At 71.2% G+C, this 114285-nt stretch carries 94 protein-coding genes and 1 pseudogene (2 of these 95 only partly in view); 46 read left to right on the forward strand and 49 right to left on the reverse strand.

The window, feature by feature from the left end; genetic code table 11:
- Positions 1-80, reverse strand: partial view of a hypothetical protein gene (locus ACGFNU_RS16875; protein WP_392594437.1) — the 5' portion only. 910 nt of this gene lie to the left of the window's left edge; the window shows 80 of its 990 coding nt (coding positions 1-80); it begins with the start codon at positions 78-80; its stop codon lies beyond the left edge, outside the window.
- 20 nt (positions 81-100) lie between these two features.
- Between ACGFNU_RS16875 and ACGFNU_RS16880 the strand changes: the two genes are divergently transcribed.
- Positions 101-292, forward strand: coding sequence for a hypothetical protein (locus ACGFNU_RS16880; RefSeq protein ID WP_392594439.1), 192 nt, complete (start codon positions 101-103; stop codon positions 290-292).
- A gap of 185 nt (positions 293-477) precedes the next feature.
- Entirely contained in the window at positions 478-891 is a 414-nt protein-coding gene (locus ACGFNU_RS16885; protein WP_392594441.1) for a DUF4259 domain-containing protein, read from the forward strand.
- A 22-nt stretch (positions 892-913) separates the two neighbouring features.
- Here the strand turns inward: ACGFNU_RS16885 and ACGFNU_RS16890 are convergent, their stop codons facing one another.
- The 3 genes from ACGFNU_RS16890 to ACGFNU_RS16900 form a co-directional block, all read right to left on the reverse strand.
- Positions 914-1132, reverse strand: a complete 219-nt coding sequence (locus tag ACGFNU_RS16890; RefSeq protein ID WP_392594443.1) for an MbtH family protein — start codon at positions 1130-1132, stop codon at positions 914-916.
- Positions 1129-16371: an amino acid adenylation domain-containing protein gene (locus ACGFNU_RS16895; protein ID WP_392594445.1), complete on the reverse strand. Its 15243-nt coding sequence runs from the start codon at positions 16369-16371 to the stop codon at positions 1129-1131. Before ACGFNU_RS16895 ends, ACGFNU_RS16890 begins: the two co-directional genes overlap by 4 nt.
- A gap of 64 nt (positions 16372-16435) precedes the next feature.
- Complete coding sequence (locus ACGFNU_RS16900) at positions 16436-17479, reverse strand: iron-siderophore ABC transporter substrate-binding protein (RefSeq protein ID WP_392594447.1); 1044 nt, start codon at positions 17477-17479, stop codon at positions 16436-16438.
- Between the two features lie 144 nt (positions 17480-17623).
- On the opposite strand from ACGFNU_RS16900, the gene ACGFNU_RS16905 reads away from it, so the two are divergent.
- The 6 genes from ACGFNU_RS16905 (at position 17624) to ACGFNU_RS16930 (ending at position 22778) form a co-directional block, all read left to right on the forward strand.
- The gene (locus ACGFNU_RS16905; RefSeq protein WP_392594449.1) at positions 17624-18706 is read left to right on the forward strand and encodes a FecCD family ABC transporter permease; all 1083 of its coding nucleotides are present in this window, start codon (positions 17624-17626) and stop codon (positions 18704-18706) included.
- On the forward strand, positions 18706-19749 hold the full coding sequence (locus ACGFNU_RS16910) for a FecCD family ABC transporter permease (RefSeq protein WP_392594451.1): 1044 nt from the start codon (positions 18706-18708) through the stop codon (positions 19747-19749). The genes ACGFNU_RS16905 and ACGFNU_RS16910 overlap by 1 nt, the downstream gene beginning before the upstream one ends.
- 2 nt (positions 19750-19751) lie before the next feature.
- Entirely contained in the window at positions 19752-20615 is an 864-nt protein-coding gene (locus ACGFNU_RS16915; protein ID WP_392594453.1) for an ABC transporter ATP-binding protein, read from the forward strand.
- Between the two features lie 257 nt (positions 20616-20872).
- The gene (locus ACGFNU_RS16920) at positions 20873-21334 is read left to right on the forward strand and encodes a nuclear transport factor 2 family protein (protein WP_392594455.1); all 462 of its coding nucleotides are present in this window, start codon (positions 20873-20875) and stop codon (positions 21332-21334) included.
- A 57-nt stretch (positions 21335-21391) separates the two neighbouring features.
- The gene (locus ACGFNU_RS16925; protein WP_392594457.1) at positions 21392-22564 is read left to right on the forward strand and encodes a hypothetical protein; all 1173 of its coding nucleotides are present in this window, start codon (positions 21392-21394) and stop codon (positions 22562-22564) included.
- Between the two features lie 49 nt (positions 22565-22613).
- Positions 22614-22778, forward strand: coding sequence for a hypothetical protein (locus tag ACGFNU_RS16930; protein WP_392594459.1), 165 nt, complete (start codon positions 22614-22616; stop codon positions 22776-22778).
- A 98-nt stretch (positions 22779-22876) separates the two neighbouring features.
- On the opposite strand, the gene ACGFNU_RS16935 is transcribed toward ACGFNU_RS16930, so the two are convergent.
- Positions 22877-24169, reverse strand: a complete 1293-nt coding sequence (locus ACGFNU_RS16935) for a lysine N(6)-hydroxylase/L-ornithine N(5)-oxygenase family protein (protein ID WP_392594461.1) — start codon at positions 24167-24169, stop codon at positions 22877-22879.
- A 101-nt stretch (positions 24170-24270) separates the two neighbouring features.
- Between ACGFNU_RS16935 and ACGFNU_RS16940 the strand changes: the two genes are divergently transcribed.
- From ACGFNU_RS16940 to ACGFNU_RS16950, 3 genes are all read left to right on the forward strand, one after another.
- Positions 24271-25215: a methionyl-tRNA formyltransferase gene (locus tag ACGFNU_RS16940; protein WP_392594462.1), complete on the forward strand. Its 945-nt coding sequence runs from the start codon at positions 24271-24273 to the stop codon at positions 25213-25215.
- 1 nt (position 25216) lies between these two features.
- The gene (locus tag ACGFNU_RS16945; RefSeq protein WP_392594464.1) at positions 25217-26494 is read left to right on the forward strand and encodes an ArgE/DapE family deacylase; all 1278 of its coding nucleotides are present in this window, start codon (positions 25217-25219) and stop codon (positions 26492-26494) included.
- 66 nt (positions 26495-26560) lie between these two features.
- Positions 26561-27472, forward strand: coding sequence for an LLM class F420-dependent oxidoreductase (locus tag ACGFNU_RS16950; protein ID WP_392594466.1), 912 nt, complete (start codon positions 26561-26563; stop codon positions 27470-27472).
- Here the strand turns inward: ACGFNU_RS16950 and ACGFNU_RS16955 are convergent.
- Positions 27462-27842, reverse strand: a complete 381-nt coding sequence (locus ACGFNU_RS16955) for a VOC family protein (RefSeq protein ID WP_392594468.1) — start codon at positions 27840-27842, stop codon at positions 27462-27464. The two genes, ACGFNU_RS16950 and ACGFNU_RS16955, sit on opposite strands and share 11 nt — an antisense overlap.
- Entirely contained in the window at positions 27839-28483 is a 645-nt protein-coding gene (locus ACGFNU_RS16960; RefSeq protein ID WP_392594470.1) for a TetR/AcrR family transcriptional regulator, read from the reverse strand. The genes ACGFNU_RS16955 and ACGFNU_RS16960 overlap by 4 nt, the downstream gene beginning before the upstream one ends.
- A 329-nt stretch (positions 28484-28812) precedes the next feature.
- On the opposite strand from ACGFNU_RS16960, the gene ACGFNU_RS16965 reads away from it, so the two are divergent.
- From ACGFNU_RS16965 to ACGFNU_RS16980, 4 genes are read left to right on the forward strand one after another with little or no spacing between them, the layout of a single operon-like run.
- On the forward strand, positions 28813-29745 hold the full coding sequence (locus ACGFNU_RS16965; protein ID WP_392594472.1) for an ABC transporter substrate-binding protein: 933 nt from the start codon (positions 28813-28815) through the stop codon (positions 29743-29745).
- Entirely contained in the window at positions 29742-30779 is a 1038-nt protein-coding gene (locus ACGFNU_RS16970) for a FecCD family ABC transporter permease (RefSeq protein WP_392594474.1), read from the forward strand. Before ACGFNU_RS16965 ends, ACGFNU_RS16970 begins: the two co-directional genes overlap by 4 nt.
- On the forward strand, positions 30776-31546 hold the full coding sequence (locus tag ACGFNU_RS16975; protein WP_392594476.1) for an ABC transporter ATP-binding protein: 771 nt from the start codon (positions 30776-30778) through the stop codon (positions 31544-31546). Before ACGFNU_RS16970 ends, ACGFNU_RS16975 begins: the two co-directional genes overlap by 4 nt.
- The gene (locus tag ACGFNU_RS16980) at positions 31543-32283 is read left to right on the forward strand and encodes an adenosylcobinamide amidohydrolase (protein ID WP_392594478.1); all 741 of its coding nucleotides are present in this window, start codon (positions 31543-31545) and stop codon (positions 32281-32283) included. Before ACGFNU_RS16975 ends, ACGFNU_RS16980 begins: the two co-directional genes overlap by 4 nt.
- Before the next feature lie 129 nt (positions 32284-32412).
- Here the strand turns inward: ACGFNU_RS16980 and ACGFNU_RS16985 are convergent, their stop codons facing one another.
- A complete protein-coding gene (locus tag ACGFNU_RS16985) occupies positions 32413-33498 on the reverse strand; it encodes a hypothetical protein (protein ID WP_392594479.1) in 1086 nt (361 codons plus the stop codon).
- A gap of 190 nt (positions 33499-33688) precedes the next feature.
- Between ACGFNU_RS16985 and ACGFNU_RS16990 the strand changes: the two genes are divergently transcribed.
- On the forward strand, positions 33689-35770 hold the full coding sequence (locus ACGFNU_RS16990; protein ID WP_392594481.1) for a vWA domain-containing protein: 2082 nt from the start codon (positions 33689-33691) through the stop codon (positions 35768-35770).
- Positions 35771-35775: 5 nt separating this feature from the next.
- Positions 35776-37236 (forward strand): extracellular solute-binding protein, encoded by a 1461-nt coding sequence (locus ACGFNU_RS16995; RefSeq protein ID WP_392594483.1) that lies wholly within the window; start codon positions 35776-35778, stop codon positions 37234-37236.
- Between the two features lie 7 nt (positions 37237-37243).
- Here the strand turns inward: ACGFNU_RS16995 and ACGFNU_RS17000 are convergent, their stop codons facing one another.
- Positions 37244-37828 carry a TetR/AcrR family transcriptional regulator gene (locus ACGFNU_RS17000; protein WP_392594485.1) on the reverse strand — a complete coding sequence of 195 codons (585 nt, stop codon included), beginning with the start codon at positions 37826-37828 and terminating at the stop codon, positions 37244-37246.
- 121 nt (positions 37829-37949) lie between these two features.
- On the opposite strand from ACGFNU_RS17000, the gene ACGFNU_RS17005 reads away from it, so the two are divergent.
- Genes ACGFNU_RS17005 through ACGFNU_RS17020 form a run of 4 tightly spaced genes read left to right on the forward strand, consistent with a single transcriptional unit; the run spans position 37950 to position 43759 of the window.
- Entirely contained in the window at positions 37950-39563 is a 1614-nt protein-coding gene (locus tag ACGFNU_RS17005) for a carboxyl transferase domain-containing protein (protein WP_392594487.1), read from the forward strand.
- A 25-nt stretch (positions 39564-39588) separates the two neighbouring features.
- On the forward strand, positions 39589-41652 hold the full coding sequence (locus ACGFNU_RS17010) for an acetyl/propionyl/methylcrotonyl-CoA carboxylase subunit alpha (RefSeq protein WP_392594489.1): 2064 nt from the start codon (positions 39589-39591) through the stop codon (positions 41650-41652).
- A gap of 3 nt (positions 41653-41655) precedes the next feature.
- Entirely contained in the window at positions 41656-42573 is a 918-nt protein-coding gene (locus tag ACGFNU_RS17015; protein WP_392594491.1) for a hydroxymethylglutaryl-CoA lyase, read from the forward strand.
- A gap of 37 nt (positions 42574-42610) precedes the next feature.
- Positions 42611-43759: an acyl-CoA dehydrogenase family protein gene (locus tag ACGFNU_RS17020; RefSeq protein WP_392594493.1), complete on the forward strand. Its 1149-nt coding sequence runs from the start codon at positions 42611-42613 to the stop codon at positions 43757-43759.
- Between the two features lie 432 nt (positions 43760-44191).
- Here ACGFNU_RS17020 and ACGFNU_RS17025 read toward each other — a convergent pair whose 3' ends face one another.
- Positions 44192-44947, reverse strand: a complete 756-nt coding sequence (locus tag ACGFNU_RS17025; protein WP_392594495.1) for a metallophosphoesterase — start codon at positions 44945-44947, stop codon at positions 44192-44194.
- A 47-nt stretch (positions 44948-44994) separates the two neighbouring features.
- Here ACGFNU_RS17025 and ACGFNU_RS17030 point away from each other — a divergent pair, with 47 nt between their 5' ends.
- Both ACGFNU_RS17030 and ACGFNU_RS17035 read left to right on the forward strand, forming a co-directional pair.
- Positions 44995-46371: a PLP-dependent aminotransferase family protein gene (locus ACGFNU_RS17030; RefSeq protein WP_392594497.1), complete on the forward strand. Its 1377-nt coding sequence runs from the start codon at positions 44995-44997 to the stop codon at positions 46369-46371.
- Positions 46372-47062: 691 nt separating this feature from the next.
- Positions 47063-48301, forward strand: coding sequence for a DUF222 domain-containing protein (locus ACGFNU_RS17035; protein WP_392594499.1), 1239 nt, complete (start codon positions 47063-47065; stop codon positions 48299-48301).
- A 4-nt stretch (positions 48302-48305) separates the two neighbouring features.
- Here ACGFNU_RS17035 and ACGFNU_RS17040 read toward each other — a convergent pair whose 3' ends face one another.
- A complete protein-coding gene (locus ACGFNU_RS17040; protein ID WP_392594500.1) occupies positions 48306-48650 on the reverse strand; it encodes a hypothetical protein in 345 nt (114 codons plus the stop codon).
- A gap of 176 nt (positions 48651-48826) precedes the next feature.
- Here ACGFNU_RS17040 and ACGFNU_RS17045 point away from each other — a divergent pair, with 176 nt between their 5' ends.
- The gene (locus tag ACGFNU_RS17045) at positions 48827-50023 is read left to right on the forward strand and encodes a DUF6597 domain-containing transcriptional factor (protein ID WP_392594502.1); all 1197 of its coding nucleotides are present in this window, start codon (positions 48827-48829) and stop codon (positions 50021-50023) included.
- Here the strand turns inward: ACGFNU_RS17045 and ACGFNU_RS17050 are convergent.
- Entirely contained in the window at positions 50020-50961 is a 942-nt protein-coding gene (locus ACGFNU_RS17050) for an SDR family NAD(P)-dependent oxidoreductase (protein WP_392594504.1), read from the reverse strand. The genes ACGFNU_RS17045 and ACGFNU_RS17050 overlap by 4 nt on opposite strands.
- A 629-nt stretch (positions 50962-51590) precedes the next feature.
- On the opposite strand from ACGFNU_RS17050, the gene ACGFNU_RS17055 reads away from it, so the two are divergent.
- Positions 51591-53102, forward strand: coding sequence for a DHA2 family efflux MFS transporter permease subunit (locus tag ACGFNU_RS17055; RefSeq protein WP_392594506.1), 1512 nt, complete (start codon positions 51591-51593; stop codon positions 53100-53102).
- Between the two features lie 96 nt (positions 53103-53198).
- Here the strand turns inward: ACGFNU_RS17055 and ACGFNU_RS17060 are convergent, their stop codons facing one another.
- Together ACGFNU_RS17060 and ACGFNU_RS17065 are read right to left on the reverse strand one after the other, a co-directional pair.
- On the reverse strand, positions 53199-54734 hold the full coding sequence (locus ACGFNU_RS17060; protein ID WP_392594508.1) for an acyl-CoA synthetase: 1536 nt from the start codon (positions 54732-54734) through the stop codon (positions 53199-53201).
- A gap of 59 nt (positions 54735-54793) precedes the next feature.
- Positions 54794-55021, reverse strand: a complete 228-nt coding sequence (locus tag ACGFNU_RS17065) for a DUF397 domain-containing protein (RefSeq protein WP_151570597.1) — start codon at positions 55019-55021, stop codon at positions 54794-54796.
- Between the two features lie 197 nt (positions 55022-55218).
- On the opposite strand from ACGFNU_RS17065, the gene ACGFNU_RS17070 reads away from it, so the two are divergent.
- On the forward strand, positions 55219-55839 hold the full coding sequence (locus ACGFNU_RS17070; protein ID WP_392594511.1) for an ATP-binding protein: 621 nt from the start codon (positions 55219-55221) through the stop codon (positions 55837-55839).
- A 772-nt stretch (positions 55840-56611) separates the two neighbouring features.
- Here ACGFNU_RS17070 and ACGFNU_RS17075 read toward each other — a convergent pair.
- The 5 genes from ACGFNU_RS17075 to ACGFNU_RS17095 all read right to left on the reverse strand — a co-directional run bounded on the left by ACGFNU_RS17075 (position 56612) and on the right by ACGFNU_RS17095 (position 60887).
- Entirely contained in the window at positions 56612-57463 is an 852-nt protein-coding gene (locus ACGFNU_RS17075; RefSeq protein WP_392594513.1) for a hypothetical protein, read from the reverse strand.
- Positions 57456-57974, reverse strand: coding sequence for a SigE family RNA polymerase sigma factor (locus ACGFNU_RS17080; protein WP_392594515.1), 519 nt, complete (start codon positions 57972-57974; stop codon positions 57456-57458). Before ACGFNU_RS17080 ends, ACGFNU_RS17075 begins: the two co-directional genes overlap by 8 nt.
- A 119-nt stretch (positions 57975-58093) precedes the next feature.
- Positions 58094-58846, reverse strand: coding sequence for an MBL fold metallo-hydrolase (locus tag ACGFNU_RS17085; protein WP_392594517.1), 753 nt, complete (start codon positions 58844-58846; stop codon positions 58094-58096).
- 44 nt (positions 58847-58890) lie between these two features.
- A complete protein-coding gene (locus ACGFNU_RS17090; protein ID WP_392594519.1) occupies positions 58891-60282 on the reverse strand; it encodes a trehalose-6-phosphate synthase in 1392 nt (463 codons plus the stop codon).
- Positions 60283-60434: 152 nt separating this feature from the next.
- Positions 60435-60887 (reverse strand): DoxX family protein, encoded by a 453-nt coding sequence (locus tag ACGFNU_RS17095; RefSeq protein ID WP_392594521.1) that lies wholly within the window; start codon positions 60885-60887, stop codon positions 60435-60437.
- Positions 60888-60996: 109 nt separating this feature from the next.
- Between ACGFNU_RS17095 and ACGFNU_RS17100 the strand changes: the two genes are divergently transcribed.
- Both ACGFNU_RS17100 and ACGFNU_RS17105 read left to right on the forward strand, forming a co-directional pair.
- On the forward strand, positions 60997-61464 hold the full coding sequence (locus ACGFNU_RS17100; protein WP_392594523.1) for a MarR family winged helix-turn-helix transcriptional regulator: 468 nt from the start codon (positions 60997-60999) through the stop codon (positions 61462-61464).
- 26 nt (positions 61465-61490) lie between these two features.
- The gene (locus ACGFNU_RS17105) at positions 61491-62621 is read left to right on the forward strand and encodes an FAD-binding protein (protein ID WP_392594525.1); all 1131 of its coding nucleotides are present in this window, start codon (positions 61491-61493) and stop codon (positions 62619-62621) included.
- Here the strand turns inward: ACGFNU_RS17105 and ACGFNU_RS17110 are convergent.
- From ACGFNU_RS17110 to ACGFNU_RS17120, 3 genes are read right to left on the reverse strand one after another with little or no spacing between them, the layout of a single operon-like run.
- Complete coding sequence (locus tag ACGFNU_RS17110; RefSeq protein ID WP_392594527.1) at positions 62581-63255, reverse strand: winged helix-turn-helix transcriptional regulator; 675 nt, start codon at positions 63253-63255, stop codon at positions 62581-62583. The genes ACGFNU_RS17105 and ACGFNU_RS17110 overlap by 41 nt on opposite strands.
- A gap of 7 nt (positions 63256-63262) precedes the next feature.
- Positions 63263-63919 carry an alpha/beta fold hydrolase gene (locus tag ACGFNU_RS17115; RefSeq protein ID WP_392594528.1) on the reverse strand — a complete coding sequence of 219 codons (657 nt, stop codon included), beginning with the start codon at positions 63917-63919 and terminating at the stop codon, positions 63263-63265.
- A complete protein-coding gene (locus tag ACGFNU_RS17120; protein WP_392594530.1) occupies positions 63916-64938 on the reverse strand; it encodes an LLM class flavin-dependent oxidoreductase in 1023 nt (340 codons plus the stop codon). The genes ACGFNU_RS17115 and ACGFNU_RS17120 overlap by 4 nt, the downstream gene beginning before the upstream one ends.
- A 109-nt stretch (positions 64939-65047) precedes the next feature.
- Here ACGFNU_RS17120 and ACGFNU_RS17125 point away from each other — a divergent pair, with 109 nt between their 5' ends.
- The 3 genes from ACGFNU_RS17125 (at position 65048) to ACGFNU_RS17135 (ending at position 67053) form a co-directional block, all read left to right on the forward strand.
- Positions 65048-65482, forward strand: coding sequence for an organic hydroperoxide resistance protein (locus ACGFNU_RS17125; RefSeq protein WP_392594532.1), 435 nt, complete (start codon positions 65048-65050; stop codon positions 65480-65482).
- Positions 65483-65605: 123 nt separating this feature from the next.
- Positions 65606-66166 (forward strand): helix-turn-helix domain-containing protein, encoded by a 561-nt coding sequence (locus tag ACGFNU_RS17130; protein ID WP_392594533.1) that lies wholly within the window; start codon positions 65606-65608, stop codon positions 66164-66166.
- Positions 66163-67053 (forward strand): SRPBCC domain-containing protein, encoded by an 891-nt coding sequence (locus tag ACGFNU_RS17135; RefSeq protein WP_392594535.1) that lies wholly within the window; start codon positions 66163-66165, stop codon positions 67051-67053. Before ACGFNU_RS17130 ends, ACGFNU_RS17135 begins: the two co-directional genes overlap by 4 nt.
- 61 nt (positions 67054-67114) lie before the next feature.
- Here the strand turns inward: ACGFNU_RS17135 and ACGFNU_RS17140 are convergent, their stop codons facing one another.
- The gene (locus ACGFNU_RS17140; protein WP_392594537.1) at positions 67115-69883 is read right to left on the reverse strand and encodes an ATP-binding protein; all 2769 of its coding nucleotides are present in this window, start codon (positions 69881-69883) and stop codon (positions 67115-67117) included.
- A gap of 125 nt (positions 69884-70008) precedes the next feature.
- Here ACGFNU_RS17140 and ACGFNU_RS17145 point away from each other — a divergent pair, with 125 nt between their 5' ends.
- The gene (locus ACGFNU_RS17145) at positions 70009-71226 is read left to right on the forward strand and encodes an NAD(P)H-binding protein (protein WP_392594539.1); all 1218 of its coding nucleotides are present in this window, start codon (positions 70009-70011) and stop codon (positions 71224-71226) included.
- Positions 71223-71723, forward strand: a complete 501-nt coding sequence (locus tag ACGFNU_RS17150; protein ID WP_392594541.1) for a DUF1772 domain-containing protein — start codon at positions 71223-71225, stop codon at positions 71721-71723. Before ACGFNU_RS17145 ends, ACGFNU_RS17150 begins: the two co-directional genes overlap by 4 nt.
- 43 nt (positions 71724-71766) lie before the next feature.
- On the opposite strand, the gene ACGFNU_RS17155 is transcribed toward ACGFNU_RS17150, so the two are convergent.
- Positions 71767-72279 carry a YbaK/EbsC family protein gene (locus ACGFNU_RS17155; RefSeq protein WP_392594542.1) on the reverse strand — a complete coding sequence of 171 codons (513 nt, stop codon included), beginning with the start codon at positions 72277-72279 and terminating at the stop codon, positions 71767-71769.
- A 181-nt stretch (positions 72280-72460) separates the two neighbouring features.
- On the opposite strand from ACGFNU_RS17155, the pseudogene ACGFNU_RS17160 reads away from it, so the two are divergent.
- A pseudogene (locus ACGFNU_RS17160) lies at positions 72461-72985 on the forward strand (acyl-CoA thioesterase domain-containing protein); the annotation flags it as partial.
- Here the strand turns inward: ACGFNU_RS17160 and ACGFNU_RS17165 are convergent.
- From ACGFNU_RS17165 to ACGFNU_RS17200, 8 genes are all read right to left on the reverse strand, one after another.
- On the reverse strand, positions 72982-76218 hold the full coding sequence (locus tag ACGFNU_RS17165; RefSeq protein WP_392594544.1) for a PDZ domain-containing protein: 3237 nt from the start codon (positions 76216-76218) through the stop codon (positions 72982-72984). The pseudogene ACGFNU_RS17160 and the gene ACGFNU_RS17165 overlap by 4 nt on opposite strands.
- A 30-nt stretch (positions 76219-76248) precedes the next feature.
- On the reverse strand, positions 76249-76422 hold the full coding sequence (locus ACGFNU_RS17170) for a hypothetical protein (RefSeq protein ID WP_392594546.1): 174 nt from the start codon (positions 76420-76422) through the stop codon (positions 76249-76251).
- A gap of 97 nt (positions 76423-76519) precedes the next feature.
- Positions 76520-77818 carry an OFA family MFS transporter gene (locus tag ACGFNU_RS17175; RefSeq protein WP_392594548.1) on the reverse strand — a complete coding sequence of 433 codons (1299 nt, stop codon included), beginning with the start codon at positions 77816-77818 and terminating at the stop codon, positions 76520-76522.
- Between the two features lie 108 nt (positions 77819-77926).
- Entirely contained in the window at positions 77927-80152 is a 2226-nt protein-coding gene (locus tag ACGFNU_RS17180) for an FdhF/YdeP family oxidoreductase (RefSeq protein WP_392594550.1), read from the reverse strand.
- 59 nt (positions 80153-80211) lie between these two features.
- The gene (locus ACGFNU_RS17185; RefSeq protein WP_392594552.1) at positions 80212-80856 is read right to left on the reverse strand and encodes a response regulator; all 645 of its coding nucleotides are present in this window, start codon (positions 80854-80856) and stop codon (positions 80212-80214) included.
- Positions 80847-82067 (reverse strand): histidine kinase, encoded by a 1221-nt coding sequence (locus ACGFNU_RS17190; RefSeq protein ID WP_392594553.1) that lies wholly within the window; start codon positions 82065-82067, stop codon positions 80847-80849. Before ACGFNU_RS17190 ends, ACGFNU_RS17185 begins: the two co-directional genes overlap by 10 nt.
- Positions 82033-82728 (reverse strand): DedA family protein, encoded by a 696-nt coding sequence (locus tag ACGFNU_RS17195; RefSeq protein WP_392594921.1) that lies wholly within the window; start codon positions 82726-82728, stop codon positions 82033-82035. The genes ACGFNU_RS17190 and ACGFNU_RS17195 overlap by 35 nt, the downstream gene beginning before the upstream one ends.
- Before the next feature lie 113 nt (positions 82729-82841).
- Positions 82842-83063, reverse strand: a complete 222-nt coding sequence (locus ACGFNU_RS17200) for a hypothetical protein (RefSeq protein WP_392594555.1) — start codon at positions 83061-83063, stop codon at positions 82842-82844.
- Between the two features lie 199 nt (positions 83064-83262).
- Between ACGFNU_RS17200 and ACGFNU_RS17205 the strand changes: the two genes are divergently transcribed.
- The 3 genes from ACGFNU_RS17205 to ACGFNU_RS17215 are packed head-to-tail and all read left to right on the forward strand — an operon-like array spanning position 83263 to position 87192.
- Positions 83263-84072: a hypothetical protein gene (locus ACGFNU_RS17205; RefSeq protein WP_392594557.1), complete on the forward strand. Its 810-nt coding sequence runs from the start codon at positions 83263-83265 to the stop codon at positions 84070-84072.
- A gap of 13 nt (positions 84073-84085) precedes the next feature.
- The gene (locus ACGFNU_RS17210; protein WP_392594558.1) at positions 84086-84970 is read left to right on the forward strand and encodes an ATP-binding protein; all 885 of its coding nucleotides are present in this window, start codon (positions 84086-84088) and stop codon (positions 84968-84970) included.
- On the forward strand, positions 84967-87192 hold the full coding sequence (locus tag ACGFNU_RS17215) for a hypothetical protein (protein WP_392594559.1): 2226 nt from the start codon (positions 84967-84969) through the stop codon (positions 87190-87192). The genes ACGFNU_RS17210 and ACGFNU_RS17215 overlap by 4 nt, the downstream gene beginning before the upstream one ends.
- A gap of 7 nt (positions 87193-87199) precedes the next feature.
- Here the strand turns inward: ACGFNU_RS17215 and ACGFNU_RS17220 are convergent, their stop codons facing one another.
- The 7 genes from ACGFNU_RS17220 to ACGFNU_RS17250 are packed head-to-tail and all read right to left on the reverse strand — an operon-like array spanning position 87200 to position 93342.
- Positions 87200-88429 (reverse strand): sensor histidine kinase, encoded by a 1230-nt coding sequence (locus tag ACGFNU_RS17220; protein WP_392594561.1) that lies wholly within the window; start codon positions 88427-88429, stop codon positions 87200-87202.
- Entirely contained in the window at positions 88426-89118 is a 693-nt protein-coding gene (locus ACGFNU_RS17225) for a response regulator transcription factor (RefSeq protein WP_392594563.1), read from the reverse strand. Before ACGFNU_RS17225 ends, ACGFNU_RS17220 begins: the two co-directional genes overlap by 4 nt.
- Before the next feature lie 35 nt (positions 89119-89153).
- The gene (locus ACGFNU_RS17230; protein WP_392594564.1) at positions 89154-90044 is read right to left on the reverse strand and encodes a S1C family serine protease; all 891 of its coding nucleotides are present in this window, start codon (positions 90042-90044) and stop codon (positions 89154-89156) included.
- Between the two features lie 22 nt (positions 90045-90066).
- A complete protein-coding gene (locus ACGFNU_RS17235; protein ID WP_392594566.1) occupies positions 90067-91023 on the reverse strand; it encodes a VWA domain-containing protein in 957 nt (318 codons plus the stop codon).
- Positions 91020-91967, reverse strand: coding sequence for a DUF58 domain-containing protein (locus ACGFNU_RS17240; RefSeq protein ID WP_392594568.1), 948 nt, complete (start codon positions 91965-91967; stop codon positions 91020-91022). Before ACGFNU_RS17240 ends, ACGFNU_RS17235 begins: the two co-directional genes overlap by 4 nt.
- A complete protein-coding gene (locus ACGFNU_RS17245; RefSeq protein ID WP_392594570.1) occupies positions 91964-93085 on the reverse strand; it encodes an AAA family ATPase in 1122 nt (373 codons plus the stop codon). Before ACGFNU_RS17245 ends, ACGFNU_RS17240 begins: the two co-directional genes overlap by 4 nt.
- Entirely contained in the window at positions 93082-93342 is a 261-nt protein-coding gene (locus ACGFNU_RS17250; protein ID WP_392594571.1) for a hypothetical protein, read from the reverse strand. The genes ACGFNU_RS17245 and ACGFNU_RS17250 overlap by 4 nt, the downstream gene beginning before the upstream one ends.
- Before the next feature lie 392 nt (positions 93343-93734).
- Between ACGFNU_RS17250 and ACGFNU_RS17255 the strand changes: the two genes are divergently transcribed.
- Together ACGFNU_RS17255 and ACGFNU_RS17260 are read left to right on the forward strand one after the other, a co-directional pair.
- Positions 93735-94277: a hypothetical protein gene (locus ACGFNU_RS17255; protein ID WP_392594573.1), complete on the forward strand. Its 543-nt coding sequence runs from the start codon at positions 93735-93737 to the stop codon at positions 94275-94277.
- A gap of 112 nt (positions 94278-94389) precedes the next feature.
- A complete protein-coding gene (locus tag ACGFNU_RS17260; protein WP_392594923.1) occupies positions 94390-94599 on the forward strand; it encodes a DUF5999 family protein in 210 nt (69 codons plus the stop codon).
- Between the two features lie 212 nt (positions 94600-94811).
- On the opposite strand, the gene ACGFNU_RS17265 is transcribed toward ACGFNU_RS17260, so the two are convergent.
- The 3 genes from ACGFNU_RS17265 to ACGFNU_RS17275 form a co-directional block, all read right to left on the reverse strand.
- Positions 94812-96956, reverse strand: coding sequence for a molybdopterin-dependent oxidoreductase (locus ACGFNU_RS17265; RefSeq protein WP_392594575.1), 2145 nt, complete (start codon positions 96954-96956; stop codon positions 94812-94814).
- A gap of 111 nt (positions 96957-97067) precedes the next feature.
- A complete protein-coding gene (locus tag ACGFNU_RS17270; protein ID WP_392594577.1) occupies positions 97068-97355 on the reverse strand; it encodes a hypothetical protein in 288 nt (95 codons plus the stop codon).
- Positions 97356-97404: 49 nt separating this feature from the next.
- Positions 97405-98061, reverse strand: a complete 657-nt coding sequence (locus ACGFNU_RS17275) for a YdcF family protein (protein WP_392594579.1) — start codon at positions 98059-98061, stop codon at positions 97405-97407.
- A gap of 156 nt (positions 98062-98217) precedes the next feature.
- On the opposite strand from ACGFNU_RS17275, the gene ACGFNU_RS17280 reads away from it, so the two are divergent.
- Positions 98218-98496 carry a hypothetical protein gene (locus ACGFNU_RS17280; protein ID WP_392594581.1) on the forward strand — a complete coding sequence of 93 codons (279 nt, stop codon included), beginning with the start codon at positions 98218-98220 and terminating at the stop codon, positions 98494-98496.
- A 66-nt stretch (positions 98497-98562) separates the two neighbouring features.
- Here the strand turns inward: ACGFNU_RS17280 and ACGFNU_RS17285 are convergent, their stop codons facing one another.
- Positions 98563-100104 carry a GMC oxidoreductase gene (locus tag ACGFNU_RS17285; RefSeq protein WP_392594582.1) on the reverse strand — a complete coding sequence of 514 codons (1542 nt, stop codon included), beginning with the start codon at positions 100102-100104 and terminating at the stop codon, positions 98563-98565.
- A 284-nt stretch (positions 100105-100388) separates the two neighbouring features.
- Between ACGFNU_RS17285 and ACGFNU_RS17290 the strand changes: the two genes are divergently transcribed.
- On the forward strand, positions 100389-101855 hold the full coding sequence (locus ACGFNU_RS17290; RefSeq protein WP_392594583.1) for a hypothetical protein: 1467 nt from the start codon (positions 100389-100391) through the stop codon (positions 101853-101855).
- A gap of 124 nt (positions 101856-101979) precedes the next feature.
- On the opposite strand, the gene ACGFNU_RS17295 is transcribed toward ACGFNU_RS17290, so the two are convergent.
- Positions 101980-102747: an SGNH/GDSL hydrolase family protein gene (locus tag ACGFNU_RS17295; RefSeq protein WP_392594585.1), complete on the reverse strand. Its 768-nt coding sequence runs from the start codon at positions 102745-102747 to the stop codon at positions 101980-101982.
- Positions 102748-103006: 259 nt separating this feature from the next.
- On the opposite strand from ACGFNU_RS17295, the gene ACGFNU_RS17300 reads away from it, so the two are divergent.
- The 4 genes from ACGFNU_RS17300 (at position 103007) to ACGFNU_RS17315 (ending at position 107486) form a co-directional block, all read left to right on the forward strand.
- Positions 103007-103738 carry a Crp/Fnr family transcriptional regulator gene (locus ACGFNU_RS17300; RefSeq protein WP_392594587.1) on the forward strand — a complete coding sequence of 244 codons (732 nt, stop codon included), beginning with the start codon at positions 103007-103009 and terminating at the stop codon, positions 103736-103738.
- A 67-nt stretch (positions 103739-103805) separates the two neighbouring features.
- Positions 103806-104612 (forward strand): hypothetical protein, encoded by an 807-nt coding sequence (locus tag ACGFNU_RS17305; protein ID WP_392594589.1) that lies wholly within the window; start codon positions 103806-103808, stop codon positions 104610-104612.
- Positions 104605-106599: a hypothetical protein gene (locus tag ACGFNU_RS17310; protein ID WP_392594591.1), complete on the forward strand. Its 1995-nt coding sequence runs from the start codon at positions 104605-104607 to the stop codon at positions 106597-106599. The genes ACGFNU_RS17305 and ACGFNU_RS17310 overlap by 8 nt, the downstream gene beginning before the upstream one ends.
- Entirely contained in the window at positions 106596-107486 is an 891-nt protein-coding gene (locus ACGFNU_RS17315; RefSeq protein ID WP_392594592.1) for a hypothetical protein, read from the forward strand. The genes ACGFNU_RS17310 and ACGFNU_RS17315 overlap by 4 nt, the downstream gene beginning before the upstream one ends.
- Here the strand turns inward: ACGFNU_RS17315 and ACGFNU_RS17320 are convergent.
- From ACGFNU_RS17320 to ACGFNU_RS17340, 5 genes are all read right to left on the reverse strand, one after another.
- The gene (locus ACGFNU_RS17320) at positions 107455-108012 is read right to left on the reverse strand and encodes a DUF305 domain-containing protein (protein WP_392594594.1); all 558 of its coding nucleotides are present in this window, start codon (positions 108010-108012) and stop codon (positions 107455-107457) included. The genes ACGFNU_RS17315 and ACGFNU_RS17320 overlap by 32 nt on opposite strands.
- A gap of 84 nt (positions 108013-108096) precedes the next feature.
- Entirely contained in the window at positions 108097-108951 is an 855-nt protein-coding gene (locus ACGFNU_RS17325; RefSeq protein WP_392594596.1) for a lytic polysaccharide monooxygenase, read from the reverse strand.
- Between the two features lie 78 nt (positions 108952-109029).
- Entirely contained in the window at positions 109030-110883 is a 1854-nt protein-coding gene (locus tag ACGFNU_RS17330) for a chitinase (protein ID WP_392594598.1), read from the reverse strand.
- Between the two features lie 13 nt (positions 110884-110896).
- Positions 110897-112522 (reverse strand): chitinase, encoded by a 1626-nt coding sequence (locus tag ACGFNU_RS17335; RefSeq protein WP_392594600.1) that lies wholly within the window; start codon positions 112520-112522, stop codon positions 110897-110899.
- Between the two features lie 275 nt (positions 112523-112797).
- Entirely contained in the window at positions 112798-113673 is an 876-nt protein-coding gene (locus ACGFNU_RS17340; protein WP_392594602.1) for an intradiol ring-cleavage dioxygenase, read from the reverse strand.
- A 168-nt stretch (positions 113674-113841) separates the two neighbouring features.
- Between ACGFNU_RS17340 and ACGFNU_RS17345 the strand changes: the two genes are divergently transcribed.
- On the forward strand, positions 113842-114285 hold the 5' end (the start) of the coding sequence (locus tag ACGFNU_RS17345; RefSeq protein WP_392594604.1) for a serine/threonine-protein kinase. 1146 nt of this gene lie beyond the right edge of the window; 444 of the gene's 1590 nt are visible here — the first part of the coding sequence; the start codon lies at positions 113842-113844; its stop codon lies off the right edge, out of view.

Consider the following 114285-nt stretch of genomic DNA (forward strand, 5'->3'; position numbering starts at 1 on the left):
GCGGTGATCGCACCCGTGGCGGCGTCCCGCACGGTCACGCCGTTGCCGGCCGCCCCCTTCCCCTGCGCCGTGCCGGCCACGAGGAACCGTCCCGGCGCGCATGACGAGCACCTCGCGCCGCCGTCGCGGGAGCCGCTGCACGGCCTCCATCACGCGGCGGCGGTCCTCGCTCACGAGCGCCTCGGATTCGGCCGACCACATCGGCGGCTCGTGGTGCGCGCCGAAACGCCGGGCCACCACGCGGCGCCGGATGACCGACCGGCAGGCGTTCACGACCGACGCGCGGGCGTAGGCGAGCGCGGGTCCGGGTTCGGGGCCGGGTTCGGCGCCGGGTGGATCCAGCACGGTCGAGCCTTCTTGATCCATGCCATAAAGACGCGCCATGTCCCGGATTGTTGCTCGGCCCGACCCACCAATCGGCCCCGGAATGTCACTGAATGCCACTACCCTCCAACCGAACGATGGAGGAAGACGACCATGGGCACGTGGGGCGCGGGTCCCTTTGACAACGACATCGCGGCGGACTTCGCCTCCGACGTCGACGCGGCGGCCGGAGACCAGCGGGCCTTCCTCATCCAGGAGGCGCTGGAGGCCGCGGTCACCGAGGAGGGCCCGCTGAACGCCCGCACCGGCGACGTGGCCGTCGCCGCGGCCGCGATCGTCGCCGCCCAGTGCCCCGGCGGCGAGCCGGTCGATCCGGTCTACGGCACCAAGGAGCGGTTGCCGCCCCTGCCCACGCACCTGCGGCGGCTGGCCGTCCTCGCCCTGGACCGTGTGATCGGCCCCGACTCCGAGCTTCCCGAGCTGTGGGCCGGGACCGAGAGCGCCGCCGAGTGGCGCATCGGCGTCTACCGGCTCCAGTCGACGCTCTCGGGCGGCGCGGCCTCGTGAATGACCTTCAGAAGGTGCTCGTTCAGGAGGTGCTGTTCATGGCCTCGATGAGGCTCTTGGGCCGGAGGTCGGTCCAGTTCTCCTCGACGTAGGCCAGGCAGGCGTCGCGGGTGTCCTCGCCGAACACCACCGTCCAGCCGGCCGGGATCTCGGCGAACGCGGGCCACAGCGAGTGCTGGCCCTCGTGGTTGACGAGGACGTGGAAGCGGCCTTCGGCGTCTTCGAAGGGGTTGGTGCTCATCGGGTCTCCTTGGTGAGAATGGTGACGAGTTCGCCGGCGAGGCGCTGGACGGTCGCGCGATCGAAGAGGGCGCCGTCGTACTCCAGCAGGCAGTCGACGGGGCCGTCCCCGCGGGGTTCGAAGAAGCTCACGGTGAGGTGGGCGTTCATGGCTCCGGTCGGGACGGACTCGAAGACGATCTCGTCGATGCGGGCCATCCGGGCCTTCTCGTGGTGGACGAGCATCACCTGCGGGGCGGGCAGGCCGAGGGCCTTCGCGACCCTGCCGAACGGCACGTCCTGGCGGTCCAGCGCGTTCAGGTTCGTCTCCCGGATCCGCGCCAGAAGCTCCCTGAACGTCGGTTCGCCGCTGGTGTCGGTGCGGAGGATCACCGTGTTGAAGAAGCATCCGATCAGATCGGTGAGGGTCTCTTCGGTGCGGCCCGCGACGAGGGAGGCGATGGGCAGGTCGGTCCCGGCGCCGTTGCGGGTGAGGAGTGTGGCCAGGGCAGCCTGGAGCACCATGAACATGCTCGTGCCCGTCTCCGTGGCGAGCTTGTCGATCGCCTGGTGCAGGGACGGGTCGAGGATGGAATGGACGTAGTCGCCGCGCGATTCGCGGGTGTTCGGCAGGTCGTACGGGAGGGTCAGCTCCCGGGGCGCGCCGGACAGGTTCTCGCGCCAGTACGCGAGCTGACGCTCGACCGGGAGCGAGCGGGCCCAGACGGTGTAGTCGCTGTAGGAGACCGGAAGTGGTTCCCAGGCGGGGGCATCGCCCTCGCGCCGGGCCGTGTAGGCGGTGGCCAGATCGTTGATCAACGGGACGACGGACCACTCGTCCACGCCGATGTAGTGCATGGTCAGCAGCAGCGTCTGGGCGCCGGCGGGGTCGGTGAGCAGGCGAGCGCGCAGGGGCGGCCGGGTCAGGTCGGCTCGTTCCGCCGCGAGAGCGTGGAGCTCGGCGTCCAGGTCGCCGACCTGGAGCTCTTCGAGGGCGAAGTCCGCGTCGTGCTGAACGAGGCGGCCGTCCCGCTCGGCGAGGGCGGTGCGGAGTGGCTCGTGGCGTGCGGCGAGATCAGCCAGGGCCGCTGCCAGAGCGACGGCGTCCAGCCCCTCGGGTGAACGGAGCGCGAACGCCATGTCGTACGGCTGTCCCGTGCTCTGGCGCGTCCACTGCCACTCTTGAGGCGGAGCGGCGGGCAGAACGGCGGGTCGTTCGACGGGCGTCAGGCGCGGGCGGGCGGTCGTCGTGTCCAGACGGTCGGCGAGATCGGCCACCGTGGGCGCGTCGAAGACGTCGCGAAGGGCCAGGCCGGCGTCCAGGACGGTACGGATGCGGCCCAGCAGCCGCATGGCGGACATGGAGTGCCCGCCCAGCTCGAAGAAGTTGTCGTGAACGCCCACTTCGGGGAGTTCGAGGATCTCGCCGAAGAGCCTGGCGAGGGCCTGCTGGCGGCCGGTGACGGGACGCGCCGTCCCGGTGCGGGCCGACCAGTCGGGGGCCGGAAGGGCACGCCGGTCGAGCTTGCCGTTCGGCGTCAGGGGCAGCGGGCCGTCGAGCACGACGACGGCCGAGGGCACCATGTAGTCCGGCAGCAGCGCCGCCACGTGGGCGCGCACCTCCGCCGGATCGGCCTGCCCCACGGCGTAGCCGATCAGGCGGGTGTCCTGACCGCCGCGGTCGGCGACGACGGCCGCCTGGGTGACGCCGGGATGCCGGGTCATGGCGCCGGCGATCTCGCCGGGTTCGATGCGGTAGCCGCGGATCTTCACCTGGTCGTCGGCGCGGCCGAGGAAGTCGACGTTGCCGTCGGTGCGCCAGCGGGCGCGGTCGCCGGTCCGGTACATCCGGGTGCCGGGCGGGCCGAACGGGCAGGCCACGAAGCGTTCCGCGGACAGGCCGGGACGGCCCAGGTAGCCGCGCGCGAGACCGCGGCCGGTGACGTAGAGCTCGCCGACGACACCGGGCGGGACGGGCTGGAGCCGTTCGTCCAGGACGTGGACGCGCGTGTTGGGGTCCGGGACGCCGATCGGGACGGCGCCCGTCCAGCCCTGCTCCGCGGGCCACAACGTGGAGTTGACCGTGGCCTCGGTCAGGCCGTACGCCGCGAGGAGCCGCAGGTGCCCTGCCCAGCGCGCGATGGCGTCCGGCGGCACGGTCTCGGTGCCGACGAGGACGGTGGCGCCTTCCGGAATGTCGCATCCGGGCGGCAGCGCGGCCACCAGGGAGGGCGGCAGGATCGCGTGGGTGATCCGCTGCTCGTTCATGAAGTCGGTCAGCTCACGCCCTGGCACGCGCGCTTCGTCGGGCACCAGGACGAGGGTGCCGCCGTGGCACAGCGCCATCGACAGCTCGAAGATCGTGACGTCGAAGCCGATCGACGCGAACTGCAGGACGCGGCTGTCGGGCCGCAGCCCCATCCGGTCCACGGCGGTCGCGACCAGGCTGCCGATGCCCTCATGCGGGACGACGACGCCCTTGGGACGGCCGGTCGAGCCCGATGTGTAGATGACGTAGGCGGCCTGGTCGAGGGCGATCGGAGCGAACGCGGCCCCGGGGGCGAGACCGTCGAGCTCCCCGGCGATCTCCGGGGAGTCGAGGGACACCGCCTCTACGCCCTCGACGTCCGGAACCTTGCCCGCGACCTGTTCGGTGACGACCACGACGGCGGCCCGCGCGTCGCCGAGCATGTAGGCGAGCCGGTCGGCGGGATGGGCGAGGTCCATGGGCAGGAACGCCGCGCCCAGCTTGGTGACGCCGAGCATGACGGCGACCATCTCCACGGAACGCGGAACGGCCACGCCGACGACGCTCTCGGCCCGCACCCCATGGAGGGCGAGCAGGATCGCAATGCGGTCCGACAGGGCGTCCAGCTCGGCATAGGTCACCGAACGCGGGCCGTCCACGACCGCCACCGCTTCCGGCTGTTCGGCCACGAGGCGCCCGAAGAATCCGGGAATGGTCAGCTCTTCGACGACCCGGTCGGTCTGGTTGAAGCCGACCAGGACCTGCTGGCGTTCCGCGTCGGTGAGCACGTCGATCCGGCCGAGCGCCAGTTCGGGGTCGGCGGCCACGGCGGTGACGAGCCGCGACAACCGCTCTCCGAGAACGGCGACCGACGAACGGTCGAAGATGTCGGAGCGGAACTCCAGCACGCAGCCGATCCGGCCGCTCTCCACGTCCTCGGCGAAGCTGAAGACGAGGTCGAACTTGGCCGTCCGCGCCTCCACGGGCTGCGGCACCGCCGTCAGCCCCGGCAGCGCGACGTCGTCGCCGGTCCGGTTGCGGTAGCCGACCATGACCTGGAAGAGCGGGTTGCGGTCGGGCGACCGCACCGGGTTGACCTCCTCCACCACGGCCTCGAACGGCACGTCCTGGTGGGAGAAGGCCGCCAGGTCGGTCTCGCGTACGCGGTCCACCAGCTGGGCGAACGTCGGGTCGCCCGACACGTCCGTCCGCAGCACGAGCGTGTTGACGAAGAAGCCGACGAGGTCGTCCAGCGCCCCGTCCGTCCGCCCGGAGATCGGCGCGCCGAGCGGGAGGTCGTCGCCGGCGCCGAGGCGGTGCAGCAGCGCCGCGACGGCGGCGTGGCAGACCATGAACATGCTCGCGCCGCTCCGCTGGGCGATCCGGCGCAGCCCGTCGCAGGCCGCCGGGTCGAGCTCGATGATCAGCTCGCCGCCCGACATGGTCGGCCGGGCCGGGTGCGGCCGGTCGGTGGGCAGTTCGAGCTGTTCGGGCGCGCCGCGCAGGTTGTCCCGCCAGTACGCCAGTTGCCGCGCGGCCAGATCGTCCGTCTCCAGCAGCTCGCGTTGCCACAGCGTGTAGTCCACGTACTGGACGGGCAGTGGCTCCCACTCGGGCGCCCGTCCCGCCGTGCGAGCGGCGTACGCGGTGGACAGGTCGCGCAGGAACGGCCCGTCCGACCACTCGTCGGTGGTGATGTGGTGCAGCAGCAGCGCGATCACATGCTCGTCGGGTGCGAGCCGGATGACCGTCGCGCGCAGCGGAGGCTCCGCGGCCAGGTCGAACGGCCGTCCCAGCACCGTCGCCAGCACCGCGTCGAGCCGGCCCTCGGCCGCGTCCAGCACCGCGAACTCCGGCCGGGCGTCACCGGCGGGCAGCACCTGCTGGAACGGGCGGCCCTCGCGCTCGACGATCAGCGTGCGCAGCGCCTCGTGCCGCGCCATCACATCGCCGAGCGCGGCGCGCAGCGCGGCCACGTCCAGCGCGCCGCGCAGCCGCATGACCAGCGGGAAGTTGTACGCGGCGGACGAGGAGCCCTCCAGCTGCTCGATCACCCACAGCCGTTGCTGCGCGAACGACAGCGGCGGCTCGGCGGGCCGTTCCGGCACGGCGACCAGCTCGGGACGGCGGCCCGGCGCCGAGGCGGCCGCCCGTTCGGCCAGCTCGGCGACCGTCGGCGCCTCGAAGAGGTCGCGGATCGCGAGCTCGGCGCCGAGCGCCGCCCGCGCCCGGCTGACCAGCCGCGTCGCCAGCAGCGAATGTCCGCCGAGGTCGAAGAAGTCGTCGTCGATGCCGACCCGCTCGACTCCGAGCAGCTCGCCGAAGATCTCGCACAGCACCCGCTCGCGCGGCGACCGCGGCGGCCGGCTCTCGGCGCCACTGCTCACCTCGGGCTTGGGCAGGGCCCGCACGTCGAGCTTGCCGTTCACGGTGATCGGCAGCCTGTCGACGAGCATCAGCGCCGCCGGGACCATGTAACCGGGCAACCGCACCTTCAGCGCCTCGCGCAGCGTGGCGACCAGCTCGTCGTCAGCGCCGCCCGTCCCCGCGGGCACGACGTAGCCGACGAGCCGCTTGACGCCGCCAGGCCCGGAGCCGTCCGCGACGACGGCGGCGTGAGCGACCAGCGGGTGGTCCTCCAGCGCGGCGCCGATCTCGCCCAGCTCGACCCGGTAACCACGGATCTTCACCTGGTCGTCGGTGCGCCCGAGGAAGTCCAGGTTGCCGTCGGGGCGGCGCCGCACCAGGTCGCCCGTCCGGTACATCCGCGCGCCGGGCTCGGCGGCGAACGGGTCGGCGACGAAGCTCGCGGCGGTCAGTCCCGGCCGCCGGTGGTAGCCGCGCGCCAGGCCGACGCCGCTGATGTAGAGCTCACCGGGGGTGCCCGGCGGCACCGGGCGCAGCGCGGCGTCCAGGATGTAGGCGCGGGTGTTCCAGATCGGCCGCCCGACGGTCGAGGTCGCGCTGTCGCCGGTCGAGGCGCCGAGGGTGTTGATCGTGTACTCGGTGGGCCCGTACAGGTTGTAGCCGAAGGTCCCCGGCGTATCGCGCAGCGTGGACCACACGGTCTCGGAGACCGCCTCGCCGCCGAGCAGCACCAGCGGCGGCCGATGGCCGTCCAGCAGCCCCTCGTCGATGAGGTGGTGGGCGTACGTGGGCGTCACGTTCACGACGTCGATCAGCTCGCGGTCGCAGTACGCCACGAGCGCCTCGGCGTCGCGCCGCAGGTTCTCGTCGGAGACGTGCACCTCGTGGCCCTCGACCAGCCAGAGCAGCTCTTCCCACGACATGTCGAACGCGAACGACACCGTGTGCGCGATCCGCAGCCGCCGTCCGCCGGCCGCGGCGATCGTCGGCTCGAAGATGGCCTCACGGTGGTTGAACTGCATGTTGGTCAGGCCGCGGTAGGGCGTGACCACGCCCTTGGGACGGCCGGTCGAGCCCGACGTGTAGATCACGTACGCCGGGTGCTCCAGCCGGTGCGGCAGGTCGCGGGCGAACGCCGGGCGTTCCGCGTCGTCCAGCGCCTCGCCCGGCAGGCCCGCCAGCTCGGCCACGGTCGCGGCGTCGTCGACCAGGATCTGGTCGACGTCCACGTCCGGCAGCGTCGCCGCGACGGCCGTGGTCGTCAGGACGCACGCCGGGGCGGTGTCGCCGAGCATGAACTCCAGCCGTTCGGCCGGGTACTCCAAGTCCAGCGGGAGGTACGCCGCTCCCGTCTGGAGGACCGCGAACAGCGCGACGACCATCTCCACCGAACGTGGCAGGGCCAGCGCCACCACGCGTTCCGGCGCCGCGCCGCGCGCCAGCAGCAGGCGCGCCATGCGGTTGATCCGCGCGTCCAGCTCGCCGTAGGTCAGCCGCTCCGGCCCGAACACGAGCGCGATCTCGTCCGGGACGCGCGCCGCGCGCTCGGACAGCAGCTCGGCCACGGTCACCGGCGGCAAGGGACGTTGCGACGCGTCCCACTCTTCGCCGAGGCTCCGGCGCTCGTCCGGCAGCAGCAGGTCGAGACCGCCGACCTCGACCTCGGCCTCGACCTCGGCCTCGGCCTCGGCCCCGTCCGCGAGACCGGCCGACAACTGGTCGAGCACCATCGTGAAGCGGTCGAGAAGCGCGCTCGCCTCGTCGTCGTCGAACGCGTCGGGACGGTAGGACAGCGTCACGCGCAGCCGTGCGCCCTGCGTCACGATGAGCGTGACCGGGTAGTGCGTGGCGTCGGCGTTGGCGACGTCCACGATGCCGTTGCGGCGCGTGAACTCCAGCATCCGGTCCTCGCCGCCGGCGTCGCGCAGCACGAACAGCGTGTCGAACAGCCGCCGGTGCCCCGTCTCGCGCTGGAGGTCGCCGAGCCCGAGATGCTCGTACGGCATCAGCGCCACCCGCTCGTCCTGGACGCGGCGCAGCAGGCCGAGCACGGACTCGCGCGGCTTCAGCGTGATCCGCACGGGCACCGTGTTGAGGAACATCCCGATGATGTTCTCGACCTCGGGCACCTCCACCGGGCGCCCCGCGACGGCGGCGCCGAACACCACGTCGTCACGACCGGCCGCGGCGGACAGCACGAGCCCCCAAGCGGCGTTCAGCATGGTGTTCAGCGTCAGGCCCCGCTCGCGCGCGGTGCCGCGCAGCCGGTCGCCCAGCTCCGCCGGGAGCTCGACGTCGAGGTCACGCGGGATCACGGGCTGGAGGCCGTCGTCGGCGGGCCGCACCAGCGTCGGCTCGTCGAGCCCGGCGAGGGCGTCGCGCCAGGCCCCGAGGGCCGCGCCCGAATCCTGAGCCGCCAGCCAGGCGAGATAGTCACGGTAGTTGCCCGGACTCGGCATCCCGCCGTCGTCACCGGCCCGCTCGTACAGGGTGAAGAGCTGCTCCAGGAACAACCAGGCCGACCAGCCGTCCCACAGGATCAGGTGGTGACTGAGCACCAGCCGATCCCCCCGGCCGCCGCCGAGCCGGATGAGCAGGAGCCGCATCGCCGGTGGGCACGCCAGGTCGAACCGCTCGGTCCGGTCAGCGGCCAGCAGCTCCGCGATCCGCTCTTCCTGCTCCGCGGCGGAGAGCGACGAGAGGTCGATCTCGCGCAGCGGCGGCGGCACGTCCGCGCCGATGAACTGGAGTGGACGCGGCAGGCCCGTGCCGGTGAAGCCCGCCCGCAGGCTCGGGTTGCGCGCCAGCAGCGCCGCGCACGCCGCGCGGAGCCGGTCGGCGTCGAGGCTCTCGTCGAACGAGAAGACGTCCTGCGAGGTGTAGACGTCGATCGCGTCCGTGTCGTAGGTCGCGTGGAAGTAGATGCCCTCCTGCAACGGGGACAGCGGCCAGACGTCCGCGACCGGGACAGGGCTGGTCGCGCGTACCTGCTCAAGCTCCCCGTCCGTGAGCTCGACCAGCTCCGCGTCCCCGGCGCCCTCCCCGCCGACGACGCCCGTCCCGTGGGCGGCGGCCAGCGCGGCGGGGGTGCGATGGGCGAAGACGTCGCGCGGGCTCAGCGGCAGACCGGCCTTGCGGGCGCGACTCGACACGGTGATCGACGCGATGCTGTCGCCGCCGAGGACGAAGAAGTCGTCGTCGACGCCGGCGTCCGTGCCGAGGACCTCGCCGAAGATCTCGCAGAGCAGCCGTTCGGTGTCGTTGCGGGCCGCCCGCACCTCACGCGGTGCCGCCTCCGGAACGGGCAGGGCCTCGCGGTCGACCTTGCCGTTGGGCGTCAGCGGCAGCTCGTCCAGCACGACGATCGCGCTCGGCACCATCGGCGCCGGAAGCGCGGCGGCCAGCCGCGCACGCAACTCGGCCGCGTCCAGCCGGGCGCCGGGGGCGGCCACGGCGTACGCGATCAACCGCATGCCGGAACCTTCGCCGCGCACAGCGCCCCCCGAGGGGGAACGACCCCCCGCACCCCCCGGCGCGGCTCCGCCGCGAGCCATGGCGACCGCGCGTGCCACTCCTTGCTCGCGGGCGAGCTGCGCCTCGACCTCGCCCAGCTCGACCCGGTTGCCTCGGATCTTGATCTGGTGGTCGGTCCGGCCGGCGTACTCCAGCGCGCCGTCCGCACGCCGCCGGACCAGGTCGCCCGTCCGGTACATGCGCGTGCCCGCCGGCCCGTACGGGTCGGCCACGAAACGTTCGGCGGTCAGCCCGTACCGGGCGTGATAGCCGAGTGCGAGCTGGTCACCGGCGATGTAGAGCTCACCCGGCATGCCCTCGGGAACGTGCCGCAGGCAGGTGTCGAGCACGTACAGCCGGGTGTTCCAGACCGGCCCTCCGATCGGCACGGCCTCGCCCTCGGGAGGTACGGCCCCGTCCGCCCACGTGACCTGGACGGTCGCCTCGGTCGGCCCGTAGCAGTTGTCGACGGGCGTGCCGGTCAGCTCCAGCCAGCGGCGCGCGGTGTCCCCGGTCAGAGCCTCGGCGCCGCCGAAGACCTTCCGCAGGCTCGCTGCCCACGCCGGATCGGCGGTGACCTCGTCGGTGTTGATGAACGCCTGGAGCATCGAGGGCACGATGTCGAGGACGGTGACGCGGCGTTCCTGGATGAGACCGGCCAGGTAGACCGGGTCGAAGTGCCCGCCGGGCTCGGCCAGCACCACGGCCGCGCCCGAGCAGAGCGGCCAGAAGAGCTGCCACACCGAGGCGTCGAAGCTCGCCGACGCCTGCTGGAGCATACGATCGCCGTCACCCATCCCGAAAGCGCCCTGCGCCCACGCGAGGTGGCCGACGATGGCGCGGTGGGTGACCACGACGCCCTTGGGGCGCCCGGTGGAGCCCGAGGTGTAGATCAGGTAGGCGGGGTCACCAGGACGAGCGGGGCGCGGCTCGGCGTCGTGTTCATCGCCGGTGTCTCCGACCACGACGAACTCGACCCCGCTGATCCCGGGAAGCTCGCCGTCCGCTGTCACGACCAGGCGGGCGCCGGAGTCGGCGAGCATGAAGGCCAGCCGGTCGGCCGGGTAGGCGGCGTCGAGCGGCACGTACGCGGCGCCCGACTTCAGGACGCCCAGCAACGCGACCATCAGGTCGGCCGAACGCGGGATCGCGACCGCGACGTACTCCCCCGGCCGGGCGCGTCGCGCCGCCAGGCGCCGGGCGAGCTTCTCCGCACGCCGGTCCAGCTCCGCGTACGAGATCTCCTCGTCCCCGAAGATCACGGCGGTGGCGTCCGGCGTGCGCGCGGTCTGCGCCGTGATGGCCGACGCGAGCGTCTCCGCCGGAATGTCGCGGGCCGCGCCGACGAGCCGGGCCTCCGCGCGTTCGGCGGCGGACAGCAGGTCGAGCCGCCCCGCCGGGCGCTCCGCGTCGGCGCGGACCGATTCCAGCAACCGGGTGAGCGCGTCCGACAGGCGCCGGGCCGTCTCCGGGGCGAAGCGGGCGGTGTCGTGGTCGAGGCGGAGCTCCAGCCGCTCCCCCGGCACGACGGTCAGCGAGAGCGGGTAGTGCGAGGCGTCGCGGATGTCCACGTCCGCGATGGAGAACGCGGCGCCCGGCGCGCGCAGCTCGTCGCTCATCGGGTAGTTCTCGATGGCCACGAGCGTGTCGAAGAGGGCGTCGGCGTGCCCGGCGAGCCGCTGGATCTCGGCCAGCCCGAGGTGCTGGTGGTCGAGGAGCTCGGTCTGCCGGTCCTGGAGCCGCGCGAAGAGGCCGGCGAGCGGCTCCTCCGGCCGCCACGTCACCCGCACCGGCAGCGTGTTGACCAGCAGCCCGACCATCGACTCGATGCCGTCGACCTCGGCCTGGCGGCCGGACACGGTCGACCCGAACACCACATCGTGACGCCCGGTGAGACGGCCGAGCAGCAGCCCCCAGGCCCCTTGCACGACGGTGCTCAGCGTCAGGCCCCGCGCCCGCGCCCACGCGGTGAGGCCGCCCGTGGCCGCCGCGTCCAGCGAGGTGCGCACCTGCCCCATCGGGCCGGGGACCGCCTCCTCGCGCCGGGCTCCGGCGAGGAGCGTCGGCTCGTCCAGCCCGCCCAGCGCCTCGCGCCAGGCCATGCGCGCCGCCTCCCGGTCACGGCTCGCGAGCCAAGTGAAGTAGTCGCGGTACGAAGGAGCCCCAGCCGTCGCGGTCTGACCCGACACGAGATCGCGCAGCATGATCGGCACGGACCAGCCGTCGGAGGTCAGGTGGTGCAGGGTGAGGATGAGCGTGTGCGGCCGGTTCGCCGCCTCGCCCCGGACGAACGCGGCGCGCAGCAGCGGCGGTGCCGCGAGATCGAAGCGGTGCGCGAACTCCTCCGCCGCGACGGCCTCGGCGTCGCCGCCGTCCACCTCGCGCCAGGGCACGGCCGACGAGCCGGGGATGAACTGCACGATCTGCCCGCTCGCCAGCTGCCGGAATCCGGCGCGCAGCAGTGCGTGCCGGTCGAGCAGGCCCTGCACGGCACGGCGCAGCGCGGCCGGGTCCACGTCGCCCGCCAGCTCGATGATCTGCTGGACGGTGTAGACGTCGTCGGCGTCCTCGTCGAAGAGCGCGTGGAAGAGCAGGCCCTCCTGGAGCGGCGTGACCGGCAGGACGTCCGCCAGGTCACCGGCCGCCGCCTCCAAGTCGTCGATCTCGTCCTGGCCGATCGCCACGAGCGGGAAGTCCGACGGCGTGTGCCCGCCCGCGTTCAGGCAGCTCAGATGGGCGACCAGGCCGTGCAGCGCGTCGAGCCAGGCCCCGGCCAGATCGGTGACGTCGGAGAATCCGAACACGCCGTCGGGCCATGACCAGGTCGCGCTCAGCTCCGGTCCGGACGCGGTGTCGTCGCGGACGATCGCGTTCACTTCGAGCGGGTGCCCCAGCGGCATGCCCGGGTCCCGTCCGGCCGAGAGCGGCTCGGTGTCGCCCGCGAGCTGCCAGGCGCCGTCGCCGCCCGCCCGGAAACGTCCCAGGTAGTTGAAGAGGACCTGCGCCGATGCGGCCTCCGCGGCATAGCCCAGGCTGCTGGACGCGGGGACGGCGCGAAGCTGTTCCTTGATCCGCTTGAGGGCGCGGCCGACGGACGGACCGCCCGCCGTGAAGTCGGCCCAGTCGACGGTCCCCGGCGCCAGCCGCGCCGGAAGGAAGCTGGTGAACCAGCCCACCGTCCGCGCCAGGTCGGCGTTTCCGGCGACCTCGTCCTGCTCGCGCCCGTGCCGTTCGAGGTGCACCAGCAGCTCATCGTGTTCCGGCCGCCATGCGGCCACGGCGACGGCGAGCGCGGTGAGCAGCACGTCGTCCACCGAGCCGTGGTACGCGGCGGGCACGCCGGTGAGGAGCGGGGCCGTCACGTCGGCGGGCAGCGTCACCGTCAGGGAACGTTCGGTGGCCGCGACATCCGTCTGCCGGTCGAGCGGGCGGGCACCCAGCACGGCGGCGGGCTCGTTCACCACGTCGCGCCAGGTGCCCGGGTGGGCCGTCCGGGTGTCGGCGGCCAGCAGCCTGGACCATTCGGCGAACGAGGTGGCGACCGGCGCGAGCTCCTCGCCCATCGCCGCCTGCTCCAGGTCGGAGAGCAGGATGCGCCAGGAGACCCCGTCCGCGACGAGGTGGTGGCCCACCAGGAGCAGCCGTCCGTCCTCGGGCGACCAGACGGCCTGGAGCATGACGCCCCGCTCCGGTGCCAGGCGTGCGGCGGCGCGCTCGCGGTGCTCGGCGAGATCGCCGCCGCCCTCCACCTGTTCGATGAGGTCCGCGGCCTGGACGGTGCCGGGCGGCGGGACCTCCAGCGTCCAGTCGGCCCGGTCGAGCCGGGCCCGCAACATGCCGTGGTGGTCGATGACCGCCTGCAAGGTCGTGGCGAGCGCGTCGGCGTCGAGATCGTGCGGGACCCGCACCACCACTGACTGGTGGAACGCGTCGATGGGCCCGCCGAGCTCGCGCAGCCACTGGATGATCGGCGTCGGCTGAACGGTTCCGAAGCCGGGGTCGTGCGGCCGTTCGGCGACGGTGTCTCCGGCCTCGGCGGCGACGGCGGCGAGAGCGGAGACCGTGCGGCGGCGGAAGACGTCGCGCGGGGTGAGGGCGAGCCCGGCCCGCCGCGCGCGGTTGACCAGCTGAATGGCGACGATACTGTCACCGCCCAGCTCGAAGAAGCTGTCGTGCACGCCGACGGCGGGCAGTCCCAGCACATCGGCGAACAGCGCGGCGAGGGTGTGCTCGGCGGGTGTCTCCGGCGGCGCGTCACCGGCGCCCGCCGTCCACTCCGGCTCCGGGAGCGCGTCCTTGTCGAGCTTGCCGTTGGGGGTCAGCGGCAGCGTCCCGGCCAGGACGACGATCGTGCCGGGCACCATGTAGTCGGGCAGCGCGGCGGCCGCGAAGCTCCGCAGTTCGGCGACGTCAAGGCCGTCGGTGCAGGTCACGTAGGCGACGAGGCGCTTGGCCCCGCGCTGGTCCTCGCGGGCGACGACGGCGGCCTGCGCCACGGCGTCGTGTGCCATGAGGGCGCTCTCGATCTCGCCCGGTTCGATGCGGAAGCCGCGGATCTTGAGCTGGCCGTCGCCGCGGCCGAGGAAGTCGATGTCGCCGCCGGCGCGCCAGCGGGCCCGGTCGCCGGTGCGGTACATGCGGTCGCCCGGCCCACCGTACGGATCGGCCACGAAACGTTCGGCGGTCAGGCCCGGCCGCCCGAGATAACCGCGGGCCAGGCCGCGACCGGCGACGTAGAGTTCGCCCGCGACGCCGGGCGGGACGGGCCGCAGCGCCGAGTCGAGGATGTAGCAGCGGGTCCCCGGGTCGGGCACGCCGATGGGCACCGGTCCCTCGGCGTCCGGTTCGGCGAGCCAGAGCGTGGAGTTGACGGTGGCCTCGGTCAGGCCGTACGCGACGACGACCCGCATCCGGTCGCTCCACCGCGCGATGAGCTCGGCGGGCACCGCCTCGGTGCCGACGACCAGCACGGCGCCCTCGGGCAGCTCGCAGTCGGCCGGAAGCGCCGCCACCAGCGAGGGCGGCAGGATCATGTGAGTGGCGCGGTGCTCGGCGAGGTAGCCGGTCAGCTCCTCCCCCGCGACGCGCCGTTCGGCCGGGACGACGATGGCCGTGCCGCCGACGCAGAGCGACATGACCAGGTCCCACACCGCGACGTCGAACCCGACCGACGCGAACTGCACGACCCGGCTGCCGGGCTCCACGCCCAGCCGTTCGGCGGCGGTCGCGATGAGGCTGCCGATCCCGTCGTGGGACACGACGACGCCCTTGGGACGGCCGGTCGAGCCCGAGGTGTAGATGACGTACGCGGCGCGGCCGAGGTCACCGCGGGCCACTTCCGGCAGGTCGTTCTCGTCCAGGCTCGCCAGTTCGGCCGCGACTTCCGGATCGTCCAGCAGCACGTGCGGGATGGACGGAAGGTCGTCGGCGAGCTCGCTGACCGAGACGACCGCACGCGCGCGCGAGTCGTCCACCATGTAGGCGACGCGGTCCGCCGGGTGGTCGAGGTCAAGCGGCAGGTACGCGGCACCCGCCTTCATCACGCCGAGCAGCGCCACGACCATGCCGGCCGAGCGCGGCACAGCGACCGCGACGACGTCCTCAGCCGCCACACCACGGCCGCGCAGGAGCCGGGCGAGCCGGTTGGCCCGGCCGTTGAGCTCCTGGTATGTCAGCCGTTCCGACTCGCAGATCACCGCGATTGCGTCCGGCGTCTCCGCGACACGGCGCTCGAAAGCGGCCGTCCACGACAGTTCCTGCTGCTTGGCGACGGCAGAGCCGCCGAACTCAGTGAGCACCTGCCGGCGCTCGCCGGAGGTCGTCAGATCGATGGCGCCCAGTGGCCGGTCGGGGTGCGCGGTCATCGCGTCGAGAACGGCGAGGAGGCGGCGCTCGTGCGCGGCCAGCTCGTCCGGGCCGCAGACCGCCGCGTCGGCGTCCAGGTCGATCCGGACGCCCTGCCCGGCCGGACGGTCGTACATGACCACAGAGAGATCGCTGACCGGCCCGAGCGAGTGGTACTGGACCGTGACAGGGAGGTCCCCGAGGAGGATCCCCTCGTGGTACGGCATGACGTTGACGGTGGGCCCGATCAGCTCGCGCAGGCCGCCGGGCCTGCCGAGCTCCCGGGCGAGGTCCTCGCCGCGGTACCGGCCGTGCGCCGCGACGTCGCGGATCTCCTGGGCCACCGCCGCGATCAGCTCGGCGGGCGTCATGCCCGGCCGCACGGTGAGCCGCAGCGGCAGGACGTTGGACATCAAGCCCGGCGAGTCCCGGAGCGCGGCGTCCAGGCGGCCGGTGACGGGCAGGCCGAGGACCACGTCCCGCGCGCCCGTCGACCGGTGCAGGTAGGCGGCCACCGCCGCGATCGCCAGCCGCGAGAAACGCGTCCCCGCGTCGGCGGCGACCGCGCGGCCGCGTTCGGTGCGTTCCGCGGTCAGCTCGGCCGTGCGCCGCTCGAACTCGCGTGCCTGGACCGGCGGGCACTCCACGAGCCGCGCCGGCTCGTCGGGAAGGCCCGCCAGCCGGGCACGCCAGAACTCGTGGTCGGTCTCGCGCGCCGCGGAACGCCGGTACGCGCCGTCCGAGCCGACCAGCCGAGACAGCGACCAGTCCGGGGTGGTGGCCTCCGGGTCCCCGTACAGCGCGGCGACCCGGAGGATGAGGTTCAGGACGCCCGAGCCGTCGGTGACGAGGTGGTGGTAGCGGTGGTACCACCAGATCCGCCCGTCGCCGAGCTCGATCACCGCGTGCGCGAAGAGCGGGCCGTCGGTGAGGTCGGCGACCCGCGCCAGGTCCGCGCCGATCCAGGCGCGGGCAGCCGACTCGGGATCGGGCTCGCCGGCCAGATCCAGCATCGCGGGCGACCACTCACCGGGAGCGCGCGGGATCTGGACGGGCCGTCCGTCCCGTTCGCCGAACACGACGTGGAGGGGATCGGCCTCCAGGACGGCCCGGCGCACGGCCGCGGCGAGCCGCGCCGCGTCCGCGCCCGGCGGCAGTTCGACGTGGCAGCCGACCGTGTAGGCCGGGCTGTCCGGCTCGATCTGCTGGGCCAGCCAGATCCCTGTCTGCGCCCCTGTCAGTTCCAGCTCGAACCCGCCGCCGGACATCGTCCCCCAGCCCTTCCGCACGTCGCCGCAGTGAGTGTCGTCGTTCCGGTACCGCCACGTTCCGGTACCGCTACTTCGTGATGAGCTACTTCTTGATGAGCGGGACCATCTGCTCGATCGCGTAGGGGATGCTCAGCACGGTGTTGAACGAGAGCGCCGCGCCGATCGGCGGGTCCTGGTAGGTCAGGAACAGGTCGCGGCCCTCCTTGGCGACCTTGAGCTCCTTGTAGACCTTGTCGGCCTTGATGCGCGCGTGCGGCTCCTTGCCGGTGGTCAGCCAGACCAGCCGGTCGACCTCCAGGATGTCGAGCCCCTCGGAGCCGAAGTCGACGACGTTGGACTTGCCGGCCTTCTTGGTGATCTCTTCGGGCACGGTGAAGCCGAGGTCGGCCAGGAACGCCGACTTGGGATCGCCCTTCTGGAAGGCCGAGTAGGCACCGGCCTTGAAGCTGTCGGCCGAGACCGCGGTCTTGCCCGCCCACTGCGGGTTGTCCTTGCGGACCTTCGCGAACTTGGCGTCGATGTCGCTGATCAGCTGCTTGGCCTTGGGTTCGACGCCCAGCGCGCGGCCGGCCAGGAGCGTGTAGTCCTTCCACGGCGCGGCGTACGGGTCGTAGCCCTTGGGCTGGGCGACCACCGGCGCGATCTTCGACAGCTGGTCGTAGTTCTTCTTCTCGATGCCCGCGTACATCGCGAAGATGAGGTCGGGCTTCAGCGCGAGCAGCTTCTCCATCTTGACGCCGTCCTCGCGCAGCCCGAGGACGGTCGGCTCGGTCCCGCCCCAGGCGGCCTTGGCCCACGGCCAGTCGGTGAACGGCTTGCGCTCGAACCAGTCGACGACCCCGACCGGCTTGTAGCCGAGGGCGAGTACGGGCTCGTGGTCGCTGAGGCCGATCGTGACGATCCGCTCCGGCTTCTTCTTGATGGTCGTCGTGCCGTACATGTGCTCGACCGTGGCCGGGAAGGACGCCCCCGCCGCACCCGGCGCGGCGGCGCCGGCCTTCGTGTCGGTGGAGTCCGAGTCGCCGCAGCCCGCGGCGAGCGTCATGCCGAGCGCGAGTGCGGCGAACGCCGTCAGCAGGCGCCTCGCGCGCCGGACGCCCGTGGGGTGCTTGGGGGGTTGGGACATCGCTTCCTCATTTTGGCTCGAGTCGAACGCCGGTCGGCGCGGCGATACTAAGGTAAGCCTTACCTATCTTCAATCCAGGTGAAAGGCTTGCATACCCGCAAATAGTGAGGTATGCCTTGCCTAACCCAGCCAGATCGGATCTTCGTGACACGTGACAGCACGGGTCCCGCGCCCACCGCGCGGGACGTGGCCCCGCCGGCCGCCGTCACCGCGTCCCCGCCCCGCCCGCTCAGGCGCCCGCTGCTGGTCACCGCCGCCGCCGTGACGCTGGTCGTGCTCTGCCTCGCGTCGCTGGCGATCGGCGCCCGTTCCATCCCGCTCGACCTGGTCGTACGCGCGCTCGTCGACCCCGGTCACCCGCGCGTGGACGCCGAGACCGAGGCCATCGTGCGGAGCACCCGCCTGTTCCGCACGGTGGTCGCCGTGCTCGCCGGAACGGCCCTCGGCCTGGCGGGCGCGGTCATGCAGGGACTCACCCGCAACCCCCTCGCCGACCCGGGCCTGCTCGGCGTCAGCGCGGGCGCGGCCTTCGGCACGGTGGTCGCCGTCGGTGTGTTCGGAATCACCGCGCTGATGGGCTCGATCTGGTTCGCGTTCGGCGGCACGCTCGTCGCCACCGTCGTCGTCTACCTGCTCGGCAGCCGGGGACGCGGCGGCGCCTCACCGGTCAAGCTCGCGCTCGCCGGAGTGGCGGTCACCTACCTGCTCGACTCCCTCACCAGCGGCATCGCGCTGACCGACCCCGAGGCGCTCGACCGCTACCGCTACTGGTCGTCCGGCTCCCTCACCGGCCACGACGGCGGCACCCTGCTGCGCATCGCCCCGTTCCTCATCGCCGGCGCCCTCCTGGCCCTGACCACAGCGACGGCGCTCAACAGCATCGCCCTAGGAGACGACGTCGCGGTGGCCCTCGGCAGACGACTAGGCATGGTCCGTCTCCGTGCGGTCCTGGCCGTCACCCTCCTCACGGGCACCATCACCGCCGTAGTCGGCCCGATCGTCTTCGTCGGCCTGGTCGTGCCGCACGTGGTCCGGCTCATCACCGGCCCCGACCACCGCTGGCTGCTGCCCGGCTCGATGCTGGTCGCGCCCTGCCTCCTCCTCGCCGCCGACATCATCGGCCGCGTCGTCGCCCGCCCGCAGGAGATCGATGTGAGCCTGGTCGCGGCGTTCCTCGGAGCGCCCGTCTTCATCGCCCTGGTCCGCCGCCGGCTGGCGGAGCTGTGATGCCAGGCCGCGCCACGTTCCGCCTGAAACACCCAGCCGTCTCAGGCGTCATACGCCCGCGCCTGATCCTCGTCTGGCTAGCCCTAGCCGCCATAGCCTTCAGCATCTTCTGCTCGACGGTCGCGTTCGGGAGTGGCGACTTCCCGGTGGCGCTGCCCGATGTCGTGCCCGCGTTCTGGGGCAGCGGCGACCCCGCGACGCTCTTCGCGGTGCGAGAGCTACGCCTGCCCCGCGCCACAGTCGCCCTCCTCTCCGGCGCCGCGTTCGGCGCCGCCGGTGCGGTCTTCCAGACCGTCACGCGCAACCCCTTGGCGAGCCCCGACATGCTGGGCATCACCCAGGGCGCCGGAGCGGCCGTGGCGTCCGGCACGGCGTTCGGCATAGCCGGAGGCTCGCAGTCCCAAGGCCTCGCGGGCGCGCTCACCGCAGGATTGCTGATCTACCTCCTCGCCTGGAACCGAGGCACGACCGGCTACCGGATCGTCCTGGTCGGCATCGGCGTCAGCTGGATGTGCACGAGCCTCACGGTCTACCTGGTCAGCCGCATGGAGCTCTACCAGGCACAGAAGATCGTGGGCTGGCTGGTAGGCAGCCTCAACGACCGAGGCTGGCCAGAAGCAAAACCGCTGGCGCTAGCGCTGCTCCTCCTCCTACCCGTCCTGATCCTCCTGGCTCGCCTGCAACGCACCCTCCTCCTAGGCGACGAAGTAGCCGCAGGCCTGGGAACACCAGTGCAGCGCACCCGGATAACGCTGCTCCTCTGCGCCTCCGCCCTCGCCGCGTTCGCGACGGCGGCCACCGGCCCCGTCCTGTTCGTAGCACTGGCCTCGCCGCAGATCGCCCAGCGCCTGGCCCGCACACCCTCACCCCCCTTGACCGCCGCCGCCCTCACCGGCGCGGCCATCGTCCTGCTGAGCGACCTGATCAGCCAGCGGCTCTTCGCCGACATGGTGATCCCGGTCGGCGTCGTGACCGGCGTGCTCGGCGCACCGTTCCTGCTATGGCAGCTGGCCCGCGCGAACCGCGCCGGCTCTGGAGGTTGAACGTGACGTCCCTGAAGTCCCGCCCGGTGCCCCCGGCACAGGACGACCCGCCGGGCCCCGACCTGCGGGCGAACGGCCTGAAGCTCGCCTACGACGACCGGATCGTCACCGAGAACCTCGACCTCCAGGTACCGACCGGCCAGATCAGCGTCATCATCGGCGCGAACGCCTGCGGCAAATCGACCCTCCTGCGCGCCCTGGCCCGCCTGCTCTCCCCCCGCACCGGCACGGTGCACCTGGACGGCCGTTCCATCCACTCGATGCCGACCCGCCAGGTAGCCCAGCGCCTGGGCATCCTGCCCCAATCCCCCGTCGCCCCCGAAGGCCTCACGGTCACCGACCTGGTGGGCCAGGGCCGCTCGCCGCACCAGACCTGGTGGCGCCAATGGTCGTCCGGCGACGAGGACGCCGTCACCGAGGCCCTCCGCGCCACCGGCATGCTGGAGCACGCCGACCGCCCCATCGACGAGCTCTCCGGAGGCCAGCGCCAACGCGCCTGGATCGCCATGGCCGTCGCGCAAGGCACCCCGATCCTCCTCCTGGACGAACCAACCACCTTCCTAGACCTGGCCCACCAAATAGACGTCCTTGACCTGGTCGTAGACCTCAACCGCCGCGAGAACCGCACGATCGTCATGGTCCTGCACGACCTCAACCAGGCCTGCCGCTACGCCGACCACATCATCGTCATGAAGTCCGGCGCGATCGTGACCGAAGGCGGCCCCTCCGACGTCATCGACGCGGCCCTCGTAGAAGACGTCTTCGGCATGCGCTGCCAGGTAACCCGCGACCCGGTAAGCGGAACCCCCCTGGTAATCCCCATAGGCCGCCATCACACCCAGGAAGAAGACAACGCATCTCCTTGACCGCCCGTCCCCGATGGGCTCGCACGGGACAGGGGTGTACCGAGTGAGCACGCCGTTCCCACCGGGTTCAGCGGCATCGACACGTCCGCCCTGCGCGCCAGATCTGCGTCTGGGCGGACGAAACAGCTGCCGATGCTGACCCGCCGCCGCGACCTGCTGAACGAGCTGGGCATGTACTAGTTCGACGCCGGCTACGCCGCCGTGTTCTTCGCCGCCCGCAAGCTCCGGCAGGGTGAGCGGACGGTTATGGTGAGCCGGTGACCGATACTCCTCGCGAAGTCTTCCTGAAACTCGTGCACGGCGTCTGTGAAGAGCGCTGGGCGGACGTGGTGGACCTGTACGCGGAGCAGACCGATGTCTCGCACCCGTTCTTCCCCCTGGAAGCGCCGCCGATGCGCTCCCGCGAGGCGCTACGAGCCCACTTCGGTGGCGGGGCCCAGCCGTACCAAGGCCCGACCCTGCGACGTCAGCCGACCCGGATCAACGTCCACGAGACCACCGATCCCGAGGTCATCGTGGCCGAGTTCCAGTACGAGGGCACCGTGGTGGAGACCGGCGAACCTTTCACCATCCCGGCCGTCTTCGTCATGCGCGTCAGGGACGGAAAGATCGTCGAATCCCGCGACTACCTGGACCACCTGCGCTCAGCCGCAGCCCGCGGTCAGCTTCCCGAGGTCTTGGACGCCATCCGCGACCACCACGCCACAACGCCTCGTTGACCGCTCTCGGTCTCACCCGTTTGACAGCATGATCGAGCTGACGCAAGCATGATCCGCATGCTTCGGCGACTCTCGATCATCGCGCTGACCTCGGCAGTGGCCATAACTCCGCTTGCCTGCTCCAGCACCAGAACGGGAACGCCCGCAGCCAGCTCTGCGAACGCCCCCGCGCCGGGAGCCCTGGGCGCGAACTTCAACCAGAACCTGGACGCGCTCGACTACCGGGAGCTGAACGAGGCGCGAGTCAGCTGGGTGCGCGGCTTCTTCCCGATGCCGGCGACCGACCAGGGCGCCCCCGCCAAGCACGTCACGATCCGCACCATCAACGACGCCGCCAAGCGCGGCCACGACACGATCCTGAGCCTGAAGTTCCCCTACACCGAGACGTCCTTTCCCAAGCCGGGCAGCCCGAAAATGAAAACGGAGCTGGCCAGGCTGGACAAGGTGCTCCCGCTCGTCATGGGCAAGGTCGACATCCTCACCATCGGCAACGAGCCGTTCATCGAGAGCAAGAAGACCGAGCGCGACCAGCGACTGAACACCTTCTACGAGACCGTCGCCAAGCACGTGATCGACTTCCGTCGGAAGCGCTGCGCCGCGAACTGCGGAACCACGCTCTACATGGGCGCGCTCAACCGGATCGACCAGCCCGCCCAGCGCACGCCCGCGGTCGAGCGCTGGATGGCCTTCGTGCGCAAGACACCGGCCATCAAGGGCGTGGACATCCATCCGCACGTCGCCGCCTCGCTCAACGCCAAGGCCTTCACCGACTACATCCTGCCGAGGATGCGCAAGGACCAGAAGTTCCTCGTGACCGAGTTCTCGCTGATGCCGCTCTGGCGCCAGCACATGACCGACCCGGTTCCGGCGTCGTTCACCACCAAGTACGGCTTCCCGAAGGACATCAAGGTCTGGCAGGTGATCAAGGCCGCCATCGCCAAGCCGTTCAGCGAACGCGAGTGGGCCGCCTTCCTGCGCGCCTGCCCATGGTTCGCCAAGCAGTCGGGCTTCCTGAATGAGCAGATGAAGCTGTACCGAGGCACCGGCCGGTTGGCGGTCGCCACGTACGCCTTCAAGCAGGACGACCCCATGGTGAAGAACTGGGGTCCGAAGAAGGACCCGTGGCTGCTCAACAGCGTCTACGCCCGCCACACCGTCCAGCCGCGCGGCGAGCTGTCAGGCCGCAGCCCCTGGTTCCGCGACTTCCAAGCCCTGCAACAACCCCGTTGACCCGGGAACGTCGCCCTCCAGGTGGGGGCTGGGCTGGATGGTGATCGTGATGTGTGTCCCCTCGGCCGGCTCGCGGGTGGACGGCGGGTGGGCGCGGGACGAGACGTTCTCGGTCACGCTTCCGCCGCGCGGAACGGTCACGTTCCCAACGTGGGATCTGACCGAGGCCGCGGAGGCCATCGTCCAGTGCAGTGAGGATCTCGATGCGGGATGAGCCACGGGTGAGGTGGCGAGGATCTTTCGGGTGTCCTCGTCCACGGTCTCAGGCAGGGCGGCCCGTGGTCTCCTGCGATGAACGCTCACCTGCCCTGGTCACCGGGAGAGGGCGTAGGTCTCCTGGCGGAGGTGGGTGGCGATCGACTCCACGATCTCGCCTGCGCGTACGGCCGTGTTGGAGAGGAGCGTTGAGGTGATGCCGTGCGTGTGCTCGGTGGCGCCCTGCACGTAGATGCCGCAGCGCACGTTGTCGGTGGTCGCGACGCGGTAGTCGCGATTGATGCGGAGGGCTCCGTCGGGTAGGCGGTGGCAGTATTCGCCTGCCTCGCCCAGGAGGGTGAGTGGGTCTCCCGGGCGGTAGCCGGTGGCGTAGACGAGCAGGTCGGCGTCGAGGACGGTGCGTTCGGCCGTGGGGAGGAATTCGACGGTAGCGCGTAGGCCGTCGGGGGTTTTGGCCACTTCTAGGAGGCGGGACGCGTTCATGATGCGGAGGCGTTCGATGCCTTGGACTTTTTCCTGGTAGTGGCGCCGGTAGAGCTCGTCGATCAGGTCGAGGTCGACTACCGAGTAGTTGGTGGACGCGTGGTAGTCGCGCAGCATCCCCTTCACCGGCTCGGACGCCTCGTAGAAGTGGTCGACCGCGACGGGGTCGAAGATGCGGTTGGCGAAGGAGCTGTCGTCCGCGGGCGTGTAGCCGTACTTGGCGAAGACCGCGCAAACCTCGGTGGTGGGGTAACTGGTGTGCAGGTGTTCGGTTACCTCGGCGGCGCTCTGGCCCGCGCCTACGACGATCACGCGCTTGGGGTCGCGGAGGGTGGGGAGGCGGTCGAGAAGGTCTTCGCTGTGCCAGACGCGCTCTTCGGTGACGACGCCTTCGGGGAGGAACGGCTCCAGGCCGGCGGCGATGACGAGGTTGCGGGTGCGGCGGGTGGTCAGCTCGTCGGCGCAGCCGCCCGCCCGGACGAGGACGTCGAACGCTTCGACGGTGCCGTTGATGGTGACGGGGGTGACGGCCACTACTTCTGTGCCGTACTCGACGTCGGTGAAGGAGGAGGCGGCCCATTCCAGGTAGTCGTGGAACTCCATCCGCGACGGGAACATCGTCTTGTGGTTGATGAAGTCGACCAGCCGGCCCTTCTCCTGCAGATAGCGGAGGAAGCTGTACTCGCTCGCCGGGTTCCGCATGCTGACCAGGTCCTTGAGGAACGAGACCTGCATCGTCGTGCCCTCGATGAGCATGCCGCGATGCCAGCCGAACGCCGGTTGCCGTTCGAAGAAGACCGCGTCGACGGGGTCGCCGTGTTCGCGCAGTGCGATCGCGAGGGCGAGGTTCGAGGGCCCGAAACCGATGCCGACCAGATCGTGGACATGCGTCGCGGCGAGGGACATGGAGGGCCTTTCCGGGAGGGGGCACGCTCAATACGATTAGGTTAGGCTCACCTAATGAAGGTGAGCCTAACCTGTCCTCTTCCCCCTCACAAGGAGGCACCATGCGGGTCGTGATGTTCGGCTACCAGACCTGGGGGCACCGCACGCTGCAGGCACTTCTGGAGTCCGAGCACGAGGTCGTCCTCGTCGTGACGCACCCCAAGAGCGACCACGCGTACGAGAAGATCTGGAGCGATTCGGTCGCCGACCTGGCCGAGGAGCACGGTGTCCCGGTGGTGCTGCGCAACCGGCCCGACGACGAGCTGCTGGTGCGGCTCAAGGAGGCCGACCCGGACCTCATCGTCGCCAACAACTGGCGCACCTGGATCCCGCCGGAGATCTTCGATCTGCCCCGGCACGGCACCCTCAACGTGCACGACTCGCTGCTGCCGAAGTTCGCCGGCTTCTCCCCCATCATCTGGGCGCTCATCGCCGGCGAGAGCGAGGTCGGCGTCACCGCGCACATGATGGACGAGGAGCTCGACGCCGGCGACATCGTGCTCCAGCGCGCCGTGCCGATCGGGCCCGACGACACCGCGACCGACCTCTTCCACCGGACCGTCGACCTGATCGGCCCCATCGTCAAGGAGTCGCTCGACCTGATCGCGTCGGGAGAGGCGAAGCTCACACCGCAGGACCGCACGAAGGCCAGCTTCTTCCACAAGCGTTCCATCGAGGACAGCGCCATCGACTGGACGTGGCCGGCGGAGGATCTCGAACGCTTCGTCCGCGCGCAGTCCGACCCGTACCCGAACGCGTTCACCCACTACAGGGGCGAGCGCGTCCGCGTGCTCAAGGCGTCGGTCTCCAAGGGCGTCTACGGCGGCACTCCCGGGCGGGTGTTCATCCCCGAGGGCGACGGCGTGGTCATCGTCGCGGGCGCCGAGGCCCGGCGCGGCCGCAGCCACGGGCTCGTCGTCGAGCGCGTCCGCACCGAGGACGGCAAGGACCTGCCCGCCCGCGAGCTGTTCCGCACGATGGGCGGCTACCTCACCGATCGTCCCTGACGTGACCGGCGAGGACGTGCGAGCGGCGGTCGCGGCGGCGGTCAAGGACGACACCGCCGCCATGACCGGGCTCCTCGCCGAGCTCGTCCGCATCCCGAGCGTCGGCGGCTCGCTCGCCGAATCCGAGATCCAGGACGAGCTGGCCGGCTGGCTGCGCGCCGAGGGGTTGGAGGTCGACCACTGGGACATCCCGGTGGACGAGGTGGTCGCCGAGGCGGCGTTCCCCGGGATGGAGGCGCCGCGCACGCAGGCGATGGGCCTGGTCGGGCGGCTCCCCGGGGAAGGCGGCGGCCGCTCGCTGATGTTCAACGGCCATGTCGACGTCGTACCGCCCGGCGAGCCCTCGGCCTGGAGCGACGACCCGTTCAGCGGACGGGTCCGCGACGGCATGGTGTACGGGCGCGGCGCGTGCGACATGAAGGGCGGGCTCGTCGCGGCGCTGTTCGCCGTCCGGGCGTTGCGCCGCCTGCCCGTCCGGCTGCGCGGCGACCTCCTGATCGCCTGCGTGGCGGGCGAGGAGGACGGCGGTCTCGGCTCGTACGCGCTGCTGCGGCGGGGCTGGCGAGCCGACGCATGCGTGATCCCCGAGCCGACCGGGCTGGAGCTGGTGCCCGCCAACGCGGGCGCCCTGACGTTCCGGCTGCGCGTCCCGGGCAGGTCGGCGCATGCCGCCCAGCGCGACACCGGCGTGAGCGCGGTCGAGAAGTTCTGGCCGGTCTTCGCCGCGCTGCGCGACCTGGAGGCGCGGCGCAACACAGGCGTCGACCCGCTGATGCGCCGCTGGACCATCCCGTACGCGATCGAGATCGGCACCGTGCAGGCGGGCGACTGGTCGTCGACCGTGCCCGGCGATCTGGTGGCCGAAGGCCGTCTCGGCGTCGCGCTCGGCGAGGACCCGCGCGCCGCCCGCCACGCGCTGGAGCAGGCCGTCGCGACGGCGTGCGCCTCCGACGCCTGGCTGTCGTGCCACCCGGTGCGGGTCGAGTGGTGGGGCGGCAGCTTCGCCCCGGGCCGCCTGCCCGAGGAGGACGGTGGTCTGCTCGGCCGTCTCACCGAGGCGCACATCGCGGTGACGGGAGCGGCGCCCGCGTCCTGGGGCGCCCCGTACGGCAGCGATCTGCGCCTGCTCACCGGGCTCGGCGGGATCCCGACCGTCCAGTACGGCCCGGGCGACATCGACCGCATGCACGCGCCGGACGAGTGCGTGCCGATCGACGACGTGGCCACCGCCGCCCAGACGCTCGCCCTCCTCGCCGTCGACCACTGCGGCACCTGCTGAGTAAGGGGACCGACGCGCGGTGTGACAGGATCGGACGGGTTCATTCGTGCAACCGAGGAGGTCCCCGTGCGTATCGGTGTGTCGTTGCGAGAACGTTCCGGCCCGGATTCGCTGGCCAAGCTGACCGGCGACGTGCGGCGGGCGGCCGACGACGGGTTCTCCTCGGCGTGGTTGTCGAACATCTTCGGCGTGGACGCGCTCACGGCGCTGGCCGTCGCGGGCGGCCAGGTGCCCGGGATCGAGCTCGGCACCGCCGTCGTGCCGACCTACCCGCGCCACCCGGCGACGCTCGCGCAGCAGGCCCGCACGACCGCGCTCGCGCTCGGCTCGGGACGGCTGACGCTCGGCATCGGGCTCTCGCACAAGGTCGTCATCGAGGACATGTTCGGGTACGACTATGGGCGGCCGCTGCGGCACATGGACGAATACCTGTCGGTGCTGCTGCCACTCCTGAACGACGAGCCGGTCTCGTTCAGCGGCGAGACGGTGCGGGCGCAGCTGGGCCTGTCGGTGCCGAACGAGGGCCGGGTGCCCGTCCTGCTCGCCGCGCTCGGGCCCAAGATGCTCAAGCTCGCCGCCGAGCGCGCCGACGGCACCATCTTGTGGATGACGGGCCCGGCGACCGTGCGCGACCACATCGCGCCGACGATCACGTCAGCGGCCCAGGCCGCGGGACGACCGGCGCCCCGGATCGTGTGCGTGCTGCCGGTCGGCGTCACCGGCGACGTCGCGGCGGCGAAGGAGCGCGCGGCCAAGGCGTTCGAGGTGTACGGAACGCTGCCGTCCTACCGGGCGATGATGGACCGGGAAGGCGCGGAGGGCCCGGCCGATCTGGCCATCATCGGCGACGAGGACGCGGTCGGCGCCCGGCTCGACGAGCTCGCCAAGGCCGGTGTCACCGACTTCGTGGCGGGCGAGTTCCTGCCGCGCGACGAGGCCGCGCGCACCCGCGACTTCCTGAAGACGCTCACTCGGTAGAGATGACCTCGTAAAGGTTGCCGGTCGCGTCGGCGAAGTAGATCCCCCTGTCGCCCAGCGGGTGGTCAATGTCGACGCGGCCGTTGTCGTGCCGGGCCGGATGGTCGCCGAAGGGCGCCCCTCGCTCCCGCAGCCGTGCCAGAACACCATCGAACGTGGCGGGATCGACGTCGAACGCCAGATGGTGGCCTGGTACATCGGGCGCCGACATGAAGTCGAGGGTCAGCCCGTCGTTCACCTTGACGGGGATGAAGTGCGAGGCGTACGGGTGGGGGCCCGTGAACTCCAGCCCCATGACGGCGGCGAAGAAGCGGGCGGCCTCCTCGTTGTCGGCGGCCGGGACGATGGTGTGGTTGAGGCTGATCGTCATGCGCGTTCTCCTTCGGTGAGCGCCCCGTGCAGGAACACCTGGAGCGTCTCGTCCAGGGACGGAACGGGTCGCGCGGGCGGGCGGGCACGGCCGAAGACCAGGCCCATGAACATGGCCGCGACCTGCTCGGGCGGCAGCCGCAACGCGTCGCGCTCGGGCTCGAACAGCTCCGTCAGCGCCTCCACCGTCGACCTCATGGCCGCGTCACGATCAAGCGCAGGCTCACTCGGCTTCCCGGACCTCGCGCCCGCGTCGCCCCCGCTGCGGGCGGGGTCTGCGGGGCGGCCGGTGGCGTGGAGGGCGCCGATGACCATGCCCATGCGTTCGAGGTAGGCGGTCATCGCGGCGGCGGCCTCGCCGAGCCGGGCGGCGAGGGGCTGGTCGAGGGAGATGTCGGCGATCTCCGCCAGGACGTGGTCGGTGCGCAGGGCCTCGGCGACACAGGCGTCCAGCAGGGCGTCCTTGTCGGCGAACACCCGGAAGATCGTCGCCTCGCCGATACCGGCGGCGCGTGCGATCTGGCCTGTGGTCACGGCGGTGCCGTGCTCGGCGACCAGCGGCAGCGCGGTCCGGACGATCATCTCGCGGCGCTGCTCGGGGCTCATGCCCGGCGCGCGGCGCCGGGCGGGTCGTTCGCTCATGCCCGGAAGGCTACGGAGTGAGCACTCACTCCGTCAAGAAGGAGTGAGTACTCACTCCGTCAGGTGCGGACGTGGTGGCAGAGCGCGGGCGGCGGGCGGGGCGGGAGGGTCCGGCGGCTGGTGCTAACGTTGCAGTTCACGCGCGTCATGGAGCGAAGTCCGGTGTGATCCCGGCGCTGTCCCGCAACTGTGATGTCCTTCGAGGGTCCCCTCCCGAACGGCCGAGCCAGGTCGCCTCCGCACGCGCCGACGATTTCTCGACCCTCGCGGAAGGGGCGATCCGTCTTTCCGCGGGTCACGCCTTCCGGCCGGCCATGGAGGCTCCCCTCGTGAGACCCGTACGTTCCCTCAGCGCTGCCGTCCTGATCGGTGTGGTGGCCCTGTCCGCCGCCGCGTGCGGTGACACGACCGAATCCGGCGGTGACAAGGCCGCCTCCGCCGCGGCCGTCACCGTCCAGGCCGCCAACGGCGCGGTCACGATCCCCGCGCCGCCCAAGCGGATCGTGTCGCTGTCGCCCACGCACACCGAGACGCTGTTCGCCATCGGCGCGGGCAAGCAGGTCGTCGCTGCCGACGAGTACTCCACCTACCCGGCGGGCGTGCCCAAGACGAAGCTGTCGGGTTTCAAGCCCAACGCCGAGGCGATCATCGGCTACAAGCCCGATCTGGTGGTGCTGTCGGACGACATGGACGGCATCGTCAAGGCGCTGACCAAGGTCAAGATCCCCGTCCTGCTGGAGCCCGCCGCGACCAAGCTGGACGAGGCGTACGACGAGATCACCGACCTAGGGCAGGCCACCGGGCACGGCAAGGAGGCCGAGAAGCTCACCGGCGACATGCGCGCGAGCATCCAGCAGACCGTCGCCGCGGCCAAGTCCACGAAGCAGCTCAGCTACTACCACGAGCTCGACAACCAGCTGCACTCGGTGACGTCCAAGACGTTCATCGGCCAGGTGTACGGGCTGTTCGGCCTGACCAACGTCGCCGACAAGGCCGAGAAGGCGGCCGGCGGCTACCCGCAGCTGTCCCGCGAATACCTGCTCAAGAGCGACCCGGACCTCATCTTCCTGGCCGACACCAAGTGCTGCGGCCAGAACGAGGCGGCGGTCGCCAAGCGGAGCGGCTGGGGAGACCTCGCCGCGGTGAAGGGCAAGAGCGTCATCGCCCTCGACGACGACATCGCCTCCCGCTGGGGCCCGCGCCTGCCCGAGTTCGTCAAGACCATCGGGGCCGCGGTGCAGAAGGCGTCCGCCGGCCAGTGAACCCGGCTCGGCTGCGGCCTCTTCAGCTCGGCGTCGCCGTCGCGGTGCTGGCGGCGACGATGTTCGCCGCGCTGCTGGTGGGCGCGGCCGACCTTCCGGTGAGCGGCGTCGTGAAGGCGCTGCTCGACCGGGTGCCGTTCGTCGACTTCGACTCGGGGCTCAGCCCCGTCGAGCGCAACGTGCTCTTCGAGCTGCGGCTGCCCCGGGTGCTGATGGGCGCGGCGGTGGGCGGGCTGCTCGCCATCGCGGGCGCCGGTTACCAAGGGGTCTTCCGCAACCCGCTCGCCGACCCGTATCTGCTCGGCGCCGCCGCGGGGGCGGGCGTCGGCGCGACGCTGGTGATCGTGGTGATGCCGGGCGATCCGGCGCTCGCCATCCCCCTGGCCGCCTTCGTCGGCGCGATCTCCGGCGTGTTCCTGGCGTACGCGCTCGGGAGTTCGGCGGGCCGCGGGAACGGGCCGGGCGCCGCGACGCTGGTGCTCGCCGGGGTGGCGGTGTCGAACTTCCTCGCCGCCGTCCAGACGTTCCTGCAGCAGGCGAACGCGCAGGAGCTGCAGCGGATCTTCTCGTGGATCCTGGGCGGGCTGGGCCTGGCCGACTGGCCCACGCTCGCCATGATCGCCCCGTACGCGATCGTCTCCACGGTCGTGCTGCTCCTGCACGGGCGGCTGCTGGACGTGCTCAGCGTCGGCGAGGAGGAGGCGGCCTCGCTCGGGTTGTCGGCCGCGCGGGTACGGCTGACCGTGCTCGTCGCGGCGTCGCTGGCGACGGCGTGCGCGGTGGCGGTCAGCGGCCTGATCGGGTTCGTCGGGATCGTCGTGCCGCACGTCGTGCGGCGGATCGCGGGCGGCTCGTACCGGGTGGTGCTCCCGCTCTCGCTGCTGCTCGGCGCCGCGTTCCTGGAACTGGCCGACCTGGTGGCCCGGACGGTCGTCGCGCCCGGCGAGCTTCCCCTGGGCGTGGTGACGGCGTTCGTGGGCGCGCCGTTCTTCGTGGTCATCCTGCGCGCGACCCGCCGGCAGGTGGACACATGACGGTCGCGGTACGGGACCTGGACGTGGAGCTGGACGGCCGTCCGGTGCTGCGGGGCGTCTCCCTGGAGGTGCCCGCCGGATCCTGGACGGCGATCATCGGGCCGAACGGAGCCGGCAAGTCGACGCTGCTCCGCGCGATCCTCGGCCTGCGCCCCGGACGCGGCGAGATCGAGGTCGCGGGCACCGACCTGCGCGCGCTCAAGCCACGCCAGCGCGCACGGGTCGTCGCGTACGCCCCGCAGAGCCCCAACCTGCCGGCGGGCATGACGGTCTTCGACTACACGCTGCTCGGCCGTTCCCCCTACATCCCGCACCTGGGCCGGGAGAGCGCGCGTGACCGGGCGGTCGCCGCCGAGGTGCTCGAACGCCTGAGCCTGACCGGGCTGGCCGCGCGTCCCCTCGACCATCTGTCCGGCGGCGAGCGCCAGCGCGTCGTGCTCGCCCGGGCGCTCGCGCAGCAGACCTCGGTACTGCTGCTCGACGAGCCGACCACGGCGCTCGACATCGGCCACCAGCAGCAGGTGATGGAGCTGGTCGACCGGCTCCGGCTCGCCGACGAGCTGACGGTGGTGACGACGATCCACGACCTGACGCTGGCCGGGCAGTACGCCGACCACCTCGTCCTGCTGTCGGCGGGACGGGTCGCGGCGGCCGGTCCGCCCGCCGAGGTCCTGACGGCGACGGCCATCGCGGAGCACTTCGACGCGCGCGTACGCGTCTCCCCCGGCCCCGACGGCCGCCCGAACCTCTCCCTGGAACGCCCATGAACGCAGCACCTCTGGACGCGGCGCCCATGAAGATCGAGCTGGTGTGGCGGGAGGAGGGCGGCGTCTCGCTGCCCTCGACGATCTGGCGCGCGGGCCCCGGCATGCGGATGGTCTCGTCCGCCATGGTCGGCGGCGGCATCGGCCCGGCCGGCTGGGTGCTGAACGCGCAGGTCCCGGGCACCTACGAACGCATGGATCCGGCCGCTCACCTGCTGGAGCTGGCAGAGCGTTACGGATTGACCGGACGCGGCGTCGGCATGCTCACGGCCGCCGCGGTCGACCGCACCGTACAACGCTCCGACGGAGACGTATCGGTCGCCGCGACCGTCGGGCTCCGCGTGCCGACCTGGGCGGCCGCCCCGGCCGGTGCCGACGATCCAGAGCTCGCTCCCGCGACGTTCACGCCCGGGACGGTCAACGTCGTCGTCGCGGTCCCGGTACCGCTCACCGACGCCGCCCTCGTCAACGCCGTCATGACCGCGACCGAGGCCAAGACCCAGGCCCTCCTCGAAGCGGGCTACCCCTGCACCGGCACCGCTTCCGACGCCATCTGCGTCGCGGCCCCCGATGTCGCCGACGCAACCGGCGGAGCCAGCGCGACCGGGGAAGCCGACGGAGCCGGGGAAGCCGAGCCGTTCGCCGGGCCGCGTTCGGTCTGGGGAGCGCGCATCGCGCGTGCCGTGCACGCCGCCGTCCACGCGGGCGCGCTGGACTACACCGGCCAGCTCACCCGCTGAAGGCTCCCAGAGCGACGCCTTCCGGACAGGGTCGTGCACCGGCCGCCGCCCCGGTGCGGCGGCCGGTGCTGGGCCGATGCTTGAGAGAGACGCGTCACCTCCTCCGTGGGTCGGCCGGCGTGGGGTCGGTCAGCCGGCGTGCGGCAGTCGTAGTTCGTGGAGAGAGTGCAGCCCGGTCGGCGGCTCCGGCTCGACCGGCGCCCGCCGTATCCCGTTGAGGTCCGGCTGGGTGCTGCGGTTGTTCTGCAGCTGGGTGAGCGTGTCGATGTGGCGGCGCGCCCGTTCGGCCTCGGCCCGCGCGGCGTCGCGTTCGCCGGTGAGCGCCTGCACGGTCGCGCGCAGCTCGTCCACGGCCTGGGCGAGCTGCCAGTTGTGCTGCTCGACCTCCTGGACCCGCGCCTGCATCTGGTCGCGGTCGGCGACGGCCTGCCCGCGCTTGGTCTCGGCGTCGCGCACGGCCGAACGCAGGTCCTCGGTGGCCCGCTGGTTCGCGGCCGCCTCGATGCGCTGACCCTGGACCGTCGTCTCGGTCTCCGAGAGCCGCGAGTGCAGGGAGACCAGCTCCCCGCGGGCGGTCTCCAGCGCCGCGCGCAGCTCGCCCTCGCGCGTGGTCACATGGTCGCGTTCGCTCTCGGCGGCGAGCCGGGCGGCGGTGGCCTGTTCGGCGGCCTCCCTGGCCTCCTGGCTCTCGCGCGTGGCGGCGTCGCGCTCGGCGATGGCCTGCTCGGCCTCGCTCCGCGCCGCCGCGGCGGCGGACTCGGCGTGCTCGGCGCGGGCTCGCGCCAGGGTGGCCTCCTGCCAGGCGGACTGCGCCTGGCGCTGCGAGGCGTCGCGTTCCTCCTGCGCGGCGGCGATGTGGCTCGCGGACTCGGCGTGGGCGGCGGCCACCCGGCGCTCGACCCCGGCGACGCTCAGCTCCGAGGCGAGCGAGCCGGCGAGCTGGTCGGCCGCGCCTTCCAGCCGTTCGACGATCTCCCAGGCCCAGGCGACCTGGCCGCTCAGTCCCGGGGTCTCACGGGTGCGTTCGCGCCGATCTCGTGCCTCCGCCGCGCACGTCCCGCCCTCGTCCTGGCAGTAGCGCACCGTCCGGGCGCCACGCACAGGCTGCGGAACGGGACGCCCGCAGTTCGCACACGGCCAGACCGCCACCGACTCCCCGGCCTCATTGCCGACCGCCGCACCGCCGTCAAAAGGGGCCACCTTCTGGTCCGTCATGCCGGGTAATACGCAGCGGTCCGCCGAAGCGTTCGAACCGTACCCGAATAACTTCGTCCTCTCCGGTCACGCTCTCCGGTCACGCCAAGATCCGGCCGATCCCGGCCCGGTCAAAGGCCATGACGGAGCGCGATCTCCCTCCTACAATCGAAACGATTCCGTTCCGGGGGGATACGGCGACGAGGATTGAATGGTCGAACCGGGCGACAACCAGCGATCGAGCGACGAACACCAGGAGCCGCCACCGCCCGCACGGAGATCGACCTTCGTCCGCTCCCTCACGGTCGAGCTGGCCACCTCGCTGATCGTCTCGTCGCTGGTCGCCTCCTCGCCCCTGCTCCTCGTCCTCTCCCGCGACTTCGGGATCGCGCTCGTGGTCTGGGGCGGCGTCTCGCTGCTCCTGCTGGCCGTCCTCGTGGTCGTGCTCTACAACCATCCGGAGTTCCTGCGGAAGGTGTTGGAGCTCCTGCCCGACGACCTGGGGCGATGGTCGGCGACCGTGCTGGTCTGGGTCGGCACGGGCGCGGCGCTGGCGGGGCTCGTCCTCGGCGCGATCACCGGCGTGCGGGCTCTCCTCTCGCCGGGCGGCGCGTGCGGGCGCCCGCTGGAGATCCGGGTGCTGACCACCCCCGAGGCGCTCACCCCGCTGCGCGCGGCGGCGGCCGACTTCACCGCCGACACCAGGGACGCGGGCTGCCCGGAGTACGCGGTGACCGTCACGGCCGAGCCGGGCGCGACGCCGGTGCGCAGCGGGCTCGCCCGCGACTGGGAGCGGGACCGGACGGGCGTCGGGACGCAGCTGCTCGGCCCGCAGCCCGACATCTGGGTGCCCTCGTCCCCGGCCGAGTACGCCTACGCGTCCGACCGCACGGATCTCGCCGCGTCCGGCTCGCCGCCTGCGCTGAGCCCGCATCCGGCGTCGATCGGCCGCTCGCCGATGGTGCTCGCGCTGTTCGGGGACGACGACGGGACGGTCTACCGGGAGAGCGCCCGGCCGGGCCGCGACACCACGATCGAGCTGCTGGAGCGCTTCAAGGAGGCGGGGCTGAAGGGCATCGCGCGGCCGATCCCGGAGACCTCGGCGGCCGCGCTCGCGGTCACGCCCGTCCTCCACCAGGCGGTCACCAACACCGGTCTCGCCGAGTCGGGCGAGGCGGCCGAACGCTTCGTCAGCCCGCCCGACCTGCTGGCGCCCGACGCGGTGTCGCTGCTGTGCCAGCTTCGCGAGCGGGCGTGGGAGCGGAGCGACGGGCCGCCCAAGGGCTTCGCGGTCGCCGTTCCCGAGCATGTGCTGAACGACTACAACGCGGGCCGTGCCCTCGGCGACCGGTGCGACGCGGTCGACGCGAGCAAGGCCCCGTACGACAGATGGAAGCTGTACCCCTATTACGCGCGCGACCTTCCCGCCCTGGACTACCGCTTCGTCCAGGTGAAATGGCCGGGCCAGGACGACCGGGAGCGCGACGGCGTGGTGCGGAGGTTCCGCGACTGGCTGAAGGACAAGCCGCTGACGCCGCAAGGCTTGCGGGCCGCCGACGGCACCTTCCAGCGGCCGCGCACACCCGATCCGGCACACCCCTATCTCGACGCCCTCGACCGGCCGGGCGCCGTCACCGTGCCCTCGGTGGTCAAGGGAACGGACGCGCCGGGCGTCCAGGACTCCCTGGACGCCATCGGGGCCGTCCGCGACAAGGTGCTGCTGTCGCTGCTCATCGACACGTCGGGCTCCATGGGCTCGCCGACCACCAAGGTCGTCAGCCGCTCGCGCCTCACGCACGCCATCTCGGTGCTGCGCAACCTCGTCGGGCAGCTCAAGGGCGACGACGTCATCGGGCTCCAGTCGTTCGCGCGGGCCACGGACGGTGACCGCACCCCGCAGGTGATCACGCACGTGCGGAGCGGGCTGGTCTCCTCCCAGCAGGCCGACCTGGTCAACGGCAAGCTCCAGGCGCAGGTCGCCGCACGCTCGGACCTCCCCCTCGCCGACGCCATCCAGGCGGCGGACCTGCAGTTCGGGAAGAAGCACGTCATCGTCGTCACCGACGGCCAGTCCGACCGCACCAATCCGGATCTCGACGCGGCGCTCGGCCGGCTGAGGGCGTTCCACGGCAAGCATCCGGGTGTCGTGGTGACGTTCCTGCTGACCGGCCCGTCCGGCTGCGCCGGTTCCCCGGTCGAGAAGATCAGGAACGCGGTCGGCGGCAACTGCCGCGAGCTGACCGGCGACCCCGACGAAGTGCAGGCCGCCCGCCTGCTCGCCGAGCTGCGGTGACGGCGATGGCGGCGAACGGCGCGGGACAGACCAGCGGCTCAGAACAGACCAGCGGCTCAGGACAGACCAGCGGAACGGGGCACAAGAGCATCCGGCGGCGCACGCGTGATCATTGGCTCGCCGCTCTCCTCTGTGCCGTGGCGGGAGCGCTGGTCGTCGTGCTCACGGTCATGATCCCGCCGTCCTACGACGCGTTGCCCGACGCCTGCGGCGACCGGCTCACCATCGCGGGCGGCACCGACGTCAGCCTCGGCAACCAGCGCCGCGCCCTGGTGGAGAGCTGGAACGCGGGCGGCAGGGGCACCCGGCCGCAGGCCCGGCTGGTCGAGGTGTCGCCGTCGGCCGACCTGCAGTACAGCCAGCTCAAGGCCGCGCAGGAGGCCGGCACCTGCGCCTACGACGTGCTGATCATGGACGCGCAGTGGACGGCGGAGTTCGCCCACGACGGCCGTCTCAAGGTCCTCGACGAGATCGACAAGAGCGCGCTCGCGGACGCCCGGGACTTCTTCCCCGCCGCGCTCGCCCTGGGGACGTACGAGGGCCGCCAGTACACGGTGCCGTTCAACCTCGACGTCGGGCTCCTCTACCACCGCGACAAGGCGAAGGTGCCGGCGCGGCCACAGGACTGGCCGAGCGAGAACCACTTCGCCCAGCTCGGCGACTACGAGGGGCTGACCGTCAACGCGCTGGAGTTCGCCTGGAACCACGGCGGCACCGATGTGCTCACCGGCACCCGCCGCCCCACCCGGGCGGAGCTGGCCGGCCGCGTCCATCCGGCGCTCAAGGCCGTGGCGCAGCGGATGCGCTCGGGCAAACCGTTGTGGACGTCGCTCATGCGCGGGTTCAAGGAGCAGGAGAGCATCGACGCGTTCACCGACGGCGGCGACGACACGCTGCTGCGCCACTGGCCCTACGCCTACCGGCACTTCGCCAACGATCCCCGGCTGCGCGACGGAGGCGACCTGAGATTCGGGGTGACCGCGCCGCCGGGCCACACCGTCCTCGGCGGGCAGAGCCTGGCGGTCTCGGCGAGCTCACGGCACCAGAAGGACGCGCTGGCCCTGATCCAGTACCTCACCAGCACCGAGAGCCAGCGGCAGTACTTCTCCTGCGGAGGCTTCGCGCCGACCCGGTTCTCGGCGTTCGGCCTCTCGCCCGGGGTGCTGCGGCAGGACGCGGTGCGCCCGATCGCCACCTGCTCGGAACGGGAACGGCAGGCGACCAACCGCGACAACGCGGGCGGCGAGCCCGACAGCGTGACCCCTCAGCGGCTCACCGAGCTGGCGAAGGCCGTCGTGGCCGCCCTCGAACGGGCCCGGCCGCGGCCGGTGACCGAGCACTACGCCACGTTCTCCACGACCTTCCGCGGCTGCGCGCGCAAGATCTTCACCGGCGTCGACGTGCCCGCCGACACGTTCGCCAAGGCCATCGACGAGTCTCTGGACGGCAAGACCGCGTCCTGCTGAACGGGGATCAGGCCGTGGTGAGGGCGGATCGGGCCATCGTGTGGAGGAGGCTCGCCATGGCGTCGCGGTCGAGGGCGGCGGCGCTGTAGGGGGTCGAGTTGAGGAGGCCGAAGCAGGCGTGCACGGCGGCGCGGGTGCGGTCTTCGGGCAGGCCGGGACGCAGGCGGCGCAGCACGCGGACCCATTCCTCGACGTAGGCGCGCTGGAGGCGGCGGATCTCGTGGCGCTGCGCCTCGGGCACGTTGTCGAGCTCCCGCTCGTGGACGGTGATCAGCGCCGGATTGTCGAGGGCGAACGCGATGTGCCAGTGCAGGAGGGCGTCGAGCGCGCGGCCGGGCTCGGGCTCGGCGGCCCGTCGGAGTCCCTCGGCGTGCAGGCGCTGGCTGATGTCGAGCAGCATCTCGGCGAGCACGGCCTCCTTGCCGCTGAAATGCCGGTAGAGGGCCGGGCCCGTCAGCCCGACGGCGCGTCCGACATCGCCGATCGACGCGCCGTGGAAGCCGCGCCGCGCGAAGAGATCGGCGGCGGCGGCCAGGATCTCCGCGCGGCGCGTGGGGACGTCGGGTGCCGTCCGCCCTGCGGGAGAGGTCATGATGGAAGTCTAGACCGACCATGTTAATGACCGTTAACATCGTCGTGTTAATGTTCGTTAACTGATCGGCCAGTCAAGATCAAGCCAGTCAGCACATCAAGCCAGTCGATGAGGACGGGTGATGACCGGACCTGAGCTCGGCACGCGCGCCGACCCCGCGAGCGAGGCGTTCAAGCGGAACGCCGAGCACAACGCGGAGCTGGTCGCCGGCCTCCGCGAGCACCTCGACCGCGCCGGGCGCGGCGGGCCGGAACGGGCGCGCGAACGCCATGTCGCGCGCGGCAAGCTGCTCCCCCGCGACCGGGTCGACACGCTGCTCGACCCGGGTTCGCCCTTCCTGGAGCTGTCACCGCTGGCCGCGCACGGCATGTACGACGGCGAGGCCCCGGGCGCCGGGATCATCACCGGCGTCGGCCGGGTCGCCGGACGCGAGTGCGTGATCGTCGCGAACGACGCCACGGTCAAGGGCGGCACGTACTACCCGATCACGGTCAAGAAGCATCTGCGCGCCCAAGAGGTGGCGCTGCACAACCGGCTCCCGTGCGTCTATCTCGTCGACTCCGGCGGCGCCTTCCTGCCCAGGCAGGACGAGGTCTTCCCCGACCGTGAGCACTTCGGCCGGATCTTCTACAACCAGGCGACGATGTCGGGCCGCGGCATCCCGCAGATCGCGGCGGTCCTCGGCTCGTGCACGGCGGGCGGCGCGTACGTCCCGGCGATGAGCGACGAGGCCGTGATCGTCCGCGGCCAGGGCACGATCTTCCTGGGCGGCCCGCCGCTGGTGAAGGCCGCCACGGGCGAGGTCGTCACCGCCGAGGAGCTCGGCGGCGGCGAGCTGCACTCGCGGACCTCCGGCGTCACCGACCATCTGGCCGACGACGACGCGCACGCGCTGCGGATCGTCCGCGACATCGTCGGCACCCTCGGTCCGCGCGAGCCGCGCCCCTGGGAGATCGCCGCGCCGGAGGAGCCCGCGCTCGACCCGGGCGAGCTCTACGGCGTGGTCCCGCCCGATCCGCGCACGCCCTACGACGTCCGCGAGGTGATCGCCCGGATCGTCGACGGCAGCCGGTTCCAGGAGTTCAAGAAGGAGTACGGCGCGACGCTGGTCACCGGCTTCGCCCGCATCCACGGCCACCCGGTCGGGATCATCGCCAACAACGGCATCCTGTTCAGCGAGTCGGCGCAGAAGGGCGCGCACTTCATCGAGCTGTGCGACCGGCGCAGCGTCCCGCTGGTCTTCCTGCAGAACATCACCGGCTTCATGGTCGGCCGCGAGTACGAGGCGGGCGGCATCGCCAAGCACGGCGCGAAGATGGTCACGGCCGTCTCGTGCGCCCGGGTGCCGAAGTTCACGGTCGTGATCGGCGGCTCGTTCGGCGCCGGCAACTACGCGATGTGCGGCCGGGCGTACTCGCCGCGCTTCCTGTGGATGTGGCCGAACGCGCGGATCTCGGTCATGGGCGGCGAGCAGGCGGCCAGCGTGCTGGCGACCGTGCGGCGCGACCAGTTGGAGGCGCGCGGCGAAGAGTGGCCCGCCGCGGCCGAGGAGCAGTTCAAGGCGCCGATCCGCGAGCAGTACGAAGATCAGGGCAACCCGTACTACTCGACCGCCCGGCTCTGGGACGACGGTGTGATCGACCCGGCCGACACCCGGCGGGTGCTGGGCCTGGGGCTGTCCGTGGCCGCGAACGCACCGCTGGAGCCTGTCGGCTACGGCGTCTTCCGGATGTGAGGGCGTGATGAGGCTTGGGAGCGGAATGAACGCCGGTACGAACGCGGCCGGGAAGGTCCTGGTCGCCAACCGTGGCGAGATCGCGATCCGGGTGTTCCGTACCCTGCGCGCGCTCGGCATCGGCTCGGTGGCGGTCTTCACCGACGCCGACGCGGGCGCCCGCCACGTGCGCGAGGCGGACGAGGCGACGCGGATCCCGTCCTACCTCGACATCGACGCGGTGATCGGGGCGGCGCGCGCGACGGGCGCCGGGGCCGTCCATCCGGGTTACGGGTTCCTGGCAGAGAACGCCGCGTTCGCCCGGGCCTGCGCCGGCGCCGGGCTCGTCTTCATCGGCCCGCCCGCGACGGCGATCGAGGCCATGGGCGACAAGATCCGCGCCAAGCAGACCGTCGCCGCCGCGGGCGTGCCGGTCGTGCCGGGCCGCGACGAGGCTGGTCTCTCGGATGACGAGCTGGCCGCCGCCGCACTCGACGTCGGCCTGCCGGTACTGCTGAAGCCGTCGGCGGGCGGCGGCGGCAAGGGCATGCGCCTCGTCCAGGACGCGGCGGACCTGCCGGACGCGATCGCGTCGGCGCGGCGCGAGGCGCGCGCGTCGTTCGGCGACGACACCCTGCTGGTCGAACGCTTCGTCACCAACCCGCGACACATCGAGATCCAGGTGTTCGCCGACGCCCATGGCCACGCCGTTCACCTGGGCGAACGCGAGTGCAGCCTCCAGCGCCGCCACCAGAAGATCATCGAAGAGGCGCCGTCGCCGCTGCTGGACGAGGCGACGCGGCAGCGCATGGGCGCGAGCGCGGTCGCGGCGGCCAAGGCCGTCGGCTACGTCGGCGCCGGAACGGTGGAGTACATCGTCTCCGCCGATCGTCCCGGCGAGTACTTCTTCATGGAGATGAACACCCGCCTCCAGGTCGAGCACCCGGTCACCGAGCTCGTCACCGGCCTGGATCTGGTGGAGCTCCAGCTCCGGGTCGCGGCGGGCGAGCCGCTCCCGTTCTCCCAGGACGACGTCGTCCTGCGGGGTCACTCGGTCGAGGCGCGCGTCTACGCCGAGGACCCGGCGCGCGGCTTCCTGCCGACGGGCGGGCGGGTGCTGGCGCTGTCCGAGCCGTCCGGCGACCACGTGCGCGTCGACTCCGGTCTCGACACCGGCACGGAGGTCGGCGGCTCGTACGACCCCATGCTCGCCAAGGTCATCGTGTGGGGCGCCGACCGGGCCGAGGCACTGCGGCGCCTGGATCGCGCGCTCGGCTCGTACACCCTGCTGGGCGTCGGCACCAACGTGGCGTTCCTGCGCGCGCTGCTCCGCCACCCGGACGTCGAAGCGGGCCGCCTCGACACCGGCCTCGTCGAACGTTCGCTGGACGAGCTGACCGGCGAGGCGGCGGTGCCGGACGAGGTGTTCGCGGCCGCCGCCCTGGAACGCATGCTCGCCCTGGAGACCGGCGACCCCGACCCCTGGGCGATCCCGGACGGCTGGCGCCCCGGCACCCCGGCACGCACCCCCTGGATCATCACGCCGTCCGGCGGTGACCCGGTGGAAGTCAGCGTGCGAGGCCGAGCGCACGACGCCGAGGTAACAGTTGGCACCACGCGCACAGCGGACGGCGAAGACGCAGCGAACGGCGAGGGCGCGGCAGGCAGCGAGAGTGCGGCGGGCAGTGAGAGTGCGGCGGGCGTGCCAGTGCGGGCGTCGTTGAGGGCCGAGGGGCCGGGCCTGTCGTTGACCTACGGCGGACGGACGGCTTCGTACCGCGCGGCGCGCGAGGGGCACACCCTGTGGCTCGGCCGAGGCGGTCATACCTGGGCGCTGACCGAACATGTTCGGGCCGAAGGAGGCGCCGCCGCGGCCGTGGCCGGGGACGGCGTCCTGCGCAGCCCGATGCCCGGCACGGTGCTCGCGGTCAAGGTGGCCGAAGGCGACCAGGTGGACGAGGGGCAGCCGCTGGTGGTCGTCGAGGCGATGAAGATGGAGCACACGGTCACGGCGCCGATCGCCGGCGTGGTGGCGCGGCTGCCCGTCCGCGCGGGCGCGCAGGTCGCTCTCGACGCCGTGCTCGCCGTCATCGAGGCCGAGGAGGGCTGAGCGATGCGCGTACCACTCGACGGGCTCCCGGACCGGGTGACGATCTACGAGGTCGGCCCGCGCGACGGGCTGCAGAACGAGGACGCGATCGTGCCGGTGGCCGACAAGGCCGAGTTCGTGACCCGGCTCGCCGACGCCGGGCTGCGCACGATCGAGACGACGAGCTTCGTTCATCCCAAGTGGATCCCGCAGCTGGCCGACGCCGCCGAGCTGCTCGACGTCCTGCCGCGCGACCCGGCGCTGCGCTACCCCGTCCTCGTTCCGAACGAGCGCGGGCTCGACCGCGCGCTGGCCCTCGGCTGCACCGAGATCGCGATCTTCGGCAGCGCGACCGAGACGTTCGCCCGCCGCAACCTCAACCGGACGATCGACGAGTCGCTGGAGATGTTCGCGCCCGTCGTCGAACGCGCGCTCGCCCAGGGTCTCTGGGTGCGCGCCTACGTGTCGATGGTGTGCGGCGACCCGTGGGAGGGGGACGTGCCGATCGACCAGGTCGTCTCCGTCTCCACGCGGCTGATGGACATGGGCTGCTCGCAGCTCAGCCTCGGCGACACCATCGGCGCCGGCACCCCCGGCCAGGTCACCGCGCTCATCGAGGCGCACCAGGCCGCCGGGATCGGAGCCGACCGGCTCGCCGTGCACTTCCACGACACCTACGGCCAGGCCCTGTCCAACACGCTCGCCGCCCTGCGCGCGGGCGTGACCACGGTGGACGCGTCGGCGGGCGGCATCGGCGGCTGCCCGTACGCCGAGAGCGCCACCGGCAACCTCTCCACCGAGGACCTGGTGTGGATGCTGCACGGGCTCGGCATCGAGACCGGCGTCGACCTCGGCAAACTGGTCGCGACCAGCCGCTGGATGGCCGAACGGCTCGGCCGCCCCAGCCCCTCCCGCGTCGTCCAGGCCATGTCACCCCAGTGAGCGAACGCGCGACAACCAGACAAGGAGCAACCGTCTCATGATCGACTTCAGGCTCGACGACGAGCAGGAGGAGCTGCGGAGCACGGTCGAGCGGTTCGCCCGCGAGACCGTCGCCCCGGTGATCGGGGATCTGTACGAGCGGGGCGAGTTCCCGTACGAGATCGTCGCGGCGATGGGGAAGATGGGGCTGTTCGGGCTGCCCTTCCCCGAGGAGCACGGCGGCATGGGCGGCGACTACTTCACGCTCTGCCTGGCCCTGGAGGAGCTCGCGCGCGTCGACTCCTCCGTCGCCATCACTCTCGAAGCCGGGGTCTCGCTCGGCGCGATGCCGATCTACCGCTTCGGCTCGGACGCGCAGAAGGCCGAGTGGCTCCCCCGCCTCACCTCCGGCGAGCGCCTGGCCGCGTTCGGCCTGACCGAGCCCGGCGGCGGCTCCGACGTGCCCGGCGGCATGCGCACCACCGCCCGCCTCGACGGCGACCACTGGCTGATCAACGGCTCCAAGTCGTTCATCACCAACTCGGGCACCGACATCACCGCGTTCGTCACGGTCACGGCGTTCACCGGCGACGACGAGATCTCCACGATCATCGTGCCGAACGGCACGCCGGGCTTCACCGTCGGCAAGAAGTACTCCAAGGTCGGCTGGTCGGCCTCGGACACGCGCGAGCTGTCGTTCGACGACGTGCGCGTCCCCGCCGAGAACCTCGTCGGCGAGCGCGGCCGTGGCTACGCCCAGTTCCTGCGGATTCTGGACGAGGGTCGCATCGCCATCGCGGCGCTGTCCGTCGGCCTCGCCCAGGGGTGCGTGGACGAATGCCTGCGGTACGTGCGCGAGCGCGAGGCGTTCGGCAAGGAGATCGGGCGCTACCAGGCGATCCAGTTCAAGGTCGCCGACATGGAGGTGCGCGCCCACACCGCGCGCCTGGCCTACTACGCCGCCGCCGCAAAGCTCCTCGCGGGCGAGCCGTTCAAGAAGGAGGCCGCGATCGCCAAGCTGGTCGCGTCCAACGCCGCCATGGACAACGCCCGCGACGCCACGCAGATCTTCGGCGGCTACGGCTTCATGAACGAGTACGCCGTCGGCCGCTTCTACCGCGACGCCAAGATCCTCGAAGTCGGCGAGGGCACCTCCGAGGTCCAGCGCATGCTCATCGCCCGAGCCCTGGGCCTCCCGTCCTCCTGACCCCCAGCAACAGGCCGCCAGCCCACCGTCGTCACGATCGTTCGGAAGGACACCACCAGCCCGCCGCCGCCACGACCGCCCAGAAAGCGCACCGCCAGCTTGCCGCCGTCACAACCGGCCGGAAGAGCGCGCCAGTCCGCCGTCACCCTGACCACCCGGCAGTAGGCCCTCGGCCCGCTGAGTCGCGATCGTCCGGAAGGGCGCCCTCAGCTTGCCGTCATCGCGACCGACCGGAAGGCGCGCCGTCAGCTGCCGCCATCACGACTGGCCAGAAGCGCGCGTCGGCTTGCCGCCGTCCTAGCCGCCGGGTGGTAGGCCCTCAGCCCGCTGTCGTTACGACCGCCCGGAGGGCGCCGTCGGTTTGACGTCGTCGCGATCGTTCGGAAGGGTGCGGTCAGGCCACCGGTGTCGTTGGTGTTCGGTGGCGGGTCGTCAGTTTGCGGTCGTGATCGTGCGGAAGTGGGTCGTCAGCCTGCCCTCGTCGTCCAGCACGTGGAAGGCGAGGGCGGGCGGCTGGTCGAGGTGGACGAGGTCGTCACCGCCTTCCCACGGCAGCCGGATCGTGGAGACGACGCCGGGCGCGACGAGCAGCGGGCGTCCGGCGAACGTGGTGGCCGCGGCGGTGTGCGCGTGCCCGGTCAGGAACGCGACCAGCCGCGGATGCCGTTCGGCGAGCGCGGCCAGCCGTTCCTCCCCGAACAGCCGGATGCCGTCCACGTACGGGACGTGCAACGCGACCGGCGGGTGATGGAACCCGACCAGCACCGGGGTGTCGCCCGGCGTGCCGGCGAGCACGTACTCCAGCCAATCCATGGTCTCGTCTGTGAGCTCGCCGTGGTCCTTGCCGGGGACGGACGAGTCGCACAGCGCCAGCACGAACCGTTGGGCCCGGTGGATCTGGTTGATCGGCTCCGCCGCCGGCGGCTGCCCGAGCAGATGCTGCCGGAACGCGGCGCGCTCGTCGTGGTTGCCAGGGCAGATCAACGTCGGATGGCGAGTCGTCAGCAGCTCTCGGGCCCGCTCGTACTCGGCCGGGAGCCCATGGTCGGCGATGTCGCCGGTGACGACGACCGCGTCCAGCTCATACGGAAGGGCGTCCAGATAGGACATCACGGCCTGCGTACGGTCGGCGCTGCGCGGGTCGTCGTCGATGTGCACATCGCTGAGATGGGCGATCACGGTCGTCATGCCCTCGACGCTAGGACGCCACCGGACCAAGGTTAAGATCCGGTCTGATGCCTGAATACTGGTCCAGTTCACGAGTCGATCTTCATCTTGACGTGGCGTCCGCCGGTGGCCGGCGCGCCGCGCTGGAGTCCGCGCTGCGGGCCGCGATCCGGGACGGGCGCCTGGTCGCCGGCACGTTGCTGCCGTCGACCCGCGGGCTGGCCGCCGACCTGGACCTGTCGCGCGGCACGGTCACCGCCGCGTACGACCAGCTGGCCGAAGAAGGATTCCTGACGATCCGTCCTGGATCGGGCACTCGGGTCGCCGATCTCCCACCGCAGACCTCGCCGGTCAGCCTGGACGGCGGCGACGACGCTCTGATCCTTCACGATCTGCGGCCCGGTCGCCCCGATGTCAGCGCGTTCCCCTCCCGCGCCTGGCTCGCCGCCACCCGCCGGGTCCTCGACCGGAACTCACGGGACGTCTTCGGCATCGGTGATCCGCAGGGCCGCATCGAGCTCCGCCGCGCGCTCGCCGAACACCTCGGCCGGACGCGCGGAGTCCGCACTTCGCCCGACCAGATCGTCGTCACGTCCGGCTACTATCAGGGCGTCGGCTTGCTGAGCCAGGTCCTTCACTCGAACGGGATCAAGACCGCGGCCTGCGAAGACCCCGGCCACAACGTCTACCGGGCCGCAGTCGAACGCGCCGGGTTGCGGATCGACCCGCTCCCCGTCGACGCGGAAGGCGCCCAGATCGACGGACTCGGCGAACGAACCGGAGCGGTCTTCCTCACGCCGTCGCACCAGTACCCGACCGGCGTGCCGCTGCATCCGAAACGGCGGCAGGCCGTGTGCGCCTGGGCGCGAGCCACGGGCGGCCTGATCGTCGAGGACGACTACGACGGCGAATTCCGTTACGACCGCCTGCCGATCGGCGCCCTCCAGGGCATCGCTCCGGGGCATGTCGTGTACGGCGGCTCGGTGTCGAAGACCCTCACCCCCGTCCTGCGGCTCGGCTGGCTGGCCGTGCCCCCTTACCTCGTCGCACCACTGGTGGCGGCGAAGGAGGAAGCCGACTTCTACACCGAGGCCTTGGGCCAGCTCGTCCTCGCCGAACTGATCACCTCGCATGCGTACGACCGGCACATCCGAGCCTCGCGACTGCGCTACCGCCGTCGCCGTCAGCTTTTGCTCGACCGTCTGGCCGCCTTCCCCGCACTGACTGCCCATGGTGTCTCCGCGGGCCTGTCCATGCTGGTCACAGGCCTCGACGAGGAGCAGACCCTGCGTGCGTGCGCCCGGCGAGGCGTCGCATTGCGCGGTCTCACCGAACTCCACCACGAGCCCGCCGCGAGCCCCGGCGGCCTGCTCATCGGCTTCGCTGCGTCATCCGAACGCCAGTACCCAGCGGCGCTCAACACACTGAGCGACGTCCTGCGCTAACCGGTTACCGACTCGCCCGTCCGCCCGTCCACCCGCCCGCCCCGGGCACAGAGGGAGTCACGTACAGAAGGGCCCCACACAGCCGGAATCCGCCCACTCTTTAGAGCCCATCCTCTAACCGGCTACTCGGAAGTGCGTGTTGCTTTTGCTCGTACGGCCACCCGGCTTCTTCGGCATCTACAAATTTGCATATCTGCGACTTACTGCTTTGCCGCTTCGCGGATTTCGGCAGCGGTCACCCCTTTGGTGTAGCGGCCTGTCCGGCTGGCGGGCTGGTTGGGCTAGAGATTTAAAAGCGGCATCGACAAGAAGGGAGGTGGCGGGCTCAGTTCGTTCGAACCTTTGGGTTTTCTGGTGGCTGATGTTCGATCTTTGGCCGCGCGGAGCGCGGGTTTGGTGCCACCCCAGGTAGCCGCCTGCCCTCCCCTTTGCACATGGCTAGATTCCCACGGCCGCAACCAACGTGACCGCGACCCCCGATAAGCTGTACTTGCGCGCGAACGGTCATTTCGGCATCGCTCAGCCACCCTCTCTGATCAGCCGACTTAATCTCTGAGTCACCCGCCCTGTAGTGGCTTCGACCGCGGGATGACCACCTATCTGATCTGACGATGGACGGATGGCCAGAGACGGCCATGGTCAGTTTGTAATCGATCTCTGACTGTGCGTTATGTTGAAGTATGATAAGCGCATGAGTTCGATTGTGATTGATCTTGCTTCCGATTCTGTTTCTCGATTGGTGGAAGCGGTGGGCGCGATCGCTACCAGACTCGCGCAACGGGTCGCGCCTGAATCGGGCGCGGCATGCATGGAGCTGGCCGAGGATCTGGCAAAGGCTCTCGATCAAGCGGAATTAGCCCTTGCGGGGTTGATCAGGGTGGTCGACCAGACCGGCGAGATGAAGGGACGGGGTTTACCGTCCACGCAAGCGTGGCTGCGATGCCATATGGGGATGCGGGAGGGCCGTGCCAAGGAACGCATCGCGCTGGCGAGGCAGTTGCCCCGGCTGGGACGGGTCAGTGAGCAGATGGCCGCCGGTGACCTCTCCTACGGCTACGCCGCCACCATCGCCGACGCCGTCAAGCGGCTCGATGACGACGATTGCGCGGCCGCCGAGGACATCCTGCTGACCGCCGCCGACGAGTTGTCGGCGGGCAAGGTCGCCAAGCTCGGCAACAAGATCCATGACCTGGTGGCTGAGCGGAACGGCGTTGAAAGGCCTCCCGATGACATCGCACGGGGGTACAAGCGTTCCTGGTTGAGCGTGAGTCGTTCACTGGATGGCGGCTGCTACGTCAGGGGATGGCTCAACCCAGAGGACGCCTTGATCCTGGACGGCACGCTGGCGCCACTGGCCAAGCCCGCGGGCACCGACGACCGGCGTGACCTGGCCGAGCGCACCGCCGCCGCGCTTTCGGCCGTGCTGTCGGGCGGCCACAAGGGCACCCGCGTCACCGTCATCGCCCACCTCGACACCCTCACCGGCAGCGAAACTCCAGGCCGGTTGCGCGACGGCACCCCGATCCCCGCCGAGCAGGTTCGGCGCTTGGCCCTGACCGCCGGAGTGTCGCCACTGCTCCTTGGCGCGCAGGATGTGCCGCTGTACCTCGGACGTACGGTGCGGTTCGCCACTCCAGGCCAGCGCCAGGTGCTGGAGACCTTGTACGACGCCTGCGCCGTCAAAGGTTGCGAGGTACCCGGGTTTCTTTGCGAAGTCGACCACGTCGACGGATGGGCCCTCGGCGACGGCCCCACCGACATCGACAAGCTGGCCCTGTGTTGCGGTTGGCACAATCGCTGGAAGCACGCTAACCCGGATCAGATCCGGATCACCCGGGCCGACGGGCGATACATCTATCGGGTGCTCGATGCGAAATCTCCGCGCCGCTCCTGGTCACGAGACGACGACCCGTGGCACACCGCCGCATGATGCGCTAGGACCGCTTCAGGAGTTTCCGCCAGCGCGGCGTATCGGCTGGGACGACGACAAAGACGTTGACCATGACGCGCTTGTAGGTGCCCTCAGCATGGAGGCTGATGTGGTCACCGTCATGCGGCCGCGAGTAGATGTCCGCGTCGAGGAAGTCGGCCCACCGCTTGATCTCCGCGCGGGCCCTCTCGACCTCCTCGGGAGTCTCGGCGCGCGAGGAGACCAGATGCCCCTGAAGGTCCGCGCGTGTGTGGTTGAAGAGGCTCCAGTTGGTGGCGGGCAGGTCTTCGGAGAGGAGTTCGACGAGCACCCGCGCTGCCTTGAGCTGATGGGACGCATCACCGGTCACGCCCGTACGGTACGACGCTCACGAGTCCAGCGGCTGGATCGGTGGGAGGTCGGTGTCAGCTTTCTGCCGCTGGCGATTGCTCCGCTCCTTTCAACGGGTCCAGGGTGGGCTTGTCCGAGATCCACATGCGTGGAGCGTCATGCGGCACGACCTTGATGATTCGCTCCCTTTCGTGCTTGGCATTGGAGACGTTGGCGATGGAGTACGTCGGCCGGGTCCCTGCGCCGCCGCTCGACCGGTTCATTGATGACATCTACTGCCTGACGGGGGTGCCGCGACATCGCCGGATGAACGTTCCGCCGATGCCGTCGGCTCATCTGTTCGTGAACCTGGGCGAACCCGCTCGGCTGTGGGATTCCGACCCTTCGGTGCCGCCCGCGATGCTCAGCGATGGATGGTTCATGGGTTTGTGGACGAGGCGTTTCGTCGTCGAGTACCCGGCACGGGTGCGGCTGGTCGGGGTGCACTTCAAGCCCTGGGGGATGTCGCCGTTCATCGGCGTCCCGGCGACCGAACTGCGGGATCGGTGGGCGCCGCTCGATGCCATCTGGAAGCGGTCGTCGGACCGGATTCGCAACCAGGTCGGCGAGACCGCGTCGGCCACCGAAATGTTGCGGGTGGTGGAGGAGGAACTGCGGTCGCGACTCGCAGGAGGCCACGGTCTCGACCTGGTCGTGCGCGCGGGCACGCGGTTGGAGGCCGCGCATGGCGCGGTCCCGGTCGGGGCGCTGGCCGAGGCCGCGGGGGTGAGCGGCAATCATCTGGCCGCGCAGTTCAAGGCCCATGTCGGGGTGTCGGTGGACGGCTTCATCGCCGATCAGGACGACGGCGTCGGGCCACTCCACGATTGGTACTTCAACGGGGACACCCCGATCACCGAGGGTGGACAAGGGTATGACCATTCCGGAGCCGGGAGCGCTTTCAAGGTCTCCAAGGCGTCGGCGGAGTACGTCCGGTCGATGTGGCGGTCGATCGGCACGATCGTGATGGGCCGCACCCTGTTCGACCTGGTGAACGGCTGGGAAGGCCGGCCACCCGCGGGTGACCACGTGGTCGTGGTGTCCCACCGGCCCAAGCCCGGGGGCTGGCACCCCGAGGCGTCGTACCACTTCGTCGACGACGTGACGGCTGCGATCGCCAAAGCCCAGGAGCTCGCCGGGAAGCGGACCGTCGCCGTGAACGCCGGCGAGGTGGGCGGCCAGATCCTCGCGGCCGGCCTCGTGGACGAGGTGGCGATGGACGTGGTGCCGGTGGTGTTCGGGTCGGGCAAGCGCTACTTCGGCCACATCGACGGGCAGCATCTGCTGGAGGATCCCCACGTGGTGGTCCAGGGCGATGGGGTGCTGCATCTGAAGTTCAAGGTTCGCGGCTAGGTCAGGGCGAGGCTTGGGTCGGCGTCTACCAGGTCGCAGCTTGCGTTCCATAGGCGTTCGGCGAGCACGGGGTCGGCCCAGTGGCCTTTGACGGGTTCGGCGCGGGGCTTGCCGCGCAGGCCGAAGATGTGTGGCGCCCAGAGCCGGCCTCCTGAGACTTGGGGATCCAGGACGGCTCGTACCGCAGGCCATGCACCGGCTTCCTTGCCATGCACGAGGAGAGCGGCGGGTAGGGCGCGCAAGTGCTCGTTAGTCGTTCGTGTGTGCACTGGCGGACGTGGGGGTGTCAGCGAGTCGAGTGCGCCGCCGGGGTGGACCACCACGCTGAGCACGGAACTGTTGGCGGCGCGGAGGCGGCGGTCGAGTTCGAAACCGAAGTACATCTGCGCCAGCTTCGACCGTCCGTAGGTGCGCTTCGGCTTGTAGTCCCTGGTGGACTGCAGATCGTCCAGGTCGAGACGTTCGGACTTGGCCGCGAAGCTGCCGACCGTGACGATGCGGCTGGCCGGTGCGGTCAGCAGGAGTGGGGCCAGCCAGTGCGTCAGGGCGAAGTGGCCAAGGTGGTTGGTGCCGAACATCAGCTCGTTGCCGTCCTTGGTCTCGCGCCGCGGTGGGTGGTCGAGCGCCACCCCGGCGTTGTGGACGACCGCGTCGAGGTGGTCCACGGCGAGGGCGTCGGCTGAGGCCTTGAGGGACGGCAGGTCGGCCAAGTCCAGCGGAAGGTGGCGCACGTCCGCGCCTGGGACGTGGGAACGGATGGAGGCCATCGCGGCTTGGGCTTTGGCGGCGTCTCGGCTGCCCAGGAGCACGGTGGCCCCCGTTCCGGCCAACTGCTCGGCCGTGAAGTACCCGATCCCGGCGTTGCCGCCGGTGACCAGGAAGATCTTGCCGTCGGCTCGTGGCAGCCGATGGACGTCCCAGGGGGTGGATGAAGGCATGGTGGCTCCCTTGATCGAAACGCCCTGCCGGGCGCGACCCCAAGGTCACAGGCATCGCTGACGCGCCACTGACGGCTCACTGAGCTCGGGAATCACCGCCAGCGAGGGCGCGTTCTTGTGACCGGTGCCCAACCGCGCGACCCCGGTGTGATGCGAGTCACAGATGAGTTCTGGTGGGCGGGCCGGTCTGCCCCTCTGAGACGACGAAGTACGGAGGGCGCGATGAGGAAGGTCTTCTCATGAGGGCGAGCGGACGCCGGATGGACGGCTACTCTAAGATCATCGCGGCTGCGGCCAGGCGGGGCGGCTCCCCGTTCACCGCGAGCCGGGGCTGACGGACACGCGCCGTTCCCGCTCCAGCAACACGCTGTTCACGGTGCCGGTCGGGGTGAGTGTCAGGTACGTCACACCGGCTGGGCGGAGGTCTGGCCCCGGAGGGGCCGGACCAGCGAAAAATGTCCGAGGCCCCCGGAATACTCCCTCACCTGGCACGGTTTAATCGCTCGCAAAGTGTCAGTCACTGCAGTATTTTCCAGTGACCCCCGACATCATCTTCACTCCTGACGCCCGTGTCTGCGCCCGGGCCCGACGATTGGAAGTTTCACTTGACCGCCCCAGCGTCCCCGAAGGTGGCCGACGGACCGGCGGAACCCTCCGGTTCCGGCGGTGGCCTTGATCGCGGCGTGCTCGCGGTGGCCATGGTCGTCGTCCTCGGCGCGATCATGTCCATCCTGGACGTGACCGTCGTCAACGTCGCCATCAACGACCTCGCCAAGGAGTTCGAGACTCCGCTGGCGACCATCCAGTGGGTCGCCACCGGCTACACCCTCGCGCTCGCCACCGTCATCCCGATCACCGGCTGGGCCGCGGCACGATTCGGCACCAAGCGCCTCTACATGATCTCGATCGCGCTGTTCGTGCTCGGCTCGATGCTGGCCGGGCTGGCCTGGTCGGCCGAGTCGCTCATCGCGTTCCGCGTCCTGCAGGGCCTGGGCGGCGGCATGATCATGCCCGCGGGCATGACGATCCTGACCCAGACCGCGGGCCCGGCCCGGGTCGGCCAGGTCATGAGCGTCGTCGGCATCCCGATGCTGCTCGGCCCGATCATGGGCCCGATCCTCGGCGGCTGGCTCGTCGACGACGTGTCATGGCGCTGGATCTTCTTCATCAACCTGCCGATCGGCATCGTCGCGCTGTTCCTCGCCGCGCGGATCCTCAAGCCCGACGCCCCGCAACGCGGTGAACGGCTGGACGTCCTCGGACTGATCCTGCTCTCCCCCGGCCTGGCCTCGCTGATCTACGGTCTGGCCAAGGGCGCCGAGCTGCGCGACTTCACCAAGCCCGAGGCGCTCATCCCGACCGTCGCCGGCGCCGTGCTGACGATCGCGTTCGTCTTCCGCGCGCTCAAGGCCGAGAGCCCGCTCATCGACCTGCGGCTGCTCAAGCGCCGTTCGGTGGTCGCCGCTTCGGGCACCATGGTGCTCTTCATGGCGGCGTTCATGGGCGCCATGCTGCTGATGCCGCTCTACTACCAGACGGTCCGCGGCGAGGGCGCCCTCATGTCGGGCCTGCTGCTGGCCCCGCAGGGTCTCGGCGCGATGGTCACCATGCCGGTGGGCGGCAAGCTCACCGACAAGGTCGGCCCGGGCAAGGTCGTCCTGGTCGGCATGACGGTCGTCGTGCTGTCGATGGCCGGGTTCGCCGCCCTGCTGCAGGCCGACACCTCCTACTGGGCCCTCGGCGCCGTCCTGTTCGTGATGGGTCTCGGCATGGGCATGACGATGATGCCCACCATGGCCGCGGCCATCCAGACCCTGGCGCACGACGAGGTGCCGCGCGCCAGCACGATGCTCAACATCATCCAGCAGGTGTCCGCCTCCATCGGCACCGCGATGATCTCGGTGCTGCTGGCGAACCAGCTGAGCGACAAGCTCGGCGGCGGTGGCGGCGGTGAGATCGGCTCGTCGGAGAAGGTCCCGCAGGAGGTCCTCGACAAGATCGCGCCCCCGATGGCCGACGCCTTCCAGAACACCTACTGGTGGGCCGCGGCGCTGCTGCTCCTGGCGTTCCTGCCGGCGCTGCTGCTGCCGCGCAAGAAGCCGGAGACCCCGGCGGTCGACGCGCCGATGCCGATGCACTAGAAGATCACCGAGCGCCCTCACCGGGCGCTCAACGGCCGAACGCCCCGGCCGGGGACCCCGAGTCCCCGGCCGGGGCGTTCGCCGTGCACGGGCCGCTCAAGCCGGGGCCGGCCGCTGCTCCTGCCAGTACTCGTCCTTGAGGAGGCGCTTGTAGAGCTTGCCGGTCGGGTGGCGCGGAAGCTCGGCGCGGAAGTCGACCGATCGCGGGCACCTGTAGTGGGCCAGATGGTCCCGGCAGTACGCGATCAGCTCGGCTTCGAGCTCGGGCCCGGCGTCGTCCATCGACAGGGGCTGGACGACCGCCTTGACCGCCTCGCCCATCTCGGGATCGGGAACGCCGAACACCGCGACGTCGGCGACCTTGGGATGTACGGCCAGGACGTTCTCGGTCTCCTGCGGGTAGATGTTCACGCCGCCGCTGATGATCATGTAGGAGCGGCGGTCGGTGAGGTAGAGGAAGCCGTCGGCGTCGACGTGGCCGACGTCGCCGAGGGTCGTCCAGCCATGGCCCCACGGGTCACGGGAGGCCACGGTCTTGGCCGTGTCGCCGTGGTACTCGAACGTGGGCCCGCCGCCGAAGTAGAGGGTGCCCGACGTCCCCGCCGGAAGCTCGTTGCCCTCCTCGTCACAGACGTGGATCTCGCCGAGCAGCGGCCTGCCGACGGTGCCCTTGTGGGCCAGCCAGTCGTCCGAATCGGTGTAGACGAAGCAGTTGCCCTCGGTGCCGGCGTAGTACTCGTGGAGCACCGGCCCCCACCACTCGATCATCCGCTCCTTGACCGGCACGGGGCACGGCGCGGCGGCGTGCACGGCGCACCGGAGGCTCGACAGGTCGTACCGGCCCCGCACCTCCTCGGGCAGCTTCAGCATCCGGATGAACATCGTCGGCACCCACTGGCTGTGCGTCACCCCGTACCGCTGGATCGCCGCCAGGGCCTGCTCGGGATCGAACTTCTCCATCACGACGACGGTCGCGCCGAAGCGGTGCATGGTGATGCAGTAGCGCAGCGGCGCGGCGTGGTAGAGCGGCGCCGGTGACAGGTAGACGGAATCGCCGTCGAGCTGGAAGAGCAGTGACAGCAGCTGGAAGAGCGGACCCGGCGTGCCCATCTCGGCGAGCGACAGCGGCGGCTTGACGCCCTTGGGACGGCCCGTCGTGCCCGAGGAGTAGAGCATGTCGACGCCCTCGCGTTCGTCCGCGAGCGGCGTGACGGGATGCGCGGAGACCTGCTCCTCATAGGAGAGGAAGCCCGGGGCCACCCCGTCGAGCATGAGCCGCACCCGGACGTCGGGCAGGCCGGTGGCGACGCCTTCGAGGGCCTTGCTCGTGATGAACGCCTTGGCCTCGCAGTTCTCGACGATGTAGGCGATCTCGTCGGACTGCAGGCGCGAGCTGATGGCCGTGTAGTACAGCCCGGACCGCTGCGCCGCCCATGCGATGGCGAGAAAGTAAGGGTGATTCTCCAGCATGAACGCGATGTGGTCGCCGGGCCGCAGTCCTTCCGCGTACAGGAGATGGGCAAGGCGGTTGGACGCTTCGTTCAGTTCCCGGTAGGTGATGACGCGGCCGGAGCCCGCCATGATGACGGCGGGCTTGTCGGGCGTCTTCTCAGCGATCTGCCCCAGGTGCATGAAATCGCACGGTACCTGGCCGGGACACCGAATGGAACGACATTCGGTTTACTGGGGGTTCAGACGAGCATGTGATCGAAGTCGCCGTCCTTGGCGCCTCCGACGAAGGCCTCGACCTCCTCCCGGGTGTAGACGAGAACCGGACCCTGCGGGTACCGGGAGTTACGTACCGCGATCTCCCCGGTGGGGAGTTCGGCCATCTCGACGCAGTTGCCGCTCGGGTTGCTACGGCGGCTCTTCTGCCAGACGAGTTCCCAAGCAACGAAGTCCGACAGCTCGTCGTCCATCTGTTTGCCCCCTTTGAAGGCGTCTGCGGCTCCCTTGCGGGAGACCGCGATCTCGCCCCACCCGTTGCCATGGTACGAGATGCACGTGCATTCGTTCTTGCATTCGTTCATGCAGACGGTCTTGCATCTGCACGACATGGGGAGCAAGATAGCGAACGCCCGCCACCGACCGACCCGCACGCCCCTGGGGTTTGACAATGATCGTTGACCAGGCAGACGTCGAAACCTTCCCCGCCGACGGCGGTCGGCGCCCCTGGCGGCCGCCCGCGCTGGACCATGAGCTCTGGCCGGACGCCCACCCGTCCGCCGACCAGGCGCCCGGCGCCGTACCTGCCGTGACCGTGGCCGTCGTCCCCGGACTGGCCGGCCGCTGGCCGACCCCGCCCGCCGGCGCCCCCCGCACCGCCCGCCGCGTCCTGCGCGCCGACGCCACGTCCTCGAAGAGCGCCCGCGACTTCACCCTCGCGACCCTCGCCGAGTGGGACCTCGCCCACGCCGCCGAGGACATCGTCATCGCGGTCTCCGAACTGGTGACAAATGCCTTGCGCCACGGCCTGCGAGACCTCCCCCAGCCGGCGCCGACCCATCCGATCCAGCTCGTCCTGCTCGGCCACCCGCGCCGGCTGGTCGTCGCCGTCACCGACCCCGGCGCCGGTACCCCGTCGCCGGTGGAGCAGATCCCCGAACGCTTCGGCGAAGGCGGCCGCGGCCTCCTCGTAGTCGGCGCCATCAGCGGCGCCTGGGGCTGGGCACCCCTGACCACCGGCGGCAAAGCCGTCTGGGCGGCCTTCGACCTACGCCCCGCCAAAGCCGCCTGACCGACCCGCGGGCAAGCCTGCACGCGCACAAACGGCACGCAGGCCCAAACGCACTCCAGGCGCGTCCCGCGCGGGCGGTCCCTCTCCCGCAGGTGCGAGAAATGCTTTCGCGGACGAGCGGCGCACGTGGCGGTGTGCGAACACGCATGGGCCTGCGCGTGGGGCGATATGCGGGCAGTCGCGGCTCAGCAGACGTGGCGTGACAGGCGCATGGCGGGTGTGCAGGCTGGCCTGGCAGACGCGTAGCGGATGGGCTGGAAGCCGTGGCACTCGCGTGGCGGTGTGCGGGCGCGCAGCGGGCGGCAGACGCGGCGCGGCAGACAGCGCGCGGCAGCGATGGCGCGCGCCGCGGCATGGCACGCACGTGCGGTGCGGCGGCGGCGGTGGCTGGCTTGGCGGGGCAGGCGCGCGGCGGGGCAGGGGCAACTGGCTTGGCGCGGCAGGCATGTGGCCCAGCAGGGTGTGGCATAACGGGCGAGGCGGCGCACGGCAGACGTCGTGGGGCCGTGGCGCACTGGCAGGCATGGCGGGGCAGGCGTGGCGCGCTCGGCAGGCGTGACGTGCGGCGGCAACTGCGGCGTGGCTGGCATGGCGCGCGGGAGGCGGCGCGCGGCGGACCTGGCGCGGCGGTAACCGCGGCGTGGCAGACGCGTGGTGGGGTGGGCCAGTACGCGCGCGCTTGGGCATCGCACGGGTTAAAGGGCGTGTGCATACCTACGGCGCTGGCGCGGGGCGTGCCGCCCCGGGGTTGGGCGGGGCGGCACGCGGTGGGTTACGGGCGGGCGTAGGTCTCTAGGCGGGTGGCCAGTTGCTGGAGCAGGGGCCGGTCGGCTCCGGTGTCGTAGGCGGGGTGCGGGCCGGCGTCCCAGTAGATCCAGATGATCGCGATCATGGAGCCGCGGCGGACGATCGCGGTGTGGTCGTCCTTGTGGTCGGCGGCGTGGAGGGTTCCCGTGCCCCTTCTGCTCCAGGCCGAGCCCTCCACGATGGAGGCGGTCTTCTTGACGGTCACCTGGACGCGGGGAGTGCGCTTGGCTCCTTCGGTGTTCTCGGTCTCCTGGCACCGCGCCAGGCCGCCCGCGATGGCCGTGTAGGCGGCGCGGGCCTTGGCGGGGGTCTTGAAGAAGAGGATCTGCTGGTGGGCCTGCCACGTGTCGGACTTCCGGCTCCAGCCGCCCGCGGTGCCCTTGACGGAACGGAGCTGGTAACCCTGCATGCCCAGTGAGTTCATCGAGCGTTCCTGGCACATGTGCGTCGACTGGCGTTCGTCTGGTTCTTTGGTGACGCCGCCGTCCTCCGTCCAGCGGAAGGCGCCGTAGAGCGGGTACCGATCAGGCGGCAGCCAGGCCTTCGGGTCGACGGTCCGCCATGTGGGCGATGCCGTGATCTTGGGGCTGATGACGGGGTGGGGCTCGTCGTGCTCGTCGTTCATGTTGAGGGCCGTGACGGTGACCGCGGCGAGGGCCGCCGTGGCCAGCACCGCCCCGACCGCCCGGCCGCGCCTCGTCCGCTGCCTGCCGCGGTCGCGGATCGCCGTGGCGGAGCGCAACTCGGCGGCGTCGGCGACGGTGCCGGCGAGGGTGGCCAGCCGGGCGTCGAAGTCGGGCGTGCTCTGCTCAGACATTTCCGGGAACCTCCCCATGCACGGTCACGTCGTCGTCGGCGAACTCGTCGATGTAGGGGGCCAGGGCCCTGCGTCCCCGCGCCAGCCGGGCCTTGACGGTGCCGGCCGGCGCTCCGACCTCGTCGGCTATCTCCTGCACCGACAAGCCGACGAGATGGTGCAGGACGATCGCCCGCCGCTGCGGCGCGGGGATCCTCTTCAGCGCGGAGATCAGCGCCAGCTGATCAGGAGCGGCCCCCGGAATCTCGTCGGGCCCCGCCTGCCGCCGGTGGGCCCGCAGCCGGTTGCCGGCCTTCCGCCGGCTGCTCACCGCGATGCGGTAAGCCACGGAACGGACCCAGGCCTCGGGGTCGGCGTACCGGCCGACCCGGTTCCACCGCTGCCAGGCCCGCGCGTACGCCTCCTGCACCGCGTCCTCGGTCTCCGCCAGGTCGCCCACCATGGCGTACACCTGACCGATGATCCTTCTGGACGTGCCGACGTAGAAGGCATCGAAGTCTTCGCTCTGCATCACCCCTCCAATGACCGCCATCAGTAGGGGTCACGCCTGACCCACCGCCCCGGTTGCGTCACGCGGGCCGATTCGAGAACCGATTGTTCACCTCGCCGGTGGCATCCCGCCGACGCTTTCTATGGCCGGGCAGCCGGGAACGGGATGACGAGGCCTTCGTCCGCCGCGAGCACCTCGTCGTCGAATTCCGCGCGGGCGGCGGCCACGGAGGTCGCCCGATCGTTTCCGGGCCAGAAGTGCGTGAGCATCAGTCGGCGTGCGCCCGCCTGGCGCGCCCAGCGGCCGGCTTCGGCGGAGGTCATCAGGTTGCGCTCGGACCGCAGGTTCTCGCCCGGGCGGTCGGTGGCCTCGACGATGAACAGATCGGCGTCCCGGCCGAGCTCGGCCAGGAGCGGGTCCGGGCCGGTGTCTCCGGTGTAGGCCAGGACCGTTCGGCCGGCTTGCAGGCGGACGCCGACGTTGGGCACGTAGTGCGGCAGCGGCAGGGCGGTCAGCTCGAACGGCCCCACCCGGTGGGTGCCGGGCAACGGGTGGACGTCGAAGACCGCGCGCAGGTCCACGTCGGGCTCCAGGCCGCTGAGCCGGTCAAGGACACCGGGCGGGCAGTACAGCGGCAACCTCGGCTCGCGTCCGCCGCCGTAGAGCCGCATCCGGAACAGCCCGTGCAGGTCGACGCAGTGGTCGGGGTGCTCGTGCGTGACGACGATCCCGTCGAGGGCGCCGTCCGGCCACAGGGCGAGCAGGCGCGGCAAGGTCGCATAGCCGAGGTCGAGCGCTATTCGAAAGCCGTCCCATTCCACGGCGAAGCCGCTGCACGCACGGCCCGGCTCCGGAAAAGCCCCGCAACTGCCCAGCACCGTCATCTGTCGCATCCGCACAGCATGTCAGCGGGGTGCGGGGGCGATCACACGGCGGGTCAGGGCAGGGGGTCGTGGGGTTGTTCCAGGGCGGTCAGGAAGTCCTTGGCCCAGCGGTCCACGTCGTGTTCGATGACGCGTTTGCGCATGACGCGCATGCGGCGGCCCTGCTCTTGGGGGTCGGCGTTCAGGGCGTCGAGGATCGTGCTCTTCAGGCCGTCGATGTCGTAGGGGTTGACCTGGAAGGCGCGCTTGAGCTCGGCGGCGGCGCCGGCGAACTCGCTGAGGACCAGCGCGCCACGGAGATCGCTGCGGCAGGCCACGTACTCCTTGGCGACGAGGTTCATGCCGTCGCGGAGGGGGGTGACGACCATGACGTCGGCGGCGAGGTAGAGCGCGGCGAGCTCGGACCGGTCGTACGAGCTGTGCAGGTAGTGCACGACTGGGAAGCCCAGCTCGCCGTACTCGCCGTTGATGCGGCCGACCTGCTGCTCGATCTCCTCGCGGAGGAGCTGGTACTGCTCGACGCGCTCGCGGCTGGGCGTGGCGATCTGGACGAAGACGGCCTGGCCGGGCTTGAGGTTGCCGTCGCCGAAGAGCTCGCCGAACGCCTGGAGGCGCTGGGTGATGCCCTTGGTGTAGTCGAGGCGGTCGACGCCGAGCAGGATGGTCGCGTCGCCGAGGTCGGTGCGGATCTCTTCGGCGCGCTCGCGGACGGCGGGCTGGGCGATGAGGTCGTTGAGCTCGTCGACGTCCACCGAGATGGGGAACGCGCGGGCGCGGATGATGCGGTCGTCCCAGAAGACGTCCTGCTTGACGTAGCGCGCGTCGAGGAGGCGGCGGCAGAGGCGGACGAAGTTGGACGCCGCGCCGGGGAGCTGGAAGCCGACCAGGTCGGCCCCTAGGAGGCCTTCGAGGATCTGGCGCCGCCAGGGGAGCTGCCAGAAGAGCTCCAGGGGCGGGAACGGGATGTGCAGAAAGAAACCGATGCGGAGATCGGGACGGAGCTTGCGGAGCATCGCGGGGACCAACTGGAGCTGGTAGTCCTGGATCCAGACGATGGCCTCTGGCGCGGCCACCTTGGCGGCGGCGTCGGCGAAGCGCTGGTTGACGCGTACATAGGCGTCCCACATGGCGCGGTCATAGATCGGTGGCGCGACCACGTCGTGGTAGAGCGGCCACAGAGTGGCGTTGGAAAAGCCCTCGTAGTAGAGCCGTACGTCCTCGGAGGACTGGCGCACGGGGACGAGGTGCATGCCGTCGGTCTCGAACGGCTCCAGCTCTTCGTCGGCCGACCCGGACCAGCCGATCCAGGTGCCCTCCCTGCTCCGCATGACCGGCGCGATGGCGCTGACGAGGCCGCCCGGGCTGCGCCGCCAGCCGTCACCCTCACCCGACCGGTCGACCGGCAGCCGATTGGCCACCACCACGAACTCACTACCGCCCGTCACCCACGACCTACTTTCCGAGAAGTCCAATTAGTGATCAACATGCCCAGAAAAGGTCTTCTGGAACATCTTGTCATGCCTTAGGCCAGGGACATCGCGGACGGACGGGCACGGTGTACGCGGACCGCGGGGGACCGCGTACACCGTGAGCTGGATCAGACGCCCACCGGCTCCCGTTCCCGAGCGCCGCGGCGGCCGAAGAGCACGCCGTCCAGGCTGAAGCGGCCCGCGCCGGCCAGCGCCAGCAGCAGCGCCGTAGCGCCGAGGATCAGCACGAACTCGTAGCCGCCCTTGTCGGCGAAGAAGCCCTGGTCCTTGTGCACGAACCAGAACGCGCCGGCCATGTCGATCGCGAGCAGCAGCCCGACGATCGGCACGATCACGCCGAGGATCAGGGCGACGCCGCCGAGCAGCTCCACCCAGGTCGCGAACGTGGCGGACAGGGAGGGCGCCGGGATGCCCATGCCGTCGAACATCTTGGTCACGCCGGCGTGCCCGGTGTCGTTGAACTTCTGCCAGCCGTGCGCGACGAAGGTGACGCCGAGCGCCAGGCGGCCGATCAGAAGGCCCGCGTCGGGCAGGAAGGGGAACTGACGAGCGGGGAGCATGCCATCTCCTTGGTGGTGGATCGATGCGATGGTCAGTTGAATGTTCAAATCTAAACTAAAAGCTACCAGCCGATAGTTCAAATTCAAACCACGGGATAGAATCGGTCCCGTGAACAACGACGCCCTCCACCCCACCGAACTCCGTGCCTGGCTCGGGTTCCTCATGGCGTCCCACTTGATGGAGCACGAGATCGAGCGGCAGCTCAAGGCCGACGGCGGCATCTCCCACGGCGAGTTCGAGGTGCTGTTCAAGCTGAGCGAGGCCGACGGCCGCCGGCTGCGCATGTCCGACCTGGCACGGCAGGCGATGATCTCCAAGAGCCGGCTGACCTACCAGGTCACCCAGCTCGAACGGGACGGCCTCGTCCGCCGCACCGACTGCGACTCCGATCGCCGCGCGGTCTGGGCCGAGCTGACCGACAAGGGCGCCGAGGCCCTCGCCACGGTCCGCCCGGGCCACCGTCAGGTCGTCCGTGACAACCTCATCTCGCAGCTCTCCCCCGAGGAGCTGGAGGTGTTCGGAGATCTCATGAACCGCGTCGCCGACCGGCTTCGCGAGCGCCGCGACCAGCGATGACGGGGCCGTCGCGCGACTTCGGGGGGATGATCGACCGCACGCCGCGCGAGGTGCTGCGGCCCGTTTCCACGCGCGAGATCGCCGACGCCGTGCGCACCGGGCGTGCCGCGCGGACGGAGGTGGTCGCCCGCGGCAGCGGGCATTCGACCGAGGGCCAGCCGCTCACCGGCGGCGTCGTGCTCGACCTGCGCGGGCTCGCCTCCGTCCACGAGGTGCGCGACGACCGCGCCACGGTGGACGCCGGCGCGACCTGGCGCGAGCTCCTGGACGCGACGTTGCCGCGTGGCCGCACCCCGCCGGTGCTCACCGACCACCTCGACCTGACCATCGGCGGGACGCTCTCGGCGGGCGGCGTCGGCGGCGCCTCGCACGTCCACGGCACGCAGGCCGCCAACGTGCTCGCCCTCGACGTCGTCACCCCGGACGGCGAGATCGTGTCCTGCTCGCCGTCGCGCCGCGCCGAGCTCTTCGACGCCGTACGCGCCGGGATGGGCCGGCACGGCATCATCGCGCGCGCCACGCTCCGCCTGATCCCCGCGCCCGGACGGGTGTTCTCCCGCAAGATCGCCTACTCGTCCCCAGCCGAGCTCATCGAGGCCCAGCGCCGCGTGCGCGCCGACCATGTCTCGGGCCAGGTCAAGGCGAGCGGCTACACACTCAAGGCCGTGACGTACGAGGGAACGGCGTACGAGGCGGCGCGGCTTCCCGATGGGCTCACGCCGGGCGAGGTCGAGTGCGAGCCCGAGGTCGAGGAGCTCTCCTACCTGGAGTTCGCCGACCGGATGCGTCCCGACGTCGAGGAGCTCGTGGCCATCGGCGAGTGGGATCGCCCGCATCCGTGGGCGACGGTGCTGCTGCCCGCCGCGCGCGCCGCCGCGTTCATCGAGGAGACCATGCGCGCGACCACGCCCGCCGATCTCGGGCTGAGCGGCGTCGTCCTCGTCAAGCGCTTCTCCCCCGGCTGGGTGCCGATGTTGCGCGCGCCGTCCGACGCCGTGCTCTTCGGGCTGCTGCGCACCGCGTCGCCCGGCTGCCGGTCGGCCGCGGAGATGACCGCGGCCAACCGGGAGTTGCACGAGCGCGCCCGCGCCCTCGGCGGCGTCCCGTACCCGCCCGCTACGACGCGGGTGCCCGGCTTCCCCGTTCAGGCCAGGTGAAGAGCGCGTTCAGCTTGCGCAAGGCCTCCTGGTCACCGGTCACGGCGATGTCGCCGTTCTTGATCGCGGCGGCGAGGTCGCGGCGGCCGGTGAAGACCTCCTTGAACACCTCGTCGCCGGTCTCGATGACGACGTCGGGACGCTGGGCCGGGCCGTACGCCGTCTCGACCGTCCCGTCGTCGACGTCGGCGTGGAACACCTCGTCGCCGACGCGGAACTCGTACACCAGCCGCAGACCCGCGGCCGCCTCCGGGACGAAGCACGTCTTCAGCCCCAGGACGGCCCAGCCCGGATGGAACGTCTCGCCCTCGCGCGGCTCGTCCATCGCCCATCGCATGCCCCACGTCGCCAGCGCCAGCACCGCGGGCCCCAGCTCCTCGCCGGCCTCGGTGAGGGCGTAGGCGGGGGTACGCGCGGGCGGCGGCAAGGTGATCTTCTTGGCCAGGCCCTCGCGTTCGAGATGCTTCAGCCGCGCCGACAGCAGCCCGGTGCCGAGCCCCTTGAGGCTGTTCTGCAGATCGCCGAACCTCTTGGGGCCCGTCAGCAGCTCGCGGATGAGCAGCAGCGTCCAGCGCTCGCCGACGATGTCGAGGGTCCGCGCGGTGGCGCAGTACTGGTTGTACGTCCGTTCCACCTCTTCATCATCCCGCAGCCGCCAGCAAGGCGTCGGCGACGGCCTCCGGCTCGGCCACCATCACGTTGTGCGGGCCGTCCAGCGCGACCGGGCGGTAGCCGAGGGAGACGGCCATCCGCTCGAACGGCAGCACCTGCGGACGGCAGAAGATCCCGGTGCCCGGGATCGCGTCCACGGCCCCGCTCAGCCGCGTCGCCTCGGTGAACGTCCGCAGGTACTGGGGACGGAGCCGGTCCCCGAGCCACCGGGCGTCGCCGGGGTCGGTGATGCCGAACCGTTCCGGAGGCGGCGCCGGGATCTCACCCTCGGCTCCCGCCGCCGCCCTGATCATCTCCACGAACCCCTCCGGCGCCAGGTCGAAGAGGCTCGCCCCGTCCGTTCCGGCCCATCCCTCCACCAGGACGATGTGCTTCACGCGGCCGGGCCTGAGGTCGGCGGCCTCCCGGATCACCAGGCCCGCGTAGCTGTGCCCGACCAGCACCACGTCATCGGCCGCGTCGAGCTCAGCGACGACCTCCTGGACGTGGGCGCGCAGCCCCGCGTCCGGGGTGTGGGTGAGCTCCGGCGCGAGCGTCTTGACCCCCTCCCGTTCGAGCAGGGGGACGACGCGGTCCCAGGCGGACGCGCCGTGCCAGGCTCCGTGGACGAGAACGAAGGTGGTCATGAGCGGTCTCCTTGGTGGACGAGGGGCAGGGCTGTGCGAACGTCGGGCAGGGTCGTGCGGACGAGGGGCAGGACGCGGTCGGCGAACTCTTCGAGCGCGCCGGTGTGGTCGTCGACGGCGAGGCGGATCACGACGTGCCGCGCACCGGCCCCGGCATACCTCGCGAGCCAGGCGGCGGCGTCGCGGGGCGTGCCCGCGAACATCGCCTGGATCGACTCGATGTACTCCAGCGGAGCGTTGTAGTAGCGCTCGATGCTCGTCCGCAGCCTCGCCCGTGCCCGTTCGGGATCGTCGTCGAGGCAGAACGTCGCGTACAGCGCTGGCGTGACCGAGCGCTCCGCGTCGCCCTGGACGGCGGCCCACTCGTGCTCGTAGATCCGCGGCTCGGGCGGGTACGGGAGCCATCCGTCCGCCAGCCGTGCCACCCGCCGCAACGCGGCCGTGCCGGACCCCGCCAGCCAGATCGGCGGCCCGCCCGGCCTCGCGGGGCCGGGCGCCGGCGTCACGTCGTCGAACGAGAAGTGCTTCCCCTCGAACGACGCGGTCTTCTCGCTCCACAGCAGCCGCATCGCCGCGATCGCCTCCTCCAGCCGGCCCATCCGCGAGGCGAAGCCGATGCCGAGCGCGGCGAACTGCCCCTCGGTCGCCGGAGTGGGGAAGCCGCCGCCCATGCCCGCGACCAGCCGTCCCTCGGAGATCCGGTCCAGCGTGGCGAGCTGGTGGGCGAGCAGGATCGGGTGGCGCAGGGCCCCCAGGAGCACGGCGGTGCCGAGCGTCACCCGTTCGGTGGCGTCCGCCACGGCGCTCAGCACCATCAGCGCGTCGGCGCGCGGGCGGGTCACCGGGCTGTCGCCCGCCCAGACCGAGTCGAAGCCGAGTTCCTCCGCGCGCCGCGCCTGCCCGACCAGTGGCTTCACCTGATGGTCGCCGACCACGGCCCGATCGCGCGTCGGCAGGAGATAGCCGATTCGCAGTTCGGTCGTGCCGGTCGTGCCGGTCGTACCGGTCACACCCGTCATGTCCCTCCTCCGAAGATTGATCATCGAACTTCTCCGACTCTAGGTCTTTACTTCCTGTTTTTGAAGTCCTAAGTTCCAAAACCAGTAACAACCATGAGAAGGAGACATCATGAGCAAGCCCCTCTATACGGCCGAGGCGCAGGTCACGGGCGGCCGCAAGCACGGGCATGGCCGGACGGCGGACGGACGGCTGGAGGTGGACCTCCGCCTGCCCAAGGAGATGGGCGGGGACGGCGACGGCACCAACCCCGAGCAGCTCTTCGCGGTCGGCTACGCCGCGTGTTTCGGGACGGTGCTGTCGGGGCTGGGCAAGCTCCGCGACGTCAACGCCGATGACGCGGTGGTCGACGCGACGGTCGGCCTGGTGCCGGTCGGCGACGGAACGTTCAAGCTCTCCGCCGAGCTGGACGTGACGCTGCCGTCGATCGAGTCGCCGGACGAGGCGGCCGAGCTCGTCCGCGCCGCCCACGGCGTCTGCCCGTACTCGCGCGCCGTGAGCGGCAACATCGAGGTCACCCTGGTCGCCAACGGCAAGGATCTCTGACCTGCATCTGGCACCGTCGCGATACGGGCCGCAACACAGGCCGGATGGGGGCCACCGCCGCCATCCGGCCCGTCCCGCTCGCCATTGACAAAAACTCTTTTTACATAAAAACTGGATTGTGCAATGAGAGACGTCCTGTACCTGGATCAGATCGAGCAGGCCGAGACCCTGCTCAAGCCGGCGCGCATCGAGGTGTTGCGGCAGCTCGCCGAGCCGCGGTCGTGCACCGAGGTCGCCCAGCGACTCGACCAGACCCAGCAGCGGGTCTACTACCACGTCAAACGCCTGGTGGAGGCGGGCCTGGTCAGCCAGGTCGCCGAACGCAAGGTGCGCGGCGTCCACGAGGGCGTCTACCAGGCGAGCGCCCGCTCGTACTGGCTGTCCCCCCGCCTGGTGGGCCGGATCGACGGCGGCCTGCGGAGGAAGCAGGACGAGATGAGCCTCGGCTACCTGCTGGATCTCATGGAAGAGGTCCAGTCCGATGTCGCCACGCTCGACCGCGCCGCGCCCGAGCTGCCCTCCATCGGGGTCTCCGGCGAGATCCGCGTCCCGGTGGAGCGCCGCCAGGAGTTCCTGGACGACCTCCGGACCACGCTGCAGGACCTCTTCACCCGATATGGCGGCGCGGAGGGTGACGCCTTCAAGCTCGCCGTGGCCTGCTACCCGAAGGGAGAACGACCATGACCACCCCGATGAGGCTTCGCGCGCGGGTCGAGGCGCCGGCCAAGGACGTCCACCAGGCGCTCACCGACGCGGCCGCGATGCGCGTGTGGCTGGCCGAGAAGGCCGAGGTCGAGCTGCCGGCCCGGTACGAGTTCTGGGGCCGCTACACCCCCGAGGGCGACGTTGCGCGCCAGCGGCTCCTCCACGTCGACGACCGGACGGTGCGCTACACGTGGACGCTCGACGGCGAGGACACCACCGTCGAGTTCTCCGTCGAGGACGAGGGTCCGGGGTCGTCCATCATCACGCTCTCCCAGACCGACCTGCCCGGCATGCCGGAGTCGATCACGGGCCACGGCAGCCGGCACGTGATGCAGACGTTCTGGTCGATGTCCATCGCCAACCTGGTCGACCACCTCGAGGGCCGCGAGATCACCATGAGGTGCGACTTCACCTCGCCGGAGATGCGCCGGCAGGTCGTCATCGACGCGCCCCGCAGCGCGGTGTACGAATCGCTCATCGACCCCAGCAAGTTCCGCCGCTGGTTCGGGGCCAACATCGACATCGAGCCGTTCGTCGGCGGGCGGGTGGCGATGGGCGGGTTCGATCTCAACCCCGAGCCCGGCTCCCGCATCATCGAGCTCGAACCCGGCCGCAAGTGCAGCATCGAGTGGCACCCGGACATGGTCTCCTCCTGGGAGCTCGAAGACTCCGAGGGCAAGACGCGGCTCACCTTCGTGCAGAGCGGCTTCGACGACGGCGAGCCGGACTACGGTTCCTGGCTCGGCTGGATGTCCGGTGTCGCCGAGCTGCGCCGGTTCCTCGAGGTGAAGGACTGGCGCCCGATGTGGGTCTCGGTCGAGGTCGAGGGCATGCCGGAGGGAATGCTCAACCTCGAGAACAGCTGACCCGGAGCCCGGCCCGCGGCCGGTCGGCCCGCGCCGGTCCTCCAGCGCCGGTCGTTCGGCGTCAGTCGGTCAGCGTGAGCGCGGCGAGCTCGCCCCTGGAGGCGACTCCGAGCTTGGGATAGGCCTTGTAGAGGTGGTGCCCGACCGTTCGCGGGCTCAGGAAGAGCTGGGCGGCGATGTCGCGGTTGGACAGACCCTGCGCCGCCAGCCGGACGATCTGCAGTTCCTGCGGCGTCAGCTGGGCGAGCGGTCCGGGGGCCTGGCGGTTGTGCTTGACCGCCAGGCCGGTGGCGTCGAGCTCGGTGTGGGCGCGTTCGGCCCAGGGCCGGGCGCCGATGCGGTCGAACGTCTCCAGCGCGGCCCGCAGGTGCTCGCGTGCCTCCGACTTGCGGCGGGCCCGGCGCAGCCACTCCCCGTAGAGGAGCTCCGTGCGGGCGTGCTCGAAGGGCCTGCTGTCCTCCTCGTGCGAGCGCAGGGCGGCGGCGTAGTGCTCGCCGGCCCGGTCGTCGGACGACAGCAGCGCCCGGCAGCGTTCGGCGAGCGCGTCGATCGGGGGGCGGCCGATCCGCCGGGCGGCGGCCTCGAACCGGGTGAACGGCCCGGCCGCGCGGGCGGGTTCGCCGATCCGGACGGCCGCCTCGATCAGGTCGGGAACGCTGCGCTCGCTGGCCAGCTGATGCCGCCCGCCGCCCCGGCCGAGGTCTTCGAGCCGCTTCAGCGTCGCCTCGGCCCGGCCGCCGCCGAGGTCGAGCAGGGCGAGCGCCCACTCGGCGCGGGAGGCGCCCGGCGAGAAGATCCGGCCCGCGGCCTCCGTCCGGGTACGCACCGCCAGGTCGCGGCAGCGCCGCTCGTCCCCCTCGATGGCCGCGAGGTAGGCCATGACGCCGTTCGCCAGACTGCTCCACCGCCACTGGCCGGTGTCGCGCCCGATGTCGTCGGCTTCGGCGGCGCTGGCGAGCGCGTCGCGGTAGCGCCCGAGGTTGGTCTGAGCCGCGGCCACGTGGTACAGCGCCGCCGGAAGCGTCCCGACGTACCCCTTCGCACGGGCCTCGGCGGTGATCTCGGCCGCCAGCCCGTAGGCCTCGGCGTCCCGTCCCGCCACAAGCTCCAGCCCCGCGATCTCCATGAGCGTGCGCGTGTCGCCGGCATAGATCTCGCGCGACGCGGCGACCACGTCGGCCATCGGCGGCAGCCGGTCGGTGGCACGTCCGATGACCAGCGAGACGATCCAGTCCTGGAGCTCGCGCACCGGCCGGAGGCGGTCGCCCGGGTCCAGCTCGATCTCGTCGAGCTGCGTGGCCGTCTGGACGGCCATGTCGCGGTCGCCGCCGAACCACACGTTGCCGAACGCCTCCATCAGCAACGTGACGGCGCCGTGCGGATCGTCCTTCCTGATCCTGGCGACCTCGGCGAGCAACAGGTCGTGCGAGGCGCGCAGCGCGCCCTCACCGGCGTGGGCCGCCGACAGCACCAGCACCAGCCGGGCGGCGGTCGGCGGGTCGGTCACCCGCGGCCGCGCGCGTTCGGCGAAGGAACGGGCACCACGGAGCTCACCGGCCTCGATGGCCGATTCGGCGGCGTGGGTGAGCAGCCGGCCCTGGTTGGTCTCGTCGGCGGTCAGCCCGGCCGCCCGTTCGTACGCGGCGGCGGCCGCGGAGTGCCCGTTGCGCCGTGCGGCCTGCGCCGCCGCCCGTTCCAGCTCGGCGGCCGCGTGCTCGTCGGGGCCGGTGGCGGCGGTGGCCAGATGCCAGGCCCGCCTGCCGGCCTGATCCGTCCCGGGAAGTGCGTCGGCGAGGGCCCGGTGGGCGGCGAGGCGGCGGTCGAGCGGGGCGCCCTGGTAGACGGCCGCCCTGACGAGGGGGTGGCGGAACGACAACCTGCGGCCTACCTCGTCGAGGCGGATCAGTCCCGCGTCCAGTGCGGGCGGCAGGTCGTGCAGCTCGACGGAGGAGAGCGCCTTCGCGGCGGCCAGGACGATCGGGAGCTCGCCGGTGTCGTCGGCCGCGGCGACGAGCAACAACGCCCGCGTCGCCGCGGGCAGGCGGGCGGCCTGCCCGTGGAACGCGGCCTGGAGCCGCCCGGTCAGCGGCAGCGACGCGCCGGGCTGCTGGGACAGGTCGCCGGACAGGTCGCCGAGCCGGCCGCCCGCACCGGTCGTGAGCGCCGCCGGGAGCTCGATCAGCGCGAGCGGGTTGCCCCCGGCCTCGGCGAGCACCCGGTACCGCACCGCCGGTGACAACCCGGCGGCCTGGTCGTCGACGAGCGCGGCGGCGTCCTGCGGCCCGAGCCCGGTCAGCCGCAGCTCCGGCAGGCCGGGCGCGGGGAACGGCGTCTCCCCCTCCCGTACCGCGAGGATCATCGCGACGGGCTCGGCGCCCAGCCGCCGGGCCGCGAACAGCAGCGCCTCGGCCGACGGCCGGTCGAGCCACTGGGCGTCGTCGACCAGGCAGAGCAGCGGGGACTCGTCGGCGAGCTCGGCCAGCAGGGTCAGCACCGCCAGGCCGACGAGCATGCGGTCGGCGGGAACGGCCGGGCCGAGCCCGAAGGCGCCTTCGAGCGCGCGCTGCTGCGGCTCGGGCAGGCGTTCCAGCCGGTGCAGCGCGGGCCGCAGGAGCAGATGCAGCCCGGCGAACGGAAGTTGTGCCTCCGACTCGATGCCGACACCGCGGAGCACCCGCATGCCGCCCGCGGTCGCGGCGGCGCCGTCCAGGAGCGCCGACTTGCCGATCCCCGGCTCACCGCGAACGACCAGCACCCCGCTGACGCCGTTGCGGGCGCCTTCGGCGAGCCCTCCGACGACCTGTAACTCGGTGGTCCTCCCGTAAAGCACGGCCGCCCCTTACCTACACCGTGACCGGTCCCGAGCTGGAATTCCTGATGCGACGACTGATTCCCGCGAAAGCCATCGTACGTAGCGTTCCGGACATCAGATCGTCGAGGGGCTGGAGGCTCCCGATGCCCGACCATCACCGGCTCATCGCCCGGTACGTGGCGACCCGCAACGAGCCCGACGCGGCGGCGCGCGAGGCCGCGATCGCCGACCTCTGGACCGAGGACGCCACCTACGCCGACCCGCTGGCCCTCGCACGCGGCAGGGACGCCGTCGCGGCGGCCATGGCGGCGGCGCGGGCTCGCTTCCCGGGCCTCGTCTACGCGCTGGACGGCCGCGTGGACGTCCACCACGACACCGCGCGCTTCGCCTGGCGCCTCGGCGTCCCGGACGGCGGCCGCGCCATCGTCGCCGGCACGGACATCGCCACGTTCACCGGCGACGGCCACCTCCGCGACGTGCGCAGCTTCCTCGACGACATCGGCAGTCCCACCACACCGGAAAGCGAGACCACCATGAGCACCATCCTCGTCATCGGCGGCACCGGCAAGACCGGCCGGCGCGTCATCGACCGCCTCACGGCCCGCGGGCTCGACGTCCGTGCCGGCTCCCGTTCGGCCGACCCCGCGTTCGACTGGGAGAACAGCGCCACCTGGGGGCCCGCCCTCCGGGACGTCCACGCGGTCTACATCACCTACTATCCGGATTTGGCGGTGCCGGGCGCGAGCCAGGTGATCGCCGAGCTGACACGGCTGGCGGTCGACTCGGGCGTGCGCCGCCTGGTGCTGCTGTCGGGCCGCGGCGAGGAGGAGGCCCAGGCCTGCGAACGGATCGTGGCCGCCGCGGGCGTCGAGTGGACGGTCGTCCGATGCTCCTGGTTCGCGCAGAACTTCAGCGAGAACTTCCTGCTCGAACCCGTCCTCGCGGGTGAGGTGGCCCTCCCCAACGGCGACGTGCCGGAGCCGTTCATCGACGTCGACGACATCGCCGACGTCGCCGTGGCCGCGCTCACCGAGGACGGCCACAACGGCGAGATCTACGAGCTGACCGGCCCCCGCGCGCTCAGCTTCGCCGAGGCCGTCGCCGAGATCGCCGAGGCGACCGGCCGCCCCATCCGCTTCGTCCCGGTCTCCCCCGACGAGTTCACCAAGGCGATGTCCGGCGAGGGCCTTCCCCCGGACCTCGTCGAGTTCCTGGCCTACCTGTTCACCGCGGTGCTGAACGGCGACAACTCGAGCCTCGGCGACGGCGTCCAGCGGGCCCTGGGCCGCGAGCCGCGCGACTTCAGCGACTACGTCCGCGCGACGGCCGCCACCGGCATCTGGAACGGAACGGGCGCATGAAGACCCTGTCACTGGCCGTTCTGCTGCTCTCGACGCTCACCACGGGACTCATCGCCGGCTTCTTCGCCACCTACAGCAACAACGTGATGCCCGCCCTGCACCGCGACGACGACCGGATGTTCATCGCGACCATGCAGCACATCAACAAGGCCGTCCTGAACCCGTGGTTCCTGATGACCTTCACGGGAGCCCTGCTGCTCACCATCGCCGCCACGGCCCTGCACATCAGCGGCGACGCCCGGCCCGCCCTGCCCTGGATCATCGCGGCCACCGTCCTGTACGCGGCGATGTTCCTCATCACCATGGGCATCAACGTCCCGCTGAACGACAAGCTGGACGCCGCCGGCGACCCCGCCCGCATCGCCGACCTGGCCGCGGTGCGCGACGCGTTCGAAGCGAAGTGGAACGCGTGGAACCACGTCCGGACCTTCACCTCCATAGGCGCCTTCGCCTGCCTCATCTGGGCCCTGGTAATCCACGTCCGCCACACCATTTGACCGACCCACCGACCAGCAGCCGGGGACCCCGCGTCCCCGGCTGTTACTTCTGGGCCAGGGGGATGACCTCTGCTCCGGGGAGATCCGCCAGGCTCTTGCCGGGCAGGAGCAGCTTCGACCGGCGCAGGCCGCTGCCGATGACGACGTCGCCCGCGGCCACCACGGCCTCGTCCACGAGGATCGGCCAGCCTTCCGGGAGGCCCACGGGGGTGATGCCGCCGTACTCCATGCCGGTCAGGGACGTCGCCTCGTCCATGGGCGCGAACGAGACCTTGCGGGCGCCCAGGTGCTTGCGGACGACGCCGTTGACGTCGGCGCGGTCGGTGGCGAGCACCATGCAGGCGGCGTAGGTGACCTCGCCGCCGCGCTTGGCCGCCACGATCACGCAGTTGGCGCTGACCTCCAGCGGCACGTCGTAGCGCTCGCAGAACGCGGCGGTGTCGGCCAGCTCGGGATCGATCGCGGCGACCTTGGCCTCCCCCACCGCCGCCGCCACGGGGGCGGCGAGCAGGGCCCGCCCCTCCTCCGCCGGGACCCATTCCAGCTTGCCGACCATGCTTCTCCTCTCGTCGCGTCCCACCCTGCCACGCGCGGAAAATAGCTCGCACCCGGACGCGCGGCACGATTACCGTCGCGGGGTGGGAGATCTCGCGATCGACGCCGCCGTCACGGGTGCGAACGGGCGGTACGCCGCCGCGCCGTCCCCGCGGTGGGCGGCATGAGGGCCTAACGGCGGCCACGTCGCCGCGATTCTTGAACAGGCGGCGCTCGCGCACGGAGCGTTTCCTCGGGTGGCGTCGATGACGTGCCATTTCTTGGCGTCGGGTGGTTTCGCCCCGGTCGAGCTGGAGGCGGTCACGCTGCGGCGGGCCAAGCGGACCGAGTCAGTGCGGGTCTCGATGCGCCAGGACGGGCGGCCCATCGCCGAGGGGCTCTTCTGGCTGGTGGCGGAGGGGCTGGAAGGGCTCTCGCACGATGTCGCGCGGCTGCCGGAGGAGGTGCCTGGGCCGGATGGCCTTCCGTCGTTCGCCGAGCTCGTGGACGGGGACGACGAGATCCCGGCGATGTGGGACAACATCGAGGGCAGGCCCGTCATCGGGCAGCAGGAGCCCTATGCCGCGGGGTGGTACCGGTTCCGCGAGCACACGACCGCCGACGCGGCCCGGCAGCTCGTCCTGCTCGACGTCATGGCGTGGTCGGCCGCATGGAACGCCCACGGGCCGGACAACGGGTCGGGCCAGCTTCTGTGCCGCCCGAGCTAGGGCTTCTGGCGGCGGGGTGGGAGGTTGGGGATCTGGAGGCGCGGGCGGGCCTGCGGGTTGGGGGTGTGGGCGGGGTGCGCCTTGAGCTCGTCTAGCGCCACCTCGACGGCCTTGCGCAGTTGGGTGTCGATGTTGCGCGCGTAGTCCTGCGGCGTGATGTCGACCTCGATGTCGGGGTCGGTGCCGTAGTTCTCCACGCGCCAGCCCACGTCGTCGAAGGCGAACGAGTACTCGGGCTGGGTGGTGATCGTCCCGTCCGCCAGCCGGTGGCGCGGCCAGATGCCGACCACGCCGCCCCAGGTGCGGCGGCCGACCAGCGGGCCGAGCCTGCGGAGTTTGAAACCGTGGCAGAAGATGTCGCCGTCCGACCCCGCGAGCTCGTTCGTCAGCGCGACGATGGGGCCGCGGGGCGACTCCTCCGGGTAGGGCGCCGGCACGCCCCAGCGGGGATAGTCGTAGCCGATCCGGCGGCGGGACAGCTTCTCCAGCAGGAGCGCCGAGACGTGGCCGCCGCCGTTGAAGCGCACGTCCACGATGAGGGCCTCGCGGTCGAACTCGGCGAGGAAACCCCGGTGGAACTCGGCGTAGCCTTCGGGTCCCATGTCGGGGATGTGCAGGTAGCCGACCCGTCCATCGGTCAGCTCGTGGACGAGGTCGCGGTTGCGCGTCACCCACTCGCGGTAGCGCGCCGGGGCCTCGTCGCCGAGGGCCCTGACCACGACGGTCCGCAGGTCGGTGCCGCGCAGGACCGTCAGCTGGACCTCCTGGCCGGCCTGGTTGACCAGGCGCTGCCCGGGAGTCGCGGCGGGGCCGACGGGCTGGCCGTTGATGGCGACCACGACGTCGCCGGGACGCACGTCCACCCCGGGCCGGGTCAGCGGTGAGGTCGCGCGGGGATCCCACTCGTCGCCGGTCGCGATGCGCGCGATGCGGTAGAGCCCGTTGCCGGCGACCCAGTCGACGCCGAGCTTGCCCTGCCGGTAGTGCGGGCGGTCGCGGTATTCGCCGCCGCTCTCGTACGCGTGGGACGTGCCCAGCTCGCCGAGCAGCTCCCAGAGGAGGTCGGAGAACTCGCCGCGGGTGGAGACGCGGTCGACGAGCGGCAGGTAACGCTCGTAGACGCCGTCCCAGTCGAGCCCCGACATGTCCTCGGACCAGAAGTGCTCCTTCTGCAGCCGCCACGCCTCGCGGAACATCTGCCGCCACTCGGCCTCGGGCAGCACCGACACCTTGATCCTGCCCAGGTCGATCCAGCCGGTCTCGCGGCCCGGCTCCTTCTCCTCGGGCGGCTCCTCACCGGCCTCGATCAGGCGCAGCCGGTCCCCCGACTGGTAGAGCAGGGTCCTGTAGTCGCGGCCCAGGCGGAAGTCGGTGACCTCCGAGACCAGCTCGACGGTCTCCTGCTTGTCGAAGTCGTAGCAGTGCAGGGTGCCGGTCTCGGTCTCGGCGTGCTCGTCCTCCAGGGCGCCCTCGACGGGGAACGTCGTGTAGATGACCTTGCCCTTGATGCCCGCGAGCCGGTCGTAGCGCGCCTCGGGCAGCGGGAACTGGATCAGGCGGCGCGGCAGCTCGTCGAGATCGATGACCAGGGGTCCGTCCGCCGCCTCCTCCCCCTTGGCTTTGTCGCCGTCCTTGTCCTTGTCCTTGTCCGTCTTGCCGCCGTCGTCCGGTTTCACGACGGGACGCGGCTCGGGCACGAACGGCGACCCCACGTCGGCGCGGAGCGCGATCGCGTACGGACGGGTGCCCAGCGGGAATCCCAGGTCGAAGTTCAGCGAGTCGTAGACCGGGTTGAAGACGCGCTCGCCGATGAAGTACAGATAGCGCCCCTCGGGGTCGAACGCGGGGCGGCGGTCGCGCAGTACCGGCCGGGTGGCGGCGAAGGCCTCGCCGGTCTCCGCCCGGCACACCTTGATCGCGCTGGCCTGCGCGTTCACCGGGCAGGCGTACGCCAGCCAGGTGCCGTCGGCCGACCAGGCCAGATCGTCGATCACGCCGTACGGGCTGGCCTCGACCCGGGTGACCGCGGGGTCGTCGCCGCCCGCGGACAGGTCGACGAGCAGGAGCTCGTTGCGGTGGTTGGTGATCGCGATCCGGTCGGCGGCGGGCGACACCTCCAGTTCCAGGACGCGTCCGGTGTCGGCGCCGTCCAGCCGCGCGGGCGGGGACGCGCCGTCGGCGGACAGGACGACGAGCACCTCGCGGTCGCCGTCGTCGCTCGCCGCCGCGATCAGCCGCCGGTGGTCGTTCAGCCACGTGAGGAGCCGGTAGCGGACGCCGTCCAGCGCGCCGTGCTGCCGGACGGGCCCCTCCCACCCGGCGAAGGAGAACGCCTTGCCGCGGGTGGTGATCGCCAGCCCGCTGCCGTCGGGGGTGGGCGTCGCGCTGTCGAGGAACTCGGCCGCGTCGGCGAACCTGCGGTTGAGCTGGCTGCGGGAGCTGCCGAGCCGCACGTCCAGCCGCCGCGGCTCGTCCTCGGCGGGATCGAGCAGGTAGAGGTCGGCGCGGCAGTGGTAGACCAGGCGCCGGCCGTCGCCGGAGAGGTTGCGCGCGTAGTAGTCGGCGTGGTCGGTGTGGCGGCGGAGGTCCTCGCCCTCGGGAGTGCACGAGTAGACGTTGCCGACGCCCTCGTGGTCGGACAGGAAGTAGATGCGCTCGCCGACCCAGCAGGGCGAGGCGAGGTTGCCCGGCAGGGCGATGAGCCGCCCGAACTCGCCCGTTCCGGCCGGGTCGATCCACAAATCGCCGGCGGTGCCGCCCCGGTACCGTTTCCACCGGGCGGGGTCGGCGGTGTTGCGGCCCAGCACGACGCCGCCGGACGGGCCGTAGGAGATGGTGTTGGCGGGCCCGTAGGGCAGCCGTTCGGGCGGGTCGCCCGGCTCGACGCGGTGCAGCCAGCGGAACCCGTGGAACGGCTGGCCCTCGTCGCTGGCGTAGATGATCCCGCCGGCCGGGTCCCAGCCGGTGACGGCGCACGACACGCCGTGGAACGTCAGGCGCCGGCCGGTGCCGCCCGAGGAGGGCATGACGTAGACCTCGGCGGGCCCCTCCTCGCGGCCGACGAACGCCAGCCGCGAACCGTCGGGCGACAGCCGCGGATAGGTCGCGGCGGCGACGCCCGCGGTGAGCCGGAACGCGCGTCCGCCCACCGCGGGCACCATCCACAGATCGTCCTCGCTGACGAAGACGATGACGTCATGGAAGATCGCGGGAAACCGCAGATACCCCGGCACGGCCCTCCATCACGTTCCGGTGGAAATGATTCATTCGGCGTCTGGCCGCGAGGCGTTCGGCGCCTGTTCGGCGTTGGGCCGCGGCTGGTTCGCCGACCGCCTGTCCTGGCGGTTGTCCTGCTTGTTCTCCTGCTTGGCCTGACGGTTGGCCTTCAGGGATTGCTTCTTGGCCTTCCCCGACTTGGCCGGCCTGTTCTGGTCCATTGTCCCCCCTAGGAAATTTCGCGCCGAGTAACAGGCGCGTCACTCAGGGTGATACCCCAAATCGCCCGGTTCTCACGCGTCACTTCCGACAATCCCGTTATGCCGCCGCAGCGGCGTCCTGCGCGGGCGGGGGCGGAGCCGCGGGCGCGGGCGGGCGGGTGAGGAGCGGCAGGACCATGGCCGCCAGCGCCATGACGCCGATCGTGGTGAACGCGATGACGTAGTCGTCGCCGGTGATCAGCCACGCCACGAGCAGCGGGCCGATCACGCCGCCCGCGCTCCAGGAGACGATCATCAGCCCGTAGATGGCGCCCGCCTCGCGGAGGCCGAAGAAGTCCCCGGCGGTGGCGGGCATGGTGCCGAAACCCCCGCCGTAGCAGAGGTAGATGACGGCGGCCAGGACGGCGAACAGCGCCGCCGCCGAGGCGTGCGGCAGGATCAGGAAGCAGACGCCCTGCAGTCCGAGCATCCCGAGGAACGCGGTCATGCGGCCGGTGTGGGTGGAGAACCAGCCCCAGAAGACGCGGCCGCCGCCGTTGAAGAGCCCCATGATCCCGGTGAGCGTGGACGCCGCCGCGGCGCTGTAGCCGGCGATGTCCTCGGCGGCGGACGCGACGACGGAGATGAGCGCGATCCCGGCCGTGACGTTCAGCGCGAGGACCGCCGTCAGCAGGTACCACTGGCGCGTGCGCAGCGCCTCCGCCTGGGTGAAGTCGCGGTCGCTCTCCACGACCCGTCCGGTGGTGGCGGGCCGCCGGCCCGGGACCGCGTACCCCTCGGGAGGGTTACGGAACTGCGAGCCGCCGATCAGCACCATCACGAGGTAGCCGATGCCGAGCCACAGGAACGAGCGCGTGGGCACCTCCTTGTAGTGGTCCACGAGCGCCTGCGCGATCGGCGACGTGAGGACCGCGCCGAACCCGAACCCGCCGACCGCGATGCCGGTGATGAGGCCGCGCTTGTCCGGGAACCACTTCTGCAGCATCGCGATGGGCACGATGTAGCCGAGGCCGAGCCCGAACCCGGCGATCACCCCGTACCCGAGGATGAGCAGCCACAGGTCGCCGTCGTCGGAGGCGGCGCTCGCCAGCAGGATGCCGGCCGAGTAGACCACGCCGCCGGTCAGCGCGACGAGCCGCGGTCCGCGCCGGTCCTGGACCCGGCCGCCGAGGTACGTGCCCAGGAAGATCATCGCGATCGTGACCGAGAACGGGAGCGCGGCCTGGGCCTTCGACAGGTCGAACGCGTTGTCGTCCTTCTGCAGGGCCTTGGAGAACACGCTCCACGCGTAGACGGCGCCGAGCGCGAGCTGGAGCAGGACGGCGGCCCCGGCGAGAAGCCAGCGGCCACGGGTCGGATCGGCGGTACCGGTACTTGTGCGGGAAGGGGTCGTCATGGGGAGCTCCTCTCGGATCGATGACCCCGATTGACCCCCGATTGACCCCGATGACCCCCGATGGCCGCGCTGGTCGCGCCGGCCCCCGGATGCCCCCGATACGCGCTCCTATGACGGGGCGCGGGCGATGGTGACGACGGTGCTCTTGTAGTCGGGGATGCCCGCCTGCGGCGACCGGTTGGCGTGGTCAAGGAGGGCCAAGCCCTCGGGCCAGTGCACCTGGAGGTTGCCGGGGGCGACCGGCGCGCGCAGCACGCGGCCGCGCATCTCCCCCGCCGCACTGGTGACGATCACCGGCGACGCGTCGGCGAAGCCCTCGCGGTCGGCGTCGGCCGGGTTCATCAGGACGGCGTCGCGGACGGCGCCCGTGAGCGCGTCGCGCCGTTCGTGCACCATGCTGTTGAACTGCTTGCCGCGCCGCGTGGCGAGGACGTACGAGCCGTCCGGCCGGGCCGTCGACGGCGGGTCGACCACGGTGAAGTGCGCCTTGCCGTCCTGTGTCGGGAACTTCCAGTCCTTGCACAGATGCGGGCCGCCGTACTGGAACTCGTCGCCGAGCTCCTTCAGGCCCTGGATCCCGTCGTAGGCGGGGACGGCCCGCGCGATGTCCTCGCGGATCTCCCGTGTCCCCCCGTACCGCACCTTGTCGCCGACCTCCGGGCGCGCCCGCGCCGCCAGTTCGCCGAAGATGCGCCACTCCGGCCACGCCTCGGTGATGCGCGGGCCCTTGACCTCCGGGCTGAAGATGACGCGCCGTTCGGTGGAGGTCTCGGTGACGCCGCCGGTCATCTCGTACCGCGTCTCCGCCGGCAGCAGCAAGACCGCGTCGGCCGGATCGACGAACATCTGGCTCGACAGGCAGATGTCGATGTGCACGCGCAGCCGCGCGCGGGCCATGGCCTCCCGGGTGTAGGCGGGGTCCGGGAGCACCTCCAGGAAGTTGCCACCGGAGCTGATCAGCACGTCCAGCAGCCCGGCGTGCGCCGCGTCGATCATCTCGGGCGCGGTGCGTCCCTTCGCCGACGGGACCTCGAAGCCCCACAGGTCGCTGAAGTGCGGGGCGTCGATCAGCGGCCGGCCGCCGGGCAGCACCGTGGCGTACGCGCCCATCTCGGCACCGCCCTGCACGCCGGAGTGGCCGCGGATCGGCATGAGCCCGCAGCCCTCCCGGCCCACGAAGCCCTTGGCCAGCCCGAGGTTGATGATCGCGCGGACGTTGTCCTCGCCGAACTCGTGCTGCGTGATGCCCATGCTCCAGACGAACACCGCGGTCTTGGCCCTGCCGAGCATCCCGGCGAGCCGGAGCATGTCGGCGCTGTCGCATCCGGCGCCGGTCTCCAGCTCCTCCCAGGAGAGCTTGCCGAGCAGCGACCGCAGCTCCTCGAATCCGGTGGTGTGCGCGGAGATGAACGACTCGTCCGCCCAGCCGCGCTCGACCATGTGCTTGAGCACGCCGGTCAGGAACGCGACGTCGCCGCCCGCGTTGATCTGGAAGAACCGGTCGGCGATCTTGGTGCCGAAGACGGCGCTCTCGACGTTGGACGGCACCCAGTAGCGGTCCATGCCTGGCTCGCGGTAGGGGTTGACGACGGCGACCTTCGTGCCGGTCTTCTTGGCGTGGTAGAGGTACTTCATCGCGACGGGCTGGTTGTTCGCCACGTTCGACCCGATGAAGACTATGAGGTCGCTGCCGATCCAGTCGGTGTACGAGCAGGTCGTGGCGGCGACGCCGAGCGTCTGCTTGAGCGCGACCGTGCTCGGCGAGTGGCAGACCCGCGCGGCGTTGTCGACCGAGTTGGAGCCCAGCGCGCGCATCGCCTTCTGCGCGGCGAAGTAGTTCTCGTTCGGCTCGCCGCGGCTGGTCATGTAGAGCCCGACCCGGTCGGGCCCGGCCTCCCGGAGCCGCTCGGCGGCGAGATCGAGGGCCTCGTTCCAGCCGATGCGGCTGAAGCCCCGCTCGCCGCTGCGCCGCACCATCGGGTACGGGACGCGGCCGAGCTCGCGCAGCTTCGCGCTGCTCATGCGGGCGAGGGACGTGACGTCGTCGAGCACCTTGGCGTCCAGGGCGGGCATGGTGCTGAGCCGCAGCAGCCGGAGCCGGACGTTGCAGAGATGGATCTCGTCGACGGTCCAGTCCCGCATGCCCTTGGTGCCGAGGGCACAGCCGTCGCAGGTGCCCTCCTTGAGGATCCGCCAGGCGTAGCCGAGCTGGTGCCGGTTCTCCTTCACCGCCCGCCAGATCTCGGCGTAGTTGTTCGGCCGCTTCTCGCCGATCCCGAAGGGCTTGAGGCTGGCCCAGTTCTTCGGATCGATCCATTTCTCGCGCCTGGCCATAAGGCTCACCGTGACATAAGTCACAAAGCCCATCAATCCCCGCGACTGGACGGCCTGCCTCAGGAGCCGAGATAGCGCAGAACGGCCAGGACGCGGCGGCTGTAGCCACTGGCGTGCGACAGGTCGAGCTTGTCGAAGATGGCGTTGACGTGCTTCTCCACGGCGCTCTGCGAGACGTGCAGGTGCGCGGCGATCGAGGCGTTGGTGTGCCCCTGCGCCATGTGGTCGAGCACGTCCCGCTCGCGCGGGGTCAGCCGGCTGAGCGGGTCGGCCTTCGAGCTGCGCACGAGCAGCTGCCGCACCACCTCCGGGTCGAACGCGGCGCCGCCGTCGCCCACCCGGTCGAGCGCGTCCAGGAACTCGTCCACCTGGGCCACCCGATCCTTGAGCAGGTAGCCCACGCCCGTCGTGTCGGCGGTGATGAGCTCGGTGGCGTAGCGCTTCTCCACGTACTGCGACAGCACCAGCACGCCGACGTCCGGCCAGCGCCGCCGGATCTCCAGCGCCGCGCGCAGGCCCTCGTCGGTATGGGTGGGCGGCATCCGCACGTCGACGACCACCACGTCCGGCGGCGCGGGCTCGACCGCCGCCAGCAGCGCGTCCGCGTCGCCGACCGCCGCCGCGACCTCGTGCCCCTCCTCGGCCAGCAGCCGGACCAGGCCCTCGCGCAGCAGCGTCGAGTCCTCGGCGAGCATCACCCGCACGGCAGCTCCGCCCTGATCACCGTCGGCCCGCCGGGCGGGCTGTCGACCCCGAACGTGCCGTCCAGCGCGGCGACCCGGCGCGCCAGCCCGGCCAGCCCGCCGCCCGCCGGATCGGCTCCCCCGGTCCCGTCGTCCTCGATGCGCACGTGGAGCATCCTCTCGTCCCCGGTGAGCCGGACCGCCACCCGGGCGGCGGCCGAGTGCTTGTTGGCGTTGGTGACGGCCTCGCAGACGACGAAGTAGGCGGCGGTCTCGACCGTGTGCGGGGGCCGTGCCGCCACGTCGTAGTCGATCGTCACCGGCACCGGCGACCGCTCGGCGACCGTCTCCAGCGCCGCCCGCAGCCCCTCGCCGTCCAGCGCGGCCGGGTAGACGCGCCACGCGACCTCGCGCAGATCCTCCAGGGCCCGCTGCGACTCCTCGTGAGCCTGGCGCAGCAACTCCTGCGACCGCTCCTCGTCGCGCCCCGACGCCCGCCGGGCCCTGCCGATCAGCATGCCGAGGGCGACCAGGCGCTGCTGGACGCCGTCGTGCAGGTCCCGTTCGATCCGCCGGCGCTCGTCGTCCACGGCGTCGACGACCTCGGCCCGGCTCACCGACAGCTGCGCGATGCGCCGTTCGTAGGCCTCCAGCGGGCTCGGCCCGAGGCAGCGCCGCGCCACCTTCCGTTCCAGCGCGACCACCCCGACCAGCCCCTGGATCGCGATGAAGGCCAGCACCAGGCAGATGGCGACGGTGTAGACCACGATCCACGGCTTGGGCGGGATGCCGTCCATGTAGTGGTGGGTGATCCACCAGCTCACCGCCAGGGCGCCGACCACGACCGCCCCGTACAGCGTCAGGATCAGGATCACGCCGCCGAGCAGCCCGACCGGGACCCGCAGCACCAGATAGGCCAGCGCGCGCACGGACCCGTAGTCGGCGCCCTCCGTGTGGCCGAAGCAGGCCGACAGCCGCCGCCGCTCCAGCTCGCTCAGCTTCAGCGCGCCGTCCGCGACCACCCTGGGAACGGCGCGCTGCCCGCGCGAGAAGGCCAGCGCGTACGCCAGGACCGGCGCCGCCACCGCCAGCAGCACCAGTTCTATCCCGGCGCTCACGGCGCCGAGCATCAGCCCCACCGCCGCCCAGACCAGGCGCGCGACGAAGCCGCGGCGCCGGCCTGGCGGCGTCGCGGGCTCAGCCGACTCGATCACGTTCGAAGTCTCGTGCATGGTCGATGCGATGGGCGCCCGCCCCCTGCGTGCCCCGTCGCGCCTTAACGATACGTACGGCCAGGAAGACCAGGGCCAGCAGGACGGCCACGCCCAGCACCGCCTTGGAGTAGACGCCCACGTACTCCTCGACCGTGCGCCAGTTGTCGCCGAGGGCATAGCCGGCGAGCACGAAGACCGCGTTCCAGACCAGGCTGCCCGCCGTGGTGAGCGCCGTGAACGTCGTGAGCCGCATGCGCTCGACGCCCGCCGGAACCGAGATCAGGCTCCGGAAGATCGGGATCATCCGCCCGAAGAACACCGCCTTGGCGCCGTGCTTGGCGAACCACGCCTCCGTCCGGTCCAGATCCGCCACCTTGACCAGTGGCAGCCGCGCCACCAGCGCCCGCACCCGGTCCCGGCCGATCGCCGCGCCGATCCCGTACAGCGCCAGCGCGCCCACCACCGACCCGATCGTCGTCCAGACCAGCGCGGCGATCAGGTTCATGTCGCCCCGCGCCGCCGTGAACCCGGCCAGCGGCAGGATGACCTCGCTGGGCAGGGGCGGGAAGAGGTTCTCCAGGGCGATCGCCAGGCCCGCGCCCGGCGCGCCGAGCTTCTCCATCAGATCGGTCGCCCACCCGGCGATCCCCCCGGCCGGCTCGGCCTCCGCCGTCATCATTCTGATCATGCTTCAACGCTAGGAACCCGGCGATCCGCTCACCATGGAGCGGACCGCCGACCTCCCCGGCCGCGCACCACAGCCCCACCCTGCGGAAAACCACAGGGTGGGTATCAGGCGGTGACGGGCTGCGCCAGATGGACGGCGCGCTCGCGCTCGTCCTCGAAGGCGATCACGGTGACGGACCCGCCGCCCGTGCGCGGCACGGCGATGAGGTACGGCACGCCACCGCGTTCGGCGAGATAGGTGGTCTCCAGCTCCCCGCGTTCGTAGGACCGCGCGCCGGGAAACGCGGCGAGCACGTCGTGGTCGTAGGGGAAGGTCTGCTCGTCCATGCGGGCCCTCCGGCCTGAGTGCTGACTCGCCGACCATCCCCTCACGACCGCGTGTCCCCGTCATGACACGCTGATGAAGCCCCGATCAAGGAACTCCCAACGGCCGGCCTCCCCGGTCGGCGGCTCACTCCCGGATCGCCATGGCGGCGCGGGCACACGGCGGGTTATCGTTCGGGCGCGGAACGAGAGAGGGCACGGGATGACGGGGCGGAGAACGGCGGGGCGTCTTCTGCTCGCCGCCGGAGCGTGTGCCGCCGCCGTACCGCTGTTCCCGGCGGCGGCCTTTGGCGCCGACAAGGGCAAGGACGCTCAGGTCGTTTTCTGTCTCGCAAGCGACCAGCGGCCGCGGCTTGCCGATGCGGCGACCGCGCTGGGCGTCGCCTCGGCCGGAACCGCTCGGGATCGGGTGTCGGTCTCGGGACGGGACATGGACCTGGACGCGTGGCGCAAGGCCGAACCGAAGGCGTTCGATCGTGTCTGTTCCGCGCTCTATGCCGCGTCCAAGGAGAGTGCTCCTGGCGCGTCCGGCGGCCTCAACTGGGTCGCGCTGCTGACGATCCTGCTCCCGGTCGCGGCCGGGGCCGGATTGACGGTGCTGACCACTGATTGGCGCAGCGCCCGCGATGTCGGCCGGCTGCGAGGCGACGCGTTGAGGCGGGCTACGCAGGCCTACGTTCAGGCGGTGTCCGGCTACGTGGGGGCGCAGGGCGGTGGGGCGCGGCCCCCCGCCGAGGCGGTCACGCGGACGGGCGGCGAGCTCGACGCACAGTTGCGCCAGGTCGAGGTGCTGCGGCGGCGGTGGGCCGCTCCTGGGCGGCTACGGGCCGCGCTGGCGGACGAACCGCTCGGGGATTCGCTGACGGAGGGGTGGCCAGGTCTGAAGGCGGATGAGCGTGAGGCCCGGGTGCATGCGGTGAACGCGGCGCTGCGGTCGATCCAGGACGGAGCCGAGAACGTGGCGCGGGCCCTCGAACTCCCCGGGCGTCCGCACCGTCAGATGAGAGCGTGACGGGGAGGCCGAGATGAATCCGTTCCCAAGGCCGGGGCCGCTCTGCCCCCGGGAGTCGTCCGACCACCTCGGCCACTACGCCAGGGTCGATCACTCCGAGGACGCGTTCATCGCGTTCAAGCAGGCGGTGCCGGACGGCGCCGGGCTCGCGCGGCGCGGCCGGGTCGTGCTGGCCGTCGGCGGCAGCGGATGCGGGAAGACCTCCCTGATGCACCGTTGCGCACACTGGCTCCAGGAACAGGCCCCGGGCGACCCACGAGTGATCATCGCCGATCTGACGGCGGACGACCGGAGGGGCGCCGACACCGAGCAGCGCGTCCGCCATATCTGCGCGCGCCTGAGCGACGAGCTGGAGGGCGAGGGCCTGTTCGGGGCCGAGCAGCTGGCGGCGCTGAGGGATCGCCGCGACGACCCGTACCAGGCGCTTCCCGTCCTGTCGAAGTATCTCGGCAACGAGAAGGTCGTCGTGGCCGTGCTGCTGCCGCCGTCGGACCTCGCCGAGGAGGTCCTGCGCTTCGCCGAGCTCGCCCGCAAGAACGTGCTGTTCTTCGCCGAGACCGCGTACGACCACGTGGCCGAGCAGTGCGCCCGCAGGCTGGGCCCCGGCTCCCCCGCCCCGATCGACCAGCTCCGGGTGGGCCTGCTGGACGTGGAGGACGGCTGGAGGTACGTCCACCATCACCTCGCCCGGCAGCCGGACCTGGCGGTCCCGGCGATCACCGAGCAGACGATGCGCAGGGTCATGGAGAAACGCGTCTCCGGCGCCGGCGGCATGACGGTGAAGGAACTCCAGACGTTGCTGCACGGGATCTTCCAGGAGGCGCTCGACCGCCCCGTCCAGGCTCTGGAGTTCAGGGACTTCGCCGACTACTACATCCGGAGCGCGAGGCTGATATGAGCACCGGCAACCCGTTCCCCGCGGCGGCGATCGCGCGGCTTTCGGAGCTGCCGAGCGCTCCGCTGACCATCCCGACTCCGGCGGTCCGGCAGGCGCTCGCCTATGTCGACGACTATCTGGCCTCCGATCGCCGGGACGAGGCCCCGGCCGGCAACGTCATCGCGGTGGTCGGCGAGTACGGCACCGGCAAGACGCACCTGGCGCTGGAGATCCTGCGCCACATCTCGCGGATCGGCGGCGCCTCCGTGCAGCGGCTCTACCTCGACGCCCCTGCCGACACGTTCCTCGCGCTCTACCAGCAGCGGTTCGTGGTCGAGCTGTCCAAGACGGACGTCCGCGAACGGGTGGAGGAGTACTTCGCCGACATCGTGGCCGGCTCGCTGGCGGGCTCCGAACTGACCGCCGAGGCCGCGCGGAGGCTGCGCGACCGCGAAGTCGACGCGCAGGCCGTGATCGACCGGCTCGGCCTGATGGAGAGCGCGTTCCTCCAGGCGCTCCAGGAGCACCTGCGGGTGGTCACCGAGAACGACGCGTTCGGCACGGCGCTCGCGCTCTTCCGGCGGGTCGAGTTCGAGGACGCGGTGTGGGAGTGGCTGAAGGGCCATCCGCCCGACCCTGCCCTGGTCGAACGCGGGATCACGGCCGCCATCGACAATGACACGGCCGCGCTGGAGGCGATCGGCGTCTTCGCGTTCCTGTACGGGCGGCAGAACCAGCCCTTCGTCCTGGTGATCGACGAGCTGGAGAAGGTGTTGTCGCCCCCGCATCTGCCCGCCGCCGATTCCGTCCTCGCTTTCAAGAAACTCTTGGAGGTCTTCTCCGGGGCGCGGGCGCTGCTGGTGTTGTCGGGCCTTCCGGACTTCATGGAGGCGCTGCCCGGCGACGCACGGCAGCGCGTCGGCTGCGTCGTGCGCCCGTCCGCGCTGAGCGTCGAGGACACCCGCGGCCTCATCCTGGACTCGCAGGAGCGCGCGTTCGGCGAACGGACCCTCGCCCCTTTCAGCGAGGAGACCCTCGGCTACCTCGTGGAGCTCGCCGGCGGCACCGCCCGCAAGGTCATCAAGCTCTGTTACCACGCCTACCAGAGCGCCACCGCGGCCGGGACGCCCGTCACGCCGGCCATGATCCGCGAGGCGGCGCGCGAGCAGTTCGAGCTCACCAGCCGCGACGACGTCCGTGCCGAGATCGCCCGCGTCCTCGACCGCGGCGGCTGGCTGTTCGAGGCCGACCACGTCACCGATGGGAACGTCCGGGCCGACTTCTGGGTCCCGCACGGCGACGGCGGCTGCGCGATCCTGATCACCGACTCGGTGCTCACCAGGCCCGAGGCGAACGTGCTGGCCGAGCGGGCGCGGCGGCTCGGATCGGTGCCCGGCCGCGGCGTGCTCCTCGTCGTCAACGGCTACCTCCCCGACCAGCTCGCCCCCGTCCTCACCGCCGTCTGCGACCGGCCGCCGCTGATCCACAGCCTGCGGCGGTTCACCGACGACTTCGACGCGGCCCTGCGCGGCGTCATGCAGCGCCTGGAGGCCACCACCCGCGAGGACGAGCTGAAGTCCCTGCGCGAACGCGTCGACCGCCTCTCTCGCCAGCAGTCCCGCGGCTTCGAGTTGATCCTCGACGAGATGAAGAGTGCCCGCCGCCAGCCGGCTGAGGCGGCCCCCGTCGTGCGCCCGGTGGAGCGCACGGACACCTACCACTTCCCCGACTCCGGCGCCGACACCGGCGCCGACACCGACGACGGCGCTCCCGACCGGCAGCCCGCGGCGGCCGGCACCTTGCCGGCGAACGTGGCGGAGGAGTTCACCCGCGCACTCGCCGCCTTGGACGTCGTGAGCACGATCGGGATATGGCTGGCGTCCGACAGAGGGCGGAACCAGACGCTGGTCGGCGACCGCGAAATGCTCGGCATGTTCGGCAGCGGGGCGATCTTGCAGGCCGCGGTGGAGGACTTCCGGTACGGGGTGGCCGCCTGGTTCAACGCCATGGAGATGATGGGCCACCCGGATTCCGAGCATCTGGTCGAGTTGTGCCGGGTCTACCAGGATCTCTTCGTCACGCTTCCGCTCCGGCGGCTCTTCCAGATGGTCGAGCTCAGGCTCCGCGTCGCCCCCGTTCCGCTGCCGGCGCAGGTGGCGACAGACGCCGATCAGGTCGTCAATATGCTGGCGAGACTCGCCGACCAGGTCTACCTCGCCTGCAAGGAGAACGTGAAGCTCTAAGGCCCGATCACGCGCCGTTCAGGGGGTCGGTTTCGGGTGGGGTGGTGCCGGGGGCGGTGGACACAGGGAACCACAGGACGAAGGTGCTGCCCACGCCGGGCTCGGAGAACAGCCTGACCTGGCCGCCGTGGGATTCGACGATCTGGCGGACGATCGCGAGGCCGAGGCCGGTGCGGCGGTCGGGTGAGCGGCGGGATTCGGCGCCGCGCCAGAAGCGGTCGAAGACGCGGGCTTGTGCGTCGGGGTCCAGGCCGGGGCCCGTGTCCTTGACGGCGATCCACTGCCAGCCGTCCGCGCGGTCGGCGGCCAGGAGGATGTCGCTGCCGGCGGGGGCCAGCCGGACGGCGTTGGACAGCAGGTTGCCGACGGCGCGGCGGAGGGCGTCGTAGTCGCCGATGGTGGCGAGGCCGGGGCGGAGCCGGCGTTCGACGGTGAGCTCGCGGGCGCCCGCGAGGGCGTCGAACTCCTCGGCGGCCTCGCGGGCGGCGGCGGCCAGGTCGACGTCGGTGTCGTGGAGGGCGGGGGCGGAGCGGCGGGCGGTGGCGAGCAGGTCCTCGACGAGGCGGGTCATGCGGGTGGTGGCGCGGTCGACCACCTGGACGGCGCGGCGCCGGTCGGGCTCGTCGGCGTCGGGGGCGGTGAGGACGGTGTCGAGGTTGGCGCGGATGATCGCGAGGGGGCTGCGCAGCTCGTGCGAGGCGTCGTCGATCAGCTGGCGCTGGGCGCGGAACGCGGTGTCGAGGCGGTCGAGCATCGAGTCGACGGTGTCGGCCAGGTAGCGCAGCTCGTCCTTGGGGCCGGACAGTTCGATCCGCCGGGACAGGTCGGTGGCCTGGATCTCCTCGGCGGTGCGGGCGATCGCGCGCACGGGCTTCAGCGCGCGGCCGGACAGGATCCAGCCGATCGCCAGGCTGGCCAGGAACATCCCGCCGAGCGTGACCAGCGAGAACTTCTTGATCGTCTGCCGGGTCTCGTAGTTGACCGCCTCCTCGACCTGCCGGACCTTGACGACCTCGAACTGCTGCCCGAGCGGCACGCGAGAGCCGTCCGGGCGGACGACGACCTTCTCCGCCCGGAACGTCTTGGTGATGGGGTGGGCGTCGGTGCTGCGCTCCACCATGAAGTAGACCCCGCCCAGGACGAAGGCGGTGAGCGCGAACAGCAGGGTCGTGTAGAGCACGGTGAGCCGGAACCTGATGGTCTGCATGAATCCGGGCAGGGGCGGCTTGATCCTCATGGCGTGTCCAGGAGGCGGTAGCCGTGCCGGACGACGGTCTCGATCAGCTGTCCCTCGTCCTCGACCGCGAGCTTGCGGCGGAGGGTCCCGACCGTGACGCGGACGGTGTTGGTGAACGGGTCGGCGTTCTCGTCCCAGACGTGTTCGAGGAGGTCCTCGGACGACACGATGTCGCCGGGCCGGCTCATGAGGTAGCGCAGCACGGCGAACTCCTTGGGCGTCAGCTGCAGCCGCCGGTCGCCGCGGAACGCCTCGTACCGGCCGGTGTCCAGCCGCAGCGCGCCGACCTGCCAGACCGCCGAGCCCGCGACGCCCTCGCGGCGCAGCAGCGCCCGGACGCGGGCCAGGAGCTCGGGGAACGCGAACGGCTTGACCAGGTAGTCGTCGGCGCCCTCGTCCAGCCCGCGGACGCGGTCGCCGAGCCGGTCGCGCGCGGTGAGCATGAGGATCCGCAGCCCCGGCCCGCTCTCGCCGTTCAGCTCGCCCGCGCGGACCGCGCGGCACAGGTCGAAGCCGTCGCCGTCCGGCAGGTTGAGATCCAGGATCATCAGGTCGTACGAGGCGGCGTAGAGCTTCTCGGACGCCTGCGCGATGTCCAGCGCGGTGTCGACCGCGTAGTCGGCCCGGACGAGCCCGTACCGGAGCGCCTCGACGAGGTCCTCCTCGTCCTCCACCACGAGCACTCTCATGCTGTGACGTTACCTTTCTCCCGTATATGGGGGCATCAGCGGATGATCCGCTGGGCGCCGTCGACCGCGCGGTCGACGGGGATCGCGAAGCCGATGCCGATGGACCCGCCGCCCCCGCCGCGGCTCAGGGTGGCGATCGCGGTGTTGACCCCGACGACCTCGCCGCGCGCGTTGATCAGCGGCCCGCCGGAGTTGCCGGGGTTGATCGAGGCGTCGGTCTGCAGTGCCGTCCGCCGGTCGCCGTCGCCGAGGCGGACCTCGCGGCTGAGCGCGCTGACGATGCCGGACGTGACCGTCCCGGCGAGGCCGAGCGGGGAGCCCAGCGCCAGGACCGGGTCGCCGACGCGGACGTCGGCGGACCGGCCGAAGGTCAGCGGCGGCGGGCTGCCGGACGCGTCGATCGAGAGCACCGCCAGGTCGTTCGCCCGGTCGGCGCCGAGCAGGCGTGCGCCGGCGCGGCGCCGGTCGGCGAGCACCACGGTCACGGTCCCGCCGCCGTCGACGACGTGGGCGTTGGTGAGGACGTGGCCGGCGCGGTCGATGACGAAGCCGGAGCCGGTCCCGTGCGAGGTGCCGGAACTGACCTCGATCGACACGACACTCGGCTGGACGCGGGCGGCGACGTCGCTGAGGTCGCCCGCGCCGTTCGCCGGGCCCGCGGTGGACTGCGCGAGCGGTGCCGCGTCGCGGTCGCCGGTGAGGTGGCCGGCGGCGGCTCCGGCCAGCCCCCCTGTCAGCGCGGCGGCCAAGATCGCCGCGACGACGATGCGGGAGGCGTTCCGTGCCGGCGCCGTTGCCTGGGCAGGCGGGGCTGGCGCCGGCGTGGTGGCGGGCCAGATCGGGGGCGGCGTTGGGGGGACGAAGTCCGGGCCGCGCGGCTCTCCGAGTCCGAACCTTCCGTCGGACGAACCGGCTCGGTGGTTCATGCGGGCTCCTTAGAAACGTTCACTACGGAAGGCGGGAGAACCACAGCAACGAGGTCCCGGCGGTGGCGCAGGCGAGGATCAGGCCCGCCGCGACGAACCACGCCCACACCTCGCGCTGCTCGATCCGGTAGCCGATGCTGCTGCCGATGTCCTGGTAGACCTGGCGCAGTTCGGTCCCGGTGGCGGCCTCGTAGAAGCGGCCGCCGGTGGCCTCGGCGAGGCTCTCCAGCGCGGGCCCGTCCACGGGCACCCTGATGGGCCTCCCGTTCTGGTAGATCACGCCCTCCGGGGTGCCGTAGGCGATGGTCGAGACGGGCACCCGCGCGTCGGCCGCCCGGCGGGCCGCCTCGACAGGGCTGCGCCCGGCCGTGTTGGTGCCGTCGGAGAGCAGGACGACGCGTCCCGGCGGCGCCCCCTCGCCGAACTGCGCGCCGAAGCCCGCGATCGCCTCCAGCGAGGCGATCACGCCCTCGCCGATCGCGGTCCGCGGGCCGAGCGCCAGCCGGTCCACGCCGGCGCGCATGGCCGCCCGGTCGGTGGTCGGCGCCACGGTCACCGACGCGGTGCCCGAGAACGCGACGAGGCCGACGTTGAAGCGCGCGGGCAGCCCGTCGACGAACGAGCGGGCGGCGCGCTTGGCGGCCATGAGCCGGTCGGGCTCGACGTCGGTCGCCTCCATCGACGACGACACGTCCACCGCCACCATGATCGTCGCCTGCTCGCGCGGGACCCGGACATCGGCCGCGGGCCGGGCGAAGCCGGTGACGAACAGGCCGAGCATGAGCAGGAACGCGGCGGCGGGCAGATGCCGGCGCCAGCCCGGGCGTGCCGGGGCGACCTTCTCCAGGAGGGCGAGATTGGTGAAGCGGACCGCGTACCGGCTCCGCCGCACCTGCATCACCACGTACACGCCAAGGAAGAGCAGCAGCGCGAGCAGGAAGGAGAGCCGGAAGGGAGCTAGGAAGCTCAGGCTGCTCATGCCGCGCCTCCCGGCGGGGGCTTGGGCGCCGCGGCGGCCAGTCGCCGCTGGGTCTGGACGTGGCGGACGATGTCGCGCATCCAGTCGCCGTCCGTGCGGAGCCGCAGATGGGCCGCCCCGGACCGGCGCAGCGCGGCCGAGATCGCCGCGCGCTGCTCGGCCGCGGCGACCGCGTACCGTTCCCGCAGGCGGCGGCTCGCGGTCGGGATCTCCCTGCGGCGGCCCGTCTCCGGATCGACCACCGTGAGGAGCCCGACGTCGGGGAGCGACAGCTCGCGCGGGTCGACGACCTCGACGGCCAGCATCTGATGGTGCCGGGCCAGCAGGCGCAGCGGCCGTTCCCACGACTCGACCGTCTCCAGGAAGTCGGAGACCACCACGGCGAGGCCCCGGCGGCGCGCCGTCGTCCGCAGCAGGAGGTCGGCGCCCGCGCCGAGGGACGGCGCGCCGTGGCCGCCGGGGCGGTTGCGCGGCACCTCCAGCAGCGACCGCAGCAGGCCGAGCAGGTGCGGCCGTCCGGTGCGCGCGGGGACGTGCCGGAGCCCGGTGCCGTGCAGGATCTGGGCGCCGACGCGGTTACCGCTCCGTTCGGTGAGGTAGGCGACCGCGGCGACGGCGTAGACCGCCAGATCGCGCTTCTCGACCCGGCCGGTGCCGAAGTCCATGCTGGCCGTGGCGTCGACGAGGAGCCAGGTCTCCAGTTCCCGGTCGGCGACGCGGTCACGGACGTGGGGCACGGTGGTCCGGGCCGTGAGGTTCCAGTCCATCGTCCGGACGTCGTCGCCGGGCAGGTACTCGCGGCCTTCGGCGGCCTCGCTCCCCGGCCCGGGCAGCAGGCCCAGGTGCTCGCCCTGCAGCAGCCCGTCCAGCCGCCGCATGATGACCAGCTCCAGGCGCCGGAGAGCCTGTTCGGGCGCGAGCTCGCGCAGGTCGGGCGTCGTCACGCGGCCGCACCCCCGTCCCGCCGCGCCGGCCCGCCGAGATCACGTTCCCCGGAGCCGCCGATGGCGCCCGTCCCGTCATGACGGGACGCGGCGGCGAGATCGTCCGGGTCGTGGGCACCGGCGCCGTTGTCGTCGTCGCGCGGGGCGATCTTGGGGAGCGGGAGGGCGTCGACGACCGTGCCGATGATCGCGCGGGGTGCGATCCCGTCGGCGAGCGCGTCGAACGAGAGGACGAGCCGGTGCGCCATCACGTCCGCGGCGAGATCGCGCACGTCCGCGGGCAGCATGTGGTCGCGGCCGCGCAGCAGGGCGAGCGCCCGCCCGGCCGCCACCAGGCCGAGGGTCGCCCGCGGGCTGGCGCCGTAGGAGATCAGCCGGGTCACGTCGGCGATCCCGTAGGCGAGGGGATCGCGGGTCGCGGCGACCAGGCGCACGGCGTACCGCGCGACCTCGTCGTGCACGAAGACCCGTTCCGCGGCCCGCCGGAGTTCCGTCACCCGGTCGGTGTCGAGGATCCGCGCGGGCGTCGGCGGGTGCACGCTCATCCGGTAGAGGATCGACAGCTCCTCGGCCTCCGTCGGGTAGCCGACGTCGATCTTCATCAGGAACCGGTCGCGCTGGGCCTCGGGCAGCTGGTAGACGCCCTCGGACTCGATCGGGTTCTGGGTGGCGAGGACGAGGAAGGGCGCCGGCACCGGGAACGTGCGACCGCCGATGCTGACCTGACGCTCCGCCATGACCTCCAGGAGCGCCGACTGCACCTTGGCCGGCGCGCGGTTGATCTCGTCCGCGAGCACGATGTTGGCCATCACGGGGCCGAGCTCGATGTCGAACCGCTCGGTCGAGGGCCGGTAGATGCGGGTGCCCACGATGTCCGACGGCACCAGGTCCGGGGTGAACTGGAGCCGCGCGAACGAGCCGCCGACCACCGTCGCGAGCGTTTCGGCGGCGAGCGTCTTGGCGACCCCCGGCACGCCCTCCAGCAGGCAGTGCCCGCCGGCCAGGACCGCCACGAGGAGGCGCTCGATCATGCGGTCCTGGCCGACGATGACGCGTTTGACCTCGAAGAGGGCGCGCTCGGCGAGCACGCCCTCGGCCGCGGGGTGGGGCGAGGTCATCGGGTGTCCGCCGCCTGGCCGCCGGAGCCCGCGCCGCCGCCGCGCCCGGGGCAGTCGTGCCCGTCGGCGTCCGCTCCGGTGCCGCCCGTCGCGTCCGTCCCGGCGCCGCCGCCGGGCGTCTCGTCACCGACGATCTGCAGCTCGACGCGGCCTCCGCCGCCCGGATCGGCGAGCGCGGTGCCTCCCGCGGCGAGGCCCGCCGCTCCGGCGATCCCGGCCACCACGATCGCGATCCTCGTCCGTCCGTTGAGAGCCATTGCGCGTTCCCTCCGTCGTCGTCGTGCGCGCCGGCGACCGTCCGGCCGTCCGGAACAACAGTCACGATCACAACAAGCGGCAGCGAAAGCGGACTTAAGGACGATGGGGAAGGATCAGGTTCGGCGGCTGATCGCATGGATTTCGCGGAGGGAGAAATTTCGTCGCGGCGCCGGGCCGGCCGGCCGCTGATCGAACCGCCGATTCCGCACAAGGGCAGGCGGTCGGCGGCGGTGACGCGCGGGTTTCGGACGACTCCCGCCGCACGTCCGTACCAAAGATTCTTTTCTGATCGACTTTTCCGTTAGGGGCCTTTCCGGTAGTTTCTCAGCGTTTTGTGAAGTGAATTCATGATCGGTCTCCCCTCGCAACGAGATCATGAAAGGACGCCACGATGGCCACGGCTACGGGCTTCATAGCGGCCGCCCTCATCGGTCTGCTGGCGCTGCTGGCCGCCGGGCGGCGCGGTCGCGGAGGCTCCCCCCGGACTCCGCGGGCCCCCTTGGACGCGACCGCTCCCACCATGTCCACCGGTCTCGCACACCCCGAATCGCTCACCGCCGTGCTGGAGCCCGGCGCGGAGGAGTACCTGGCCTGGCTGGCCGATCACCACTGGCCGGCCGACGAGTATCTGGAGCTCGAGATCGAGTGGCGGGGCGAGCTCGGCACGCTCGAGGCGCCGGACCTGACCGAGGCGCCGCCCTGCCCGCAGTGCCGCCGGCGCCGTGAGGACGTGTGGCCGTGCCCGCAATGCGGCCGCCTGCTGCACTCCTCGTGCGGGCACGGGATGCGGCGGCGGCAGGTCGAGCAGCCCTACCGGACCCACGGGACCAACTCCGAGGCCGTGATCGCGGAGTGGCTCTGCACCGGCTGCACCTCGGTGGTCGGGCTGGACGTCGACCGGGGCGACGAGGCGGACGACGACCTCCTGCGCTGATCGCCACACCCCGAACGTAAAGTTTCGGGCGATTCCTTGCATATTTCGGGTAGCCGAATGCAGGCTGTGGTATGTCCTAAATCACAGGACGTCCGTGGAGGTATCGGTGCCCATCCCAGACAGTTCGGTCTGCTCCCACGAGCCGGCCTGTCCTGCGTCAGACTGCCCCAACCGCGAAGCGGCACGCATGGTGGCCAGCCATCCGGAACAGGGCTGGAGCCTGCTGTGCAACGGCATCGTGGTCTTCGACGACACCGGCGAACTGCTGCCCGACGGACAGATCGTCGCCCCGCACCGCCCCACCACCCCCTCCGCCGCCTGACCCTCCCCCGCCTGGCCATCAGCCCCCACACCCGGCACGATCCACACCGCCAAGCGGACGCGATCTCACGCCGCCAGGCAGGCGCAACCCACACCGCTAGACGGGCACGACCCACGCCGCCGAGCGGACGCGATCCATGCTGTGAGCCAGGGGCGATCTCACGCCGCCGAGCGGGCACGATCCACACCGCCAGGCAGGCACGCCCCATGCCATCAAGCGGGGGCGATCTTCACTGGGACGCCGTTGAGGTGGGCCATCCCGGCGAGAGGTTCGAGGTCGGAGGGGTCCGCGGAGGCGAGCAGGTTCACGTTCACTCCCCCGGCCGCGTTGGCCACCTGCCAGCCGCCCTCGTGCCCCCAGCCGTGCGGGACCGCGATCGTGCCCGGCGTCATCTCGTCGGTGACCGTGACGGGCAGGACGACCGAGCCGTGCTCCGACGTGACGCGGCACGGCGCCCCGTCCTGGAGCCCGTACTCGGCCGCGTCCTTGGGATTGACCCGCGCCGCGTGCCGGCGCTTGCCGCGCATGAGGCCCGGGGCGTTGTGCATCCAGGAGTTGTGCGAACGCAGTTCCCGCATCCCGATCAGCCGCAGCGGATACCCGGCGGGAGGCTCGGGCGCCGCGGCCAGCCGTTCGATCTCGGCGAGGATCTCCGGCGGCGCGAGGTGCACCTTCTTGTCCTTGTGCAGGATCCGGCGGCGCAGCGTGCCGGTGCGCTGATGGTCTCCGAGCACGACGCCATGCGGGTTGGCGCGCAGCTTGCGCAGGCTGAGCCCGCCGCGGCGCAGCCCGTACCAGTCGCCGTGCGGGCCGGTGCGCAGCAGCGCGTCCGCCATCGTGCGCGGTGAGGGTCGCACGCCCAGCCGGTACGCCAGGCGCTGCGCCCCGAACGAGCCGAGCGGGAGCCTCATCCGGCGGGCGAAGGCGTCGATGATCTCCCACTCCTGCCGTGCCTCGCCGCGCGGCGGCACGACGGCCTCGGTCCACGTGACGTACGGGGTGAGGTGGTTCTGAAGGAAGGGCAGCGGGAGGTCTTCACGTTCGAGGAACGTGGTGGCGGGCAGGATGTAGTCGGCCTTGCGTCCGGTGTCCGACACGTACAGGTCGATGCAGACCAGCAGGTCGAGCTGCTCCAGGGCGTCCCCGAGAGCAGCGCTGCCGGGCACGGAGCTGAGCGGATTGCCCGCCGAGACGATGAGCGCCCGCAGCTGCCCGGGGCCCGGCGTCGTGATCTCCCCGGCCATCACCCCGGCCGGGAACGTGCCGAGCACGTCCGGGTAACCGCCGACGCGCGACCGGGTCGTGCCGTACGTGGCGAGCCCCGACCGCTTGGCGATCTCATCGATCCGGATCGGCGACGCCCCGAAGATCGCGCCACCCGCTCGGTCCAGGCCTCCGGCCACCAGCGTCACCGCGTCGATCAGAAAGGCCGTGAGCGTCCCGTACCGGCCGAGGCACGTTCCAGTCCGCCCGTACACCACGGGGCGCTCAGAGGCCGCCAGCGCCCGCGCCAGGGCCCGTACGTCCTCCGCCGCCACCCCGCTGCGCGGTGCCGTCTCCTCCGGCGGAAATCCCCGCACCGCCTCCCGCAGCCGCTCCACCCCCGAAGCCAGGCCGCACGCCCCGCGATCCTCCAGCCCCTCGTCAAAGATCACGTTCAGCACCGACACCAGCAGCCAGGCGTCACCGTCGGGCGCCACCGGCAGGTGCTCGAACGCCGCCGCCGTCTCCGTCCGCCGCGGATCGACCACCACCACCCGCCCGCCCCGGCGCACGATCGCGGCGAGATCCTCCTTGATCCGCGGGGCCGTCACCAGGCTGCCGTGCGAGACCAGCGGATTCGCGCCCAGCATCACCAGGAGCTCGGTGCGCTTCAGATCGGGGATCGGGACCAGCACCGGCGACCCGTACAGCAGCGCGCTGGCCGCGAACCGGTTGTTGACGTCCTGCGACCCGGCCGAATAGAAGTGCCGCGACCCCAGCGCGCCCATGAAGGCGCTCGTCCAGAGGGGGTGGCTGTAGGAGAACGTGGCGGGATTGCCGAAATACCACCCGATCGCCCCGCCGCCATGAGCCTTACGAATCCCGTTGAGCCGCGCCGCGATCTCGGCGAGCGCCACGTCCCAGCTCACCCGCTCGAACTCCCCGTCCGCCCGCCGCCGCAGCGGATAGAGCACCCGGTCGGGATCGTTCTGGACCTCGGCCATCGCGATGCCCTTGGGGCACGCGAAACCCTTGGACAGCGGATGCTCCCGGTCAGGCCGGATCTGGAGCACCGCACCGTCCTCGACGGTCGCCGTGAGCCCGCACAACGGCTCGCAGATCCGGCAGTAAGTGAACGCTTGCGTCGTTCCCATGGCCCGATTGTGCCCTACTCCCACCAGATCTCAACCACCGAACCAGCCACCCGCGATGCCGCCGCACCTCAACAACCGGACCCGGTCTCTGGGCGCTCACGGCGCCACGGGTCAGGCGGCGGCTTGGTGACAGGGAGGTCGGGTCTGGAAGGGCGTGGGGGTGCGGGAGAAGGCGTAGGCGTTGGAGACGGTCGCCAGCGCCCAGCGCATGCGGGTGGCGTATTCGTCGGGGTGGTCGCCTGCCTCCTGCGCCACGTACGCGGCGCATCTGAGGGCGTCGACGACGCGCAGGCGGTCGGTGATGGCGGCGCGCACCAGGGCGGCCGTGGGGTGGTCAGAGGCCTGCAGCCTCGTGGTGTACAGCACCTGTGCCAGGTCCGAGGTGGTCATCGGAGCCATGACGTGCTCCTTTTCCTCCGGCGGTGTGGTGTTCTGCCTTAAGTCCAAGCTACGGGGCGCCTCTGACATTTTTGGCCAGGTAGCGGTCGAAGCCGAGCGCGGCGAGTTCCTCGTGGGCGGCCCAGGCTCCGGGGTCCATCGGCACGGGCATCTGGAAGCCCGTCTCGGCGTAGACGACCATGCGCTGGAGATCGCCGACCATGAGTTCGATGAGCTGGCACTCGTTCACGGTGGCGAGGTCGTCGTAGCTTGCTTCGGGCGCTGAGGTAAGCCATTCGACGTCCGGCCACTGACGTTGGGCCGTGGCCAGGCTGCGGCGTGTCATGTAGGGCTTCGCGACGAGGATGGCCCTCGTGATGTTGAGGTTGCGTTCGGCTAGGAGTTTTCTTGTGGCGGTGATGTTGGCGCCGGTATTGGTCGCGGTCTCTTCTAGGAGGAGGGCGGTGGCGGGTACGCCTTTCGCGCGCATGACCTGGGCGAAGACCTGGGCCTCTGTCTCGGGCCAGGCGGAGGTGACCTTGCCGCGGCCGCCGGAGATCACGATCAGGGGCGCCCAGCCCTCGTGCCAGAGCCGGGCGGCGTGCTCGGCCACGCGGGGATCGTGACATCCGAGGGTCAAGACGCAGTCACTCCGCGTCAGCGGGGTGAGGTGGACGAGATAGTCCCAGACCCGCCTGGCCAGCGCACGTTCGTGGTCGCCGATCATCGTCGCGCACCCCCGTCCGCGGTAAACCTTTGGACCGATATCACCCGCGCGCCGCATGTCGCACACGTGTCCAATAGACCCCACGAGTAGCGTTCAGCTAGTTTGCCCATTACGCAAGGTCCTTATGAAAATCGATCGCGGGAGGGACGGCGAGGCGTGATCTCAGCTCTGATCCTCTGCATGTTCGCCGGCCTGTTCGTCATGTGCGTGCGGCGGCTGCTCCGACCTGCCCTGACTGCGCGGCGCGACGCCGCGGAGACCGGGGGCGCCGGCACGGATGACGGCGGCCATCCCGAGTCGATGACGGCCGAGCTCGATCCCGGCGACGAGGAGTATCTGGCGTGGCTGGCCGACAGCCTCTGGCCGGAGGACGAGTATCTCGACCTCGATCACGCCGATGACGAGGAGGGGCCGGGGAGCAGCGTGCACGCGTGAGAAAGCGGTTTCCCGCGGAAGAGTCGGCCACACGCGCCCGTGGCCGACTGCCACATCGGATCAGGGCTACAGATCGGCCGCGATGATCTTTTCGATGTTCCGTTCGGCGAGCGCCGTGATGGTGACGAACGGATTGACGCTGGTGTTGCCGGGGATCAGGGCGCCGTCGATGACGTACAGGCCCGGGTGGCCGTGGAGGCGGCCGTAGTTGTCGGTGGCCTTGTTCAGCACCGCCCCGCCGAGGGGGTGGTACGTGAGGTGGTCGCCCCAGATCTTGTAGGTGCCGAAGAGGTCGGTCCGGTAGATCGTCCCCTCCTTTGAATTGATCTTGTCGAAGATCGTCTTGGCCATGTCGATGGCCGGCTGCTTCCAGGCGGTCTGCCAGTTGAGGTCGACCTTGCCCGTCCCGCTGTTCCAGGAGAACTGCCCGCGGTTCGGGTTCTTGGTGATGGACAGGTAGAACGAGGCGTACGTCTCGATGCCGGTGGGCAGCGGCGCGACCTCGGCGAACGCACCGCCCGCGGCCCAGTTGTCGATGCCGGAGCACGGGATGGTCGATTGCAGGGCCCCTGTCGGGTCCCACAGGTGGTTGGCGCGGCCACACATGACGTTGCCGTTGTCACCCCAGCCCTTGCCGACCTCACCGTTGAGGTTGGGCAGCGCACCGGCGGCCTTCAGCTTGACCAGCAGCTTGCTGGTGCCGACGCTGCCCGCCGCGAAGAACACCCTGTCCGCGGTGACGGTCTTGGTGGTCGTGACGGCGCCGGTGGTGTCGATCTGCTCGATGACGACCGTGAAGCCGCCGCCGCTCTTCGGCGAGACCGAGGTGACCCGGTGCTGCGGCGAGATGTTGACCTTGCCGGTGGCCTTCGCACGGGCCAGGTACGTCTGCTGCAGGGTCTTCTTGCCGTAGTTGTTGCCGTAAAGGATTTCGGCGGCCAGCGCCGATCTGGTGGCCGTTCCGGCCGCCTCCCGCTTCATGTAGTCCCAGTCGTACACGTCGGGGACGAAGACGAACGGGAAGCCCGAGCGCTGCGCGTGCTTACGTCCGACCCTGGCGAACTGGTAGCAGTCGGTGGTGTCGAACCAGGCCGGGTCGATGGTGCCGACCCCGAGCCCGGAGTTGGCGCGCGGGTAGTAGGTGTTGTACATCTCGTCGGCGTTCACCGATGGGAGGATCGCGCCGAAGTTCTCGCGCTTGGGGGTGACGGCCATGCCGCCGTTGACGAGCGAGCCGCCGCCGACGCCGCGGCCCTGGTAGACGGTGATGCCGCTGAAGTCCTCGGCGTCCAGGATCCCGGTGTACTTCGGGACGTCCTTGTCGATCGGGAAGCCGAGGAAGTTGCTGAGCGGCTGCTTGGTCCTGGTCCGCAGCCAGTAGGCCCGGTAGTCGGGGGCGTTCGTGGGACAGAAGATCTTGCCGTCGGAGCCCGGGGTGTCCCAGGCCATGCCCATCTCGATCATGTAGACGTCCACGCCCGCCTGGGCCAGGCGCAGGGCGGCCACGGAGCCGCCGTACCCGGTGCCGACCACGAGCGCCGGGACGTGGACCCCGTTGCCGATCGGCGCCGCCGCGGCGGCCGGGGTGGCGCGGAGGCCCAGTGCCACCGCACCCAAGATAGAACCAGTTCCAGCGATGAATCCACGGCGCGAGACGGCCGCTGTACCACTGCTATGCGCGGTACTGTCACCCATGTGATCTACCTCACTCTCACAGGACTGAAACACGTTCTACATGCTTCGAACAGGTAGATCCACGGGCTACGCGGAGGTAACTTGCGTTCGATCACACACCCGGAGCATGGGGTCACAGCGCGTCCGCCTGTGGCACGGAGCGTGACCAGCCAATCACCTGTTGACAGTGCGAGCGCCGTCACGAGATCGTCCCGGCCGTGGAGATCGCCAACCTGACACCCGCCGAACGCCGCGTGTGGTGGGCGTTCCCGCGCGGCGAGACGATCGACTTCAGCCGGCCCGGGGACGAGCACGCCGAACACGGCGGCTCCTGGGGGCCGGAACGGACCGTCCGCGCGGAGGTCCTGCGGGCGCTCCTGCTCAGTGGCCGGCCCGCGGACGGCGAGATCGCGGCGCTACGGGTGACGGGCGCACGCGTCACCGGCACGCTCAACCTGCACAACGCCGACATCCCGTACGCGATCCGGTTCCACGCGTGCCACTTCGAGTCCGAGCTGATGATCTACGGAGCGGAGATCCGCCAGCTCAGCCTGTCGCGCTCCTACTTCCCCGGCCTGGAGGGAACCGCCCTCAGCGTCGCCCGCATCGTGCACTTCTCCGACTGCCGCGTGCCCGGAAGCCTGCGCCTCGGCGGCGCCCGCTTCGCAGGCGCGCTGTTCCTCGACGGAGCGCACATCGGCGATGCCGGCTCTCCCAAGAATCATGTGCTCCAGCTCAACCACGCCACCATCGAGAACGACGTCGCCGCGCCGGGGCTCATCGTCCACGGGGGAATCCGGCTGAACGGCGCGTCCATCACGGGCAGCCTGATCATTGACAACGCCGTGCTCCGGCATCCCGGCGCCACCGTGCTGAACGCCAAGACGCTCGATGTCGGCAACGACCTGAGCGCCACCCGGCTGCACGCGGTCGGCCGTCTCAACTTCCGCGGCCTCTGCGTGGCCGGGCAGATGAACTTCGCGCACGCCAAGCTCGCCAATCCCGGCGACATGGTGTTGCGAGCCAGCAGCATCGTCGCCAGCGAGTTCTGGCTCCGCGAAGTGGCCCCGATCGAGGGCCGTGTCACACTGCGCCGTTCACGGTTCGAGGTACTGCACATCACACCGGACACGTGGCCCGGCTCAGTGCGCCTTGACGGGCTCACCTACGGGACGCTCGACCCCCACCTGCCCCCAGAGGAACGCTTGAAGCTCCTGGAACGTGAAGAGGACGGCTACGTCCCGCACAGCTATGAGCAGCTCGCCCTTTCCTACCGCCGCGTCGGCGATGACGACGCCGCACGCACCGTCCAGCTGGCCAAACAGCGTCGCCGCCGCAGGACCCTCCGCTGGCACCTCAAGCTCTGGGGCTACCTGCAGGACGTCACGGTCGGCTACGGCTATCGCCCCATGCGCGCGGCCGCCTGGCTCCTCACGCTGATGCTCGTCGGCTCCGTCGCCTACGCCCTGCACCACCCCGCCCCGCTCAAGCCTGGCGAGGCCCCCGACTTCAACCCGGTCTTCTACACCCTCGACCTTCTCCTGCCGATCATCGACTTCGGCCAGGAAAAGGCGTTCAAGCCCAAGAACGCCTACCAGTGGCTCTCGTACACGCTCATCGTCACCGGCTGGATCCTCGCCACCACCATCGCCGCAGGCATCACCCGAGCCCTCAGCCGCCAATGAACCGCCGGCACCCGAGCACAGAAAAACCTACTATACATGTAGAATTAGTTCACAAGCGGAAGGTGCGAGTGTGAGCGCGGTGTTGCTGCGGACACTCGTCGCCGAGATCGGGGCGACTGGGTTTTCAGCGCTGGGAGCGGGGGTCGGCCGAGTTGAGGGCGGGGAGGTAGCCGAGCCGGTGGCCGCGGGCCGTCGGGTGGTACGAGTCGTCGAGCGGGATCTCGACCGAATGCAGCCATCCGTGGCCCGAACAGAGTTCGTGGCCGGCGAACTCGTCCCGCACATCGGAGAAGACGAATCCGGCCCGGGAGGCGGCCGCCGCGACGGTGATGTCGAGTGAGTCCGCGCCGCGGTTCAGCGCGGTCCGCCTCCCTTTGGACAGCCCCGCACAGTTATTGACGATTTTATATAGTCGTGGATATCCGAGCACCACGACTCGGGCCGACGGCGCCTTTTCCCTGATCGCCCGATAAAGGGTGTCGAGCCGATCCGGCAGGGTGGTCGCCATGTATTCCTCCGCATCGGACACCGCCTTCGTACAGTCGTCCGCCGACCGCAGGACGCACGTCTCCATCACCTTCGCGAAGCCCGCGTCGTTCCCGCCCGCCGTCACGGTGACGAGCGTCGTCGTGGGACTCAACGCGCCGAGTTGGTCCGCGAGAACGCCGGTCGTGCGGGCTCCTGAGCAGGCCATGAAGCCGAACGACGTCACCGCCCGCTGGGCCGCCCACAGCCGCGGATAAGCGTGCTCACTACGTTCGCACTTGCCGCCGGACGGGTCGTAAGCACCCGCTCCCGTGCCCGACGCATACGAATCGCCGAGGGCGACGTAGTTGATTTCGGCGGCCACCGCGTTGTCGCCGCAGGCGACGGAGCCCGAAAGGAAAGCCACCGCTGCGACGGCAGTCGCACACAGGCGGGGAACGCGCATCGGCACTCCGCGGAAGAGAGATCTAGTTGTGTCGAACGGGTGATACCCGCAACCCCAATACGGGAAGCCTCCAATGGCATGGATAAATTGCGCTTTTTCGCGGACCGGTGATCAACTATTAAGGGCACGGTCAGCGGGGCGGGCGATTGGGTCTGGGCAGGCGTGGACGGGAGGCGTTCGCTGGCGTATGTCTGGGGGTCGCGGCTTCGGGGAGGCGGTCGTGGGACAGCGGGAAAGCTCCAGCAGGTCGTGGCCGGCCGGCACGTTCCTCAGCCGGCTCAGCGAGCAGGCTCGCGCCAGGCTGCTCGGCCTGGGCCAGTTCCATCCCGTGCCGCCGCAGCGCGAGCTGGTGCGGCAGGGCGAGCCGGGGGGATCGGTCTGGCTGCTGATCGACGCGCTGGTCAAGGTGAGCGCCAGGGTGGAGAACGGCACCGAATCGCTGCTGGCGCTGCGGGTGAGCGGCGACCTCATCGGCGAGATGGCGGTGCTCGGCGAGTCCGTGCGTTCCGCCACCGTGACCACCTGCGGCCGGGCGGTCGTGAGCCAGATCAAGGGCGGCGCGTTCGTCGACTTCCTCCAGCACCATCCGGCGGTCGCGCTGACGCTCAACCAGATGACGATCGACCGGCTGCGGTGGTCGAACCAGCGGCGCCTGGACTTCGCCGGGTACGAGACCAGCCGCTGCCTGGCCCGGGTGATCCTCGCCCTGGTCGAACGGCACGGCCTGCCGGGCCCGGACGGGATCGACCTCGGCATCCCGCTGACCCAGGCCGAATTGGGCGGGCTGGTCGGCGCCAAGGAGGCGACCGTGCAGAAGGCCCTGCGCGAGCTCGCCTCCCAAGGCCTGGTCACGACCCCGGGACGGCGACGTGTGATCATCATCGATCTTCCCGGGCTCCGGGAGTTCGCCGATCTGGCCCGCGCCGGACAAGTTCCGTCGAACCCGGATTAATCCGGGTTCGCCCCTCCGAGCGTCGCCGACGCTGTGCCTCAGGCGGCTCCGCTCACCTGGAGGGCAGATGAACGATCATCCCGTTCCCGAGTACCGCGTCCTGTTCACCGTCGACATCGAGGACTACAGCAGCCGCAACGACGCCGAGCAGCGGACGTTGCAGAGCGCGCTGAGCACGATGCTCGACGGCGCGGCGGACGCGGCCGAGCTCGACCGGCAGGCGTGGGAACGGCAGGACGGCGGCGACGGGATCTACGCGATCCTGCCCGCCGGGACGAACGTGACGCCGCTGATGGACACCTTCGTCCGCGAACTCGACGCCGCACTGGGCGCGTACAACCGCCGCCGCCACGAGGTGGCCTGGAGCCAGCTCCGCCTGCGCATGGCGGTCCACATCGGGCCCGTCCACCTCAACGGGGCGATGGGATGGCCGGGGCAGCACGCGGTCCAGCCCGCGCGCCTGCGCGACTCCGACCCGTTGCGCGCCGCGATGGCCGCGCTCCCCGAGGCCGACCTCGGGGTGATCGTCTCGTCGGCGATCTACCGCGACTACATCACCCAGGGCCCTGGCGAGCCGCGCCCCACCCTGTTCCGGCCGGTCCGCGTGCAGGTGAAGAAGCAGTCGTACACCGCGTACCTCTACGTGCCCCGTTTCAACCTGCACACCGTCGAGGCCCTCACGGCCTATGCCCCGGACAGCGGATCCGAAGGCGGCGACCCCCCGCCCCCAGGCGAACCGTCCGGCCCGACTCCCCCGCTCCCCCGCACCAGCGGCGGACATACGAACGTCGCATACGGCGCAGGCGACGCCTTCACCGGCGACAAGGTCGCCGGCAACAAGAACACCTACCACGGGGACCACAACGATGGCTGACGACGACGCCGCCCACGAGGCGGACGAGCAGGCGCACGACACAAGCGCGAACGAAGGATTGCGCACGCCTCCCGAGGAGAAGCTCAGCGCCGCAGAGCAACGCAGGTTCGCCGAAGAACTCCGTGAGCTGCGCACGGACTTCATAGCCGGGGCAAGCTCGCGCAATGCGGCCTATGGTCCCGGCGACGCGTTCACAGGGGACAAGGTCGGCGGCGACAAGCACATCTACATGTCCAGCGAGAAGCGGGACGGCTGGATCGTCTCCCCCATCGCCGCCGAACGCAGCCGCGACATCAGTGCCCGCTTCGCCGGAACCGCCACCAAGGAGGCCCTGATAGGCGTCCTTGACGAGAACCTCGTCGCGGTCCTGAAGGGCCCGCCCGGCTCCGGCCGCAGGACCACCGCCCTTGCCGCGCTCGCGCATCGCCAGGACGAACTCCGCAGCCTCCACGCCAAGGAGTCCCCTGCCCTTCTCGAGAAGAGCAAGCTGCAATCCGGCCATGGCTACCTGTACGACGCGACCGGAGCCACCTGGACCAAGCGCCTCACAGAGGCGGACATCCTCGGCTGCAGCGAGGTCCTCGCCGCGGTGGGAGCCCGCCTCGTGATCCTGGTCGGCCTGGACTCCGACACGCGGGCGTTGCCGGGCCTCGTCGCGGAGCATGTGCAGCCCGATCCCTCGGACGTTCTCAGGCGCCAGCTCCTCGACCGGCTTCCGGTCGGAGAGCACGACGTCGAGGCGATCGCGGACCAGGTCACGGTGCGGCTGTCCAGTCCCGGCGACGCCCGCGAACTCGCGCTCGCGCTCGTGAGCGGCCTGCCGGAGGGCCGGACGGTCGAGGAGATCTGCGCCGAGATGCTCGGCCCGCTCCGGCGCGACGCCCGCAAGGTGCTCCGGCAGGAGGAGGACGAGAAGGACCTCGGCCGCCGGGCGTTCGTGATCGCGGGCGCGGTGCTGGACGGCCTGCCGACCGTGCAGGTGTGCCGGGCCGCCTACGACCTCGCCAAGCTGCTCTTCAAGGTGGAGAAGCAGGGCAAGCACGCCCGGCTGGGGTTGCTGCCGTTCGCCGACATGCTCGACGACTGGCTGAGCAAGGCCGGTGAGCCGCGGTCGTACGTCGTCCAGGAGGTCGACCGGACGCTCTCCTTCCGCGTGGGATTCGCACCGGCGGTCCTGGACGCGGTATGGCTCGACTATGTCGTGGCCCACAAGGCGCTGCTCGAATGGCTGACGGGCCTGGCGGGTGACGAGGCGGGCGATCCGGTCACGCGGCTGAAGGTGGCCCAGGCGATCGCGTGGTTCGCCAGGTACGACTTCGAGTTCGTCTACAAGGAGTGCATCCGCAACTGGTCCGAGAGTGACTCCGAGGCATTGCACATGGCGGCGGCATGGGCCCTTGAGGCGATCGCCGCCGCATACCCGTCCAGGCACCCTCGCATCGCGCGGCTCGCCTGGGATTGGGCCCGTGAGCGCGACTTCCGTCTGCGTTCGACCGCCGTACGGCTGTTCGGCACGCTGGTGGGCGCGAAGGCCGCCGACGAGGCGCTGCGTGCGCTGTACGCGCTCGCGTGGCGTGATCCTCTCTTCCTTCGCGGCGCCGTACGGGACAGCGTGGTGGAGCTCTTCAGGGACGCTCCCGGCACGGTCCTGCGCGAACTCCTGACCTGGAGCAGATCGCCGAAGCCCCTGCTGCGCCAGCTCGTGGCGGCGACGCTGGCGCGGATCGCCCTCCTCCCCTACACCGAGCGACCGGCGGTGCTGACCCAGTACGCGGAGGATCCGGCGACGGTCGGCGAACTCTGGCTCCGCGTCCTCACCTCACGTTCCTGCGGCCACGAACCATGGAACGCCCTCCGCGAGTGGGCCAAGGCAGGCGTCGACTTCGCGGATCTGCGCACCCACCTCTACGCCGAGCCCGCGCTGCGTCCACGGCTGCGGTTCTACGGGCTCGCCCCGGCCACCTCCTCGAAGGAGTCGTCAGCATGAGCACTCTCGAAACGGCCTGCGGCCATCACGGACCGGTCCAGAAGGTCCAGCTCTACCCGACGGCCGGGACCCGGCTGTGGAGGTTGCTTCGCCGGACGGGAAACGAATCTCGCGCCGCCCACTGGCCGGACACGTTCGGCTTCGAGGTGCCGGCGATGGGCGACGGCTACGAGTTCTCCGTCAGCGTGCACTTCACGTGGTGCGTCACCGGCCCGGCATACCCCGAGGTGCTGGTCTGGCGCGCCCTCGACAACCACACCGCGCTCCTCGAACGGCTCGTCGCCCGCGTCCGCGGCGTGTCCCGGCTCTTCCCGCCGTACGAGGCGGGCGAGGCCGAGGCCCGCATCCACCAGACGGTCGGCGAGGTGTTCAACGGCACCCAGCTGGTGTTCGTCTCGGCGGCCGGGCCGGACGGCGACGCGCGCCCGATCGAGCACCGGACCATGCTGCGGCTCGACAAGCCGGTCCGCAAGGCGCAGCGCGACGCCTGGAGCAGGCGGCAGGACGAGACGAACCGGCATGAGCTCGCCAGGTTGCTGGCGTTGCAGTTCGGCGAGCGCCGGGAGCTGTGGCACGAGTTCCTGGAGAGCGGCCGGAGCGACTGGCTCACGCCGTACGCGGTGGCGCTGGCCGACGATCCCGAGTCCGTCGACAAGATCGTCCGGGAGATGACCAAGGACCGGCGGACCCAGGCCAAGGAGCTCGCCGACCATGTCGTCAGCACCGCCAGGGCGTACGACAAGATGGACGCCTTCGACCTGATGTTGCACAACGACCGGGTGCTGCGGCACCTGATGGAGCTCATGGGCGTGCCCGGGCTGCCGCCGGCCAACCCCTCGCCGTTCGACGAGGGGGCTAACGGCGGAGGAGGGTCAGCATCTGGGTGATCTGGGCCTGGCGGGAGCGGGCCACGCGGTCGGCCAGGGCCTTGGCCTCCGGGTTCGTGCCCGCGGCGACCTCGCGGCGGGCCAGCTGGAGCGCGTCGTCCTGGTGGGCGATCAGCAGGTTGAGGAAGGTGCGCTCGAACGGGGCGCCGGTGGTCTCGCTCAGCCGGTCGATCGCCGCCTCGCTGGTCATGGGCATGCCGCCGTGAGCGCTGTGGGAGCCCGCGGGGGCGGTGGGCGGACGGCGCCACGACCGCAGCCAGCCGGCCATCGACCTGATCTCGCTGACCTGCGTCGTCTCGATGGCGGCGGCGAGCGTGCGGACGCCGGGACGGGCGGCGCGCTCGCGGGCGAGCCGTGCGATGCGGACGCCCTGGCCGTGGTGCGGGACCATCATCTGCAGGAACATCACGTCCGTCGAGTTGAACGTGCCCGGCGGGGTGTGGTCGCCGCGGCCGTTGAGCAGGAGCGCGCCCGGAGGCACGGCCAGGGCGACGCAGAGCGCGATCGTCTTGAAGCTGCGTTTCATGGGAGCTCGCGTCTCGTCCTTCGTCGTCGCTCCGGTGCCGGGCCTGCCGGGGGGCGGTCGGCGGGTCCGGCACCGGAGCGGGGTTCAGGCCGCCTGCCAGAGGGCGGGGGTGTTCGGCGGCTCCCAGCCGGGAAGCGCCGTGTGCGGTTGCAGGCAGCGGTAGGTGACGCCCTGGTAGGTGACCTGGTCGCCGGTCTTGTAGGTGGCGCTGGAGCTCCAGGTTCCGCTCGGCGTCGTGGGCGGTGGGTTGGACGGCGGCGGGTTCGAGGGCGGCGGGGTGCTGGGTGGTGTGGTGGGCTCGTTGCCGCCGCCGAAGTCGACGTCTGAGCAGGTGTAGAACGCCTCGTTGCTGCCGACCACGCGCTGCCAGATCGAATAGATCAGGTGGCGGCCGGTGCGCTGCGGGATGTTGATCGTCCAGTTGGTGTACGTGGTGGGGTTCTGGTTGTTGAACGTCTGGATGTGGACCAGGTCCGACCAGCGGAGCGGTTGCGACGGGCTCCAGCCGGCACGGGTGATGTAGAACTCGAAGTTGCTGTTCGCGTGCGGAGCGGTCGCGTGGTAGGTCAGCGTGAGCGGCCCCGGCGAGATGCGCTTGGCGGGCCAGTCGGTGCGGACGAGGTCGAGGCCGCGGTACTTCTCGCGGCCCGCGCTGCACAGCTTCCCGTCGGGGATGAGCTGCCGGTGCCGGCCGCCGGCCTCCAGGAGCGACACCTCGTTCCAGTCGTAGAACGCCTGGGTGCCGCCGGCGGCGACGGCGGCCTTGCACGCGGCCGACTTGGGGTTCTCCGGGTTCTCCTGCTTGCAGACGTACACCCGGCTGGGCGGGTCGGACATGGTGCCGTGCGCGCCGGCCGGGGCCGCGGGGAGCACGACGGCGACGAGGGTCGAGACGGGCACGGTGGCGGTCGCCAGCGCGACCTTGGATCTGGTTCGCATGAGGGCCTGACCTCCGGTCTTCGAGCGGGGGGCGGATTCAGGGAGTCAGCGGATTCAGGGGTTCGGCGGGTTCGGGGATCAGGGCAGGGCGTTGAGGAAGGGCTCGTGGCTGTTCATGAACTCCCAGTTGAAGTAGCGGTCCCAGTTGATCGACCAGGTCATCAGCCCGCGCAGCGCCGGTGACGTGCCGCCGCGCAGGGTGTAGCCGCCGCAGCTCTGGCCCTTGACGAGGCAGTTGAGCGCCTGCTGCACCTGGGCGGGCGGGGTGTGGCCGTTGCCCGCGCTGGTCGCGGTGGGCACGCCGAACGCGATCTGGTCGGCGCGCAGGCCGGGGAACGTGTGCCCGGTGTTCGCCACCGGGAACCCGGCCTTGACCATGTCGGTCATCGCGATGTGGAAGTCGGCGCCGCCCATCGTGTGCCATTGCTCGTCCAGGCCGGTGACGGGGCCGGAGTTGTAGTCCTGGACGTGCAGCACGGTGAGCGCGTCGCGCAGCGCGTGGATCACCGGCAGGTACGAGCCCGTGCGGTTGTCGCCGCCGCCCGCGCCGCCGTAGAACTTGTAGCCGACCTGGACGAAGAACGTCTCGGGCGCCATCGTCAGGACGAACTTCGCCCCGTACTTCGCCTTGAGCGTCTTCAGGGCCGCGATGAGATTGACGATCACCGGGGTGGTGGGGCTGCGGAAGTCGGTGTCGCCGGAGTTGAGGTAGAGCGAGTGGCCCTCGAAGTCGATGTCGAGCCCGTCCAGCCCGTACCGGTCGATGATCGCGCCGACCGACCGCACGAACGCGTCGCGTGCGCCGGTGGTGGTCAGCTGGACCTGCCCGTTCTGGCCGCCGATGGAGATGAGCACCTTCTTGCCCTGGGCCTGCTTGGCCCGGATGGCGGCGGTGAAGTCGGCCTCGCTCTCCACGTTGGGGCATTCGGCCGCCGGGCAGCGGTTGAAGCGGATGTCGCCGGACGTGACAGAGGTGGGTTCGCCGAAGGAGAGGTTGATGATGTCCCAGGCGGCCGGGATGTCTGCCATGCGGACGTAGCCCGAACCGTTGGCGAAGCTGGCGTGCATGTAACCGATGAGGGCGTGCTTGGGCAAACCCGTGTCGGTGCAACCGGTGGTCGTGCCGGTGACCGGGGAGGACTTGGCCGACTCACCGACGCTGTTGTACGCGGCGATGGTGTACGAGTGGCTGCTGCATGCCTGGAGCCCGGAAACAGTGGCGTTGAGGCCCGACGTGGTGGCGACGGCAGTGTTCCCCTCGTACACGCGGTAGCCGGTGACCGTTCCAGAGGCGGCGGTCCAGGAGAGCGCGATCGACGAGTTGGTGACCGTGCCGAGGCTGGGCGTCCCGGGTTGGCCGGGCAGTCCGGGTGGGGGGTCGCCGCCACCTGGGCCGTCCAGTTCGACGTCGTCGGCGTTGTACGTTCCGGCGCCGTACCATCCGTGCAGGTAGACCTGTACCGAGGTCTGGCCGGCGGTGGTGGTGAACGTCAGCGAGAGCCGGGTGTAGGCGGTGGCCGAGGGCGTCCACGTCGACGTGCCGCCGTCCACGCCGAGGTAGACGTAGCTGCCGCGCACCCACGCCGAGAGCGTGTAGGCGGTGCTCGGCTTCACCGTGACGGTCTGCGCGCACCGGGCGTTGTCGGAGGAGGACGCGGCGCCCGCCAGCGCGTGCGTGCCGGAGTGAACGGGGCTGGTGACCACCGACCCGGTGCCGCCCGAGCACGTCCACCCTGACAGCGAGCCGCTCTCGAAGCCGGAGTTGCTGAGGATGTTGGCCGCGTGCGCGGGCGTCGCGGCCCCGACGAGGCCCGCCGCCGTCAGCGTGACGGCGAGCCCGAGAGCGAGGAGGCGTCGTGTCCGTGCGAAAAGGCGTCGTGTCCGCGCAAGGAGGAGTGGTGTCCGCGCGAGGAGGCGTCGTGTTCGTGTCATGACGTCTCCTGGCCTAGGGAAGGGTGTTGAGGAACGGGCCGACGGTGCCGGCGAAGCCGCCGCCGTTGGAGACGTCCCAGTTGACGGACCACGTCATCGCGCCGCGGATGTCCGGATACGTCCGTGGCGGCTTGAACGATCCGCAGTTCGTGCCGCGCGCGAGGCAGTTGAGGGCGTTGTTGACGACCGAGGGTGCGACGACCCCGCCGCCCGCGGCGCCCGCCCCGGCCGGGAGCCCCAGGGAGACCTGGTCCGGTCGCAGCCCGTTCTCCAGCTGGATGCAGGCCAGCGCCGTCAGGAAGTTGATCGTGCCCTGCCCGTACACCTGCTGGTCGCAGCCCAGCATCGAGCCCGAGTTGTAGTACTGCATGTGGACGACGGTGAGGATGTCCTTGATGTTCAGCGCGAGCTGGAAGTACGCGCCGCCCGTGGACTGCATGTCGATCGTCTGCGGCGCCATGGTGATGATCAGGTTGGCGCCGGCCTTGGCGCGCAGCTCGCGCAGGGCCTGGGCCATGTAGGTCGCGTTGAGCCCGTTCTCCAGGTCGATGTCGACACCGTCGAAGCCGTAGCCCTGCATCAGCCCGTGCACGCTGTTCGCGAACGTCGTCGCGGCCGCCGAGCTGCCCACCTGGATCGCCCCGCGCTCGCCGCCGACCGACAGGATGACCTTCTTGCCCCGGTTGTGAAGCGTCTGGACGTCCGCCTTGAACTGCGCGTCGGTGTAACCGCCGAGCGCGCTCGACAGGCCGGGGTCGAGGCCGAAGACCACCTGGCCGGGCGTGGTGGTCGCCTCGCCGAACGCGATCGCGACCAGGTCGTACTCGGCGTTGGTGTCCGCGAGCCGCAGTTCGGTCGCCGGGTTGACGAAGTTGTGCCAGTAGCCGGTGAGGAAGTGCTTGGGCAGCGGGCCGGTCGTGCAGCCGGTGGTGGTGCCGGTGGCCGTCGCGCTCGCCGCCGACTCACCCGCGGTGTTGTACGCCTTGACCGTGTACGTGTGGGTCGAGCAGGACGCCAGCCCGGAGAGGGTGGCGGTCGTGCCGGTGACGGTGGAACGCAGGGCCGTGCCCTCGTAGACGCGGTAGCCGGTGACGGTTCCGCTGGACGCGGGCCACGAGAGCGTCAGCGAGGAGCCGGTCCGTGCCGTCACGGTGGGCGTTCCCGGCGTGCCGGGCGCACCTGGCGTGCCGGGGTCCTCGCCCGTGCAGGCGGCGCCGTTGAGGGTGCAGTTCTGCGGCGCGCCCGAGCCGCCGGCGACGAAGCCGAACGAGACGGACGCGCCGGGGGCGATCGTGCCGTTGTACTCGCGGTTGCGGAACGTGGCGTGCTGCCCCGAGGTGGTGAGCAGCGCGTCCCAGTAGGTGCCGAGGCTCGTCCCGGCGGGAAGGTCGAACTCGACCCGCCAGGAGGAGATCGCGGCGCCGGAGCCGTTGGTGATCGTGTACTTGCCCTCGTAACCCGACCCCCAGTCGGAGGCCTTCGTGAACGTGGCGGCCGGGGCCGCGGCGACGTCGGCGCGCGTGGGAGCGGCGGCGGTGCCGGTGGGAGCGGTCACGGCCCCGTAGGAGCCGGGGACGGCCACGAAGAGCAGGAGCAGGGGGACGGCGAGGAGGGAGAGGCGGGACAGGAGGCGGCGCAAGATCGCTCCAAGGGCCTGGTGGTGAACGTGGTACTCGGCTCCCCCGAACCCCCGAGACGGCTGATCAAATAGGAAGGTTTCCTATGAATTTGATTGAAGGTAACCGTCCCCTCACACGGGGGCAAGACCTCGCCAAAAGTCCACGGCAGGGCCCTCACCAACCACCCCAGGTCGCGGACCAAGCCACTTTGCGGGACGCGAGAATCAGCACTAATTGCCAGCGGAGCCCAGCTCTGCTGGCAATATCCGCCCAGCGCTTCCAGGAAGGGGCGGCGCTAGAGGCGAACGGCGAGCTTGGCGGTAAGACCACCGGTAACGCTGCCGGTGATGGTCGCCATCTGAGCCTCGACGCCGTCGCTGAACACCATGTCGTCCTTCAGCGACGTGCGGGCCATCGTGCTCACGCTCTTCGCATAACCGGTGGTCGCGTACACCGCGTCGCAGGTGTCCTCGGGAAAGGCGAGCTGCGTCGTCTTGATGCTCTTGGAGCCGCGCGTGGCGTCGGCGAGGCTGCTGAAGACCTCGAAATGAATGTGCGGCCAACGCCCCGAGTAGGCGGCGGGGAAGATGCTGACGAAGCGCACCACGCCGTTCGCGCCGGCCGCCTGAACCCCGCGCAGGTAGTTCTCGCGGGTGACGCTCTCGGAGTACATCGAATAATTGCCGTCACGGTCGCAGTGCCACGCATAGACCGCCGCGCCCTTGCAGGGGGTGCCCTTGTTCGTGACGGTGAGCTCGACCGTCAGCGGCACGCCCTGCGCGACGGCCCGGCCCGCGCTGGAGCCGAAGCTAGACCGGATGTCGCTGCGGACGATCCCGCTTTCGGTGAGGGCGTTCGGCCCGTTCGTACCGTCTCCGGGGAAGGGCCCGCCGGTCTCCTCGGGGATCTCTCCGCCCCCGGCGGCGGTCGGGGTGACGGCGGGCGCCGTCGATCCGCCGCCGCCCCCTCCGGCGTTCCCGCTCCCGTTGCCGCCGGCGCCGTCGTCTGCGCAACCGACCGCGCCGAGCAGCACCGCGCCGCCGAGCATGCCGAGCGCGGCGCGCCGGTCGAGGCGTTTCCGCCGGTCCAGTCGTTCGAGCCGGTCCAGGTGCTTGAGCCGCGCCAGATCGAACGCGAGCCCCCGGTCGTGATCATCGTGCCGCGCGTTCACAGGGCCCCCTCGTTCGTCCATCATCGGAGACCAGCGTGCCCCAGCGACATGAAAAGCCGGTGAAAGGAGATTTTTGCCTGAATTGTGAAGCCAGTCGAACTTTTCTGAGATCCTCACCGTCCAACAGGTCGCGCGCACCGTGCGAGACCGAGCCGAGAAGGAGACCAGATGGGGTCGCGGCGCCTCCCCCTCGAGCCGTTGTCCCGGCAGGACCCCGTGCGGATCGGCGCGTACGTGCTGCTGGGCAGGCTCGGTCTCGGGGCGATGGGCCGGGTCTATCTGGGCCGGTCGGCGGCCGGGCGCCTGGTCGCGGTCAAGACGATCCGGCACGAGCTCGCCGACGAGGGCGACTTCCGGGCCCGGTTCCGGCACGAGATCACGGCGGCGGGACGCGTCAGCGGCGCCTTCACCGCGGCGGTGATCGAGGCCGATCCGGACGCCGAGGTGCCGTGGCTCGCGACGTCCTACGTGCCCGCGCCCTCCCTCGACCGGCTCGTCCGCGCCTGCGGGCCGCTGCCCGTCCCGGCCGTGCGGTGGCTGGCGGCCGGCTGCGCCGAGGCGCTGGAGTCCATCCATCGCACGGGCCTGCTGCACCGCGACTTCAAGCCGTCC

It is taken from the genome of Spirillospora sp. NPDC048911 (assembly GCF_043198015.1).
In the GTDB taxonomy this organism is placed as follows: domain Bacteria; phylum Actinomycetota; class Actinomycetes; order Streptosporangiales; family Streptosporangiaceae; genus Spirillospora.

Excerpts from the sequence above, each read along its gene's own strand:
- ACGFNU_RS17170 (WP_392594546.1), bottom strand. The coding sequence starts at position 76,422 with ATGGACCAGAACAGGCCGGCCAAGTCGGGGAAGGCCAAGAAGCAATCC.
- ACGFNU_RS17175 (WP_392594548.1), bottom strand. The coding sequence starts at position 77,818 with ATGACGACCCCTTCCCGCACAAGTACCGGTACCGCCGATCCGACCCGT.
- ACGFNU_RS17230 (WP_392594564.1), bottom strand. The coding sequence starts at position 90,044 with ATGAACCACCGAGCCGGTTCGTCCGACGGAAGGTTCGGACTCGGAGAG.
- ACGFNU_RS17155 (WP_392594542.1), bottom strand. The coding sequence starts at position 72,279 with ATGGTCGGCAAGCTGGAATGGGTCCCGGCGGAGGAGGGGCGGGCCCTG.
- ACGFNU_RS16930 (WP_392594459.1), top strand. The coding sequence starts at position 22,614 with ATGTGTGTCCCCTCGGCCGGCTCGCGGGTGGACGGCGGGTGGGCGCGG.
- ACGFNU_RS17015 (WP_392594491.1), top strand. The coding sequence starts at position 41,656 with ATGCGCGTACCACTCGACGGGCTCCCGGACCGGGTGACGATCTACGAG.
- ACGFNU_RS17305 (WP_392594589.1), top strand. The coding sequence starts at position 103,806 with ATGAACGATCATCCCGTTCCCGAGTACCGCGTCCTGTTCACCGTCGAC.
- ACGFNU_RS17195 (WP_392594921.1), bottom strand. The coding sequence starts at position 82,728 with ATGATGACGGCGGAGGCCGAGCCGGCCGGGGGGATCGCCGGGTGGGCG.
- ACGFNU_RS16980 (WP_392594478.1), top strand. The coding sequence starts at position 31,543 with ATGAACGCAGCACCTCTGGACGCGGCGCCCATGAAGATCGAGCTGGTG.
- ACGFNU_RS17145 (WP_392594539.1), top strand. The coding sequence starts at position 70,009 with ATGCCCGACCATCACCGGCTCATCGCCCGGTACGTGGCGACCCGCAAC.
- ACGFNU_RS17070 (WP_392594511.1), top strand. The coding sequence starts at position 55,219 with ATGATCGTTGACCAGGCAGACGTCGAAACCTTCCCCGCCGACGGCGGT.
- ACGFNU_RS16960 (WP_392594470.1), bottom strand. The coding sequence starts at position 28,483 with ATGAGCGAACGACCCGCCCGGCGCCGCGCGCCGGGCATGAGCCCCGAG.
- ACGFNU_RS17050 (WP_392594504.1), bottom strand. The coding sequence starts at position 50,961 with ATGCCTTCATCCACCCCCTGGGACGTCCATCGGCTGCCACGAGCCGAC.
- ACGFNU_RS17080 (WP_392594515.1), bottom strand. The coding sequence starts at position 57,974 with ATGCAGAGCGAAGACTTCGATGCCTTCTACGTCGGCACGTCCAGAAGG.
- ACGFNU_RS17130 (WP_392594533.1), top strand. The coding sequence starts at position 65,606 with ATGAGAGACGTCCTGTACCTGGATCAGATCGAGCAGGCCGAGACCCTG.
- ACGFNU_RS16995 (WP_392594483.1), top strand. The coding sequence starts at position 35,776 with ATGGCGGCGAACGGCGCGGGACAGACCAGCGGCTCAGAACAGACCAGC.
- ACGFNU_RS17325 (WP_392594596.1), bottom strand. The coding sequence starts at position 108,951 with ATGCGAACCAGATCCAAGGTCGCGCTGGCGACCGCCACCGTGCCCGTC.
- ACGFNU_RS17320 (WP_392594594.1), bottom strand. The coding sequence starts at position 108,012 with ATGAAACGCAGCTTCAAGACGATCGCGCTCTGCGTCGCCCTGGCCGTG.
- ACGFNU_RS17200 (WP_392594555.1), bottom strand. The coding sequence starts at position 83,063 with ATGGACGAGCAGACCTTCCCCTACGACCACGACGTGCTCGCCGCGTTT.
- ACGFNU_RS17245 (WP_392594570.1), bottom strand. The coding sequence starts at position 93,085 with ATGACCTCGCCCCACCCCGCGGCCGAGGGCGTGCTCGCCGAGCGCGCC.
- ACGFNU_RS17265 (WP_392594575.1), bottom strand. The coding sequence starts at position 96,956 with ATGGGAACGACGCAAGCGTTCACTTACTGCCGGATCTGCGAGCCGTTG.
- ACGFNU_RS17060 (WP_392594508.1), bottom strand. The coding sequence starts at position 54,734 with ATGCACCTGGGGCAGATCGCTGAGAAGACGCCCGACAAGCCCGCCGTC.
- ACGFNU_RS16955 (WP_392594468.1), bottom strand. The coding sequence starts at position 27,842 with ATGACGATCAGCCTCAACCACACCATCGTCCCGGCCGCCGACAACGAG.
- ACGFNU_RS16885 (WP_392594441.1), top strand. The coding sequence starts at position 478 with ATGGGCACGTGGGGCGCGGGTCCCTTTGACAACGACATCGCGGCGGAC.
- ACGFNU_RS17030 (WP_392594497.1), top strand. The coding sequence starts at position 44,995 with ATGCCTGAATACTGGTCCAGTTCACGAGTCGATCTTCATCTTGACGTG.
- ACGFNU_RS17125 (WP_392594532.1), top strand. The coding sequence starts at position 65,048 with ATGAGCAAGCCCCTCTATACGGCCGAGGCGCAGGTCACGGGCGGCCGC.
- ACGFNU_RS17190 (WP_392594553.1), bottom strand. The coding sequence starts at position 82,067 with ATGCACGAGACTTCGAACGTGATCGAGTCGGCTGAGCCCGCGACGCCG.
- ACGFNU_RS17315 (WP_392594592.1), top strand. The coding sequence starts at position 106,596 with ATGAGCACTCTCGAAACGGCCTGCGGCCATCACGGACCGGTCCAGAAG.
- ACGFNU_RS17120 (WP_392594530.1), bottom strand. The coding sequence starts at position 64,938 with ATGACGGGTGTGACCGGTACGACCGGCACGACCGGCACGACCGAACTG.
- ACGFNU_RS16940 (WP_392594462.1), top strand. The coding sequence starts at position 24,271 with ATGCGGGTCGTGATGTTCGGCTACCAGACCTGGGGGCACCGCACGCTG.
- ACGFNU_RS17275 (WP_392594579.1), bottom strand. The coding sequence starts at position 98,061 with ATGATCGGCGACCACGAACGTGCGCTGGCCAGGCGGGTCTGGGACTAT.
- ACGFNU_RS17220 (WP_392594561.1), bottom strand. The coding sequence starts at position 88,429 with ATGAGGATCAAGCCGCCCCTGCCCGGATTCATGCAGACCATCAGGTTC.
- ACGFNU_RS16990 (WP_392594481.1), top strand. The coding sequence starts at position 33,689 with ATGGTCGAACCGGGCGACAACCAGCGATCGAGCGACGAACACCAGGAG.
- ACGFNU_RS17255 (WP_392594573.1), top strand. The coding sequence starts at position 93,735 with ATGGCCACGGCTACGGGCTTCATAGCGGCCGCCCTCATCGGTCTGCTG.
- ACGFNU_RS17180 (WP_392594550.1), bottom strand. The coding sequence starts at position 80,152 with ATGGCCAGGCGCGAGAAATGGATCGATCCGAAGAACTGGGCCAGCCTC.
- ACGFNU_RS17270 (WP_392594577.1), bottom strand. The coding sequence starts at position 97,355 with ATGGCTCCGATGACCACCTCGGACCTGGCACAGGTGCTGTACACCACG.
- ACGFNU_RS17035 (WP_392594499.1), top strand. The coding sequence starts at position 47,063 with ATGAGTTCGATTGTGATTGATCTTGCTTCCGATTCTGTTTCTCGATTG.
- ACGFNU_RS17000 (WP_392594485.1), bottom strand. The coding sequence starts at position 37,828 with ATGACCTCTCCCGCAGGGCGGACGGCACCCGACGTCCCCACGCGCCGC.
- ACGFNU_RS16935 (WP_392594461.1), bottom strand. The coding sequence starts at position 24,169 with ATGTCCCTCGCCGCGACGCATGTCCACGATCTGGTCGGCATCGGTTTC.
- ACGFNU_RS17135 (WP_392594535.1), top strand. The coding sequence starts at position 66,163 with ATGACCACCCCGATGAGGCTTCGCGCGCGGGTCGAGGCGCCGGCCAAG.
- ACGFNU_RS17225 (WP_392594563.1), bottom strand. The coding sequence starts at position 89,118 with ATGAGAGTGCTCGTGGTGGAGGACGAGGAGGACCTCGTCGAGGCGCTC.
- ACGFNU_RS17115 (WP_392594528.1), bottom strand. The coding sequence starts at position 63,919 with ATGACCACCTTCGTTCTCGTCCACGGAGCCTGGCACGGCGCGTCCGCC.
- ACGFNU_RS17005 (WP_392594487.1), top strand. The coding sequence starts at position 37,950 with ATGACCGGACCTGAGCTCGGCACGCGCGCCGACCCCGCGAGCGAGGCG.
- ACGFNU_RS17210 (WP_392594558.1), top strand. The coding sequence starts at position 84,086 with ATGAATCCGTTCCCAAGGCCGGGGCCGCTCTGCCCCCGGGAGTCGTCC.
- ACGFNU_RS16975 (WP_392594476.1), top strand. The coding sequence starts at position 30,776 with ATGACGGTCGCGGTACGGGACCTGGACGTGGAGCTGGACGGCCGTCCG.
- ACGFNU_RS17065 (WP_151570597.1), bottom strand. The coding sequence starts at position 55,021 with ATGGACGACGAGCTGTCGGACTTCGTTGCTTGGGAACTCGTCTGGCAG.
- ACGFNU_RS17215 (WP_392594559.1), top strand. The coding sequence starts at position 84,967 with ATGAGCACCGGCAACCCGTTCCCCGCGGCGGCGATCGCGCGGCTTTCG.
- ACGFNU_RS16925 (WP_392594457.1), top strand. The coding sequence starts at position 21,392 with ATGCTTCGGCGACTCTCGATCATCGCGCTGACCTCGGCAGTGGCCATA.
- ACGFNU_RS16880 (WP_392594439.1), top strand. The coding sequence starts at position 101 with ATGACGAGCACCTCGCGCCGCCGTCGCGGGAGCCGCTGCACGGCCTCC.
- ACGFNU_RS17250 (WP_392594571.1), bottom strand. The coding sequence starts at position 93,342 with ATGGCTCTCAACGGACGGACGAGGATCGCGATCGTGGTGGCCGGGATC.
- ACGFNU_RS17235 (WP_392594566.1), bottom strand. The coding sequence starts at position 91,023 with ATGAGCAGCCTGAGCTTCCTAGCTCCCTTCCGGCTCTCCTTCCTGCTC.
- ACGFNU_RS17020 (WP_392594493.1), top strand. The coding sequence starts at position 42,611 with ATGATCGACTTCAGGCTCGACGACGAGCAGGAGGAGCTGCGGAGCACG.
- ACGFNU_RS17105 (WP_392594525.1), top strand. The coding sequence starts at position 61,491 with ATGATCGACCGCACGCCGCGCGAGGTGCTGCGGCCCGTTTCCACGCGC.
- ACGFNU_RS17085 (WP_392594517.1), bottom strand. The coding sequence starts at position 58,846 with ATGCGACAGATGACGGTGCTGGGCAGTTGCGGGGCTTTTCCGGAGCCG.
- ACGFNU_RS16890 (WP_392594443.1), bottom strand. The coding sequence starts at position 1,132 with ATGAGCACCAACCCCTTCGAAGACGCCGAAGGCCGCTTCCACGTCCTC.
- ACGFNU_RS17075 (WP_392594513.1), bottom strand. The coding sequence starts at position 57,463 with ATGTCTGAGCAGAGCACGCCCGACTTCGACGCCCGGCTGGCCACCCTC.
- ACGFNU_RS17025 (WP_392594495.1), bottom strand. The coding sequence starts at position 44,947 with ATGACGACCGTGATCGCCCATCTCAGCGATGTGCACATCGACGACGAC.
- ACGFNU_RS17310 (WP_392594591.1), top strand. The coding sequence starts at position 104,605 with ATGGCTGACGACGACGCCGCCCACGAGGCGGACGAGCAGGCGCACGAC.
- ACGFNU_RS17010 (WP_392594489.1), top strand. The coding sequence starts at position 39,589 with ATGAACGCCGGTACGAACGCGGCCGGGAAGGTCCTGGTCGCCAACCGT.
- ACGFNU_RS17205 (WP_392594557.1), top strand. The coding sequence starts at position 83,263 with ATGACGGGGCGGAGAACGGCGGGGCGTCTTCTGCTCGCCGCCGGAGCG.
- ACGFNU_RS17150 (WP_392594541.1), top strand. The coding sequence starts at position 71,223 with ATGAAGACCCTGTCACTGGCCGTTCTGCTGCTCTCGACGCTCACCACG.
- ACGFNU_RS17095 (WP_392594521.1), bottom strand. The coding sequence starts at position 60,887 with ATGCTCCCCGCTCGTCAGTTCCCCTTCCTGCCCGACGCGGGCCTTCTG.
- ACGFNU_RS16985 (WP_392594479.1), bottom strand. The coding sequence starts at position 33,498 with ATGACGGACCAGAAGGTGGCCCCTTTTGACGGCGGTGCGGCGGTCGGC.
- ACGFNU_RS16910 (WP_392594451.1), top strand. The coding sequence starts at position 18,706 with ATGCCAGGCCGCGCCACGTTCCGCCTGAAACACCCAGCCGTCTCAGGC.
- ACGFNU_RS17330 (WP_392594598.1), bottom strand. The coding sequence starts at position 110,883 with ATGACACGAACACGACGCCTCCTCGCGCGGACACCACTCCTCCTTGCG.
- ACGFNU_RS16900 (WP_392594447.1), bottom strand. The coding sequence starts at position 17,479 with ATGTCCCAACCCCCCAAGCACCCCACGGGCGTCCGGCGCGCGAGGCGC.